This window comes from Methylopila sp. Yamaguchi (assembly GCF_002897035.1).
Lineage (GTDB): Bacteria > Pseudomonadota > Alphaproteobacteria > Rhizobiales > Methylopilaceae > Methylopila.
In genome coordinates this window covers 113,354-224,264 of sequence record NZ_BAUX01000008.1, presented here as the reverse complement: position 1 = coordinate 224,264, position 110,911 = coordinate 113,354, and the positions used below count along the sequence as shown (strand labels likewise).

General features: G+C 70.1%; 111 protein-coding genes, 1 other RNA gene and 1 pseudogene (2 of these 113 cut by a window edge). 65 read left to right on the top strand and 48 right to left on the bottom strand.

The window, feature by feature from the left end:
• Together METY_RS11655 and pcaB are read right to left on the bottom strand one after the other, a co-directional pair.
• Positions 1-807, bottom strand: the 5' portion of a protein-coding gene (locus tag METY_RS11655) for a tripartite tricarboxylate transporter substrate-binding protein (RefSeq protein ID WP_103121553.1). Its footprint begins 162 nt before the window's first position; 807 of the gene's 969 nt are visible here — the first part of the coding sequence; its start codon is at positions 805-807; the stop codon falls past the left edge of the window.
• Between the two features lie 25 nt (positions 808-832).
• On the bottom strand, positions 833-2,227 hold the full coding sequence (pcaB, locus tag METY_RS11650; protein ID WP_103121552.1) for a 3-carboxy-cis,cis-muconate cycloisomerase: 1,395 nt from the start codon (positions 2,225-2,227) through the stop codon (positions 833-835).
• 120 nt (positions 2,228-2,347) lie between these two features.
• Between pcaB and METY_RS11645 the strand changes: the two genes are divergently transcribed.
• Positions 2,348-3,079, top strand: coding sequence for a GntR family transcriptional regulator (locus METY_RS11645; protein WP_103121551.1), 732 nt, complete (start codon positions 2,348-2,350; stop codon positions 3,077-3,079).
• A gap of 9 nt (positions 3,080-3,088) precedes the next feature.
• On the opposite strand, the gene METY_RS11640 is transcribed toward METY_RS11645, so the two are convergent.
• On the bottom strand, positions 3,089-5,233 hold the full coding sequence (locus METY_RS11640) for a S9 family peptidase (protein WP_103121550.1): 2,145 nt from the start codon (positions 5,231-5,233) through the stop codon (positions 3,089-3,091).
• Positions 5,234-5,588: 355 nt separating this feature from the next.
• Between METY_RS11640 and METY_RS11635 the strand changes: the two genes are divergently transcribed.
• Entirely contained in the window at positions 5,589-6,005 is a 417-nt protein-coding gene (locus METY_RS11635; protein ID WP_103121575.1) for a MucR family transcriptional regulator, read from the top strand.
• A gap of 70 nt (positions 6,006-6,075) precedes the next feature.
• On the opposite strand, the gene METY_RS21090 is transcribed toward METY_RS11635, so the two are convergent.
• Positions 6,076-6,423, bottom strand: coding sequence for a DUF6477 family protein (locus METY_RS21090; RefSeq protein ID WP_160147350.1), 348 nt, complete (start codon positions 6,421-6,423; stop codon positions 6,076-6,078).
• Between the two features lie 107 nt (positions 6,424-6,530).
• Here METY_RS21090 and METY_RS11625 point away from each other — a divergent pair, with 107 nt between their 5' ends.
• Positions 6,531-7,358 (top strand): DUF6456 domain-containing protein, encoded by an 828-nt coding sequence (locus tag METY_RS11625; RefSeq protein ID WP_444849082.1) that lies wholly within the window; start codon positions 6,531-6,533, stop codon positions 7,356-7,358.
• Here the strand turns inward: METY_RS11625 and METY_RS11620 are convergent.
• Together METY_RS11620 and METY_RS11615 are read right to left on the bottom strand one after the other, a co-directional pair.
• Entirely contained in the window at positions 7,353-7,796 is a 444-nt protein-coding gene (locus METY_RS11620) for a SufE family protein (RefSeq protein ID WP_103121574.1), read from the bottom strand. The two genes, METY_RS11625 and METY_RS11620, sit on opposite strands and share 6 nt — an antisense overlap.
• A gap of 95 nt (positions 7,797-7,891) precedes the next feature.
• Positions 7,892-8,281: a DUF5330 domain-containing protein gene (locus METY_RS11615; RefSeq protein ID WP_103121548.1), complete on the bottom strand. Its 390-nt coding sequence runs from the start codon at positions 8,279-8,281 to the stop codon at positions 7,892-7,894.
• Positions 8,282-8,655: 374 nt separating this feature from the next.
• On the opposite strand from METY_RS11615, the gene METY_RS11610 reads away from it, so the two are divergent.
• From METY_RS11610 to METY_RS11600, 3 genes are read left to right on the top strand one after another with little or no spacing between them, the layout of a single operon-like run.
• Entirely contained in the window at positions 8,656-10,413 is a 1,758-nt protein-coding gene (locus METY_RS11610; protein WP_103121547.1) for a PAS domain-containing sensor histidine kinase, read from the top strand.
• Positions 10,406-11,158, top strand: a complete 753-nt coding sequence (locus tag METY_RS11605) for a peptidoglycan-binding domain-containing protein (protein ID WP_103121546.1) — start codon at positions 10,406-10,408, stop codon at positions 11,156-11,158. The genes METY_RS11610 and METY_RS11605 overlap by 8 nt, the downstream gene beginning before the upstream one ends.
• A gap of 19 nt (positions 11,159-11,177) precedes the next feature.
• On the top strand, positions 11,178-11,516 hold the full coding sequence (locus METY_RS11600; RefSeq protein ID WP_103121545.1) for a DUF1491 family protein: 339 nt from the start codon (positions 11,178-11,180) through the stop codon (positions 11,514-11,516).
• Between the two features lie 9 nt (positions 11,517-11,525).
• Here METY_RS11600 and METY_RS11595 read toward each other — a convergent pair whose 3' ends face one another.
• Positions 11,526-12,656, bottom strand: a complete 1,131-nt coding sequence (locus tag METY_RS11595) for a DUF2336 domain-containing protein (protein ID WP_103121544.1) — start codon at positions 12,654-12,656, stop codon at positions 11,526-11,528.
• Between the two features lie 493 nt (positions 12,657-13,149).
• Here METY_RS11595 and METY_RS11585 point away from each other — a divergent pair, with 493 nt between their 5' ends.
• Entirely contained in the window at positions 13,150-13,905 is a 756-nt protein-coding gene (locus METY_RS11585) for a hypothetical protein (RefSeq protein ID WP_103121542.1), read from the top strand.
• Here METY_RS11585 and METY_RS11580 read toward each other — a convergent pair.
• From METY_RS11580 to METY_RS11570, 3 genes are read right to left on the bottom strand one after another with little or no spacing between them, the layout of a single operon-like run.
• Entirely contained in the window at positions 13,895-14,458 is a 564-nt protein-coding gene (locus tag METY_RS11580) for a DUF1254 domain-containing protein (protein WP_103121541.1), read from the bottom strand. The genes METY_RS11585 and METY_RS11580 overlap by 11 nt on opposite strands.
• Entirely contained in the window at positions 14,455-15,033 is a 579-nt protein-coding gene (locus METY_RS11575) for a DUF1214 domain-containing protein (protein WP_103121540.1), read from the bottom strand. The genes METY_RS11580 and METY_RS11575 overlap by 4 nt, the downstream gene beginning before the upstream one ends.
• A 14-nt stretch (positions 15,034-15,047) precedes the next feature.
• On the bottom strand, positions 15,048-17,171 hold the full coding sequence (locus tag METY_RS11570; RefSeq protein ID WP_244593617.1) for a transglycosylase domain-containing protein: 2,124 nt from the start codon (positions 17,169-17,171) through the stop codon (positions 15,048-15,050).
• 157 nt (positions 17,172-17,328) lie between these two features.
• Here METY_RS11570 and METY_RS11565 point away from each other — a divergent pair, with 157 nt between their 5' ends.
• Both METY_RS11565 and METY_RS21405 read left to right on the top strand, forming a co-directional pair.
• Positions 17,329-17,826, top strand: coding sequence for a YcgN family cysteine cluster protein (locus METY_RS11565; protein ID WP_200819663.1), 498 nt, complete (start codon positions 17,329-17,331; stop codon positions 17,824-17,826).
• 34 nt (positions 17,827-17,860) lie between these two features.
• Positions 17,861-18,027, top strand: a pseudogene (locus tag METY_RS21405) (IS1595 family transposase); the annotation flags it as partial.
• On the opposite strand, the gene METY_RS11560 reads toward METY_RS21405, so the two are convergent.
• Together METY_RS11560 and METY_RS11555 are read right to left on the bottom strand one after the other, a co-directional pair.
• Positions 18,014-18,211: a hypothetical protein gene (locus METY_RS11560; RefSeq protein WP_244593616.1), complete on the bottom strand. Its 198-nt coding sequence runs from the start codon at positions 18,209-18,211 to the stop codon at positions 18,014-18,016. The pseudogene METY_RS21405 and the gene METY_RS11560 overlap by 14 nt on opposite strands.
• Positions 18,212-19,576: 1,365 nt before the next feature.
• Positions 19,577-19,885: a hypothetical protein gene (locus METY_RS11555; protein WP_103121536.1), complete on the bottom strand. Its 309-nt coding sequence runs from the start codon at positions 19,883-19,885 to the stop codon at positions 19,577-19,579.
• A gap of 356 nt (positions 19,886-20,241) precedes the next feature.
• Between METY_RS11555 and METY_RS11550 the strand changes: the two genes are divergently transcribed.
• Positions 20,242-20,799 carry a hypothetical protein gene (locus tag METY_RS11550; protein ID WP_103121535.1) on the top strand — a complete coding sequence of 186 codons (558 nt, stop codon included), beginning with the start codon at positions 20,242-20,244 and terminating at the stop codon, positions 20,797-20,799.
• Positions 20,800-20,862: 63 nt separating this feature from the next.
• Here the strand turns inward: METY_RS11550 and METY_RS11545 are convergent, their stop codons facing one another.
• From METY_RS11545 to METY_RS11535, 3 genes are all read right to left on the bottom strand, one after another.
• Positions 20,863-21,156, bottom strand: coding sequence for a hypothetical protein (locus METY_RS11545; RefSeq protein ID WP_103121534.1), 294 nt, complete (start codon positions 21,154-21,156; stop codon positions 20,863-20,865).
• A 339-nt stretch (positions 21,157-21,495) separates the two neighbouring features.
• Complete coding sequence (locus tag METY_RS11540; protein ID WP_103121533.1) at positions 21,496-21,810, bottom strand: hypothetical protein; 315 nt, start codon at positions 21,808-21,810, stop codon at positions 21,496-21,498.
• Between the two features lie 169 nt (positions 21,811-21,979).
• A complete protein-coding gene (locus tag METY_RS11535) occupies positions 21,980-22,675 on the bottom strand; it encodes a hypothetical protein (RefSeq protein ID WP_103121532.1) in 696 nt (231 codons plus the stop codon).
• A gap of 141 nt (positions 22,676-22,816) precedes the next feature.
• Here METY_RS11535 and METY_RS11530 point away from each other — a divergent pair, with 141 nt between their 5' ends.
• A complete protein-coding gene (locus METY_RS11530; RefSeq protein ID WP_103121531.1) occupies positions 22,817-23,242 on the top strand; it encodes a DUF2147 domain-containing protein in 426 nt (141 codons plus the stop codon).
• Positions 23,243-23,384: 142 nt separating this feature from the next.
• Here the strand turns inward: METY_RS11530 and oxlT are convergent, their stop codons facing one another.
• Positions 23,385-24,719, bottom strand: coding sequence for an oxalate/formate MFS antiporter (oxlT, locus tag METY_RS11525; RefSeq protein ID WP_103121530.1), 1,335 nt, complete (start codon positions 24,717-24,719; stop codon positions 23,385-23,387).
• A gap of 413 nt (positions 24,720-25,132) precedes the next feature.
• Here oxlT and queE point away from each other — a divergent pair, with 413 nt between their 5' ends.
• The 3 genes from queE to queC are packed head-to-tail and all read left to right on the top strand — an operon-like array spanning position 25,133 to position 26,857.
• Complete coding sequence (gene queE / locus METY_RS11520; RefSeq protein ID WP_103121529.1) at positions 25,133-25,765, top strand: 7-carboxy-7-deazaguanine synthase; 633 nt, start codon at positions 25,133-25,135, stop codon at positions 25,763-25,765.
• 10 nt (positions 25,766-25,775) lie between these two features.
• The gene (gene queD / locus METY_RS11515; RefSeq protein ID WP_103121528.1) at positions 25,776-26,132 is read left to right on the top strand and encodes a 6-carboxytetrahydropterin synthase QueD; all 357 of its coding nucleotides are present in this window, start codon (positions 25,776-25,778) and stop codon (positions 26,130-26,132) included.
• On the top strand, positions 26,129-26,857 hold the full coding sequence (gene queC, locus METY_RS11510; protein ID WP_103121527.1) for a 7-cyano-7-deazaguanine synthase QueC: 729 nt from the start codon (positions 26,129-26,131) through the stop codon (positions 26,855-26,857). Before queD ends, queC begins: the two co-directional genes overlap by 4 nt.
• Before the next feature lie 718 nt (positions 26,858-27,575).
• Here queC and METY_RS11505 read toward each other — a convergent pair.
• Positions 27,576-27,779, bottom strand: coding sequence for a cold-shock protein (locus METY_RS11505; protein ID WP_103121573.1), 204 nt, complete (start codon positions 27,777-27,779; stop codon positions 27,576-27,578).
• 284 nt (positions 27,780-28,063) lie between these two features.
• Here METY_RS11505 and METY_RS11500 point away from each other — a divergent pair, with 284 nt between their 5' ends.
• A complete protein-coding gene (locus METY_RS11500; RefSeq protein WP_103121526.1) occupies positions 28,064-28,609 on the top strand; it encodes a cupin in 546 nt (181 codons plus the stop codon).
• A gap of 7 nt (positions 28,610-28,616) precedes the next feature.
• Here the strand turns inward: METY_RS11500 and METY_RS11495 are convergent, their stop codons facing one another.
• Positions 28,617-29,174 (bottom strand): hypothetical protein, encoded by a 558-nt coding sequence (locus METY_RS11495; protein ID WP_103121525.1) that lies wholly within the window; start codon positions 29,172-29,174, stop codon positions 28,617-28,619.
• 92 nt (positions 29,175-29,266) lie between these two features.
• Entirely contained in the window at positions 29,267-30,481 is a 1,215-nt protein-coding gene (carA, locus tag METY_RS11490; RefSeq protein WP_103121524.1) for a glutamine-hydrolyzing carbamoyl-phosphate synthase small subunit, read from the bottom strand.
• Between the two features lie 167 nt (positions 30,482-30,648).
• Here carA and METY_RS11485 point away from each other — a divergent pair, with 167 nt between their 5' ends.
• Positions 30,649-31,104, top strand: a complete 456-nt coding sequence (locus METY_RS11485; protein ID WP_103121523.1) for a GatB/YqeY domain-containing protein — start codon at positions 30,649-30,651, stop codon at positions 31,102-31,104.
• A 334-nt stretch (positions 31,105-31,438) separates the two neighbouring features.
• Here the strand turns inward: METY_RS11485 and METY_RS11480 are convergent, their stop codons facing one another.
• Both METY_RS11480 and METY_RS20865 read right to left on the bottom strand, forming a co-directional pair.
• Positions 31,439-32,041 (bottom strand): cysteine hydrolase family protein, encoded by a 603-nt coding sequence (locus METY_RS11480; RefSeq protein ID WP_103121522.1) that lies wholly within the window; start codon positions 32,039-32,041, stop codon positions 31,439-31,441.
• 124 nt (positions 32,042-32,165) lie between these two features.
• Positions 32,166-32,408: a hypothetical protein gene (locus METY_RS20865; protein ID WP_146035711.1), complete on the bottom strand. Its 243-nt coding sequence runs from the start codon at positions 32,406-32,408 to the stop codon at positions 32,166-32,168.
• Between the two features lie 36 nt (positions 32,409-32,444).
• Here METY_RS20865 and METY_RS11475 point away from each other — a divergent pair, with 36 nt between their 5' ends.
• Both METY_RS11475 and METY_RS11470 read left to right on the top strand, forming a co-directional pair.
• Positions 32,445-33,284, top strand: coding sequence for an extensin-like domain-containing protein (locus METY_RS11475; RefSeq protein ID WP_103121521.1), 840 nt, complete (start codon positions 32,445-32,447; stop codon positions 33,282-33,284).
• A 201-nt stretch (positions 33,285-33,485) separates the two neighbouring features.
• The gene (locus METY_RS11470) at positions 33,486-33,893 is read left to right on the top strand and encodes a VOC family protein (protein WP_103121520.1); all 408 of its coding nucleotides are present in this window, start codon (positions 33,486-33,488) and stop codon (positions 33,891-33,893) included.
• A gap of 45 nt (positions 33,894-33,938) precedes the next feature.
• On the opposite strand, the gene panB is transcribed toward METY_RS11470, so the two are convergent.
• Positions 33,939-34,799, bottom strand: a complete 861-nt coding sequence (panB, locus tag METY_RS11465; RefSeq protein ID WP_103121519.1) for a 3-methyl-2-oxobutanoate hydroxymethyltransferase — start codon at positions 34,797-34,799, stop codon at positions 33,939-33,941.
• Positions 34,800-35,016: 217 nt separating this feature from the next.
• Between panB and METY_RS11460 the strand changes: the two genes are divergently transcribed.
• The 27 genes from METY_RS11460 (at position 35,017) to METY_RS11325 (ending at position 66,787) form a co-directional block, all read left to right on the top strand.
• Positions 35,017-35,754, top strand: a complete 738-nt coding sequence (locus METY_RS11460) for a TerB family tellurite resistance protein (RefSeq protein WP_103121518.1) — start codon at positions 35,017-35,019, stop codon at positions 35,752-35,754.
• Entirely contained in the window at positions 35,751-36,512 is a 762-nt protein-coding gene (locus METY_RS11455) for a peptidoglycan recognition protein family protein (protein ID WP_103121517.1), read from the top strand. The genes METY_RS11460 and METY_RS11455 overlap by 4 nt, the downstream gene beginning before the upstream one ends.
• A 509-nt stretch (positions 36,513-37,021) precedes the next feature.
• Positions 37,022-37,627 carry a lytic transglycosylase domain-containing protein gene (locus METY_RS21085; protein WP_160147349.1) on the top strand — a complete coding sequence of 202 codons (606 nt, stop codon included), beginning with the start codon at positions 37,022-37,024 and terminating at the stop codon, positions 37,625-37,627.
• Between the two features lie 59 nt (positions 37,628-37,686).
• Positions 37,687-38,098: RNase P RNA component class A (gene rnpB, locus METY_RS11445), an RNA gene on the top strand.
• Positions 38,099-38,562: 464 nt separating this feature from the next.
• Positions 38,563-39,033 (top strand): division/cell wall cluster transcriptional repressor MraZ, encoded by a 471-nt coding sequence (gene mraZ / locus METY_RS11440; protein ID WP_103121515.1) that lies wholly within the window; start codon positions 38,563-38,565, stop codon positions 39,031-39,033.
• Positions 39,033-40,073, top strand: coding sequence for a 16S rRNA (cytosine(1402)-N(4))-methyltransferase RsmH (gene rsmH / locus METY_RS11435; RefSeq protein ID WP_103121514.1), 1,041 nt, complete (start codon positions 39,033-39,035; stop codon positions 40,071-40,073). Before mraZ ends, rsmH begins: the two co-directional genes overlap by 1 nt.
• On the top strand, positions 40,070-40,612 hold the full coding sequence (ftsL, locus tag METY_RS11430; protein ID WP_103121513.1) for a cell division protein FtsL: 543 nt from the start codon (positions 40,070-40,072) through the stop codon (positions 40,610-40,612). Before rsmH ends, ftsL begins: the two co-directional genes overlap by 4 nt.
• Positions 40,609-42,438, top strand: a complete 1,830-nt coding sequence (locus METY_RS11425; RefSeq protein ID WP_244593615.1) for a peptidoglycan D,D-transpeptidase FtsI family protein — start codon at positions 40,609-40,611, stop codon at positions 42,436-42,438. Before ftsL ends, METY_RS11425 begins: the two co-directional genes overlap by 4 nt.
• On the top strand, positions 42,435-43,883 hold the full coding sequence (locus tag METY_RS11420; protein WP_103121512.1) for a UDP-N-acetylmuramoyl-L-alanyl-D-glutamate--2,6-diaminopimelate ligase: 1,449 nt from the start codon (positions 42,435-42,437) through the stop codon (positions 43,881-43,883). The genes METY_RS11425 and METY_RS11420 overlap by 4 nt, the downstream gene beginning before the upstream one ends.
• Positions 43,880-45,334, top strand: coding sequence for a UDP-N-acetylmuramoylalanyl-D-glutamyl-2,6-diaminopimelate--D-alanyl-D-alanine ligase (locus tag METY_RS11415; RefSeq protein WP_103121511.1), 1,455 nt, complete (start codon positions 43,880-43,882; stop codon positions 45,332-45,334). Before METY_RS11420 ends, METY_RS11415 begins: the two co-directional genes overlap by 4 nt.
• A gap of 1 nt (position 45,335) precedes the next feature.
• The gene (mraY, locus tag METY_RS11410) at positions 45,336-46,418 is read left to right on the top strand and encodes a phospho-N-acetylmuramoyl-pentapeptide-transferase (protein WP_103121510.1); all 1,083 of its coding nucleotides are present in this window, start codon (positions 45,336-45,338) and stop codon (positions 46,416-46,418) included.
• A 241-nt stretch (positions 46,419-46,659) separates the two neighbouring features.
• Positions 46,660-47,979 carry a UDP-N-acetylmuramoyl-L-alanine--D-glutamate ligase gene (gene murD, locus METY_RS11400; RefSeq protein WP_103121508.1) on the top strand — a complete coding sequence of 440 codons (1,320 nt, stop codon included), beginning with the start codon at positions 46,660-46,662 and terminating at the stop codon, positions 47,977-47,979.
• A gap of 292 nt (positions 47,980-48,271) precedes the next feature.
• Positions 48,272-49,447 carry a putative lipid II flippase FtsW gene (gene ftsW / locus METY_RS11395; RefSeq protein WP_103121507.1) on the top strand — a complete coding sequence of 392 codons (1,176 nt, stop codon included), beginning with the start codon at positions 48,272-48,274 and terminating at the stop codon, positions 49,445-49,447.
• Positions 49,444-50,571 (top strand): undecaprenyldiphospho-muramoylpentapeptide beta-N-acetylglucosaminyltransferase, encoded by a 1,128-nt coding sequence (gene murG, locus METY_RS11390; protein ID WP_200819659.1) that lies wholly within the window; start codon positions 49,444-49,446, stop codon positions 50,569-50,571. The genes ftsW and murG overlap by 4 nt, the downstream gene beginning before the upstream one ends.
• A gap of 18 nt (positions 50,572-50,589) precedes the next feature.
• Positions 50,590-52,002, top strand: a complete 1,413-nt coding sequence (gene murC, locus METY_RS11385) for a UDP-N-acetylmuramate--L-alanine ligase (RefSeq protein ID WP_103121506.1) — start codon at positions 50,590-50,592, stop codon at positions 52,000-52,002.
• Positions 51,999-52,916 (top strand): UDP-N-acetylmuramate dehydrogenase, encoded by a 918-nt coding sequence (gene murB / locus METY_RS11380; protein ID WP_103121505.1) that lies wholly within the window; start codon positions 51,999-52,001, stop codon positions 52,914-52,916. Before murC ends, murB begins: the two co-directional genes overlap by 4 nt.
• Before the next feature lie 205 nt (positions 52,917-53,121).
• Complete coding sequence (locus METY_RS11375) at positions 53,122-54,042, top strand: D-alanine--D-alanine ligase (protein WP_103121504.1); 921 nt, start codon at positions 53,122-53,124, stop codon at positions 54,040-54,042.
• Between the two features lie 80 nt (positions 54,043-54,122).
• Positions 54,123-55,040 (top strand): cell division protein FtsQ/DivIB, encoded by a 918-nt coding sequence (locus METY_RS11370; RefSeq protein ID WP_160147348.1) that lies wholly within the window; start codon positions 54,123-54,125, stop codon positions 55,038-55,040.
• Positions 55,037-56,362, top strand: a complete 1,326-nt coding sequence (ftsA, locus tag METY_RS11365; protein WP_103121502.1) for a cell division protein FtsA — start codon at positions 55,037-55,039, stop codon at positions 56,360-56,362. The genes METY_RS11370 and ftsA overlap by 4 nt, the downstream gene beginning before the upstream one ends.
• A 106-nt stretch (positions 56,363-56,468) precedes the next feature.
• A complete protein-coding gene (ftsZ, locus tag METY_RS11360) occupies positions 56,469-58,157 on the top strand; it encodes a cell division protein FtsZ (protein WP_103121501.1) in 1,689 nt (562 codons plus the stop codon).
• Between the two features lie 280 nt (positions 58,158-58,437).
• Complete coding sequence (gene lpxC, locus METY_RS11355) at positions 58,438-59,391, top strand: UDP-3-O-acyl-N-acetylglucosamine deacetylase (RefSeq protein WP_103121500.1); 954 nt, start codon at positions 58,438-58,440, stop codon at positions 59,389-59,391.
• 170 nt (positions 59,392-59,561) lie between these two features.
• Positions 59,562-60,431 carry an outer membrane protein assembly factor BamD gene (locus METY_RS11350; protein ID WP_103121499.1) on the top strand — a complete coding sequence of 290 codons (870 nt, stop codon included), beginning with the start codon at positions 59,562-59,564 and terminating at the stop codon, positions 60,429-60,431.
• A gap of 31 nt (positions 60,432-60,462) precedes the next feature.
• Positions 60,463-62,133, top strand: coding sequence for a DNA repair protein RecN (gene recN / locus METY_RS11345; RefSeq protein WP_103121498.1), 1,671 nt, complete (start codon positions 60,463-60,465; stop codon positions 62,131-62,133).
• A complete protein-coding gene (ligA, locus tag METY_RS11340) occupies positions 62,133-64,277 on the top strand; it encodes an NAD-dependent DNA ligase LigA (RefSeq protein ID WP_103121497.1) in 2,145 nt (714 codons plus the stop codon). Before recN ends, ligA begins: the two co-directional genes overlap by 1 nt.
• On the top strand, positions 64,274-64,975 hold the full coding sequence (locus METY_RS11335; RefSeq protein ID WP_103121496.1) for an AzlC family ABC transporter permease: 702 nt from the start codon (positions 64,274-64,276) through the stop codon (positions 64,973-64,975). Before ligA ends, METY_RS11335 begins: the two co-directional genes overlap by 4 nt.
• On the top strand, positions 64,972-65,274 hold the full coding sequence (locus tag METY_RS11330) for an AzlD family protein (protein ID WP_103121495.1): 303 nt from the start codon (positions 64,972-64,974) through the stop codon (positions 65,272-65,274). The genes METY_RS11335 and METY_RS11330 overlap by 4 nt, the downstream gene beginning before the upstream one ends.
• A 34-nt stretch (positions 65,275-65,308) precedes the next feature.
• Positions 65,309-66,787, top strand: a complete 1,479-nt coding sequence (locus tag METY_RS11325) for a S10 family peptidase (protein ID WP_244593613.1) — start codon at positions 65,309-65,311, stop codon at positions 66,785-66,787.
• Between the two features lie 2 nt (positions 66,788-66,789).
• On the opposite strand, the gene METY_RS11320 is transcribed toward METY_RS11325, so the two are convergent.
• Genes METY_RS11320 through METY_RS11310 form a run of 3 tightly spaced genes read right to left on the bottom strand, consistent with a single transcriptional unit; the run spans position 66,790 to position 70,567 of the window.
• Positions 66,790-67,497, bottom strand: coding sequence for a hypothetical protein (locus METY_RS11320; protein WP_103121493.1), 708 nt, complete (start codon positions 67,495-67,497; stop codon positions 66,790-66,792).
• The gene (locus tag METY_RS11315) at positions 67,494-68,705 is read right to left on the bottom strand and encodes a YeeE/YedE thiosulfate transporter family protein (protein WP_103121492.1); all 1,212 of its coding nucleotides are present in this window, start codon (positions 68,703-68,705) and stop codon (positions 67,494-67,496) included. Before METY_RS11315 ends, METY_RS11320 begins: the two co-directional genes overlap by 4 nt.
• On the bottom strand, positions 68,702-70,567 hold the full coding sequence (locus METY_RS11310; RefSeq protein WP_103121491.1) for an ABC-F family ATP-binding cassette domain-containing protein: 1,866 nt from the start codon (positions 70,565-70,567) through the stop codon (positions 68,702-68,704). Before METY_RS11310 ends, METY_RS11315 begins: the two co-directional genes overlap by 4 nt.
• 149 nt (positions 70,568-70,716) lie before the next feature.
• On the opposite strand from METY_RS11310, the gene METY_RS11305 reads away from it, so the two are divergent.
• Complete coding sequence (locus tag METY_RS11305; protein WP_103121490.1) at positions 70,717-72,732, top strand: PhoX family protein; 2,016 nt, start codon at positions 70,717-70,719, stop codon at positions 72,730-72,732.
• Positions 72,733-72,962: 230 nt separating this feature from the next.
• Here the strand turns inward: METY_RS11305 and hemB are convergent, their stop codons facing one another.
• Positions 72,963-73,979, bottom strand: a complete 1,017-nt coding sequence (gene hemB / locus METY_RS11300) for a porphobilinogen synthase (protein ID WP_103121570.1) — start codon at positions 73,977-73,979, stop codon at positions 72,963-72,965.
• Positions 73,980-74,275: 296 nt separating this feature from the next.
• Here hemB and METY_RS11295 point away from each other — a divergent pair, with 296 nt between their 5' ends.
• The gene (locus tag METY_RS11295; protein ID WP_103121489.1) at positions 74,276-74,752 is read left to right on the top strand and encodes a DUF6163 family protein; all 477 of its coding nucleotides are present in this window, start codon (positions 74,276-74,278) and stop codon (positions 74,750-74,752) included.
• Here METY_RS11295 and METY_RS11290 read toward each other — a convergent pair.
• The gene (locus METY_RS11290; RefSeq protein ID WP_244593612.1) at positions 74,727-75,716 is read right to left on the bottom strand and encodes a nucleotidyltransferase domain-containing protein; all 990 of its coding nucleotides are present in this window, start codon (positions 75,714-75,716) and stop codon (positions 74,727-74,729) included. The genes METY_RS11295 and METY_RS11290 overlap by 26 nt on opposite strands.
• Before the next feature lie 247 nt (positions 75,717-75,963).
• Here METY_RS11290 and ldtR point away from each other — a divergent pair, with 247 nt between their 5' ends.
• The 9 genes from ldtR (at position 75,964) to nusB (ending at position 83,340) form a co-directional block, all read left to right on the top strand.
• Positions 75,964-76,476 carry a transcriptional regulator LdtR gene (gene ldtR, locus METY_RS11285; RefSeq protein ID WP_020184515.1) on the top strand — a complete coding sequence of 171 codons (513 nt, stop codon included), beginning with the start codon at positions 75,964-75,966 and terminating at the stop codon, positions 76,474-76,476.
• Positions 76,477-76,827: 351 nt separating this feature from the next.
• The gene (locus tag METY_RS11280) at positions 76,828-78,093 is read left to right on the top strand and encodes a L,D-transpeptidase family protein (protein ID WP_103121487.1); all 1,266 of its coding nucleotides are present in this window, start codon (positions 76,828-76,830) and stop codon (positions 78,091-78,093) included.
• Between the two features lie 25 nt (positions 78,094-78,118).
• Positions 78,119-78,346 carry a DUF6898 family protein gene (locus METY_RS11275; RefSeq protein WP_103121486.1) on the top strand — a complete coding sequence of 76 codons (228 nt, stop codon included), beginning with the start codon at positions 78,119-78,121 and terminating at the stop codon, positions 78,344-78,346.
• A 405-nt stretch (positions 78,347-78,751) separates the two neighbouring features.
• The gene (gene glyA / locus METY_RS11270; RefSeq protein WP_103121485.1) at positions 78,752-80,059 is read left to right on the top strand and encodes a serine hydroxymethyltransferase; all 1,308 of its coding nucleotides are present in this window, start codon (positions 78,752-78,754) and stop codon (positions 80,057-80,059) included.
• A 22-nt stretch (positions 80,060-80,081) separates the two neighbouring features.
• Positions 80,082-80,567, top strand: a complete 486-nt coding sequence (gene nrdR, locus METY_RS11265; protein WP_103121484.1) for a transcriptional regulator NrdR — start codon at positions 80,082-80,084, stop codon at positions 80,565-80,567.
• Positions 80,567-81,712, top strand: coding sequence for a bifunctional diaminohydroxyphosphoribosylaminopyrimidine deaminase/5-amino-6-(5-phosphoribosylamino)uracil reductase RibD (ribD, locus tag METY_RS11260; RefSeq protein ID WP_103121483.1), 1,146 nt, complete (start codon positions 80,567-80,569; stop codon positions 81,710-81,712). Before nrdR ends, ribD begins: the two co-directional genes overlap by 1 nt.
• A gap of 28 nt (positions 81,713-81,740) precedes the next feature.
• Positions 81,741-82,355 (top strand): riboflavin synthase, encoded by a 615-nt coding sequence (locus tag METY_RS11255; protein WP_103121482.1) that lies wholly within the window; start codon positions 81,741-81,743, stop codon positions 82,353-82,355.
• Positions 82,356-82,391: 36 nt separating this feature from the next.
• Positions 82,392-82,877: a 6,7-dimethyl-8-ribityllumazine synthase gene (gene ribH, locus METY_RS11250; RefSeq protein ID WP_103121481.1), complete on the top strand. Its 486-nt coding sequence runs from the start codon at positions 82,392-82,394 to the stop codon at positions 82,875-82,877.
• Between the two features lies 1 nt (position 82,878).
• A complete protein-coding gene (gene nusB / locus METY_RS11245) occupies positions 82,879-83,340 on the top strand; it encodes a transcription antitermination factor NusB (protein ID WP_103121480.1) in 462 nt (153 codons plus the stop codon).
• A gap of 48 nt (positions 83,341-83,388) precedes the next feature.
• On the opposite strand, the gene METY_RS11240 is transcribed toward nusB, so the two are convergent.
• The 4 genes from METY_RS11240 to METY_RS11225 all read right to left on the bottom strand — a co-directional run bounded on the left by METY_RS11240 (position 83,389) and on the right by METY_RS11225 (position 87,689).
• Positions 83,389-85,116, bottom strand: a complete 1,728-nt coding sequence (locus tag METY_RS11240) for an alkaline phosphatase D family protein (RefSeq protein WP_160147347.1) — start codon at positions 85,114-85,116, stop codon at positions 83,389-83,391.
• Positions 85,117-85,369: 253 nt separating this feature from the next.
• The gene (locus tag METY_RS11235; RefSeq protein ID WP_103121478.1) at positions 85,370-86,005 is read right to left on the bottom strand and encodes a transglutaminase-like cysteine peptidase; all 636 of its coding nucleotides are present in this window, start codon (positions 86,003-86,005) and stop codon (positions 85,370-85,372) included.
• Positions 86,006-86,366: 361 nt separating this feature from the next.
• Complete coding sequence (locus tag METY_RS11230) at positions 86,367-86,963, bottom strand: PilZ domain-containing protein (protein ID WP_103121477.1); 597 nt, start codon at positions 86,961-86,963, stop codon at positions 86,367-86,369.
• A gap of 108 nt (positions 86,964-87,071) precedes the next feature.
• Positions 87,072-87,689, bottom strand: a complete 618-nt coding sequence (locus METY_RS11225) for a PAS domain-containing protein (protein WP_103121476.1) — start codon at positions 87,687-87,689, stop codon at positions 87,072-87,074.
• A 170-nt stretch (positions 87,690-87,859) separates the two neighbouring features.
• Between METY_RS11225 and METY_RS11220 the strand changes: the two genes are divergently transcribed.
• Together METY_RS11220 and METY_RS11215 are read left to right on the top strand one after the other, a co-directional pair.
• Positions 87,860-88,660: a rhomboid family intramembrane serine protease gene (locus METY_RS11220; RefSeq protein ID WP_103121475.1), complete on the top strand. Its 801-nt coding sequence runs from the start codon at positions 87,860-87,862 to the stop codon at positions 88,658-88,660.
• Between the two features lie 107 nt (positions 88,661-88,767).
• Positions 88,768-89,199 (top strand): CBS domain-containing protein, encoded by a 432-nt coding sequence (locus METY_RS11215; protein WP_103121474.1) that lies wholly within the window; start codon positions 88,768-88,770, stop codon positions 89,197-89,199.
• Between the two features lie 18 nt (positions 89,200-89,217).
• On the opposite strand, the gene METY_RS11210 is transcribed toward METY_RS11215, so the two are convergent.
• The 8 genes from METY_RS11210 to METY_RS11175 all read right to left on the bottom strand — a co-directional run bounded on the left by METY_RS11210 (position 89,218) and on the right by METY_RS11175 (position 96,827).
• The gene (locus tag METY_RS11210; protein ID WP_103121473.1) at positions 89,218-90,372 is read right to left on the bottom strand and encodes a sugar-transfer associated ATP-grasp domain-containing protein; all 1,155 of its coding nucleotides are present in this window, start codon (positions 90,370-90,372) and stop codon (positions 89,218-89,220) included.
• Positions 90,373-90,379: 7 nt separating this feature from the next.
• Positions 90,380-91,204: an NTP transferase domain-containing protein gene (locus tag METY_RS11205; RefSeq protein WP_103121472.1), complete on the bottom strand. Its 825-nt coding sequence runs from the start codon at positions 91,202-91,204 to the stop codon at positions 90,380-90,382.
• Positions 91,201-92,244 carry a phosphoribosylglycinamide synthetase gene (locus tag METY_RS11200; RefSeq protein WP_244593611.1) on the bottom strand — a complete coding sequence of 348 codons (1,044 nt, stop codon included), beginning with the start codon at positions 92,242-92,244 and terminating at the stop codon, positions 91,201-91,203. The genes METY_RS11205 and METY_RS11200 overlap by 4 nt, the downstream gene beginning before the upstream one ends.
• Positions 92,245-92,306: 62 nt before the next feature.
• On the bottom strand, positions 92,307-93,368 hold the full coding sequence (locus METY_RS11195) for an ELM1/GtrOC1 family putative glycosyltransferase (protein ID WP_103121471.1): 1,062 nt from the start codon (positions 93,366-93,368) through the stop codon (positions 92,307-92,309).
• 43 nt (positions 93,369-93,411) lie between these two features.
• Positions 93,412-95,424: a threonine--tRNA ligase gene (gene thrS, locus METY_RS11190; protein ID WP_103121470.1), complete on the bottom strand. Its 2,013-nt coding sequence runs from the start codon at positions 95,422-95,424 to the stop codon at positions 93,412-93,414.
• 68 nt (positions 95,425-95,492) lie between these two features.
• Entirely contained in the window at positions 95,493-95,831 is a 339-nt protein-coding gene (gene yidD / locus METY_RS11185) for a membrane protein insertion efficiency factor YidD (protein WP_244593610.1), read from the bottom strand.
• 5 nt (positions 95,832-95,836) lie between these two features.
• Positions 95,837-96,385 carry an RNA 2'-phosphotransferase gene (locus METY_RS11180; RefSeq protein WP_103121469.1) on the bottom strand — a complete coding sequence of 183 codons (549 nt, stop codon included), beginning with the start codon at positions 96,383-96,385 and terminating at the stop codon, positions 95,837-95,839.
• 4 nt (positions 96,386-96,389) lie between these two features.
• Complete coding sequence (locus METY_RS11175; RefSeq protein WP_103121468.1) at positions 96,390-96,827, bottom strand: iron-sulfur cluster assembly scaffold protein; 438 nt, start codon at positions 96,825-96,827, stop codon at positions 96,390-96,392.
• 203 nt (positions 96,828-97,030) lie between these two features.
• On the opposite strand from METY_RS11175, the gene folE reads away from it, so the two are divergent.
• The 3 genes from folE to METY_RS11160 all read left to right on the top strand — a co-directional run bounded on the left by folE (position 97,031) and on the right by METY_RS11160 (position 99,326).
• Positions 97,031-97,681, top strand: a complete 651-nt coding sequence (gene folE, locus METY_RS11170) for a GTP cyclohydrolase I FolE (protein WP_103121467.1) — start codon at positions 97,031-97,033, stop codon at positions 97,679-97,681.
• Positions 97,682-97,768: 87 nt separating this feature from the next.
• Positions 97,769-98,233: a phosphoribosyl-AMP cyclohydrolase gene (gene hisI / locus METY_RS11165; protein WP_103121466.1), complete on the top strand. Its 465-nt coding sequence runs from the start codon at positions 97,769-97,771 to the stop codon at positions 98,231-98,233.
• Positions 98,234-98,315: 82 nt separating this feature from the next.
• Positions 98,316-99,326, top strand: coding sequence for a patatin-like phospholipase family protein (locus METY_RS11160; RefSeq protein WP_103121465.1), 1,011 nt, complete (start codon positions 98,316-98,318; stop codon positions 99,324-99,326).
• Positions 99,327-99,335: 9 nt separating this feature from the next.
• Here the strand turns inward: METY_RS11160 and METY_RS11155 are convergent, their stop codons facing one another.
• The gene (locus METY_RS11155) at positions 99,336-100,469 is read right to left on the bottom strand and encodes a hypothetical protein (protein WP_244593609.1); all 1,134 of its coding nucleotides are present in this window, start codon (positions 100,467-100,469) and stop codon (positions 99,336-99,338) included.
• A 142-nt stretch (positions 100,470-100,611) separates the two neighbouring features.
• Between METY_RS11155 and METY_RS11150 the strand changes: the two genes are divergently transcribed.
• Together METY_RS11150 and METY_RS11145 are read left to right on the top strand one after the other, a co-directional pair.
• Entirely contained in the window at positions 100,612-101,193 is a 582-nt protein-coding gene (locus tag METY_RS11150) for a nitroreductase family protein (protein WP_103121463.1), read from the top strand.
• A gap of 3 nt (positions 101,194-101,196) precedes the next feature.
• Positions 101,197-101,802, top strand: a complete 606-nt coding sequence (locus METY_RS11145; protein WP_103121462.1) for a flavin reductase family protein — start codon at positions 101,197-101,199, stop codon at positions 101,800-101,802.
• Between the two features lie 13 nt (positions 101,803-101,815).
• Here the strand turns inward: METY_RS11145 and METY_RS11140 are convergent, their stop codons facing one another.
• On the bottom strand, positions 101,816-102,370 hold the full coding sequence (locus tag METY_RS11140; protein ID WP_160147346.1) for an aldolase/citrate lyase family protein: 555 nt from the start codon (positions 102,368-102,370) through the stop codon (positions 101,816-101,818).
• Positions 102,371-102,575: 205 nt separating this feature from the next.
• Between METY_RS11140 and METY_RS11135 the strand changes: the two genes are divergently transcribed.
• Positions 102,576-103,673, top strand: coding sequence for a hypothetical protein (locus METY_RS11135; protein ID WP_103121460.1), 1,098 nt, complete (start codon positions 102,576-102,578; stop codon positions 103,671-103,673).
• The gene (locus METY_RS11130) at positions 103,670-104,803 is read left to right on the top strand and encodes a DUF2336 domain-containing protein (protein ID WP_103121459.1); all 1,134 of its coding nucleotides are present in this window, start codon (positions 103,670-103,672) and stop codon (positions 104,801-104,803) included. Before METY_RS11135 ends, METY_RS11130 begins: the two co-directional genes overlap by 4 nt.
• A gap of 45 nt (positions 104,804-104,848) precedes the next feature.
• Here the strand turns inward: METY_RS11130 and METY_RS11125 are convergent, their stop codons facing one another.
• From METY_RS11125 to METY_RS11095, 7 genes are all read right to left on the bottom strand, one after another.
• Positions 104,849-105,394: an Hpt domain-containing protein gene (locus METY_RS11125; RefSeq protein WP_103121567.1), complete on the bottom strand. Its 546-nt coding sequence runs from the start codon at positions 105,392-105,394 to the stop codon at positions 104,849-104,851.
• An 11-nt stretch (positions 105,395-105,405) separates the two neighbouring features.
• Positions 105,406-105,951 carry a response regulator gene (locus METY_RS11120; protein WP_103121458.1) on the bottom strand — a complete coding sequence of 182 codons (546 nt, stop codon included), beginning with the start codon at positions 105,949-105,951 and terminating at the stop codon, positions 105,406-105,408.
• Positions 105,952-106,014: 63 nt separating this feature from the next.
• Positions 106,015-106,824, bottom strand: coding sequence for an NAD kinase (locus METY_RS11115; RefSeq protein WP_200819658.1), 810 nt, complete (start codon positions 106,822-106,824; stop codon positions 106,015-106,017).
• A gap of 73 nt (positions 106,825-106,897) precedes the next feature.
• Entirely contained in the window at positions 106,898-107,872 is a 975-nt protein-coding gene (locus tag METY_RS11110) for an MBL fold metallo-hydrolase (protein WP_103121456.1), read from the bottom strand.
• A 181-nt stretch (positions 107,873-108,053) separates the two neighbouring features.
• On the bottom strand, positions 108,054-109,469 hold the full coding sequence (locus tag METY_RS11105; RefSeq protein WP_103121455.1) for an FAD/NAD(P)-binding protein: 1,416 nt from the start codon (positions 109,467-109,469) through the stop codon (positions 108,054-108,056).
• 11 nt (positions 109,470-109,480) lie between these two features.
• On the bottom strand, positions 109,481-110,653 hold the full coding sequence (ssuD, locus tag METY_RS11100; protein WP_103121454.1) for an FMNH2-dependent alkanesulfonate monooxygenase: 1,173 nt from the start codon (positions 110,651-110,653) through the stop codon (positions 109,481-109,483).
• Positions 110,650-110,911, bottom strand: partial view of a sulfonate ABC transporter substrate-binding protein gene (locus METY_RS11095; RefSeq protein WP_103121453.1) — the 3' end only. The gene runs 707 nt beyond the window's last position; 262 of the gene's 969 nt are visible here — the last part of the coding sequence; its start codon lies off the right edge, out of view; the stop codon is at positions 110,650-110,652. Before METY_RS11095 ends, ssuD begins: the two co-directional genes overlap by 4 nt.

Genomic DNA, 110,911 nt, shown 5'->3' with positions numbered 1-110,911 from the left:
GTTCAGCGCGGCGACCAGCTTGTCGACCACCGGCTTCGGCGTGCCCTTGGGCGCGAACATCCCGTACCAGATGCTGAGTTGGAACCCTTTCAGGCCCGCCTCTTCAGCCGTCGGCAGGTCGGGCAGGATCGCGGCGCGCTCGGGGCTCGTCACGGCGTAGGGCTTGATCACGCCGGACTTGATCGGCGAGACCACATTGATGGTCTGGTCGCAGATGAAGTCGAACTGGCCGCCGATCAGGTCGTTCATCGCGGGCCCTGAGCCCTTGTAGGGCACGGTCGTCACCTTGGTTTGGATCGCGCTGAAGAACATCAGCCCGCACAGATGCGAGGCCGAGCCGATTCCGGCGTGACCGTAGGCGACGTCCTCCTTGTGGGCTTTGACGTAGGCCACCAACTCGCCGAAATCCTTCGCTGGGAAGTCCTTCTTGGCCACGAACGCCATCGGCAGGTCCGCCACCACGCCGATCGGCTGGAAATCCGTCTCGGTGTCGTAGCGGAGCTTGCGGTAAAGGGAGGGGTTGGTGGCGTGGCTGACGTGGTTCATCAGCAGCGTGTAGCCGTCGGGCTCCGAGCCCGCGACGCGGGCGGAGCCGATGGTGCCGCCGGCGCCGGCGGTGTTCTCGATCACGACCGGCTTGCCGAGCACCTTGCCCATGCCCTGGCCGACGATGCGCGCCAGCGTGTCGCCCGGGCCGCCGGCCGAGTAGGGCATCACCAGGGTGACGAAGCGGCTGGGGTAGTCTTCGGCGGCCGCGCCGGTGGCGAGGCAGGCGAGGGCGAGAGCGGTCAGCGTGCGGCGTATCATCGGGCGTCCTCCAGCTTTTTGTTGATTATCGAGCGGTCTCAAGGTGAGGGCCGACGCGGCCCGAGCGCTGAAGCACGCGGTCGACCATCTGCGGCGCGAGGCCGAGATAGTTGGCGGGATCCGTCAGCCGATCGATCGCGGCGCGGTCGAAATGGCGGGTGACCTCGTCCTCCCGGGCGAGCGCCTCGGCGAGCGTTCCCCCGCCTTCGTTCACGGCGCGGCAGGCGGCGTAGACGACGTCGTGCGCCTGCTGGCGGCCGATGTGCGGCGCGAGCGCCATCATGGCGGCTTCGGCGACGATCAGGCCGCGGCTGATCCCGAGATTCTTCGCCATCTGCGCGTCGTCGACGATCAGGCCGCCCAGCGCGAACTTCGCTTGGTTGAGAGCCCCCGCCGTCAGCACGAAGCTTTCCGGCAATGCGATCCATTCGGCGTGCCACGGGCCGGTGGCGCGCTCGAAATCCTGCACCATCGCGTCCAGCATCAGGCCGGCGTGCTGCCGGACGGCCTTCGAGGCGGCGAGGATAAGCTCGGACGAGATCGGGTTGCGCTTCTGCGGCATCGTCGAGGAGGCGCCGCGCCCCGTGACGAAGGGCTCGTAGACCTCGGCGAACTCGGTCGAGGCCATGATCATGACGTCGAGCGCGATCTTGCCGAGCGACCCCGTGATGAGGGCCAAGAGGTTCAGCGTTTCGGCCAGCCCGTCGCGGGCCACGTGCCAGGTCGAGGCGGGGACGTCGAGCCCGAGTTCCGCGCAGAGCGCCTCCTGCACCTCGAGACCCTTGGTCCCGAGCGAGGCCAGCGTGCCGGCGGCGCCCGCGAACTGCCCGACGAGCACGCGCGGCTTTAGTTGCTCGAGGCGCTCGGCGTGCCGGTCGAACATGGCGAGCCAGACCGCCGCCTTGTAGCCGAAGGTCACGGGGAGCGCCTGCTGGAGGTGCGTGCGGCCCGCCATCGGCGTGTCGCGATGCTTGCGGGCAAGGCCGGCGAGGATGGCGCGCAGCTCCGCGACGTCCTCGGCGACGATCTTCAACCCCTCGCGCACCTGGAGCACGACGGCTGTGTCCATGATGTCCTGGGTGGTCGCGCCCCAGTGCACATAGCGCCCGGCCTCGCCGCACTGGGTCACCAGCTGATGCACCAGCGGCAGGATCGGATAGCCGACGATGTCGGTCTCCTCGCGCAGCAGGTCGAGGTCGAGCGCGTCAGCGCTGCAGCGCGCCGCGATCTCGGCGGCGGCGTCCTCGGGGATCACCCCGCAGCGCGTTTCGGCCTTCGCCAGCGCCACTTCAACCTCGACGTAACGGCCGATCAGAGCGTGGTCCGAGAACACGCCGCGCATGCGCGGCGTCCCGAAGGCGTCGCGGAACAGGATGGAGTCGATCGCCGTGGTGGCTGAGGGGCGAGGCGAAAGAGACACAGGCGTACTCCAGATCTACGACGCGTTGCGAACTGATATGTCCGGACAAATGTGCCGTCAATAAGTCCGGACATAATAGGCGGGTGGCGTCGATCGTGGCCCGCGTGGCAAGAAATGCGGATGAGCGGGACCCGTTACGCCGAGATTGCCGATGACCTGACGCAGCAGATCGCCGACGGCCGCTTCGCCGTGGGCTCGCTGCTGCCCACGGAGCTCGAGCTCAGCGCGCGGTATGGGGCGAGCCGCCACACCGTGCGTTCGGCGTTAGACGCGCTGCAGGGGCTCGGGCTGGTGTCGCGACGCAAAAGGGTCGGCACGCGCGTCGAAGCGGCCCGGCCGCCGGACCGGTTCCGGCAGTCTCTGACGTCGGTCGAAGACCTCGTTCAATTTGGCGAGGCGCATCGGCGTGACGTGCAGGACGTCGCAAAAGTCATCGCCGACCGAGCGTTGGCCGACGAACTCGGCTGCGAGCTCGGACGTCGCTGGCTGCGGATCTCGAGTCTCAGGTGGGGGGATGCGGCGAAGCCCGATCCGGTCGGCTGGACCGACGTCTATGTCGACGCGTCCTACGCGGGTCTGGGGGAGGCCGTGCGCGCGGCGCCGGGCGTCCTCATCAGTCATCTTATCGAGGAAATGTACGGGCGACGCGTGGCCGAGATCCAGCAGGACGTCCGGGCGGCGACGCTGCCGGAGGCGGTCGCCGGGGCGCTCGGGGGCGACGCGGGCGCGCCGGCGCTGCAGATCGTCCGCCGCTACGCGGATGCGGCCGGGGCGGTGTTCGAGATCTCCTCGACCCTTCACCCGGCCGGCCGCTTCACGCTGTCGAGCCGCCTCAAGCGCCAAGCCGGCTGACCGCCCCTTTCAGTCGGTCGGGAACCGGTCCGCGACGATCGCTGCGTCGGGATGGCCGACGGACGCGAGCGCGAATGCGTAGGCCAGCGCCACCTCCTCCAGCCGGTCGAACCGGCCGGACGCGCCGCCGTGGCCGGCGTCCATGTTGGTGCGGAGCGCGATCGGCCGTCGCGAGGTGGTGGCCTCGCGCAGGCGGGCGATCCATTTCGCCGGCTCCCAGTAGGTGACGCGCGGATCGGTGAGGCCCGCGAGCGCGAGGATGGCGGGGTAGGGCCCCGGCGCGACGTTGTCGATCGGGCTGTAGCTTCGGATCCGCTCGAAGGCGTCCTTGTCGAGGATCGGGTTTCCCCATTCCGGCCATTCCGGCGGCGTGAGAGGCAGCGTGTCGTCGAGCATGGTCGTCAGCACGTCGACGAAGGCGACCTCCGCCATCACCGCGGCGAACAGCTCCGGTCGGAGATTGGCGACCGCCCCCATCAGCATGCCGCCGGCCGAGCCGCCATGGGCGACGATGCGGCCTTTGTCGGTGAAGCCCTGCGCGACGAGCGCTTCGCCGGCCGCGATGAAGTCGCTGAAGGTGTTGGTCTTCTTCGTCAGCTTGCCGTCGAGATACCAGCCCCAGCCCTTCTCCGTGCCGCCGCGGATGTGGGCGATGGCGTAGACGAAGCCGCGGTCCACCAGCGAGAGCCGTCCGCCGGAGAACGACGCGGGGATCGAGATGCCGTAGGCGCCGTAGCCGTAAAGCAGGCATGGGGCGGAGCCGTCCAGCGCGAGGCCCCTGCGATGCACGACCGTCACAGGGACCTGCTCCCCGTCCGGCGCCGGCGCCAGGATGCGCCGCACGACATAGGCCTCCGGGTCATGGCCGGACGGCACCTCCTGGCGCTTGCGCAGGGTGCGCGCGCGGGTCGTCATGTCGTAGTCCCAGGTCTCCGCCGGCGTCGCAGGCGACGAATAGGAGAAGCGGGTGAGGTCCACGTCGAAGGTCGGGCCGGCGGCGACGCCGAGCGAATAGGCCTCCTCGTGGAAGGCGATCGCGTGCTCTTCCCCGTCCGTCAACGCCCTCACCACGATCCGGGGCAGGCCGTCCTCGCGCTCCAGCCGCACGAGATGGCGCGCGGTCACGGCGTGGTCGAGCACATAGACGCCCGGCCGGTGCGGCACGAGGTCGACGGCCGGAGCCGCGTCCGGCGCGATCGCCGGCAGCACCGAGAGCTTGAAGTCGACCGCGCCGTCCGCGTTCGTTCGCAGGATCAGCGCGGACTTACCGTCAAGGTCCGGGTGATGGTCGAGCTCGTAGCGCACGCCGGTTTCGCGTTTCAGCACCAGGCGCGGGGCGTTGTCGAGCGAGGCCCTGTCGATCAGATGGGCTTCGGTCGTGTCGTGGTCGGAGATCGTGACCACGCAGAAGGCGCCGGACCGCGTCTCCTCGACGCCGACGAACCAGCCGGGCTCAGGCTCGCGAAAGACGAGCTCGTCGGCCGCGACGTCGGTTCCCAATCGGTGGCGCCACACCTCGAGGGCGCGGTGCTGCGCGTCCAGCCGGACGTACCAGAAGCCGGCGCCGTCCGCGGACCACACCGCAGCCCCGGTGGCGTCGGGCACGACGTCGGCGAGGTCCTGACCCGTCGCGAGGTCGCGCACGCGGATCGTGAGGAACTCGGAGCCCGCGTCGTCGGCGCTCCAGGCGAGCAGGGCGTGATCGGGCGAGGCGCTCCAGCTGCCGAACTGGAAGAAGGCGCGGCCCTCGGCGAGCGCGTCGCCGTCGAGCAGGATCGCCTCGGGTCCGTCCCCGTCGGCGGGGGTGCGCACAATCAGCGGATGCTGGCCGCCGGCGCGATAGCGCACCGCGTAGTTGAACGGCCCGTCGCGCACGGGAACCGACGAATCGTCCTCCTTGATCCGGCCGCGCATTTCCGCGACCAGCGTCTCCTTCAGCGGGTCGAGCGGTCCGAGCAACGCCTTGGCGTAGGCGTTCTCCGCCTCAAGGTAGCCGCGAATGTCGGCCTGCAGCGCTTCGGGGCGGCGCATGACCTCCTGCCAGTTGTCGGCGCGTAGCCACGCGTAGGGATCCTCCAGCCGAAGGCCATGGAACATGCGGGAGGTCGGACGACGCTCCGCGCGCGGCGGCGTGAGCCCTTCGACGGAGGTCATGACGGCAGCCTCTCAAAGCCAGGAACGCCCGGACGGCGGGCGGCGCACGCTAGCGACACAAGGCGCGAGCGGCAAGGAGAAGCGGGCGGCGTACTGAAATGCGGCGCAATGTTGGCGGCGCCGACATGACGAACCGCAGTCATCATAAGCGTTCACAAACAAAACATGCGGAGCGGCGTGGGGAGAACTTGCCTGTTAGCCGCAGATTGTCTATCTAGCGAGAAGTCTTGCGGGGGCGGTCCGATCAGCGTCTGAGTCGAAGCGTCGCCAGCGGAAGCAAGCACGTCATCAAAAGCGCGGCGACTGGCCGATGCGCCTCTCAGGGCTCGCGCAAAACCCATGGATGCGGGATTACATGAGCGACGACGCGATCTCTGACAGCTACATCGAACTGGCCGCCGAAATCGTTTCGGCTTACGTCAGCAACAACTCGGTCGCTCCGGCCGATCTTCCCGTGCTCATCAACGAGATCCACGGCGCGCTCGCGCGGATCTCGACCGGCGTGTCCGAGCCGACCGCGGAGGCGCTCAAGCCGGCGGTGCCGGTGAAGAAGTCCGTGACCTCCGACTTCATCATCTGCCTGGAGGACGGCAAGAAGTTCAAGTCGCTGAAGCGCCATCTGCGCACGCAGTACGACATGAGCCCGGAAGAGTATCGCGAGAAGTGGGGCCTGCCGGCGGACTACCCGATGGTGGCGCCGAACTACGCTGCCGCGCGGTCCGAGCTTGCGAAGAAGATGGGCCTGGGCCAGCAGCGCGGCAAGCGCGGCTAAGTCTCCAGTTCTACTTGCATTTTGCGACGCCGCCCGGTCCCGCCGGGCGGCGTCTTCGTTTTAGGCGAGGTTATGCGAGCCCGTCTGCGGAGGTCTCCGCTGCGTAGGCCTGCGCCAGCGCGATGTGGCGGTTCAGGTCGTAGGTCCAGCAGCGGGCGCGGCCCCGGCGACGCTCCGCCTCCAGGGCTGCGGCGAGCCGGTCGACGATGGCCTGCCGGGCCTCGGGCGAGGGCGTTTCGAGGTCGTCCGGGGCGCAGGGGATCAGCCGCGGCAGGCGGCGCCTCCGGTCGTAGGCTTCGGCGCCGGCGCGCACGACCACGTTCAAGCCCTTTTGCGCGGCCGCGTGCAGCGCGGTCGCGCTCGCGCTCGCGGCATGACCTCCGCGTCGTTCTGCGTTCGTCGAGCCAGTTCCGTCCATCGCTTGATCTCCCTGTCTGGTCCGGAACCCAAGGTCGACGAAACTCGTCCTCTAGACAAGAAAAAAATCCTATATCAAACTCGAAATCCTATTAGGGAGGATGGACGATGGCGGATGGACAATCCCGACGACGCGACGCGGGCGGGGAGAAGGGACGGCGCGCCAAGCGAGCAGGAGACACGTCGACCTCGATGCTGCGGGCGCTCGCGCGCGTGGCCGCCGACGCGCCGCCCGGCGCTGGGGAGGGGATCGACGCCCTGATCGCGGAAGGCTGGGCCGTTCGAAACGTCGACGGCCGGCCCGTCGCCACGCCCGCGGGACGGGCCCGGCTGGCGCGCGAGGCCGGCGGCGCGGACGGCTTCCGGGCGCAGCACCTCACGATCGGCCGCCGCACTGTGGAGGTCGACGGCGTGGCCCGCGAAGTCGAGGTCGATCTCGACGAGAGCCCGCTTGCCTGGCTCGCGCGACGCAAGGGCCGGGACGGCCGCCCGTTGATCTCCGCCAGCGAGACCCTCGCGGGGGAGCGGTTGCGGGCCGATTTCACGCGCGGCCAGATGACCCCGCGCGTGACGGCGAACTGGGAGGCGTCGATCGCGAGCGGCCGGCGTGGCGGAGCGGGCGTCGGGGTCGATCTCGCGGACTCGGTCGTCGCCGCCCGGGGACGGGTGTCGAGAGCGCTCGCGAGCGTCGGGCCGGAGCTCAGCGGTGTGCTCGTCGACGTCTGCTGTCTGCTGAAGGGGATCGAGGCGGTGGAGCGAGAGCGGGGCTGGCCGGCGCGGGGTGGAAAGCTGGCGCTAGGGTTCGCGCTCAAGGCGCTTGCGCGGCACTATGGTTATGCGGAATCGGCGAAAGGTCCGGCCCGTAACGGGAACGTCGCCTCCTGGCGGGGCGAAGGCGCGCGTCCCACCCTCGACGGCGCGCCCGACGGCTCATGACGCCGCGTGCGAGGCTCCGACGCCGCTCGCCGCCGCAGCCTCGCGCTTGATGCGCTCGACCATGGAGCGAAGCCCGTTCGAGCGTTGCGGCGTCAGATGCTCGCGAAGCTTGATGCGCTCCATCACCTCGCCGGCGTCGGTCGCGAGAATCTCGCGGGCGCGCTTGCCGGAGTAGAGAGCGATCATCACGGCGACGAGGCCGCGCACGAGGTGGGCGTCGCTGTCGCCGCGGAAGGTCAGGATGGGATTCTCGCCCTCGCCGACGTCGGTCGCGAGCCAGACTTGGCTGGCGCAGCCCTGGACCTTGGTCTCGGGAGTCCTGTCGGCTTCAGCCAAGGGCGCGAGTTCGCGGCCGAGTTCGATGAGGTAGCGAATCCGCTCCTCCCAATCGTCGATGAACTCGAAGCCCTCGATGATCTCGTCGATGTTCTGCGCCACGGCCGCGTCCTCGTCAGTCTGTGGCGAGGTAGTCGCTTCCGCCGCGGTCTGCAAAGGAAAACGAGGATCTCCGCGCGCCAACGTCGCGAGTGACCTCAGGCGGACGGAGAGCCCGGGCCGCGCCAGGAGGGTTTGCGGTCAGCCGGAGTGAGCGTGTCGCGCCCGCCCGTCGCCGTGGAGACAGCCTTCGCCGGCGCCGCCGGCGCGCCCTCGCTTCCGAGGTAGTCCTGGATCATCGCCGCGCCGTTGCGGGCGCGGTCGCTCATGACCTGAAGCGCTTTTGAGCCGACGTCGCAGGCGTCGGGCTGACGTTCGCAGAAGCTCCGCATGTCCGAGATCGTCGCGCCCGCCGCCGCCAGCGCCGCCATCGCGTCGATGGACGCGCGCTCCTCCGCGTTCGGCCCATCGCCCTTCATCGCGCCGCCGAGGGGAAGCACCAGCAGCAGCACCGAAATCCAGAACGCCGTGCGGATGAGAAACATCATGAGGCCCCTGCCTGCCGTGAATCCCTGCGGTCTTGCGCGCTTGCGGAGATATGGTCCGCGCGTCTTCACCGTCGATAGCAGGGACGATAACAGGATCATTCTAAGCCTCGTTCAACGAGGTCTTTCAACTTGCGACGCCTGCGTTCACATTTCGGCAAGTTTTCATCAATGTTTCAGAAAGTCATGAGGCGTTGCTGCGACCATCGCGTCATCGTCAACGCTTTACAGCCAAGACCGGGCTGGTTTTAGCGTTCCGTTTAAACCTCGGGAGCCAATCTGTTCGTCGAAACGAGGCCCGGGACCAGTGTCGCGCCGGGCCGCCGTCGCTTCCACGCCGGCAGTCGGAGTAAGAGTCTTTGCGACAAATCGGCGCCATGAAAGCGGTCCTGGAGCACGTCGCCGGCTGGGTTCACCCCTCCGTCGCCGACGATGCGCTTGCGTCCGCCCGGCACCGCGCCTTCCTGCTGTCGCACATCCTGGGCGGCGTCGCGCCCTTCGCTGCGCTCCCCGGCCTGCTCGCGTCCGGCCACGCCGCGTCGCCGCTCGAGCTCGCGGCGTTCTGCTGGCTGCTCGCGCCGATCCTGATCGCGCTCAACCTCTCCCGTACCGGCGATCTGGTGCGCGCCCATACGCTGTCGGCCCTCTCGATCGTCATCCTGGTGGTCGCCGTGTCGCTGTCGACGGGAGGGCTCGCCTCGATTGCTCTGCCCTGGCTTGTGCTTGCGCCGCTCGAGGCCGGGCTCTCCGGCTCACGCCGGGCCGTGGGGATCGCCATCGCGGCGGCCGGGGGAGCGGTGGCGCTGCTGCTTGGCCTCGACGCCGCCGCACTGACGCCGACGGCCGCGCCCGCGGGCCCCGTCCTGACGGCGCTCGGCGTGTTCGGGGCGAGCGTCTGCGCGCTGGCGTTGGCGCTCCGCGCGGCGGAAACGGTGGGGGAGGGCGACGCTCTGAGCCGCGCCGGCCGGGCGCGGTTCGATCTCTTCGCCGGCGCCGTCAGCGACCTCGTGACCCGCCACGCGCCGGACGGCACGGTGACCTCAGCGTCTCCCGCCGCCGTGGGCCTGCTCGGCGTCGCTCCCCGCGACCTCGTCGGACGCGGTCTGTTCGATCGGATCCATATCGCGGACCGCCCCGCCTTCCTGCACGCGCTCGCCGCAGCCGCGCGGGGCGTCGAAACGACCCTCGAGATCCGCGCCCGCCGCGCCGTCTCCGGCCAGGCCGCCCAGGCCCCCGAGCCCTTCGTCTGGCTCGAGATGCGCGCTCGCCTGGCGCCAGCTGACCTCGTCGATGCGCCTGTGCTCGCGGCTTTCCGCGACGTGTCCGACCGCAAGGCGCACGAAGAGGCGCTGCTCGCCGCACGCCAGGACGCCGACCGCGCCAGCCTCGCCAAGACCCGTTTTCTCGCGACCATGAGCCACGAGTTGCGGACGCCGCTCAACGCCATCATCGGCTTCTCGGAGATTCTGACCGACGAGCGTCTCTGCCGCCTGGAGCCGGCGCGTCGGTCGGATTACGCCGCGCTCATCCATCAGTCCGGCCTCCACCTGCTCGACGTGGTCAATGGCATCCTGGACATGTCGAAGATCGAGACCGGCTGCTTCGCGGTGTACCCGGAGCCCTGCGAGGTCGGGCCCATCGTCGAGCATTGCCTTGGCATGGTGGCGCTAAAAGCGGAGGCGGCCGGGGTGCGCCTGGCCGCGGAGATCGCGCCCGGCTTGCCGAAGGTGGTGGCGGACCCCCGCGCTTTGACCCAGATGGCCCTGAACCTGCTCTCCAACGCGATCAAGTTCACCCCCCGCGGCGGCGCGGTGACCCTCGAAGCGCAAGCGGCCGGACGCGTCTTCACCCTCGCCGTGCGCGACACCGGGTGCGGCATCGCGCCGGAGCATATCGACCGCCTGGGCGAAGCGTTCTTCCAGGCGAGCGGCGCGCTCGACCGCCCGCACGAGGGCTCGGGTCTGGGCCTCTCGGTCGTGCGGGGGCTCGTCGAGCTTCACGGCGGCCGGCTGGCGATCGAAAGCGTGGTTGATCGCGGCACGCGGGTCAGCGTCCACCTGCCGCTCGGCGCGGCCTCTACGCCGCGAGCCGGCCGCGCCACGTCCGACGCACAGGAGATGAGACAGAGTGCCTAAGCCCTCCGCACGCTCCTTCGACGCCCTCGACAGCTTCCGCGACCGCCCCGCCCGGAGCGGGATCGCCGAGCTCGTCCGCCGCCGTCCGGTCGACGTCCTCGCTGGGCTCGTCGCGGCGGCGGGCGTCGCCACCATTCTGGTCAACGCGCTGCTGCTGCAGGAGGGGCGCCACCCGGCGCCGTTCTTTGGCGAGGACGCCGCCGTAACGCCGACCGCGGCGCCGGCGCGGCCCACCCCGCAGCGAAGCGAACTGGTCGCGCAGATCCAGGAGGCGCTGCGCGCGCGCGGCGAGTACGACGGTCCGGCCGATGGCCTGATGGGCGCGCGCACCGCGGCGGCGATCACCTCGTTCGAGAGGAGCGCGGACCTGCCGGTCCACGGAGAGCCAAGCGATCGCGTGCTCGCCGCGTTGCTGGTCGCGCCTGCGAAACCTGTCCCGACGCCTCAGCCCGCGCCGTCTGCTGCGGCGAAGCCTTCGGCCGCGTTGCGAACCCCTGTGCCTGCGCCTGCGCCGTCGCCCGCCGTGACCGGCTCCACGAGCGTCGCCGGGCCGAAGCTGATGGCGGTGCAGCGCGCCCTGTCCAAGCTCGGCTACGGACCGGTCGCGAGCGACGGCAAGATGGGCGCCGCCACCCGCAACGCGCTGCAGGAATTCGAGCGCGACCGGAAGCTGCCGGTGACCGGCGAGCCCAACCCCCAGACGCTGCGCCAGCTTCAGGCCGTGCTGGGCGCGCCGTTGGAGTGAGCGCGGGAGAGGCGCGGACATGAGCGCTCGGCTCACATCGGACTTCTGGGTCGCGGCCTATGTCAGGCGCTGCCACCTGGCCGGGGCCTATGCGCTGGTGCGTCGCCGCGGCTCGCCGGAGGCGGGCGCAATCTTTCTCGTGATCGATCGCCTCGATGGGCGCAACGATCTCTATGCGCCGGCGCCTCAGGCCGAGGTGGAGAACGCCCGCGCGCGGACCTTCGAACGGGTCGCGGAGGGCGTCGACGGTCTGGCCATCGAGGAGCGCCTCGCCCGCGAGATGCGCTTCGACTCGGACGTGTGGATCATCGCCGTCGAGGACCGGGACGGCCGGGCTTTTCTCGACGACGGCCTTTGAGCGAACGGCTCAGCGCGAGCGACCCGATTCCTTGCCGCGCGCGATGACAGGCCGGCGCAGGCGCGGCGCCGACCGGGCCTGACCGGCGCGCTCGGGCGTGCCGGACGGATCGAACATCGGCTCGTGGCGAGGAGCGGCGGTCACGGGGTCGACCCCGGTGAGGGCCGCCACCAGCTCGGCCGCGGCGGCGCGCGGCGTGGCGTCGGCGATCTCCACCAGATCGAAGAACCGGGGCACGGACTGCGCGATCTCGGGTTGGGCGACGAGCAGCGCCCGAGCGATCGCGTCGCGATCCAGTCCCACGGCCCTGAGCATGAGAACGAAGGGTTCGCCGCTTGGCTCCGTCGTCATCTGCGCGGCGACGGCGGGCGTCAGGCCGAGGGCGTCGGCGATCGCTTCGGCGACCAGCCGGCGGCTGCCGCTCTGGGCGGCCGCTTCGAGGATGGCGGCGTCGACAAGATCGCTCGTGCGCAGGTTGCGGACCCCGAGCGGCGGGCGTGAGGGCCGCTCGGCGAGCGCGGCGCGGATGGCGGCGCGCTGGTCGGGAGTGGCCATGAGGTACAGCGGGGCGAGCGCCGCCTGATCGTAGTCCCGCCGGCGCAGCAGCGCCGCCGCCAGCGCCGGCGCGCCAAGGCCTCGCGTCACAAGCGCGGCGAGGGCCGCGTCGGACGGCGTCGCGGCGGGGTTCGCCACGAGCGTCTCCAGCACCAAGTCGTCGGGGTGGTGCGCGAGCAGCCGCACCATGTCTCCGTCGACGTCGGCGCGTCGCGCCACGGCGCAGGCTTCGAGCACGCCGCCGTCGAGCGCGAGGCTCAGCAGCAGCGTGCGGGGAACACGCGGGAACCGCGCGATGATGGGGGCGGCGACCTCCGGGGCGTCGTCGAGCAGCCGCGCGATCAGGCGGGCCGGCGTCCGCTCGTCCTCGGCGAGCTTGCGGGCGACGATCGTGCGGGTTTCAGCGTCCACCACGTCGAGCAGCTGCAGCGCAAGCTCCTCGTAGCGCGCGATCTCCTCGGGCGCGTGGTGCGCCTTCTGCACGAAAAGGTCTGTCAGCACTCGGATCAAGGTCGGTCGAACGTCGACTCCCTCCTGCCGGGACAGGCGCTCGAGCGTTTCGATGGGCAGCAGGTCGTCGCTCATCGCATCCGTCCGGTGGGAAGTCGCGGCCAAGGGAGGGGCCGGCTGTCTCCTCCGGAACCTAAGGCTGACATGGTTAGCGCCGCGTTAACCGTCCCGTCCCGGCACACCGCGCCCTCGCACGGGTAAAGCCTGAAGTTGTGGTGTTAAAGCAACACTCCCCGTCGAGCGCGCCTTGAGCGCGAGCCGGTAACAACTCGTTAACCACAGAGATCGCTGAATGAGGACAGAAGGCCTGCGGACGGCCGGTCCGCCTCTAGGCCGCGATCGAACCGAACCCCCTCTTGGCAGGGAGCGTCCCTATGGGCCTCGTGCTCGCGTTTCAGACTCAGCCGCGGCAGCCGTCGCGATCCTCCGTCACTCACCGCCGTCCGCGACCGACCGCCGGCGCCGAAATCCTGTTTTTCACCGGCGTCCGTTACGAGCGCCGGCTCGACGTCGGGTCAGCCTCGGCGGGCGGGCGCTCCCCCGCCATAGACCTCGGCCAGCCCGCTTCGTGATCGTCGCCGCGCTTCGGACGGCGACGTCCGGGGCGCGGACGATCAGCCTCGCGCTCTCGGCGGCGGCTCTCGGCGCCTGCGCCCAGACGGGCGATTTCGGCCGGCCCGCGCCCAGCGTCATCAACGACGCGTTGCTGCCCGCCGCCGGCGCGCTCGCGGCGCGGGGGCGTGGCGAGCCGGTCTCGGGCTACCGGCTGACCGACGACGAAGTCGAGATGCGGAACCTCGCCTGGGGCGTGGTGATGCCGCCGCTCCCCGAGCAGACGTTGGAGCGCACGCTCGTCGAGCTCGCGCGCACCCGCGTGCTCCCCGTCGAGCGGGTGCGCGTGGCGAAGGAGTCCTACGTTCGGACGCTCATCGCCACGCCCTACCGCTCGAGCGGCGCGCGTTACGCCCGTCTGAAAGCGGACATCGAAGCCGACATTTCACGGATCGAGCCGTTCTTCGCCGCGGCCGCCCGCGTCGCCGCGGGCGATCGGGCGCGGGACCGCGCCGCCGCCCGCGTGCCGGAGCTGCGCCCCGACGAGCGGGCCAACGTCGACGCCCGGATCGACGAGAACGGCCTGCTCATCGCCTGGGTGCGGCTGTCGTTCGACGAGCGGGTGGTGACCTACCGCTACGCGCTGGACCGGCTGGTGCTGGAGACGCCCGATCCCGCCGCGGTGCCGGTGGAGGCCTCGCTGTCGATCCTCGAACGCGTGCTCGCTTCGCTGCGGCCGATCGGCAAGCCGCGCGGCGTGTTCAAGGGTTAGACGTCGGAGTCGTCGACCGGCCGCATGTGGCGCTTTCGGCGAGCGTCTTGAGCGCGGGACGTGCGCTCGGCGCCTGGGCGAACAGCCGCACCAGCACGAAGCCGGCGTCGCTTGGCGAGACGATCCGGATCGAAGGCCGCGCCTGCGCGGTTTCGTCCTGCTCAGCCGCCGCCACGTCGTTCTCCCGCAGGATCACCACCTCGACCGTCCCGTTGGTCGCCGCCTTGTCGGTGAGCGCATAGAACGGCGCGCCCCGCCGTTCGTGGATCGCGACCGCGCCATAGGTCGAGGGCAGGGCGGCGCGCACCGTCACCGGACCGCCGGCAAGGTCGTAACGGCAGGCGGCGACCACGAAGGATGGGTCGGAAAAGGCGAGCAGATCCGCGGTCGCGCCGTCGTCCGGCAGCGCCACGAAGCGGCCGTCGGCCTGAAGCGCTCCGAGCCGGTCGTAGGGCCCCCGCGGCGCGAGCGACGGTATCGCGAGCAGCGATCCCACATGCACGACGCCGGCGAGGAACAGGCCGACCACAAGGGCGTAGAACAGACGCATCATCGGCAGGCGCCCCGTTTGACCGCCAACAGCTGCGGCGGCGTCCGGCGGGCGAGGGGCGTGCCGAGCGCCGTGTCGTAGAGCGCGAGCCGAAGAACGAAGGCGCCTTTCGCCGGCAACTGGATCCAGTCGCCGGCCTTTGCGGTCTGGGAGAGTTCGACGACGATCGGCCGTCCGATCACCCGCACCGTTTCGGCGCTCGACGTTCCGCGTCGGCCGAGCGCCGTCTCGAGCCTGCCACCTTCCGGCGAGAAAGGCATGAGCGTCCAGAGTCGGGCCGCGGGAAGGTCGCCCTCCAGCGTGTAGTCGCAGGCGGCGTCCAAGGAGCGGCCCGCGTCGTCCGTTCGCGCTTCGAAGGCGACCCCGTCGCCATAGGCGAGCGGCGCCTCGCCTCGGCGCGCGACGCCCGCGCGCAGGTAGGGATCCGCGCCCAGCCCGCCAATGTCGGGATCGGCCCGCCACGGCCCGATGGTCAGCCCTCCGATCGGCAGGCCATGGGTGACCGCGCGCAGCGTGGCCCCGAGGCCAAGCACGGCGGCGACCGCGAAGACGATCATGACCAGAAGGGTGAGGCGCATGCCGGCGGCCGATCTTAGCGCGCGGCCGTCGCGGGTTCGGCCCCGGCGAAGAACGGCGTGACGAGTTCCGCCCGTGGGCCGACCGCCGGGCGCGCGGCCGCGACGTCGGCGATCAGGGCCTGCAGCACCTTCGCCGCCCCGTCCGACAGATTGCGCGCGCCGACCGGGCGCACATCGGCGCCGTCCTCGGGCGCGGCCTCGGCGACCGCAGGTTTGGAGGCGGCAGGAAGGGCTATCCCCGGGATCGGCTTCGGGGCGACGCCCTGGTGGGCGAAGGCCATGATCTCCTTCCAGGCCATGGCTGGCAGGGAGCCGCCCGTCATCTCCTTCGTCGTGGTGAAATCATCGTTGCCGAACCAGACGCCGCCCACCAGCGAGCCGGTGAAGCCGATGAACCAGGCGTCGCGGTAGGACTGCGAGGTGCCGGTCTTGCCGCCGGCCTGGACGCCGTCGAGGCGGGCGCGACCACCGGTGCCGTTCTCGACCACGGCCAGCATCATGCGATTCATCTGCGCCACGACCGGATAGCCCAGGACCTGCTGCAAGGGCTTGGCGTCCCGCTCGCGCCGCCAGATCGCCGCGCCCTTGGAGTCGTCGACCTCGATCGCCGCGAACGGCGGCGCGCGCCGGCCGCCATTCGCAAGCGTGCCGTAAGCCGAGGTGTGGTCCAGCACCGTCACCTCCTCGACGCCCAGCGCAAAGGCGCGCCCGACGTCGAGTTTCGACCTGAGCCCCATGCGGTGGGCCATGTCGATGACGTTCCTCTGCCCCACCGCTAGCGCCAGCCGCACCGGTATGGTATTGATACTCTTGGCGAAAGCGGTGATGAGGGGGACTTTGCCGGCGAACCGGCGACCGTAGTTGCGCGGGCACCAGTTGCCGACGCAGATCGCCGCGTCCGACACCACGCTGTCGGGCGTGAACTTCCCCGAGGCGAACGCCGTCGCATAGACATAGGTCTTGAACGACGAGCCCGGCTGCCGCAGCGCGTCGACCGCGCGGTTGAACTGGCTCTGGCCGTAGTCCCGGCCGCCCACCATCGCCCGCACCCCGCCCTCCGGCTCCAGGATCACCGCCGCCGCCTGGTCGACGCGGTAGGAATCGCCGTACTGCCGCAGCATGCGCTCGACCACCTCCTCGGCGTGGCGCTGCAGCGCCGGGTCGAGCGCGGTCCGGACCCTGAGCACCCGCTGCCCCTTGAAGGCGCCGGCGTCCGCCATGGCGCGGATCTCGCCATAGGCCCAGTCGAGGAAATAGTCCGGGCTCGAGACCGCGACCGTGGGCTTCGGCGTCGCCGGCTGGAACCGCGCCGGCTGCACCTGCCCCTCGGTCATGAAGCCGGCGTCGACCAGATTGTCGAGCACGGTGGCCGCCCTCGCGCGCGCCGCCGCCAGGTTGACGTGCGGCGCGTATTTCGTCGGCGCCTTGAACAGGCCGGCCAGCATCGCGCTTTCGGCGAGGTCCACGTCGCGCGCGCTCTTGCCGAAGTAGAAGTGCGCCGCCGCGTCCACCCCGAAGGCCCCGCCGCCCATATAGGCCCGGTCGAGGTAGAGCTTCAGGATCTCGTCCTTCGAGAGGTGGAACTCGAGCCAGAACGCGAGGAACGCCTCCTTGATCTTGCGCTCCAGCGTGCGCTCGTTGGTCAGGAACACGTTCTTCGCGAGCTGCTGCGTGATCGACGAGCCGCCCTGCACCACGCCGTTCGCCCGCGCGTTCTGCACCAGCGCCCGCGCCGTGCCCGCAACGTCGATGCCGAAGTGGGTGTAGAACCGCCGGTCCTCGGTCGCGAGCGCCGCCTTGATCAGGTGGTCGGGGTATTCGCTCAAGGGAATGCCGTCGTTCTGCATCACCCCGCGTTTGCCGATCTCGGAGCCGTGCCGGTCGAGGAAGGTGACGGAGAGATCGGCCCGGCTCAGCCAGTCCGGCCCGGTCTCGCGGAAGGCCGGCAGCGCGAGCGCGAGCATGACGAGCGCGCCCGCGGTCCCGAGCGTCAGCCCCTCGCACAGGATCTCGACCGTCCAGCGCCGCCAGCCGCGCACGCGGAAGGCGTCGAAGGCCGCGCACACCCCGTCCCACCAGCGCGAGAGCGCGGGCCCGATGGTCCAGAAGGTGTGGTCTAGCCACGAATCGAGCGCCAACAGGCGTCGTTTCGTGTCGAGCGTCTTAGGCCGCGCGCCGAACCCGAACACCGAATGCCTCTCTCAACGTAAGCGTCGTTCCGGCCCCGGAATGACTTGACCCGACGGCGCCCGGAGCGCAAGAGCCGAAGCGTCGCCGCCCCCAGCCCAGAAGGACATACCCCCCGTGGCCGCACCCGGAAGCCTAGCCGAACCGCCCTTCTGGAGGGTGAAGACGCTGGCCGAAATGTCGGCGCCGGAGTGGGAGAGCCTGTGCGACGGCTGCGGCCGCTGCTGCCTGCTCAAGCTGCAGGACGAGGACACCGACCGCATCGCCTACACCGACGTCGCCTGCCGCCTGTTCGACCTCGGCACCTGCCGCTGCTCGGACTATCCCAACCGCCAGGCGCACGTGCCGGACTGCGTCCGGCTGACGCCCGAGGTGGTCGAGGACATCGGCTGGCTCCCCCCCACCTGCGCCTACCGCCTGATCGACGAGGGCAAGGATCTTCCCGCGTGGCACCCTCTGGTCTCGGGCGATCCGGAGACGGTGGTGACGGCGGGGGTGTCGGTCCGCGGCCGCGTGAGCTCCGAGACCGGCGTCTCGGAGTGGGAGCTGATGGACCGCATGGTCAGCTGGCCGGCTAAGTGGCCGAAGGGGGCGAAGCGGGGGTGAGGTCCCACGCCGCGAAGGGCGTTTTCGGCCTCCGGCTCGCGACTTCGACTACCAGCAGAAGACGGCCTTCGTCCTTTGTCACCAGCTGCTGCGCGAGGCGATGGCGGATGAGGTCGAGGCGAGACGCTTGAAGACTTGGTCGAGATAGACGGCCCCTATTTGGGCGGCCATATCCGCCCGGCGAACCTCAAAGAGGAGCGCGAATGAGCGTCGGATCGTCAGGGTTCCAGACCTTGCCGTCCTTATCGCCATCCCAAGGGTCGCCAAAAGCCTTAAGCGCAGGCGGTTCAGTCCCACCGGCTAGAGCAATGGCAACCGCCCGGCGCTCGCGCCGATGCTCCCGCACTTTAAAGGCCTCGTCGCTTTCGGCCGTCGTCACCGGCACGATGGGCGTCTTTCTTCTGGATCGGACATGCCTGCGCGCTTCTCTCAGTGAGACGCGAGGCCGCCGGACCGCCTTTCGGGATGTCAGGTTTACCGCAAGGGCGCTTCGACCGGAGCGCCACCCGACAGCCACCTCGCAGGCCTAATCTAGCCGAGACAGGCCCCAAACGCCTCTGGATTGTTGGTGCGCTTGCTCTTGGGCGTCGAGCGGCGCCCATCACGAAGGCAGTCGTGGATGCCCGGCTGCGCCGGGCATGACGGGGAGGGCGGCCCAGACGTCGCCCTGCGTTCTCACCCGCGCGCCGTCATGGTCCGGCTTGTCCGGACCATCCATGTCTGACGTGGCGCGCGACGCCCGAGATGGGTCCTCCGGTCAAGCCGGAGGACGACCCGGAGGGGCGCGAGCCGCGGGCGTCCCTTCTCCCATTGCCGGAGAGGGTGGACGGCGGCGTTCGCCGTCGGCCGGATGAGGGGTCGTCCGGGACGTCCTCGGCGGTGGGGAGGGCGGCTCAGACGAACCCTCACCCCAGCCCTCTTCCGCAAGGGGAGAGGGGGCGCGGCGTCGCCGTTTTCGGAAGGCGCGGCGGGTCTGCGCCGGTGGTTCTACAAGAGCGCGCCGTCATGTCCGCGCCTTCGCGCGGGTATCCACGACTTGGGCGTCGAGCGGCGCCCGTGACGAAGACAGTCGTGGATGCCCGGCTGCGCCCGGCTGCGCCTGGGTGATGGCGGCCCCGGCGTCGCGCGCCCCCTCGCTCGACGCCGTCATGGTCCGGCTTGACCGGACCATCCCTGTCCGACGCGGAGCGCGACGCTTGACGTGGGTCGTCCGGACAAGCCGGAGGACGACGGGGCGGGTGGCCCGGAGGGACGTGGGGACGAGGCGGGCGCGGCCATCTCTTCGTCCTTTGCGAGACAGCGAGGAACTGGGGGCTGGATCGCGTCTTTGATTCAAGCAAGATGATCATGCTGGACGGCGGCGGCCGCAGGACTGGCGGGGTTCGTCCGGCCTCGAGCCAGGCCGGCGTCCCTGGCCGCGCGGCGGTGTCCCGGCCTTGGGCCGGATCCAGACCCCCGCGGATCGCCGAACGATCGCGCGGGCCGACGCCCGTCGCGTTTCTGGGTCCCGGCTCAAGGCCGGGACGAGCCCTCCCGTGAGATGTCGCCGTCGTCCTCTCCGCGTGACCAATCCATGTCCCACGCCGGCTCGACGACCGAGATGGGTGCTGCGATGGAGCGGTCAGACTACGGAGCGGCTTGAAACGATGCGGACTGTGAGGCGCCGGGACGGTCGCCCCACCGAGGCCCGCACACGCAAAAACCCCGGCTTGGGGAGCCGGGGTTTTCCAAGGCGCAACGGCCGTGAGGCTTAGCGGCCGGCGCCGCTGGCCGGGCCGTGGTCGCTCGGCATGGTCTTGTCGGTGGCGGCGCCGGTGCTCGGCTTCGTCTCCGTGGCGCCAGAGGTCGAGCCCATGGAGCCGGAGGTCGCGCCCGAAGCGCCTGAGGTCGTCGCGCCGCCGCCGACCGAACCCTGGGTCTGCATGCTGGAGTTCGGTGCGCTTGGCTGCGTGGACGCGTCGGCGTTGGGCGTGCCGGCGGTCTGCGCCATGGCGAGACCCGACGAGGCGGCGAGGAGCAGAGCGGCGGCGCCGGCGGTGAAAGCATTTGTGCGGGTCATGAAGGTCTCCTGAAAAGAACTGTCTGTGTGTCCGCCGGATGATGTGCATCGTCGCACGCAGCGCAAAAGCATTGGCGCGGCGAACGGGAGACGCCGCAGTTCCGCAACGGACGCGTTAGGGTGATGCGACGAAGGTTTTTGGAGGCCTCGCCTTTGGAACGCGCGAGATGCGCTCCAACCCGGCGCCGCCATCGTCGGTCGGTTAAGACCTCAACACGCGACGCGCGAGAAAGTTGCAGGGCGCCGCCGCATGAGGCGGGGGACTCCGGCGCACGCTGGAGTTTAAGAAGAAAATCCTATATGGTGGCGCGAAGATGGGGCCGCTTGCGGGGCGGCTTCGCGCAGGAGGGAGCGGCATGCCGGCGTTTCGGGCGCATTCGGCCGAGGAGATCGAGCGGGCGCGCACGCTCTATGAGGAGACCGACGTCAGCCCCGCCGACATCGCGCGGCTGATGGGGCTCGGCGTCAACACCTTCTACCGCCGGGTGAAGGACTGGGGCTGGCGGCGGCGACGGCTGCGGGTGGAGGAGAGCGACGCCATCGCGCGCGAGGCCCTGACGAGCGCGGATCCCGGGATCGCGGCCTATGGCCGGGCCTGGGAGGAGGACAAGCGCTCCTCCGCCGAGCGGGCGGAGGCCGCGATCCTTGGGCAGATCGCGGCGATCGAGGGGCTGCAGCTCCGGGCGGCCCGGGCGGCGCTCGACCTGATCGACAGCGAGCGCGCGGCGCGGACGCTGTGGCGGCTGGCGCAGGCGCTGAACGAGGTGGAGAAGCTACGGCGGGCGGACGCCGCGCCGCGGAAGGGTCGGGCCGCGGGCAGGGCGAGCGAGCCGGAGGTCGACGTGGAGGCGATGCGGGAGGAGCTCGCCCGGCGGATCGCCGCCATGCGCAAGATGTACGAGGAGGGAGCGTAAAGCCCCGCGCATGCGAAAGCCCCGGCCGCAGGGACAGGGGCTTCGCAGGTTTTAGCGGGGCGCTTACTTGCCCGAGCCGGTGGTCGGCTTTTCGCTGTGGCCGCGCGGGCCCTCGGCCTTGTTGTCGACCGTGCCGGCGGAGGTCGGCGTGTTGTCCTTCATCTGGCCGGAGCCGGAGGCGGCGCCCGAACCCGTCATGCCGGACTGGCCCTTCACCTCGGGGCCGGAGTTCGGTCCGACGCCGGGCTGCGAGCCGGAGGTGGCGTTGTTCTCCTTGCCGGTGGCCTGCGCCATGGCGACGGTCGAGGACGCGGCGATGAGCAGGGCGGCGAAGCCGGCGGCGATCTTGGTGGTCATGACGTCTCCCAAAGTGGTTTGTTGATGAAGAAGCTCGGCCGAGCGCGGCCGGCCGTCGTCGGAAGACGACCGGCAAGACGTCGAGGGCCGTGCGAAAGAAAGGTCCGGCGATCGGCGGCGGCGCGACTGCGACATGGGACGCAGAAACCTTGAAGAAGCGGCGCGGCGGATCGCTTTTTCGATCGATCAAACGTTAAACACCCCGCGCTCAAAAAAGTTGCAGGGCGCTGGGCGAGATTTGACCAGGGCGAGTGCGGCCCTGAGGAGCGCGGGCGCGCCGGCACGAAAAAGCCCCGACGCGAGGCGCCGGGGCTCGATCGTCTTAAGGAGCTTGGGGCGTCAGCGACCGCCGCCGCCGCCGGCCCCGCCGCCGCCCTCGACCGGGGAGGGGCGCTGGCCCTTGATGTCGGTCGACTCGGTCGCAGCGGACGGAGTGCCCGAGCTCATGCCCGTCGAGCCCGTGGTCGAAGGGGTCTCGTGGGTCATCCCGGTGGAGTGATCCTTCTGCTGCTCCACCGTGCCGGGGCCGCCCGGCTGGCCGACGGTCGCGGCGCCCGCGCCGCCTCCGCCGCCGCCCGCGCCCTGGGCCAGGGCGAGGCTCGAAGAGCCGGCGATGAGAAGCGCAGCCGCGCCTGCGGCGATGAACTTGTTCATGATGTGGGTCCTTTCGTGCGGTGACGCGCCGGCCGGGCGAAACCGGAGCCTTGGGCTCCGGACGCTGCGCGGCGCGCTCGATCGTTCCCCTTCCAAACGTCGTGGGCGCGCGAAGGTTGCACGGCCGTCCGCGAGGCGCCGGACGGGGCGTGCGCCTGCACGGCGGGCGTCAGAAGCTGAAGGTCGCGACCACGCCGCCGCGCGGGGGCGCGCCGGGGGCGACGAACCCGCGGCGCCGCGCGAGCGCCTTCGCCGGCTCCTGGGCGAGCAGCGCCTCGGCGCGGCGGCGGTCGGCGTCCGACACCTTGTCGGCGTCGCACCGGCCCGGCTCCTCCCACAGCTTGCGCGCGACCGGCGTGCCGACCGCATAGGTGATCGTGCTCGCCGCGAGGTCGTCCGGCGCGACGTAGCGCTTGCGCATCAGCGCCTTGATCGCCTCGCCCAGGATCTGCGCGCTCTCCTCCAGGCTCATGTTCCGGACGAGATCGACGTCCGGGGCGTCGCGCCCGTCGACCGCGCAGTGCTTCGCCGTGAACAGCCAGTCGTGCACCATGTAGGCGGGCGCATAGCCCCAGGGGCCGAACCCCTTGAACAGCTGAGCGAACTTCGGGACCGACCCGCCGTCGGTGTACATCAGGCCCGGCCGGATGACGGCGCCGTCGGCGCGCGTGAAGGTCAGCTCGTTGTTGGGCACCGGCATGAACAGGAAGCGTCCGTCCCCGGCGGAAGCGCTCCCCTCGCCGAGCCAGACCACCACCAGCGAGCCGGAGAACGAGCCGCCTTCGGGCGCGTCGCGGTAGGCGAGGCCGCCGCATCCCGCGAGCCCCAGCGCCAGTCCGGCCGCAGCGAGCCGCCCCCATCCCATGCGCGCTTCCCCCGAAGCTCGATCGAACCTCGCGAGCGTAGCGCGAAAGGCGGTCCGCCGCCACGACCGCCGCGCTCCGCCTTGCGGCCGCAATCGCGTCGCTTATCTCGATGCGATGAGCACAGAGGGAGGACCTGTCCGATGATCCGAGCCGCTTTGGCCGCCAGCCTTCTCCTCGCAGGCCTCGCAGGCGCCCAGGCCGCGACCGTGCCGGAAGGCGTCTGGAGCCTGCCCAAGGGCAAGGCGACGGTGCGGATCACGTCCTGCGGCGAGAGCGTCTGCGCCACCCTCGTCGGGCTGGGCAAGCCGCTCGACAAGGAGGGCCGCCCCAAGGTCGACAAGCGCAACCCGGACCGCGCCAAGCGCGACCGGCCGGTGATCGGGCTGTCGCTGCTGCAGGGCATGGCGCCGTCCGGCGAGGGCTGGGCCGGCAAGTTCTACAATCCCGACGACGGCAAGACCTACGCCGGCACGCTCGCGCCCGCCGGCGACGGGACGCTGAAGCTCAAGGGCTGCGTCCTCGGCGGGCTGGTGTGCCGGACGCAGGTGCTCACCCGCGTGAGCTGACCGCCGAAACGACCGTGGCGGAGACCGGTCTCGCCGGTCCCCGCCACGAAAAGCGCAGGCCTGGGGCTGTCACGCCCGCAAGCCTGCGAAGGTGGGCCCGGCCGGGGTAAAGGGCCAAGCCAGGGGTCTCAGGGCCGGCGCGTCAGGCGCCGGCGAGCTTGGGCTGGCCGGTCGGGGTCGGGCCGTCGTCGAGCGTGGCGGGGTTGGCGACCCCCGAGCGCTTGACGTGGGCGGCGAGGACCGGGCGCAGGGCGACGATGGCGAGGAAGGCGGCGAGCAGGTCCATGCAGGCCACGGTGTAGAGCACGGTCGCCCAGGTGCCGGTCGCCTCCATCAGCAGGTTGCCGACCGGGACGAACAGCGCGCCGATGCCCTTGGCGCAGTACAGCACGCCGTAGATCTTGCCGATGTGCTTGGTGCCGAAGGCGTCGCCGGCGAGCGCCGAGAACAGCGAGTAGACTTCGCCCCAGGCCAGGAACACCACGCCGGACAGGATCAGGAAGGCGTAGGGGTTGTGGCCGAAGTAGCCGAGCGCGACGATGCCGAAGCCTTCGAGCGTGAAGGCGATGACCATCGTCTTCTCACGGCCGATGTTGTCCGAGATCCAGCCGAACAGCGGGCGCGAGATGCCGTTCATGATGCGGTCGAGCATCAGGGCGAGCGGCAGAGCGGCCATCGTGAAGAAGTACATGTTCACGCTGAAGTTCTTGACGCCGAGGTCCTGCGCGATCACGCCGAGCTGAGCCACCGCCATCATGCCGCCGGTGACGACGCAGATGAACATGAAGAACATCAGCCAGAACAGCTTGGTCCGCAGCGCTTCGGTGAGCGTGTAGTCCTTGCGGGTCTGATTGACCTTGTCGGAGACCTTGACTTCGCTCTTGGCCGGCGAACGCAGGAACATGGCGGCGATGAAGGCCAGGATGCCCTGCAGGATGCCGAAGAACAGGAAGGTCGACTGGAAGCCCGAGGTCTGGATCATCGACGCGATCGGCAGGATCGTCGCCGCCGAGCCCATGCCGTAGCCGCCGGCGGTCAGGCCGACCGCGAGGCCGCGGCGGTCCGGGAACCACTTCAGCGCGTTGTTGATGCAGGTCGCGTAGATGCAGCCCACGCCGATGCCGCCGACGGCCGCGCCGACATAGAAGCCCATCAGGGTCGTGGCCTGCGAGTTCAGCACCCAGGAGGCGCCCATGAACACCGCGCCGATCGCGACCATCACGCGGGGGCCGTACTTGTCGATGAAGTAGCCTTCGATCGGGGTCAGCCAGGTCTGCACCAGCACGAAGATGGTGAAGGCGATCTGGATCGAGGCGCGGTCCCAGCCGAAGGTCGACTGGATTTCAGGGACGAACAGGGTCCAGGCGTACTGGATGTTGGCGGTCGCGACCATGCAGATCACGCCGACGACGATCTGCGTCCAGCGGGTCTTCTCGGAGACGTTCGGCCGGAGGGCCGGGTCGGAAGCTTGTGCCATTTTGGCGTTTCCTCGGTGTGTTTCGTTCGGCCCGAAAGCCGTGTGGACGCCCTCGCTTGTGCGGCGTGGTCGTTTTTTCGACCTTGGCGCCGCGGCGTCGCAGTGGTTCAGAGTGCGTTCGGTCTCCCTCTGATGGGGGGGGATGACCCGGTGAAAAGGCCCGTGATTCCGGCCGTGTCACGCATGGCTGGTATGCAAAATATGGCATGCCAGAATGACGCAGGGATAGCCTCCGGACGGTGGTTGTACTTCACGACTTCGTAATCGGAGCGTGATCGGCCGTGATCGAGGCCGCGCAAAGCGGCCATGGCCCAGCAGCCCTTGAGGCTGGCGTCTTATTGGCGTATCGGCGCCCCTGTGAGCCTCGGCGACGGACGCGGGCGGGGCTCGGCGCGAGGGTTCGCGGAACGGCGATGACGTATTCGGTCAAGGAAATCTTCAAGACGCTCCAGGGCGAGGGCGCCCAGGCGGGCCGGACGTCCGTGTTCTGCCGGTTCGCGGGCTGCAACCTCTGGACCGGGCGGGAAGCGGATCGCGCGCGCGCCGTCTGCCAGTTCTGCGACACCGATTTCATCGGGACCGACGGCGAAGGCGGCGGCAAGTTCGCCGACGCCGACGCCCTGGCGGACGCGATCGCCTCCGCTTGGGGCTCTGCGTCGGGGCCGCGCTACGTCGTCTTCACAGGCGGCGAGCCGCTGTTGCAGCTGGACGCGGCGCTGACGGCGGCCTGCCGCGCGCGCGGCTTCGAATGCGCCGTGGAGACCAACGGCACCCAGGCGCGCCCCGCGGGCGTCGACTGGCTGTGCGTCAGCCCCAAGGCCGGCGCCCCGCTCGCGCTCGACGGGGGCGACGAGCTGAAGCTGGTCTACCCGCAAGCTGGCGTCGACCCCGAGGCGTTCCTGGGGCTCGAATTCCGGCATTTCTTCCTGCAACCGATGGACGGCCCCGAGGGGCCGGCGAACGTGCAAGCGGCCATCGCCTACTGCCTGGCCCACCCGCGCTGGCGCCTCAGCCTGCAGACCCACAAGATGATCGGCATTCCGTGAAAGGCGCCTCATGAGGATCGTTCAGGCCTTCACCTTCGAGGCCGCCCACCGGCTGCCGAACGTAGCCCCGACCCACCGCTGCCATCGCATGCACGGCCACTCCTACCGGGTGGAGCTGGCGCTCGAGGGGCCGATCGACCCCGTGACCGGGTTCGTGGTGGACTTCTTCGACGTCGAGGCGGCCTTCGGACCGGTGCTGAAGCGGCTCGACCATCACACGCTCAACGAGATCGAGGGACTCGAGAACCCGACGGCCGAGCTGATTGCGCTGTGGATCTGGGACAAGGTGAAGCCCGACCTGCCGCAGCTCGCGCAGGTAAAAGTGTTCGAGACGCCGTTCTGCTGGGCGGAGCACGACGGCGCATGACGGCGGCGGCCGGGAGCGACGGCGCGCTCGTGCTGTTCTCCGGCGGGCAGGATTCAACCACCTGCCTCGCCTGGGCGCTGGACCATTTCGCCCGCGTCGAGACGCTGGGCTTCGACTACGGCCAGCGCCACCGGGTTGAGCTCGACCAGCGCGCGGCGCTGCGAGAGGGGCTCGCGCGGCTGAAGCCGGAGTGGGCTGCCCGGTTAGGGGAGGACCACACGCTCGCGTTGCCGGTGCTCGGCGAACTGTCCGACACCGCGCTGACCCGCGACGTCGCCATCGAGGCGGAGGCGGGGGGCCTGCCCAACACCTTCGTGCCGGGACGGAACCTGGTCTTCCTCACCTTCGCGGCCGCGCTCGCCTGGCGACGGGGCCTGCGGCGCATCGTCGGCGGCATGTGCGAGACCGACTTCTCCGGCTATCCCGACTGCCGGGACGACACGATCAAGGCGCTGCAGGTGGCGCTCAACCTCGGCATGGAGCGCCGCTTCGTGCTGGACACCCCGCTGATGTGGCTCGACAAGGCCGACACCTGGGCGCTGGCGGACGGCCTCGGCGGCGCCGGGCTGGTGGAGCTGATCGTCGAGGACAGCCACACCTGCTACCTCGGCGAGCGCGGCGCCCGCCACGCCTGGGGCTACGGCTGCGGCGGCTGCCCCGCCTGCGATCTGCGCGCCAAGGGCTTCGCGCGCTGGCGCGAGCGGGCGGCGGCCGCTGGGGCATAGGTGGCCAGTAAGGTCTAGCGGCCTGCCTAGGTCCTCACGGGTCGTCTTGGTCCGGCTTGACCGGACCATCCACGCCGGGCGTGGAGCTCGACGCCTGATGTAGGTCCTCCGGTCAAGGCGGAGGACGACGGGGAGGGTGGCCCCGACGCAGCATGAGTCCGCTAAGGGCGAAGGGGACCGTTCCACTCACACGCCGTCGTGGTCCGGCTTGACCGGACCATCCATGCAGGCGTGGAGCGCGACATCTGAGGTGCTCCGGTCGAGCTGGAGGACTACGGGAGGGCGGCCCCAGGGGCGGTGGAGCGAACCAGCAGGGCCGGTGGGACCCGACTCCAACCACGCGCCGTCATGGTCCGGCTTGACCGGACCATCCACGTTCGACGCGGAGCTCGACGCCTGAGGTGGGTCCTCCGGTCAAGCCGGAGGACGACGTGGAGGGTGGCTCAAAGAGTGGTGCCGCACCCCCGCAGCGGGCAGATTAGACGCCGTCCCACTCACCCGCCGTCATGGTCCGGCTTGACCGGACCATCCATACTGGGCGTGGAGCGCGACGTCTGATGGGTCCTCCGGTCGAGCCGGAGGACGACGGGCGGGTGGCCCCTCAGGGCGGGCGATTAGGAGGCGGCGCGCGGAGAGCGATCCCCAAACGCAAACGGGGCGCCCCCTGAGGGACGCCCCGTTCGTCAAACCCGAACCCGGAAGGGCTCGCGCTCCGAGATTACTCGGCGCGGAGGTTCGCGGCCTTGGTCTTGCCACGCTCCATCACGACCTCGAACGCGACCTTCTGGCCCTCGACGAGGGTGTGGAGGCCCGAACGCTCGACGTCGGAGATGTGAACGAAGACATCCTTCGAGCCGTCGACCGGCTGAATGAAGCCATAACCCTTCTGGGTGTTGAAGAACTTGACGGTGCCGCTCGGCATGATCGCCTCCCTGGACAAGCGCATGTGCGCATTTGACCGCTTCTCCTTTCGGGTCCACGGCCGGGCACAATCCGAATTTGGTGCGTGTCGTGAAGGCGGTAGCTTTCGGCGAAATCGCCGCATGCAGGCCAGACAGGACGTCCAAAAATCTGATTGCTGATCGACAATGGCGCACAGCTAAAACGCGTCGTCAAGCGTCGGCGCGGCGCCCAAAAGGCGGAACCCGCGCGCCGACGCGCCGTTTGTCACCCGGATGCCAACTCTGGCCCAAGGAGGCGACGGCGTTGAGTTCATCGCATGACAATAATACGACCGAACGCTTCGGTTTCGCCGACGACGGAGTGATTCCGAACCACCCCAGCTTCGAGCTTCTGGTGCACCGCGCGGCCTTCGCGCCCGAGCCCGGCGAGCCCGCCGTGAGCGCGGAGCAGCTGTTCGGCGCCAACGGCTGGGGCGGCTTCTGGCGGGATGGGATCTACCCGTTCCACCACTACCACTCGACCTGCCACGAGGCGCTGGGCGTGGCGCGGGGCTGGGCCGAGGTGCGATTCGGCGGGGAGAGCGGCGGGCGCACCCTGCGCCTGGAGGCCGGCGACGTGGCGGTGCTGCCCGCCGGCACCGGACATTGCCGAGTCGCCGCCAGCGAGGATTTCGAGGTCGTCGGCGCCTATCCGCCGGACCAGCCCTTCGACCTGATCCGGGACGCCGCCGACCACGACGCCGCGGTGGAGCGCATCAAGGCCGTGCCGACCCCGGCGACGGACCCCGTGTTCGGGCCGGACGGCGGCCTCCGGGCGGCGTGGAAGACCCTGACGCGACCTGCGGCGTGAGTGAGCGTCATGCGCTCGCCAGCCGGCATTTCCCCGGCAGATTCTGGTAGTAGACGCTCTTAAGGCTCGCCTCGAACCACCGCTGCCCCGGCGCCGCGGGATCGAAACCGTAAAGCTCGATCGCGATGTCCTCGACCGCCGTCCCCGTCTGGTTGGCGGCCGGCACGGTGACCTTGGACGCGATGCGCGCCGGCTCCGCCGAGCGGTCGAGCGCCCAACGCGGCCGGGGCGCGCTCTCGCCGTCGAAGTCGCTGCGTTCGCCGTTCGCCTTCGCGGCGTAGATCTGATGGAAGCCCAACGGCTCGCCCCGGTCGAGCTCGAACAGGAAGGCCACGAACGGCTGGCTCTCCACGAACACGTAGAACTGGCAGTAGAGCGTGGGCGCAGACGGCGGCGCGGCTGCGGTCCGCAAGGACGGGGAGGCGGGCGCCGGCGCGTCGGGCGGAGCGTGGGTGCGGCCGCTCGACGCCGAGAGGTCGGGCGTGGCGTCGAGATAGACGTAGAGCCCCGCCGAAATCAGAAGCGCAGTGAAGAGGCTCAGGGCGATCAGGGCGATGCGCGTCATGCGTGGGTCCCGGCGTCGGTCGGCTCAAGGATAGCCGGCGCGCGCCGAGGTATCGACCTTGGAGTGGCGCTCGCCGCTCCGTAAGCCGGCGCTTACGCCGGCTTACGGTCCATCAGCTCCACGAAGCGCGAGAACAGGTAGTGGCTGTCCTGCGGGCCCGGCGAGGCCTCGGGGTGGTGCTGGACGGAGAACGCCGGACGGTCGGTCAGCTCCAAGCCGCAGTTGGTGCCGTCGAACAGCGAGATGTGGGTCTCGCGCGCGGTCGCGGGCAGGCTCTCGCGGGCGACCGCGAAGCCGTGGTTCATCGAGGTGATCTCGACCTTGCCGGTGGTGAGGTCCTTCACCGGATGGTTCGCGCCGTGGTGGCCCTGGTGCATCTTGGAGGTGGTCGCGCCCACGGCGAGCGCCAGCATCTGGTGGCCAAGGCAGATGCCGAAGGTCGGGATCTTCTTCTCGAGCACCGCCTGAATGACTGGCACCGCGTACTTGCCCGTGGCCGCCGGGTCTCCCGGGCCGTTGGACAGGAACACGCCGTCCGGGTTCAGCGCCAGGATGTCCTCGGCGGTGGCGGTCGCCGGCACCACGGTGACCTCGCAGCCGGCGGTGGTCAGCATGCGCAGGATGTTGCGCTTGAGGCCGTAGTCGATCGCGACCACGCGCTTCGTCGCCGTTCCCTCCGCGCGCGCGCCGTAGGTCCCGGGGGCGGCGGCGCCGGGCCAGCTCCAGCCGGCCTCGTCCCAGCCGTACCGCTGGGGGCTGCCGACCAGCGGCACCAGGTCTTGGCCCTCGAGCCCTTCGAAGCCGTCGAGCGTCGCCTTCAGGGCCGCGTCGTCGAATGCGCCGTCCGCCGCGTGCGCGATGACGGCGTTCGGCATGCCCTTGTCGCGGATGAGGGCGGTGAGCGCACGGGTGTCGACGCCGGCGATCGCGACGATGCCGCGCGCCTTCAGCCAGGCGTCGAGGTCGCGGGTGGCGCGCCAGTTCGAGGGCGAGGTGACGTCGGCCGCGAACACCGCGCCGCGCACGCCGGAGGCGCCCGCCATGTTCACCGTCTCGACGTCGTCCTCGTTCACGCCGACGTTGCCGATGTGCGGGAAGGTGAAGGTGATGATCTGCCCGGCGTAGGACGGATCCGTCAGGATCTCTTCGTAGCCGGTGATGGCGGTGTTGAAGCAGAGTTCGCCGGCCGCGGCGCCGATCGCGCCAAGGCCGTCGCCCTCGATCAGCGTCCCGTCGGCGAGCAGCAGCCGCGCCGTCGGGCGCGCCTCGTCCCAGCCGCCGTGAGCGGCGTCTTGTTCATGAGCCATGATTGTCTTAAGTCCCGTCGCGCGGTCACGCGCCGACGCCTGACGCGCCGATGCGGCCGGAACCTAGGCGCCGCGACCCCCAGCGTCAACGTTTTGGTGACGGGATCACGTCGGGTTCAGCCGCGCGGCTGCGCCCGATCGCAGCGATATTGATAAGGACAAAAGCGATGCGCGAGGCGATCAACGCCGCCCTGAAGGAGAGCATGAAAGCCCGGGATGCGGAGCGCACCGGCACGCTGCGCCTGGTCTCCGCCGCCATCAAGGATCGCGACATCGAAGCCCGCGGCGAGGGCAAGGGGGCGGCGACCGACGACGAACTGAAGCAGCTTCTCGCCAAGATGATCAAGCAGCGCCAGGAGAGCGCCTCGATCTACGAGCAGAATGCGCGCCCCGAGCTCGCCGCCAAGGAGAAGGCGGAGATCGCCGTGATTCAGGCGTTCCTGCCGCAGCAGATGTCGGAGGCGGAGGCCGCCGCCGCGATCGACGCCGCGATCGCCGAGACGGGCGCGGCGAGCATGAAGGACATGGGCAAGGTGATGGGCGTGCTGAAGGCGAGGCACACCGGCGCCATGGACTTCGCGGCGGCGAACGGCGTGATCAAGGCGAAGCTGACGGGCGGCTGAGTCTTTTCCGAGGAGCGGGCGCCATGAGGCTGAACCTGAGCGCTGCGATCTTGTGCGGCCTCATGTTGGCCGGCTGTGATGCTCACCGTGGCTTGCGCTGCTTAACTCGCCGAAAACCACGACCTCGGGAAGCGAGCAAGTCGTTCTCGGAGAGTATCGCTCGCTCGAAGAGTGCCGCGGGGCCGCCATCGGAGCCCTCCACTCGAAGGGCTGGCAAGAAGGCGGCTCGTACTTCTGCGGGTACAAATGCCGCAAGGAGAAAGACGTTCACGTTTGCTCTTCAGGCGGGCGATAGTTGGCTCCCCCGTCACGATAAACGCAACGCCCCCGAAAGCTACTTCCCCAGCGCGGCGGCGTTGGGCGCGATGACGGCGAACAGGTCGGCCAGTCCCGCCAGGGCGCCGTCGTGGACCTCCTCGGCCGAACGCGCCGGCTTGCCGACGGCGCCGGGCAGCGCGCGGGTCGCGGTCGCGTTCTCCACGATCGTCACGCCGTAGCCGAGGTCGACCGCCGCGCGGGCGGTGGAATCGACGCACATGTGCGTCATGAACCCGACGAGGATCAGGTTCTTGCGGCCGAGCGCCTTCAGCGCCGGGTCGAAGTCCGGATTGGTGAAGCCGTTCGGAAGCCCCTTCGAAAACACCGGCTCGTCGCCCTGGGGTGCGGCCTGAGACGCAATCTCGGCGCCCTTGGTGCCTTCGACGAAGATGCCCTCCGGCGCGCGGTGGACGAGGTGGACGACCGGGGCCCCCGCCGCGCGGGCCTGCGCCAGGAGGTCGGCGATCGCGTCGAGGGCGCGCGCGGAGCCGGGGAGGGCGATCGGCCCTTCGACATATTCGTTCTGCGCGTCGATCACGACCACCGTGGCGTCGGCGAGTGAGGCCGGCTGGGGCGAGGCGCCGGAAAGGTCGCGAAGGGTCTTGGGCGCGTCAGCCATAAGGCTCTCCATAGAACGAGAAAGGGCCGCCGGAGGCGGCAGCCCGTATGGATCGGATCGACATCATCGTCCGCCCGCCGCGCCGCCAGAGGCGGCCGGGGTCAAAACGCGGCGGCGCTGGCCGTCAGAACACGCCGACGACGATGGCGCCGAGGAAGGCGAAGGCGGCCAACGCCGCCATCAGATCGACTCGTTTCACGACGCTCATGTGTGAAATCCCCAAATTCACTGTTGCGCCTAGATAAACTCGATTCATTCCCTCGACAATAGGGAGCCGGGATCGCTTCGTTAACGAAGCATCCACCTTTGAGGTTCGGCCGCCTAACGAAATCGTCGCTGCGACGCGGCGCCAGCCGTCGTCCGTCAAGCGCGCCTTAACCAACTCCCTCGCATTTTAACGACCATGCGCTTCAGGTTCGCCCATGGCTTCGTTCTCGGCTGCGTCGCTGCGGCGCTGAGCGGCTGCGGCTTTTTCGGCGGCGAGGAGCGGGAGCCGTGGCGCGGCAAGGTGGAGGCCGCCTGCCTTGCGGCGAAGCTCGTCACGCCGACCGACTTCACCCGGCCAATCGACGAGATCGACGGTCCCGGCGTCTGCGGGCTCGAGCATCCGTTCCGCATCTACGCCGTGGCCGACGGCTCCGTCGGCGTGCAGCCCGCGGCGCGGCTGGGGTGTCCGATGACCGCCGTGCTCAACGACTGGATGGTCCGCACGGTCCAGCCGGCGGCCAAGGCGCGCTTCGGCGTGGCTGTGGTGGAGATCAAGAACGCCGCTTCCTTCGGCTGCCGCACCCGGAACAACAAGCGCGGGGCGAAGCTCTCCGAGCACGGCTTCGGCAACGCGCTCGACATCTCGGCCTTCATCCTCGCGGACGGCCGCGAGATCTCGATAGCGCGGGACTGGCGCCGGGGAGCGCCGGAGGCGCAGGCCTTCCTGCGCGAGGCGCACGCCGGCGCCTGCGGGGCCTTCAAGACGGTGCTCGGCCCCGGCAGCGACGAGCACCACGAGAATCACCTGCATCTCGACCTCGCGCGCCACGATCCCGAGGGACGCCGCGCCTACTGCCGGCCGACACCTGTGATGCCCGAGCTTCCGCCGGAGCCCCAGCTCGCCCCCGAGGGCGACGAGCCGGCCGTGAGCTACGCGCCTGAAGCCAAGGGGTTCGACGGTCCGACGGGCTCGATCGGGAGACGCTTCGGGGCGGAGGTTTCCGAGCCGCCCGCGGACTGGCAAACGGACGAGTGACGCCGCTTCGGCCTCGCGTGGGGAGGTGGGACGCTCTTCTTGTTCGCCGCCAGTCGCGACTGAGCGTCGGGATCTAGGCGGAGCCGAAAAGGCCAGGACGTCAGGACATGCGGGGCATCAGCTACGACCTGCGGTCAGATCCGGTCGCTCGCGCGACCCGCTGGCGGACGCCGGCCACCACGCGCTCGAGGGGGGTAGGTCATGATCGATCATATGAGCGTCAGCCCTGCCGACGTCGAAAGTGCGCGTCGATTTTACGACGCCGCGCTCAGGCCGCTTGGCGTCGTGGCCGTGATGGAGGTGTCGCCCGAACAGGCCGGGGGCTACCGCGGAATAGGCTACGGGGTCGATCTAAAGCCGTTCTTCTGGTTGACCAGCGACAGCCGACGCGCTTCGCAGCCGGGCGCCCGAGGGCTTGGGATCCATGTTGCGTTCGCGGCGGGCAGCCGAGCGATGGTGGACGCCTTCTATGCGGCGGCGTTGGCGCATGGGGGCAGCGACAACGGACCGCCCGGCGTGAGGCCTCATTATCACCCGGCCTATTATGCAGCCTTCGTGATCGACCCCGACGGGGTCAACGTCGAGGCCGTATGTCATAAGCCCGAATGAGGTGGCGGGCGGGCCGCCCTTCAAGCCGTACGCAAGAGCCCAAGCTTATCCCGCGGCGATCTTGGGCTTGGGCAGTCCGTAGAGGTGCTCCTCCGCCGGGAAGCGGCGCGCACGGACGTCGGCGGCGTAAGTCTCGGCCGCGGCCTTCATGGTCGCGCCGACGTCGGCGTACTTGCGCACGAACTTCGGCACATGGCCGAAGGTGACGCCCATCATGTCGTCGGTGACGAGAATCTGGCCGTCGCACTCGGCGGAGGCGCCGATGCCGATGGTCGGCACCCGGATCGTCTCGGTGATGCGGGCGGCGAGCGGGGCGACGACGCCCTCCACCACGACCGCGAAGGCGCCGGCGTCGGTCACGGCGCGGGCGTCGGCGAGGATGGTCTCCGCCTCGGCCGCGAGCTTGCCGCGGGCGGCGTAGCCGCCGAGCGCGTTCACGGATTGCGGCTGCAGGCCGATGTGCGCGAGCACGGGGACGCCGCGCTGGGTGAGGAAGGCGATGGTCTCGGCCATCACCGCGCCGCCTTCGAGCTTCACCGCGCCGCACCCAGTTTCCGCCAGGATGCGGGCGGCGTTGCGGAAGGCCTGGGCCGGGCTTTCCTGATAAGCGCCGAAGGGAAGGTCGACCACGACGAGCGCATGCCGCGCGCCGCGCACCACCGCCGCGCCGTGCGCGATCATCATGTCGAGCGTGACGGGGATCGTGCTGGGAAGGCCGTAGACCACCATGCCGAGACTGTCGCCGACGAGCAGCAGGTCGGACGCCTCGTCGAGGGCCTCGGCCACCGGCGTGGTGTAGGCGGTGAGGCAGACGAGCGGCGTTCCGCCCTTCGCCGCGCGGATCGCGGAGACGGTGACGGGCTTCGCGGTGGGCGCGCTCGCGGGCGGCCTGGCGTGTGCGCTCATGGCGTTCGGTCCTCCGGGCGGCCGGGCCGCCTGCGCCCGGCGGTCCCCATTTCGGGCGTACGCCGGCTGTGACGGAGATTTGGTCGCATCCGGCCTGCCGTTCCAGTTCTTTATCATCCCAACGCACAAAAATGCGGCTCGAACCGCCGCTTCGGGGGACGTTCGCGTCCTCGAAGGCGGACGGCTACAGTCGCGCCCCGAATCAGGAGCGGCGGCGATGTGGTTTTGGGGCAAGATCGGCGGGGCGGCGGCGGGGCTCACGCTCGGCGGACCCCTCGGCGCCTTGGCGGGGGCCGTCGCCGGTCATTTTCTTATCGATCGCGAAACCGACCCGGAGGCCATCGCCGCGCGCGACCGCGAGAAGCGCGAGGTGGCCTTCACAGTCGGCGTGATCGCGCTTGCGGCCAAAATGGCGAAGGCGGACGGCGTGGTCGCCTGCGTGGAGGTGCAGGCCTTCCGGCGCGTGTTCTCCATCCAAGAGAGCGACCTCAAGCGCGTCGGCCAGTTGTTCGATCTCGCGAAGCAGGATGTGGCGGGCTTCGAGGCTTACGCCGGCCAGCTCGCCGGTCTGTTTGCGGACGATCCGGCGACGCTGGAGGACGTGCTTTCCGGGCTCGCGCAGATCGCGGCGGCGGACGGGGCCGTGCACGAGGCGGAGGCCGCCTACCTGATGCAGGTCGGCGCGATCTTCAAGCTGGACGCGGCGCGGCTCCGGCGCGCGCTCGCCCGGCACATGAAGCTTCCGGCGGCCGACCCTTACGCGATCCTCGGAGCCGATCCCGGCGCGAGCGACGACGACCTCAAGCGCCGGCATCGGGCGCTGGTGGCCGAGACCCACCCCGACCGGGCGATCGCGCGCGGACTGCCCGAAGAAGCGGTGCGGATCGCGACCGAGAAGCTCGCCGCGGCCAACGCCGCGTGGGACATGATCCGGCGCGAACGGGGGCTCGCATGACCGTCTTCACGCCCGACAGTCCCTTCGTCGCGGAGGTGCGTCCCGCCGCGAACCACGACGAGCGCCGCGACGGGCGCGAGCCGGACATCCTGCTGCTGCACTACACCGGCATGGCCTCGACCGAGGCCGCCTGCGCAAAGCTGTGCGCGGCCGACGGCGGCGTGTCGTGCCATTACGTGGTGCTCGAGGACGGCCGGATCCTCCAGCTGGTCCCGGAAGAGCGGCGCGCTTGGCACGCCGGCCGGTCGTCATGGGAGGATGAAACGGACGTGAATTCGCGGTCGATCGGCGTTGAAATCGCCAATCCCGGCCATGATCACGGCTACCCCGATTTTCCACCGGAGCAGATCGCGGCCGTCGTCGAACTGGCCCGCGACATCTGCGCGCGGCGGTCGATTCAACCGGAGCGGGTGTTGGCGCATTCCGACGTCGCGCCGCTGCGCAAGATCGATCCGGGTGAGAAGTTTCCGTGGGGGCGGCTTGCGGCGGCGGGGGTCGGTCATTGGGTCACGCCCACGCCCATCGAAAACACCACGGCGCTCGGACCCGGCGACGAGGGCGAGCCGGTCGAACAGCTCCAGACGCTGCTCAGTCTCTACGGCTACGGGCTCGAGATCGACGGCTTCTACGGGGAGACTATGCTGGCGGTCGTGCGGGCCTTCCAGCGTCATTTCCGGCCGGCGCGGGTCGACGGGATCGCGGATTACTCGACGTCACGGACGCTCCGCAACCTGTTGCGGCGACTCCCAGCGCGCTGAGCCTCGGCGCCTCAGTCTCGTCACATCACCGTCAAGAAGCGAACGCGCTCTGGTCGAGCCGAGGTCATCTTCGCACGGCTTTAGGTTCCCCCATGCGAACCGCATAGGGGAGTAAGCATATGCGTAAGACGACGCTCGTCGCCGCCATTCTTGCGGCGACCGTCGCCTCGGCCAACGCTGCGCCGGTTTCTGAACGACTTGCCCGGGGGGCAAGCCAATCCACAAAATCTGCAGACGTCCGAAATTCCACTTCCTCGACCAAGTCGACATCTGAACGTTCAGTTAACGCGAACGTTCCCGCGAAAGCGTCTCAGCCGCTCGTGACGGCCGGCGCGGCCGCCTTCACCTCGGCCCGCTCCGCGGGGTCCCCCTCGAAGGGCGGCGGCGTTCCCGCACGCGTCGCGGCGCCGGTTCCGACCCAGGCCGCCGCCGCGGCGCCTAGCGCGGAGAGGACCCGAACGACCTCCCGCAAGGCCGTCCGGCAGGCGCGAGCCCGCGAAGCCGCGAAGATGCGTCAGGCCGCCAACGTCGGACGGGTCTCCAGGTCTCGAGAGGCCGCGAAGTCCCGCGAGGCGCGCCGCGCGGCGGCGCTCGCCGCCAAGAGCGACACCGTCGCTCTCCAGCGCGACGTCGAGCTTCCCGACGCGCCGAAGCCCGGCGCCGAGGCCTCGGCCGCGAACCTGCCGACCGGCTCCATCCCCTCGATGGTCACCGCCATGGCGCGCGCCCAGGGGGTCAGCCCGGCGCTCGCCCACGCGGTCGTGAAGGTCGAGTCGCGCTATCGCCCGAACGCGACCGGACGGGGCGGCTACATCGGCCTGATGCAGCTGAGCTACCAGACCGCCCGGGGCATGGGCTTCCGCGGCAGCCGGCAGGCGCTCTACGAGCCCCGCGCCAACCTGACCTACGGCATGAAGTACCTCGCGGGCGCGGTCGCCAAGTCCGGCGGCAACACCTGCGCGGCCGTGTCGAAGTACCAGGGCGGCCACGGCGTCCGCGGCGTCACCCGCGCCGGCGCGGTCTACTGCGCCAAGGTGAAGCGCTTCATGGCCGAGGGCGTCCCGGCCTCGGGCCGCCGGACGGCGGACGCCTCGGCTCCTCAGCCGCGGTCCTGAGCGCTCCCGTCTCGGGCCTTGGCTTGACCCCGGCGACGTCGCCGCCCACAAGGGCGGCGTCAGTCGGCCGGACGGCCGCTTCGGTTCACGCCGGAGAGGAAAGTCCGGGCTCCATGGAAAGCACGGCGCCGGATAACGTCCGGCGGGGGCGACCCCAGGGAAAGTGCCACAGAAAGCAAACCGCCTCCGGCCTCCGGGCCGGCGGTAAGGGTGAAAGGGTGCGGTAAGAGCGCACCGCGCTGCCGGTAACGGGAGCGGCACGGCAAACCCCGCCGGGAGCAAAACCGAATAGGGGCGACGCGTCTTCCGTCTTCGGGCGGAAGGCAGGCCCGCTTCCAGGCCGTCGCCCGGGTTGGTTGCTTGAGGCGTCCAGCAATGGGCGTCCCAGAGGAATGGCCGTCACGCGCGGCGGGAGGGGGCGACCTCTCGCGCCGCGCCATACAGAACCCGGCTTACAGGCCGACTGACGCTTCCGCCTTCCGCACTTCAAGCGTTTTGGCCGCCCCAGCGCGGCGATTCGCGCCCGCGGAGCCCTGGGCCGGCCGGCGGGGCGCGTCCGTCGCTCGCCTTCTCAGATTTTCGTCTGATCAGAACGACCGATAGCGGCCGTGGAACGACGCTCCGCAACGGGTTCTTAACCCTAAGGAAGTTCTACTGACGGCGTCGCGTACCGGCGCGACGCGGCCCTTGTCAGGTGATGCGTCCTGGGCCGCGTCGAGCGGGGCCGCGAACCCCGTTTCGTTGACGCCCATACGGCCCCATGATATCCCAAATCATCCCGTCGAAGCGGCAGGCTGCAGGTTCTCTCGGGGGATCCTCAGCGTTCGGCGTCGTAGCGTTCCGCGCTGCGCGTGCGGCTGGAAACGTGCGCCTTTCGCCCGTGTTCTCGGGCGAGGGCGGTCGGGGCGCCGCCTTCCGCGGCGATGTGGGGGGCTATGGACCGCTTCGTGTCCAATTTCACCAATCGCCTGGATGCGAAGGGCAGGGTCTCGATCCCCGCGCCGTTCCGGGCGGTGCTGGCGCGCGACGGCTTCGAAGGGCTCTACGTGCATCCCTCCCTGGACCTCGCGGCGCTCGACGCGGGCGGCAATGCGCTGCTTGCGGACATCGACTCCCTGCTGGAGACGCTGTCGCTCTATTCCGACGAGCGGGACAGCTTGGCGACGGCGCTGCTGGGCACGAGCGAGGTGCTGAAGGCGGACGGGGAGGGGCGCGTCATCCTCACCGAGAGCCTCAAGACCTACGCCGGGATCAAGGATCAGGTGACCTTCGTGGGGCAGGGGCGGAAGTTTCAGATCTGGGAGCCGGAGAGCTTCCAGGCGCATCTTTCAAGCGCCCGAGAGACGGTGCGCGGATTGAAACGCCGGCTCGGCGCGCCGACCCCTCCGCTGGAGCCGGCGTCGTGATGGCCCGCCGCGAACGCCGCCCCGAGCGCGACCCGGCGGACGCCCGTCCGCACCTTCCCGTGATGCTGCCCGAGGTGCTGGCCTCGCTCGCTCCTAAGGACGGCGAAACCTATCTCGACGGCACCTTCGGCGCCGGCGGCTACACCCGCGCGATCCTCGAGGCGGCCGACTGCCGCGTGATCTCGACCGATCGCGATCCGACGGCGATCGCAGCCGGTTACGCCATGGTCTCCGAGTTCAAGGGCCGGCTGACGCTGGTCGAGGACCGCTTCTCCAACCTCTCGCACGTGCTGGACCAGCTGGGTCTCGACGGGATCGACGGCGTCGTGCTCGACGTCGGCGTCTCCTCGATGCAGCTGGACCAGGCCGCGCGCGGCTTCTCCTTCCGCAACGACGGCCCGCTCGACATGCGCATGGGCGGCGAGGGCCCGAGCGCGGCGGACCTCGTGGCCGACCTCGACGACAAGGAGCTCGCCGCCGTGCTGCGGACGCTCGGCGAGGAGCGCCGGGCCGGCGCCGTCGCCCGCGGCATCTGCGCCGCGCGCGAGACGGAGCCGATCACGACGACGCTGCGTCTCGCCGACGTCGTCGAGGGCGTGCTGGGCAAATCCTACGACGGCATCCACGCCGCCACCCGCACCTTCCAGGCGCTGCGCATCGCGGTGAACGACGAACTCGGCGAACTCGGCCGGGCGCTGTTCGCGGCCGAGAGCCGGCTGAACCCCGGCGGCCGGCTGGTCGTCGTGGCGTTCCACTCGCTCGAGGACCGCATCGTCAAGACCTTCCTCGCCGACCGCACGCGCACCGTTCCCGGCGGCTCGCGCCACATGCCGGCCGCCAGCGTGCCGCCCGCCACGTTTCAGGCCCTGTCGCGCGGGGTCGTGAAGCCCTCCGACGAGGAGGTCGAGGTCAATCCTCGCGCGCGGTCCGCGCGGCTGCGCGCCGCCGTCCGCACGGACGCCCCCGCGCGCGGCGGCGACGCCTTCGCCTTCGGCGTGCCGCGTCTGCCGCTCGGCGGACTTGAAGGAGCCGGCTCGTGAAGATCGCCCGCCTGCTCAACGTGGTCGCGGTGCTGGCGCTCGTCGGCGCGGCGGTCACCGTCTACCGCATCAAATACGACGCCACGATGCACTCCGAGCACGTCACAAAGCTCAAGCGCCAGATCGCGCAGGAGAAGGACACGATCGCGGTGCTGAAGGCCGAATGGTCCTTCCTCGCCCGGCCCGACCGCGTCCAGGCCTTCGCCGAGCGTCATCTCGAGCTGAAGCCGCTGCGGCAGGGCCAGACCATCACCGTGGCGTCCTTGCCGGACCGGCCGGCGCCGGTCGACGAGATCGGGCACAAGCTGGAGGCGCTCGGCCTCATGGGCGCCGACGCGAGCCTCGCGACCGACGCCTCGGGCGAAGCCAAGAAGGCTGCGGCCGCGCCGGCGAAGAAGACCACGATCGCGGTCAAGCCGACCTCGCAGCTGAAGGCGCCCGTCAACCGCCCGGCGCCGCAGAAGCCCGCGACGCCCAAGGTCGGCCAGCCGCTCAACATCACCGACTTCCTGCGTCAGAACCCGGGTCTTCTGCGATGAACCGCGACGCCTTCCTGAGCGCCGCCGCACGCGGGGGCGGCGCCTCGGCCCGCGCCGTCGGCCGCGCCGCCGTGACCTCGGGCCGCTGGACCGCCTTCGGGCTCCGCGGCCTGTTCCGCCTGCTGAAGAAGCTCTTCTTCCTGCTGGTCGGCCGCGGCGAAGGCCTCGGCCTCACCAACGGGCGGCTCCGTATCGCGATGCTCGCCTTCGGGATCGTCTATCTGACGATCGTTGGCCGCTTGGTGCAGTACGCGGTCGCGCCGGACGTCGGCGCGGTCGCGAAGGCGAGCCAGCAGGTGGCGGCGGTGTCTCGCCCCGACATCGTCGACCGTAACGGCCAGGTGCTGGCGACCGACATCAAGGTCTCGTCGCTCTACGCCGAGCCGAAGAACATCATCGACGTCGACGAAGCGGTGGAACTGCTCTCCGGCGCCCTGCCGGAGCTGAACCGCGACGAACTGCGCGCCCGGCTGTCGACGAAGAAGGGCTTCGTCTGGCTGAAGCGCGAGGTGACGCCGCGCGAGCAGGTGGCGGTGTTCCGCCTCGGCATCCCCGGCGTCGGCTTCATCCAGGAAAACAAGCGCATCTACCCGAACGGCGACATCGTCGCCCACATCCTCGGCTTCGCGGACGTGGACAACAAGGGCATCGCCGGCATCGAGAAATACCTCGACACCAGCGGCATGACGGCGAAGGCCGCGGCGATCGCCGCGGACGGCAACCGTATGGAGCCGATCCATCTCGCGCTCGACCTCAAGGTCCAGCACGCGGTGCGGGACGAGCTCGCGGCCGGCATGAAGAAGTTCAAGGCGATCGCAGGCTCCGCGGCCATCGCCGACGTCGAGACCGGCGAGATCCTCAGCCTGGTGTCCTTGCCGGACTACGATCCCAACAACCCTGTCGACGCCCTGAAGCCGGACCGCATCAACCGCGTCAACGTCGGCGTGTTCGAGATGGGCTCGACCATGAAGGCCCTCACCATCGCGATGGGCCTCGACAGCGGCAAGTTCAACCTGCAGAGCCGGATGGACGCGCGCGCCCCGCTTCAGTACGGACGCTTCCGCATCCATGACTTCCATCCCACGAACCGCGTCCTGACGATCCCGGAAGTCTTCGTTCACTCCTCGAACATCGGCACTGCGCGGATCGCGCTCGGCATGGGCGTCGACGCCCACAAGGCCTTCCTCGCCAAGATGCGCCAGCTCAACCGTCTGCAGACCGAGCTGCCGGAGAGCGCGCGGCCGATCCTGCCGCCGCGCTGGGGCGAACTGAACACCATCACGATCTCCTTCGGCCACGGCCTCGCGATCGCTCCGATCCAGTCAGTGATGGCGGTAAGCGCGCTGGTGAACGGCGGCTACCTGATGACGCCGACCTTCATGCAGCGCACCGCCGCGGAGGCGCGCTCAGCCTCGGTGCAGGTGCTCAAGCCCTCGACCAGCGTGGCCATGCGCTACCTCATGCGCTTGAACGCGGAGAAGGGCTCGGCCAAGAAGGCCGATATCCCGGGCTACCGCGTCGGCGGCAAGACCGGCACCGCCGAGAAGGTGGTCGGCGGCCGCTATGCGAAGAACAAGAACCTGACGGCCTTCACCGCCGTGTTCCCGATGGACAAGCCGAAGTACATGATGCTCGTCGTGCTCGACGAACCGCAGGCGCTGCCCGAGACGCACGGCTTCGCCACCTCCGGCTGGAACGTGGTGCCGGTGGGCGGAAAAATGGTGGAGCGCATCGCGCCGCTGCTGGGCGTCGAGCCGATCTACGACGCGCCGCCGGCGCAGGACCTGCTGGCCTCGATCGGCGCGACCGTGGGCGCGGTGCGGTGACGACGCTCGGAGCGCTGTTTCCAGGCGTCGGCTTCGACGACGCGGCCGCCGCCACGCCCGTTACGGGACTGACCGCCGACAGCCGGGCCGTGACGCCCGGAGCGGTGTTCGCGGCGCTGGCCGGCGCCAAGACCGACGGCGCCCGTTTCGTCGCCCAGGCGCTGGAGAAGGGCGCGGCGGCGATCCTTTCCGAACAGGCGCTCGAGGCGCCGGTGCCTGTGGTGCAGGTCGACGACGCGCGGCTCGCGCTGGCGAAGGCTGCGGCGCGGCTCTACCCGCGTCAGCCGGCGACGATCGCGGCGGTGACCGGGACCAGCGGCAAGAGCTCGGTGGTCACCTTCCTCAGGCAGATCTGGAGCCACGCGGGGCTCAAGGCCGCGAGCCTCGGCACGCTTGGGGTTACGGGACCTTCTGGCGGGACCTACGGTTCGCTGACGACCCCGGATCCGGTCTCGCTGCACCGGACGCTGGACGAACTCGCGGGCGAGGGCGTCAGCCACCTCGCGATGGAGGCCTCGTCCCATGGCCTCGATCAGAAAAGACTGCACGGCGTTAACCTTAACGCCGCCGGCTTCACCAATCTCTCACGCGACCACATGGACTACCATCCCTCGGTCGAGCACTATCGCGACGCGAAGCTGCGGCTGTTCCGTGAGTTGCTCCCCGAAGAGGGGACCGCGGTGGTCTGGGCCGACGCGCCGGACGGAGCGGCCTTCGCGGACGCCGCGCGGCAGCGCGGACAGCGCCTCCTCACCGTCGGCGCGAGGGGTGAAACGTTAAGGCTAACAGGCGTTAAGACCGACGGGCTGGATCAGATCCTCAGCGTCGAGGGGGCCGGCGGCGCGCGCGACGTGCGGCTTCCGCTCGCGGGCGCGTTCCAGGCTCAGAACGCCCTCACCGCCGCAGGCCTCGCCATCGCGACGGGGGTCGCGCCCGAGGTCGCGCTCGACGCGCTGGAGCGGCTCGAGGGCGTGCCGGGGCGGCTCGAGTTCGTCGGCGAGCGCGACGGCGCAGCGGTCTTCATCGATTACGCCCACAAGCCGGACGCGGTCGCGTCCGCGCTTGCAGCGTTACGTCCGTTCGCCAGGGGACGCCTCGTCGTGGTGTTCGGCGCCGGCGGCGACCGCGACCCGGGCAAGCGTCCGCTGATGGGGGAGGCCGCGACCGCAGCGGCCGACGTGGTCATCGTCACCGACGACAACCCGCGCAGCGAAGACCCCGCGACCATCCGCGCCGCGATCCTCGCCGCCGCGCCGGGCGCCCGCGAAATCGGCGACCGCAAGACCGCAATCGAGACCGCGGTGTCCGAGCTACAGTCCGGCGATGTTCTCGTCGTCGCCGGCAAAGGTCACGAAACGGGCCAGATCGTGGGAGATCGGACGCTGCCGTTCTCGGACCACGACGTCGTCCGGGACGCCCTCAAGCGGAAGGGAACCGCCGCATGACGACGTCGAGCATGTTCGCAGAGCCGTTGTGGACCACGCCGGAGCTTGCGCTCGCGACCGCGGGGCGCGTCGTCGGCCGCGCGGACGAACCCGCGACCGGGGTGTCGATCGACAGCCGCACCGTAACCCGCGGCGACGTGTTCTTCGCCATCAAGGGCGACGTGCACGACGGCCACAGGTTCGTCGCGGACGCGCTCGCCCGCGGAGCGGCGCTCGCCGTCATCGACGAGGCCCATGCGGCGGAGTTGAAGGACGCCGGCCCGCTCCTGGTGGTGAAGGACGTGCTCGCCGCCCTGGTCGCGACTGGGATCGCGGCCCGCGCGCGTTCGAAGGCGCGGATCGTCGCGGTGACGGGCTCGGTCGGCAAGACCTCGACCAAGGAGGCGCTGCGCCTCGTGCTGGCCGAGGACGGCCCGACCCATGCATCGGCTGCGTCCCACAACAACCACTGGGGCGTGCCGCTAACGCTCGCCCGCCTGCCGCGCTCCGCCGCCTACGGCGTGTTCGAGATCGGCATGAACCATCCCGACGAGATCCGGCCGCTGGTGAAGATGGTTCGCCCGCACGTGGCGGCCATCACCAACGTCGAGCCGGTGCACCTCGCGGCCTTTCCCAACGTGGAGGCGATCGCGGACGCCAAGGCCGAGGTGTTCGAAGGCTTCGCCAACGGCGGGCACGCCGTGATCAACCGCGACAACCCCCATTACGAGCGCCTGAAGGCGGCGGCGACTGCGGCCGGCGCCGCGGTCTGGACCTTCGGCGAGCACGTGTCGTCCGACGCCCGGCTCGACCGCATTGCCATGAAAGAGCAGGGCTCTTGCGTCGCGGCGACGGTGCTGGGCGAGGGCGTCACCTTCAAGATCGGCGCGCCCGGCCGTCACGTGGTGCAGAACGCGCTCGCGGTGCTGCTGTGCGCCAAGCTCGCCGGCGCCGACCTCGCGCTCGCCGCGCTCGCGCTCGCCCGTTTCGCGCCGCCGGCCGGCCGCGGCAAGCGGCTGGCGCTGAACGCCCCCGGCGGCGTGCTCACCGTCATCGACGAGAGCTACAACGCGAACCCCGCCTCGATGCGCGCCGCGCTCGCGCTGCTCGGCCAGACACCGGTGCAGTCCGGGGGCCGGCGGATCGCCGTGCTCGGCGACATGCTGGAGCTCGGTCCTCAGTCGGAGGAGCTCCACGCCAAGGTGGCCGAAGCGGCCGCGACAGCGAAGATCGATCTCGTGTTCACGGCCGGACCGCTTATGAAGGCGCTGAACGACGCGCTGCCGCCCGCCCGGCGCGGCGGATGGGCCGCGACCGCGGCGGAGCTCGAACCGAAGCTCTTCGAGCGGCTGCGAGGAAAGGACGTGGTGATGATCAAGGGATCGAACGGCTCCAGGATGGGGCCGTTGGTGGCGGCGCTCAGGGACCGCTTCGCGCCCGCCGACGAGACCTTCGCGGCGGGATCGCTCTGAGATGCTGTATTTCCTCGCCGACCTGTCCTGGGCCTTCCCGGGACTGAACCTGTTTCGCTACATCACCTTCCGCACCGGCGGCGCGATCATGACGGCGGCGCTGTTCGTGTTCCTGTTCGGCCCCTGGATCATCGGCCAGCTCCGCATCAAGCAGGGCAAGGGCCAGCCGATCCGCTCGGACGGCCCCCAGACGCACCTCGCGAAGCGCGGCACGCCGACCATGGGCGGGCTGATGATCCTGTCGGGCCTCGTCGCCACCACGCTGCTGTGGGCGAACCTCGCCAACCCCTACGTCTGGATCGTGCTGTTCGTGACCATCGGCTTCGGCGCGATCGGCTTCTACGACGACTATCTAAAGGTCACGAAGCAGACCCACGCCGGCTACTCCGGCAAGATGCGCCTCGCGATCGAGTTCGCGATCGCGGGGATAGCGGTCTACGCCATCACCCGCGTCGGCCAGCCGGGCTTCTCCACCTCGCTCGCGTTTCCCTTCCTGAAGAACTTCCTGCTCGATCTCGGCTGGTTCTTCCTGCTGTTCGGCGCGGTGGTGATCGTCGGCGCGGGCAACGCCGTAAACCTCACCGACGGCCTCGACGGCCTCGCCATCGTGCCCGTCATGATCGCGGCCGCGAGCTTCGGCTTCATCGCCTATCTCTCCGGAAACGCCGTGTTCGCGGACTACCTGCAGATCCACTTCACGCTCGGCACCGGCGAACTGGCGGTGGTCTGCGGCGCGGTGCTGGGCGCGGGCCTCGGCTTCCTATGGTTCAACGCCCCGCCCGCGCAGATCTTCATGGGCGACACCGGCTCGCTCGCCATGGGCGGCATGCTGGGCGCGGTCGCGGTGGCCACCAAGCACGAGATCGTGCTCGCCATCATCGGCGGCCTGTTCGTGCTCGAGGCGGTCTCGGTGATCGTCCAGGTCGCCTCGTTCAAGCTCACGGGCAAGCGGGTGTTCCGCATGGCGCCGATCCATCACCACTTCGAGCAGCTCGGCTGGTCGGAGCCGCAGGTGGTGGTGCGCTTCTGGATCGTCGCCGTCGTGCTGGCGCTGGTCGGCCTCGCCACCCTCAAGCTGCGGTGAGCGCGATGCGGGACGATCTGCGGAAACCGGCGGCTCAGTCCGCGAAGGCGGGCGTGGCGGAGGCCGACCGCGCGCTTCGAGACGCCGTCGTCTGGACGGCTCCTCAGCATGAGGAGGGCTTGCCGTACCGTCCTCATGCTGAGAAGCGCCGCGTGGCGGCGAGTCTCGAAGCACGCGCTTCGTCGGACGCGCGCTCCACCTTCCTCTGGATCAATCTGGCCCAGCGGGGAGGCCGGCCGTCGTGACGCCGGCGACCGCGTTCAAGGGCAAGCGCGTCGCGGTGTTCGGGCTTGGCGGGTCGGGCCGCGCCACCGTCCGCAGCCTTGTCGCCGGTGGGGCCGAGGTCGTCGCCTTCGACGACAGCGCCGAGGGGGTGGCGACGGCGGCGGCGGAAGGGCTGCCGACCGGCGACCTGCGCGCCATGGACTTCGCCCAATTTGATAGCCTCGTGCTGGCCCCGGGCGTGCCGCTGACCCATCCGACGCCGCACTGGACGGTGGGGAAGGCGAAGACCGCCGGCGTCGAGATCATTGGCGACATCGAGATCTTCTGCCGCGAACGCCGCACGATCGCGCCGGACGCGCCCTTCGTCGCCATAACCGGCACCAACGGCAAATCGACCACCACGGCGCTGATCGCCCATCTCGTCCGCCACGCCGGGCTCGACGCGCAGATGGGCGGCAACATCGGGGTCGCGATCCTCGATCTCGAGCCGCCGTCCGCCACCCGCGTCCACGTGGTCGAGTGCTCGTCCTACCAGATCGACCTCGCGCCGAGCCTCGACCCCAGCGTCGGCGTGATGCTGAACCTGTCCGAGGACCACCTCGAGCGGCACGGGACGATGGAGAACTACGCCGCCATCAAGGAGAGGCTGGTCGCAGGCGCCGGCGTCGCCGTGATCGCCCGCGACGACGCGATCTCTGCGGCGATGGCGGAGCGGCTGAAGGGCGCTGGCCGCAGCGTCGTCGTCGTCTCCGAGACCGACCCGATCGACCTGTCGGGCGCCCGCGCGCTGCGCGGCGCGCACAACGCGCAGAACGCCAACGCCGCGCTGGCCGCGGTGCGGGCGCTCGGCGTCGCCGACGACGTCGCCCACGCCGGCCTCGCGACCTTCCCTGGCCTCGCCCATCGCATGGAGGAGGTGGCCGGTCCCGGCCGCGCGACCTTCATCAACGATTCGAAGGCGACCAACGCCGACAGTGCGGAAAAGGCTCTGGCGTCGTTCCCGAAGGTGTTCTGGATCCTGGGCGGCAAGCCGAAGACCGGCGGCATCGACGCGTTGGCTCCGCTGTTTCCGAAGGTGACGAAGGCCTACCTCATCGGCGAGGCCTCGCCCGCCTTTGCGAGGACCCTGCGCGCCCACGACGTGCCGCTGGTTGAGCTCGGCACCCTCGAGCGCGCCGTCGAGGCCGCTGCGGCCGACGCCGAAGCTTCCGACCAGGCGGAGCCCGTCGTGCTGTTCTCGCCGGCCTGCGCGTCGTTCGATCAGTTCCCGAACTTCGAAAAGCGCGGCGACGCGTTCCGCGCGGCGGTGCTGGGGCTTGGGCGCGCGAAGGCCTGATTGAAGGCGCAGGCTCCGCTGGAACTGGCGCAAGGGAGGGTGGACGGGCGAAGCCCCGTCGGGATGCGCCGGATGAACCTCCGTCCCCGTTGCGCCCAAAACCCAAAAGCTCACCCGGTCGCGTCTTGCGCCGGGGCTCTCCCCTCACGCCTCCAGCGCGGGGGGATCCCGCTCTAAGACCGACATTCGTTTGGCAAACGCGAAAACCCGACGTTTACGTTTTGTCATCCCTAATCGGTGTTCATAGGTCGACTTTGCCCGCCATCCGTCTCGCCTCCCGGAGCCTGCCGTCATGATCTCCCGCGCGGAACGCACCGTCTTCGGCGAATGGTGGTGGACGGTCGACAGGGCGCTGCTGTTCGCCGTCGGCGCGCTCATGGTGCTCGGCGTCGTGCTGTCGCTCGCGGCCTCGCCGCCGGTGGCCGAGCGCATCGGCGTCGACATGTTCCATTTCGTGAACCGGCAGGTGATGTTCCTGCCGCCGGCGCTGCTGATCATGGTCGGGGTGTCGTTTCTCAGCCCCCGGCAGGTGCGGCGGCTCGCCTGGGTCGTGTTCGCCTTCGGCATGTTGATGCTTGCGGCGACCCTCTTCATCGGCATGGAGATCAAGGGCGCCCGGCGCTGGATCAACTTCGGCGGGCTCGCGGTGCAGCCGTCGGAGTTCGTTAAACCTGCCTTCGTCGTGCTCTCGGCCTGGCTGTTCGCCGAGGGCTCCGAGCGGCGCGACATGCCCGGCCATCTCCTCGCCATCGCGCTGCTGGGATCGGTCGTCGGCCTGCTGGTGCTGCAGCCCGACCTCGGCCAGACCGTGCTTTCGACCGCGGTCTGGGGCGCGCTGTTCTTCCTCGCGGGCCTGCCGTGGATCTGGGTCGTCGGCCTCGGCGGCGTCGGCGTCGTCGGACTGGTCGCGGCTTATGAGCTGCTGCCGCACGTGGCGCGCCGCATCGACCGCTTCATGAACCCCGAGACCGGCGACACCTTCCAGATCGACAAGGCGACCGAGGCCTTCGCCTCCGCCGGCTGGTTCGGCAAGGGCCCCGGCGAGGGCACCGTCAAGCGCATCATTCCGGACGGGCACACCGACTTTATCGCCGCCGTGACGGCCGAGGAGTTCGGCATCCTCTTCTGCATCGCGATCGTGTCGATCTACTGCTTCATCGTCATGCGCGGGCTGCAGCACGCACGCCGCGAGCAGGACGGCTTCACGCGCCTCGCCATCGCAGGCCTCACCATGCTGTTCGGCCTCCAAGCCGCGATCAACATGGCGGTGAACCTGCACCTTATGCCGGCGAAGGGCATGACGCTGCCGTTCATCTCCTACGGCGGCTCGTCGCTGTTTGCGCTGGCGCTCGGCGTCGGCATGCTGCTCGCGCTGACGCGCCGCCGGCCGCGCACCGACGCCCTCGCCTCCGAGATCGCGCGGCACGCCCGCGCCCAGGGCGCGACGCCGGTCGCGGCGCGCGCATGACCGCCGGGCCGCGACCCATCCTGCTGGCGGCCGGCGGAACCGGCGGCCACCTCTTCCCGGCGGAAGCGCTGGCGGTCGAGCTCGGCCGCCGCGATGTGGCCGTGGAGCTCGTCACCGATGAGCGGGCGCTGGCCTACGCCTCCAAGTTCCCGGCCCGCGCGGTGCACGCCCTCCCGGCCGACACGCTGCGGGGCTCGGGCGCGCTCGCCTACGCCAAACTCGGGCTGACGCTCGCGCGCGGGGTGGGGAAGGGCGTCGGGCTCATGCGCCGCGTGAGGCCCGCGGCGGTGGTCGGCTTCGGCGGCTATCCCTCGTTTCCGCCCCTGGTCGCGGGGCGTGTCGCCGGCGTGCCGGTCGTGCTGCATGAGCAGAACGCGGTGATGGGGCGCGCCAACCGGATGCTGGCGCGGTTCGCGACCACCATCGCGACCGGCTTTCCCGACGTGGCCGGCGCGCCCTCCGGCGCCGCCACCGTCCATGTGGGCAACCCCGTGCGGCCCCAGGTGATCTCTGCCAGCGGCGTCGCCTACGAGGCGCCGGAGGGCGATCGGCCGATCCGCCTGCTGGTGTTCGGCGGCAGCCAGGGCGCGCGGGTGATGTCCGAGGTGGTTCCGGCCGCGCTCGCTCTGCTGCCGGGCGAACTCAAGGCCCGGCTGCGCGTGACGCAGCAGGCGCGGCCCGAAGATCTCGAAGCGGCGCGCGCCGCCTACGCCGCGGCCGGCATCGAGGCCAATCTGACGAGCTTCTTTGACGACATGCCCGCGCGCATGGCGCTCGCGCATTTCGTGATCGCGCGCGCGGGGGCCTCGACGGTCGCGGAGCTCGCCGTGATCGGCCGGCCCTCGATCCTCGTGCCGCTGCCGCACGCCCTCGACAACGACCAGCTCGCCAACGCCAACGCGCTGGCGCTTTCCGGCGGCGCGGTGGTCTGGCCGCAGGCGCGTCTCACCCCTGAGGCGCTGTCCGACGACCTCTCCCTGCGCCTCGCCGACGGCGCGGCGCTTTCGGCCTCGGCGGCCGCGGCGCGGCGCGTCGGCAAACCGGACGCCGCCGCTCGGCTCGCGGATGTGGTATTGGCCGCCGCCGGCGTCCACGCGCCAGCGCCCGCCTCGCTCACGTCCTGACAGGTTTTAGCCTCTCCCATGAAACTTCCCCGCGACATCGGCCCCGTCCACTTCGTCGGCATCGGCGGCATCGGCATGTCCGGCATCGCCGAGGTGCTGGCCAACCACGGCTACAAGGTCCAGGGCTCCGACGCGGCCGAGAGCGCCAACGTCAAGCGCCTGCGCGACAAGGGCATCGCCGTCACCATCGGGCACGCCGCGGAGAACCTCGGCGACGCCGAGGTCGTGGTGGTGTCCTCCGCCATCAAGCGCGGCAACCCCGAGCTTAACGCCGCGCGCGAGAAGCGCCTGCCGGTGGTGCGGCGCGCGGAGATGCTGGCCGAGTTGATGCGGCTGAAGACCTGCGTCGCGATCGCCGGCACCCACGGCAAGACCACGACGACGTCGCTCGTCGCCACGCTGCTCGACGCCGGCGCGATGGACCCGACGGTGATCAACGGCGGCATCATCAACGCCTACGGCACCAACGCCCGCATGGGCGACGGCGACTGGATGGTGGTGGAGGCCGACGAGAGCGACGGCACCTTCCTGAAGCTGCCGACCGACGTCGCGGTCGTCACCAACATCGACCCCGAGCACCTCGACCACTTCGGCACCTTCGACGCGGTGAAGGCGGCGTTCCGCTCCTTCGTCGAGAACGTGCCGTTCTACGGCTTCGCCGTGATGTGCCTTGACCACCCGACCGTGCAGGACATGGTGGGCACCATCGAGGACCGCCGGGTCGTGACCTACGGCGAGAATCCGCAGGCGGACGTGCGGTTGCTGGACGTCGACCTGAAGGGCGGCCAGGCCCGGTTCCGCGTCGCCATCCGAGATCGCAAGACGGGCTCCGAGACCCGGATCGACGACCTCGTGCTGCCCATGGCCGGCCGCCACAACGCGCTGAACGCGACCGCGGCGATCGCCGTCGCGCACGAGCTCGGCGTGGCCGCGGACCAGATCCGCGCCGGGCTCGCCAAGTTCGGCGGCGTGAAGCGGCGCTTCACCCGCACCGGCGAGTGGAACGGCGTCGCCATCTTCGACGACTACGGCCATCACCCTGTGGAAATCTCCGCGGTGCTTAAGGCGGCGCGGGCGTCGACGGAAGGTCGCGTGATCGCCGTGGTCCAGCCGCACCGCTACTCCCGCCTGCACGCCCTGTTCGACGGCTTCTCGAGCTGCTTCAACGACGCCGACACCGTGATCGTGGCGGACGTCTACGCCGCCGGCGAGCAGCCGATTGAGGGCGCGTCGCGCGACGACCTGGTGGCGGGCCTGCGCGCCCGCGGTCATCGCCACGTCATCCCGCTCGAAGGCCCGCAGGCGCTTGCGGGCGTCGTGGCGAGCGTGGCGAAGCCCGGCGACTACGTCGTGCTGCTCGGCGCCGGCACATCGACCTATTGGGCCGCGGCCCTGCCAGAGGAGCTCGCGGCGCTGAAGGCCGGCGCATGACGGCCCCGCTCGTCGAACGCCTCGCCGCCGTCATGCCGGCCTTGCGCGGGCGGCTGCTCGCCGGCCAGCCGCTGGCGGACCTCGTCTGGTTCCGGGTCGGCGGCCCGGCCGAGGCGCTGTTCACGCCGGCCGACGAGGACGACCTCGCCTATTTCCTTGCGAACCTTCCCGCCGACGCGCCGCTGACGCCGATCGGGCTGGGCTCGAACCTCCTGGTCCGCGACGGCGGTCTTCCCGGCGTGTCCGTGCGGCTCGGGAAGCCCTTCGCGGCCATCGAGGCCGTGGGCGAGGGGCGACTGCGCGTGGGCGCCGCGGCGGCCGACAAGCGCGTCGCGATCGCGGCGCAGGAGGCGGGGATCGGCGGTTTCGCCTTCTACTTCGGCATTCCCGGCGCGATCGGCGGCGCGCTCCGCATGAACGCCGGCGCCCATGGGACGGAGACGGCGGACCGCGTGGTCGAGGTCTACGGCGTCGACCGGAGCGGGGCGAAGCGGACCTTTTCCAAGGCCGAGATGGGCTACCGCTACCGCCATTCCGACGCGCCCGACGACGTGATCTTCACCGGCGCGCTGCTCGAGGGCGAGCTGCAGGACCGGGACGCGATCCGCGCCGAGATGGACGCGGTCGCCGAGCACCGCGAGAGGAACCAGCCGATCCGCAGCCGCACCGGCGGCTCGACGTTCAAGAATCCGCCCGGCCATTCCGCGTGGAAGCTGATCGATCAGGCGGGCCTGCGCGGCTTCGCGGTCGGCGGCGCGCAGGTGTCCGAGATGCACTGCAACTTCCTGATCAACGCCGGCGGCGCCACTGGAGCCGACATCGAGGCCCTGGGCGAGGAGATCCGCCGGCGCGTGAAGGAGACCTCGGGCGTCGAGCTCGAGTGGGAGATCAAGCGGATCGGTGTGGCGGCGTAAGGACGGCCGGCACGTCCGTCGAGCGCGTCCCTCCGCTCCTAAAGCGCGTCGTCGTTACGCTTGGCCGGGGGGCCCGCCGCCGACGAGACGCTCGACGTCCGAGAGGAATGGTCCGGTCGAGCCGGGCCATGACGCGCTTCATTCTGCTCACAAATCGGATCGGCCGTCGGCCGTCCAGCATGACGACCGCCTTCGGGGAAACACCATGTCCAAACACGTCGCCGTCCTGATGGGGGGCTGGTCCTCGGAGCGGCAGGTGTCGCTCTGGTCGGGCGCGGCCTGCGCCAAAGCCCTGGAAGGCGAGGGCTACCGCGTCACGCCGATCGATGTCGGCCGCGATCTCGCCGAGGTCCTGGCGAAGGTAAAGCCGGACGTCTGCTTTAACGCGCTGCACGGCCGCTTCGGCGAAGATGGCACGGTGCAGGGCCTGCTGGAGATCATGGGAATCCCCTACACGCACTCCGGCGTGCTGGCCTCGTCGCTCGCCATGCACAAGGAGCGCGCGAAGACCGTGATGGCGGCTGCGGGGGTTTCCGTCCCGCGTGGCAAAGTCGTCACACGGTCAGAAGCCGCCGCGTCGCACGTCTTAACGCCTCCTTACGTCCTCAAGCCTGTCGACGGCGGATCGTCGGTCGGCGTCCTAATCGTTAACGAAGACCACGCCCATCCGCCGCAGGAGCTCACCCGCGGGGACTGGGCGCACGGCGAGCTGCTGCTTGCGGAAAATTTCGTTGCGGGAAAAGAGCTTACCTGCGCCGTGCTGAATGGCGAGGCGCTCGAGGTGATCGAAATCGTGCCCGGCGACGCCTGGTACGACTTCGACGCCAAGTACGCCAAGGGCGGCTCGGTGCACGTCCTCCCGGCAAAAATTTCACCCTTTGTTTACCAAGAGGTCCGAAAACTGGCTCTCGCGGCGCACCACGCTCTCGGGTGCCGCGGAGTAAGCCGGGCCGATTTCCGTTTCGACGACCGCGAAGGCGGCACGGGAGAGCTCGTCTGCCTCGAAGTGAACACGCAGCCCGGCATGACGGAGACGTCGCTCGTGCCGGAACTCGCCGCTTATGCCGGCATAGGGTTTGGTGAGCTTGTTCGATGGCTAGTGGAGGACGCCTCCTTGGAACGCTAGACGGACGCCGCAGGGCGCCGGTCGGCGGCGGTCGCGAAGCGGCCGCACCCCGGACCCGGGTGTTCAAGACGGGCCCGAACATGCGGTCGGCGAGCGAGAACGCGCGCCAGCCGCGGCCGGACCTCGACGACGTCGACGAGGTGATCGGCGCGAGCCGTCTGACAACGGTGCGCTTTCGCCTCGAACGCCTCGCCCGTCGGCGTCGCCTCGGCGTGGCGCTCACCGCGGTCTTCTTCGGCGCGACCGGCGTGACGGGCATGATCGACGGCGGCCATTGGCCCGCGGTCCGCGCCGAAATCGAGAACCTTCACGTCACCGTCGCCAACGCCGCTGGTTTCCGCGTGATCGCCGTCGCGACCGAAGGCCAGAGCGCGCTCACCGACGACGAAGTCCTGCTCGCCCTCGGGATCGGCGAGAACACCGCGCTTCCGTTCCTGGACGTCGGCGCGGCCCGCGACCGGCTGATGGCGAACCCGCTGGTGCAGGACGCGACCGTCCGCAAGCTCTATCCCGACCGGGTCACCGTGCATCTCGTGGAGCGCAAGCCGTTCGCGCTGTGGCAGCACGACGGCAAGGTGCAGATCCTCGCCGAGGACGGCACCCCGATCGACGAATTCCGGGATTCCCGCTTCGCCCATCTGCCGCTCGTCGTCGGCCCCTCCGCGAACCTTCGCGCGCGGCCGCTGCTCGAAGCGCTGGACGGCGCGCCGAAGATCAAGACCGAGACCTACGCGGCCGTGCTCGTGGCCGAGCGGCGCTGGAACCTCAAGCTTCGGTCCGGCGTCGAGGTGAAGCTGCCGGAGACGGGTTTCCGCGAGGCGCTGGCCCGACTCGAGTCGCTTCAGGCCGCCCGCAATCTGTTCTCCAAGGACATTGCGATCGTCGACCTCCGATCGCCGATCCGCACCGTGGTGCGGGTGACGCCCGAGGCGGCGGAAAAGCTGGCCGAGGCTGAGAAGGCCGCCGAGAAGGCGCGTAAGAAGGCCGGAGCGACATGAGTCAGGCGTTCCCCTACGGCGTTGTCCCGAAGATGAAGCCGCTGCCGCAGCGTCGCGCAGTGGTGGTCTCCGTCCTCGACGTCGGCACTTCCAAGATCGCGTGCCTCGTGGCGCGGCTGAAGCCGGTCGAAGCCGGCGACGCGCTCCCCGACCGCTCCCATCTCGTCGAGCTGATCGGGGTGGGCCATCAGCGCTCGCGCGGCGTCAAGGCCGGTCAGATCGTCGACATGGAGGCCGCCGAGCAGGCGATCCGGCTCGCGGTCGACGCCGCCGAGCGCATGGCGGGCGTCCAGATCGAGAGCGTGATCGTGTCGGTCTCCGCCGGCCGGCTCGCCTCCGAGACCTTCCACGCCGAAGTGCCGATCGCCGGCCACCCGGTGGAGGATCGCGACATCCGCCGCGTGCTGCAGGCGGGCTGCGCCCATTCGGTCCGCCCGAACCGGGCCGTGGTGCATTCAATCCCGACGGGCTTCGGCCTGGACGCGACCCGCGGCGTGCGCGATCCGCGCGGCATGGTGGGCCAGCATCTCGGCGTCGACATGCACATCGTCACGGCGGAGGGCGCGCCTCTGCGCAACCTGATGCTGTGCGTCGAGCGCTGCCACCTGAACGTCGAGACGATCGTCGCGGCTCCCTACGCGTCCGGCCTCGCGGCGCTCGTCGACGACGAGGCCGAGATGGGCGTCACCTTGGTCGACATGGGCGGCGGCACGACCTCGGTCGCCGTGTTCAAGGGCGGGCAGTTCGTGCATTCGGACGCCGTCGCGCTCGGCGGGCACCACGTCACCCTCGACCTCGCCCGCGGGCTCTCGACGAGCCTCGACGAGGCGGAGCGGCTGAAGACGCTGCACGCCAGCGTGTTTCCGGCGCTCGCCGACGAGCGCGAGCAGATCGCGGTCACCCCGGTCGGCGAGAACGAGATCGACGGCGCGAGCTACCTGCCGAAGTCGATGATCGTGAAGATTGTCAAGCCGCGGGTGGAGGAGATCCTCGAGCTGGTCCGCGACCGCCTCAAGGCCTCGGGCTACGCGGCGGAGGCGCGCCGCGTCGTGCTTACCGGCGGCGCGTGCCAGCTGACGGGCCTGCCCGATCTGGCGCGGCGCATTCTCGACCGGCCCGTCCGCATCGGCCGCCCGCTGGGCGCCCGCGGACTGCCCGAGGCGGCCAAGGGGCCGGCCTTCGCAGGCCCGGTCGGACTTCTGGTTTTCCCGCAAGTTGCGGGTCTGGAACACGTCGATCCGCGGCGGATGCGCCGCGGCGGGTCGGCGCCAAAAGACACTTACATCCACCGCGTTGGGCGGTGGCTGAAGGAGAGCTTCTGACCGTCGGATCGGCGACCGACGGGCAGATGGGGCGAGCGCGCCCCCCGAACGCCGAACGTGAAGACAGGCAAACGCCGGGACGGCGCGACAACCTACGAGGCATGCGATGACGATCAACCTGAAGATGCCGGACATCCGGGAACTGAAGCCGCGGATCACCGTGTTCGGCGTCGGCGGCGCCGGCGGCAACGCCGTGAACAACATGATCGAAGCCGGCCTCGTGGGCGTCGACTTCGTGGTCGCGAACACCGACGCGCAGGCGCTGACCCTGTCGAAGGCCGAGCGCATCATCCAGATGGGCGTGCAGGTCACCGAGGGTCTCGGCGCCGGCTCCCAGCCTGAGGTGGGCCGGGCGGCCGCCGAGGAGGTGATCGACGAGATCCGCGACCACCTGTCAGGCGCGCACATGGCGTTCATCACCGCCGGCATGGGCGGCGGCACCGGCACGGGCTCCGCTCCGGTCGTGGCCCGCGCGGCCCGCGAGGCCGGCATCCTGACCGTCGGCGTCGTGACCAAGCCGTTCCACTTCGAAGGCCAGCGCCGGATGAAGACGGCGGAAGCCGGCATCGAGGAGCTGCAGAAGGCGGTCGACACCCTCATCGTCATCCCGAACCAGAACCTGTTCCGGGTCGCGAACGAGCGGACCACCTTCGCCGACGCCTTCGCCATGGCGGACCAGGTGCTCTACTCGGGCGTCGCCTGCATCACCGACCTGATGGTCAAGGAAGGCCTGATCAACCTCGACTTCGCCGACGTCCGCGCGATTATGCGCGAGATGGGCAAGGCGATGATGGGCACGGGCGAGGCCTCGGGCGACAAGCGCGCGGTTCAGGCGGCGGAAGCGGCCATCGCCAACCCGCTGCTCGACGACGTCTCGATGAAGGGCGCCCGCGGCCTGCTGATCTCGATCACCGGCGGCAACGACCTGACGCTGTACGAAGTCGACGAGGCGGCCACCCGCATCCGCGAGGAGGTGGACTCGGAAGCCAACATCATCCTCGGCGCGACCTTCGACGAGAGCCTGGAAGGCATCATCCGCGTGTCGGTCGTCGCCACCGGCATCGACCACATCATGGAGGCGGGCCAGACCAGCCCCGCCGAGCAGCGCATCGCGGAGCTCACCAACCGTTTTAAGCAGCCGGCTCCGGCGACCCGTTCGCCCGAACCGCAGACGCTTCCGACCTTCCGCGCGCCGACCCAGCCGGTCCAGCCCGCGGCCCCGGCGCCGGCTCCCGAACAGCATGAGCCGGCTTACGAGGCGCATTACGAGCAGCAGGCGATCGCCGCGATCGAGGACGTCACCATCCGTCCCGCCGCGCCGAAGGCTCCGCTGGCCGAGCCCCAGCACGCCGCTCCCGCGGCCTATGAGGACGACCATCACGAGCACGCCTTCATCCCGCCGCAGGCCGAGCGCGCCGCCCGCGCGCCCCGCATGCCGCGGATCGAGGACCTCCCGCTGCCGGCCCAGGCGCAGATCCGCGCCAGCCGCGAGCAGGCTCCCGAGCCCGCTCCGGACCGCAAGCGCATGACCCTGCTGCAGCGCCTCGCCAACGGCCTCGGCCGTCACCACGAGGAAGATGACGCGCAGGCGCATCACCCCGCGCCCGTGCAGCCAGTGCAGGCGCAGCGTCCCGCTCCGGTCCAGCCGGACCAGCGGCGGCCGCAGGCTCCAGCCTACCGCCCGGCGCAGGGCGGGCTCGACGCCCAGGGCCGCGCGCCCGCGCAGCAGCACCCCCGCGGCCTCGAGGACGACCAGCTCGAGATCCCGGCGTTCCTCCGCCGCCAGGCGAACTGACGCCGGGTCCTGCCGGGCTCGACACGCGACTCGACGGCTCGGACCTCACGGTCCGGGCCGTCCGCTTTTGAGCCTGCCCGAGCAGGCATTTTTGTTAACGTCTTCAGAAGCATACGCCTGTTACAAAGCGTAAAGAACCTTGATTTTGGATCCCCCTGTCGTCGACTTAGGTTGCAGCGCATCAAGAAGGCCGGACAGGTTTCCGGTCGTTCGCGCGTGACGAACGCGCCGATACGACAGGCTCCGGAGCGAGCCGTCGGGATTTCGAGGTTCGAGTTCGATGTTTGCGCACCAGACCACGCTTGCAGGTACGGCCGTCGTCGACGGCGTCGGCGTCCATTCGGGCGCGCCGGTCGTCATGACGCTGGAGCCCGGCGACGCGGGGATGGGCATCGTCTTCGTCCGGACGACCGTGGACGGCGACGAGCATGAGATTCCCGCCCGGCATGATCTGCTGAAGGCGACGGAGCTCCAGACCGTGCTCGGCGACGCCGACGGCGCGAGCGTCTCGACCATCGAGCACCTGATGGCGGCCCTGCGCGCGCTTGGCGTCGACAACGCCCGCGTGTGCCTCGACGGCCCCGAGGTCGCGATCGTGGACGGCTCGTCGCGCCCCTTCGTGCAGGCGATCGAGGCGGTCGGCTTGCGCAAGCTCTCCGCGCCGCGCCGGATGCTCAAGATCCTGAAGCCGGTCCGCGTCGAGCAGGGCCGCGGCTACGCCGAGCTCGCCCCCGCGCCGTCCGGCTTCCACATGGACGTCACCATCGATTTCGCGTCCGACCTGATCGGCCGCCAGCAGATCCGCTTCGAGCTCACGCCGCAGGTCTTCCGCGAGGAGATCGCGGCCGCGCGCACCTTCGGCTTCCTGAAGGACGTGGAGCGGCTGTGGGCGGCCGGCTTCGCCCGGGGCTCCTCAATGGAGAACACCGTCGTGCTGGGCGACGACCGGGTGCTGAACCCCGAGGGCCTGCGCTTCGCGGACGAGTTCGTGCGGCACAAGGCGCTCGACGCCGTGGGCGACCTGGCGCTGTCCGGCCTGCCGCTCGTCGGGCGGTTCGCCTCGTTCTGCGGCGGCCACAAGCTGAACGGCGCCGTGCTCGGCGCTCTGCTGGCGGATCCCGCCGCCTACGCCATCGTCGACGAGGCGCCTGTTCGCCGGGAGCAGCGCGAGCCGCGGCACGCCGCCGCCCCGCTCGCCAGCGCCGTTCCGGCCTTCGGCCCGCGGGTCGACTGACGGCGCGCCGGCGGCGGAAACGCACGCCGGCCGCTTGCACGTTGGCGCGCCCGATCCCTTTCGGCTATAGACGGCGGCGGAGTCGCGTTCACCACGCGGCGCCGGCCGCGACGCTCCGGCGTCCGGTCATCGGGGAACCACCGTCGAATTCAGCGTTCACGAGGCTCGCGATGGTCATGCGTACGTCTTCCGCCACTCCGTCCGCAGGCCGTCGGGGCTTTCGATTCGCTCTGGTGCTTTCGCTCGCCGCGGCCGCCGCGCTGCCGCTGGGGGGCTGCTCCTACTTCTCGTCGGACAAGGAGACGCTCGCGCCCGATGAGCCGGCGGACAAGCTCTACAACGAGGGCCTGGCCAATCTGAACGCCGGCTCCTACGACGCCGCGAAGAAGAAGTTCGCCGAGGTCGACCGCCAGCACCCCTATACCGACTGGGGCCGCAAGGCGATCCTGATGACCACCTTCGCGAACTACCGCTCGGGCAACTATTCCGAGGCCATCACCAGCGGCACGCGCTACGTCCAGCTGCACCCGACGAGCCCGGACGCAGCTTACGCGCAGTACCTCGTGGCGATGTCCTATTACAACGAAGTGCCTGACGTCAGCCGTGACCAGGAGCGCACGCGCAAGGCGCTGGCGACCTTCGACGAGGTCGTGCGCCGCTGGCCGGACAGCGAGTACGCAACGGAATCGAAGAAGCGCATCCTGATCGCCCGCGACCAGCTCGCCGGCAAGGAAATGCAGATCGGGCGCTTCTATCTCGCCCGGCGCGACTACACCGGCGCGATCAACCGCTTCCGCGTCGTCGTCAGCCAGTACCAGCAGACGCGCCACATCGAGGAGGCGCTGTTCCGCCTCACCGAGGCCTATATGTCGCTCGGCATCACCGGCGAGGCGCAGACGGCGGCGGCGATCCTCGGCCACAACTTCCCGGACAGCGAGTGGTACCAGAAGAGCTACGCGCTGGTGACGAACGGCGGGCTGAAGCCGCAGGAGAACTCCGGCTCCTGGATCAGCCGCGCGTTCCGGGGCGTCGTGGGCTGACGCGGGCCGCCGCGCCCGCGCGGGAGGGCCCGTGCTCGCACGGCTGTCTATTCGCGACATCGTCCTGATTGACCGGCTCGACGTCGACTTCGACGCCGGGCTCTCGGTCATGACCGGCGAGACCGGCGCGGGCAAATCGATCGTGCTCGACGCGGTCTCGCTCGCCCTCGGCGGGCGGGGGGACGGCGGGCTCGTGCGCGAGGGCGAGACGCAGGGCCAGGTCACCGCGGTGTTCGACCTCGCGCTCGACCATCCCGCGCGCGCGATCCTCAAGGCGCAGGACATCGACGACGACGGCGACCTGATCCTGCGGCGGGTGCAGGCGCGCGACGGCCGCACCCGCGCCTTCGTCAACGACCAGCCGGTGAGCGCCCAGGCGCTGCGCGCTCTCGGCGCGACTCTGGTCGAGATCCATGGCCAGCACGACGACCGCGCGCTGGTCGACCCCGCCGCGCACCGCGCGCTGCTCGACGGCTACGGCGGCCTCGGCCGCGAGGTCGCGGCGACCTCCGTCGCCTGGCGCCGCCGCCGGGAGGCGGAGAAGGCGTTGGCCGAGCACACCGCCCGTGTCGAAGCCGCCCGCCGCGAGGCGGACTACCTGCGACACGCCAGCGAGGAGCTGCGGGCGCTTGGAGCCGAGGTCGGCGAGGAGCAGGCCCTGGCCGAGCGCCGCTCCGCGATGATGCGCGCCGAGAAGGCGGCCGAGGACCTCAACGAGGCCTTCGACGCCGTCGCCGGCGGCTCGTCGCCCGTGACCACCATCGCCAACGCCATCCGCCGGCTGGAGCGGCGCGCCGCCTCGTCGCCCGAGCTGGTGGAGCCCGCCATCAAGGCCCTCGACGCCGCGCTGCTGGCGCTCGACGAGGGCGAGGCGCACCTGAAGGCCGCGATCGAGGCCACCGCCTTCGATCCCCGCGAGCTGGAACGGATCGAGGAGCGGCTGTTTGCGCTGCGCGCGGCGTCGCGCAAGTACGATCGGCCGGCCGACGATCTCGCCGCGCTGGCCGCGAAGTTCTTCGCGGACCTCGCCGATCTCGACGCCGGGGAAGAGCGGCTGATCGCGCTCGACGCTGAGGCCAAGGCCGCGGCGGAGGCCTATGACGCCGCGGCGGGCGCCTTAAGCGCCGCTCGGCGCGCCGCGGCGGGTCGGCTCGACGCCGCCGTGATGGCGGAGCTGCCCGATCTGAAGCTCGAGCGGGCGCGATTCATGACGGAGATCGTCTCGGACGGCGGCGGCGCAGGGCCGGACGGGATCGACCGCGTCGAGTTCTGGGTGCAGACCAACCCGGGCACGCGCGCCGGGCCGCTCGCCAAGATCGCGTCCGGCGGCGAGCTCTCGCGCTTCATGCTCGCGCTGAAGGTCGCGCTGGCCGATCGCGGGTCGGCCCCCACGCTGGTGTTCGACGAGATCGACACCGGCGTCGGCGGCGCGGTCGCGGACGCGATCGGCGCCCGGCTCGCCCGGCTCGCCCGGACGGTGCAGGTGCTCTCCGTCACCCATGCGCCGCAGGTGGCGGCGCGCGCCGAGCGGCATTTCCTGATCTCGAAGGCGCAGCCCGAGGGCGAGACGCGGGTGGCGACGCGGGTCGAGGCGCTCGACGCGCGGGCGCGTCGGGAAGAGATCGCGCGCATGCTGGCCGGGGCGTCGGTGACCGAAGAGGCGCGCGCCGCGGCCGCGAGCCTGCTGGATGGAGCGGCGTAATGGCTAAGTCCCCTGCGACGTCTGCGACGGAGGGCGGGGAGCTTCCGCCCGCTCTGCCCGACGCCGCCGCCGAGCACGCGCGGCTGGCCCACGAGATCCGCGCGCATGACAAGCGCTACTATCAGGACGACGCGCCGACGATCGACGACGCCGGCTACGACGCTCTCCGCCGGCGATTGCAGGCGCTCGAGGCTCAGTTCCCCGAGCTTAAGACGCCGGACAGCCCGACCGAAACCGTGGGCGCCGCGCCCTCCGACGCCTTCGCCAAGGTGCGGCACGCGGTGCCGATGCTCTCGCTCGCCAACGCCTTCTCCGACGAGGACGTGGCGGAGTTCATCGCCCGCGTGCGCCGTTTTCTGGACCTGAAGCCGGAGCAGGAACTGCCGGTCGCCGCCGAGCCGAAGATCGACGGGCTGTCGGCCTCGCTGCGCTACGAAAAGGGTCGCTTCGTCCGTGGCGCGACGCGAGGCGACGGGGCGGTGGGCGAGGACGTCACGGCGAACCTCCGCACCCTCGGCGACGTACCCGACCGCCTGACCGGAGACGACGTTCCCGACGTGATCGAGGTGCGCGGCGAAGTCTACATGTCCCATGCGGACTTCAAGGCGCTGAACGAGCGCCAGACCGAGGCCGGCAAGCCCGTCTTCGCGAACCCGCGCAACGCCGCCGCGGGAAGCCTTCGCCAGCTCGATCCAAAGGTCACCTCCGAGCGGCCGCTCAGGTTCTTCGCCTACGCCTGGGGCGAGGCGAGCGCCGTTCCCGCCGAGACCCAAAAGGGCATGGTCGACAACATCCGCCGCTGGGGATTCGTGACCAACGACCTCATGGAGGTTCTGGGGACGGCCGAGGAGCTGATCGCGCACTACCATGCGATCGAGGAGCAGCGGGCGCGCCTCGGCTACGACATCGACGGCGTCGTCTACAAGGTCGACAGCCTCGCGCTTCAGCGCCGCCTCGGCTTCGTCTCACGGAGCCCACGCTGGGCGATCGCCCACAAGTTCCCGGCCGAGCGCGCGACGACGGTTCTGGAGGCGATCGACATCCAGGTGGGCCGCACCGGCTCGCTGACCCCGGTCGCGAAGCTGAAGCCCGTCACCGTTGGCGGCGTCGTCGTCCAGAACGCCACGCTGCACAACGAGGACGAGATCGCCCGCAAAGACGTGCGCGTCGGCGACACTGTGGTCGTCCAACGCGCCGGCGACGTCATCCCGCAGGTGGTGGAGGTCGTGCTCGACCAGCGACCTGAAGGAGCGCAGCCGTACGCGTTTCCGACGGTCTGCCCCGTCTGCGGCAGCCATGCTGTGCGCGAGGAGGGCGAGGTGGTCCGCCGCTGCACCGGCGGTCTAATCTGCCGGGCGCAGGCGGTGGAGCGGCTGCGCCATTTCGTGTCGCGCGGCGCCATGGACATCGAAGGCCTTGGCGAGAAGCAGATCGAGGCCTTCTACGAAGCCGGCGACGTGCGCGAACCGGCCGACATTTTCACGCTCAAGGTCCGCGACGCGCAGCCCGGCAAGCTCACGCGGCTGAAGAACCGGGAAGGGTGGGGCGAGACCTCGGCCGCGAACCTGTTCGCCGCGATCGAGGACGCCCGCACGCGCGAGGTGAATCGCGTCCTCTACGGGCTCGGCATCCGCCATGTGGGCGAGATCAACGCCAAGAGGCTGCTCCGCCATTATGTGACGATCGAGGCCCTGCGCGACGCCGCGAAGGCCGCAACGCCCCCCGATCCGGGGGTAAGGGGCGACAAGGGCGACGACGCCTGGCGCGAGATGATCGACATCGACGGCGTCGGCGCCGTCGTCGCGTACGCCGTCGTCGACTTCTTCCAGGAGCCGAAAAACGCGGCGCCGCTCAACGCGCTGCTGAACGAGCTGACGCCCGCGCCGATGCCCGCCGCCGCCTCGAACACGCCGGTCACCGGCCTCACGGTGGTCTTCACCGGCGCGCTGGAGCGGATGACGCGCGACGAGGCCAAGGCCATGGCCGAGCGGCTCGGCGCCAAGGTCGCGGGTTCGGTGTCCAAGAAGACCGACCTCGTGGTTTCGGGACCCGGCGCCGGCTCCAAGCTCGCGAAGGCGAAGGAGCTCGGGATCGAGACCCTGACGGAAGACGAGTGGCTGGCGCGGGTGGGCGAGGGCGGATGACGGCCGGCCTTCGGGAGGTTCGCGACGGGCTGAGGGACATCGCTCCCGCGGCGATCGCGGCGATTCCCATCGGCCTGCTGTTCGGGGCGCTGATGGCGTCCAAGGGACTCACGCCGGCCGAGGTGGCGCTGATGTCCGGCTTCGTCTGCGCCGGCGGCGCGCAGCTCGCGGCGGTCGAGCTCTGGGTGCATCCCGCGCCGATCCTCGCGCTGGCGGTCTCGACCGTGCTGATCGACGCGCGCCACGTGCTGATGAGCACGTCGCTTGCCCGCCGCACCGAAGCCTTCGCCTGGTGGCAGAAGATGCTCGGCTTCTATGTCATGTCCGACGAGAACTGGGCGCTCGGCGAACGTCGCGCCGCGGAGCGGACGCTGACGCCGGCCTACTTCATCACCATGGGCGCGACGCTCTGGATCAACTGGGTGACGACGACCACGCTCGGGGCGATCGGCGGCGCCATGCTCGGCGACCCGAGGGTCTACGGCGCGGACTTCGCCTTCACCGCGCTGTTCATCGGTCTTGCGGCCGCCTTCGTCCGTGGACCGGGCGGCATGGCGGTGGTCGCCGCGAGCGGGCTCGCCTCGGCGGCGACCTACGTCGGCGTCGGCGCGCCCTGGCACGTCGCGGCCGGCGCCGCCGCGGGCGTCGCGACCGCCTGGGCGCTCGCGGGCGAGGACGAGGAGGAGGCGCTCGCATGAGCGTGGATCCCTGGACCCTGCTCGCCATCCTGGTGATGGCGTCGATCACCTACGCGACCCGGATCTCGGGCGTGCTGCTCGGCGGACGCCTCAAGCTCAGCCCCCGGGCGCAGGCGGCGTTCAACGCGGTGCCGCCGGCGGTTCTGGTCGCGCTGATCGCCCCATCCGCGCTCGCGACCGGCGGGGCGGAAACCATCGCGGCGCTCGCCGCCGCCGTGGCCGCGACGCGGCTGCCGCTGCTCGGCGTCATCGCGGTCGGCGTGGTGACGGTCGTCGCGCTGCGGGCGTTCGGACTCTAGGAAATGTGAACTTCCCTCCGAGGCCCTGCGCCCCATGTCAGCGCCCATGACCCGCCGCACCACCTTCCTCGCCGCCGCGCTCCTGATCGGCTCCCTCGCTCCCGCCGGCGCGCAGGAGAAGGCGCCGAATCCAGTGGCCCTGCCGGCGGAGGCGACGCAGCGGGAAACCGCCGTGACGGCGGACGCGACGCTCGCCTACAACGCGCGCGTCGAGGCGGTGCCGCTCTACGATCCGAAGGGCGAAAAGGTCGCAGAGGTCGTCGTGACCTCCTACCTGCTCGACCGGACCGACGCGAAAACGAGGCCCATCACCTACGCCTTCAACGGCGGCCCGGGCGCGGCCTCCGCCTTTCTCAACTTCGGCGCCATCGGGCCGAAGCGCATGCCCTTCGGCACCGAAGGGACGACGCCCTCCGATCTGCCGCACCTCATCGACAACGCCGAGACTTGGCTCGGCTTCACCGACCTCGTGTTCGTGGATCCCGTGGGCACCGGCTACAGCCGGGCGGTGGGGAACAACGATCCCAAGGATTTTTGGGGCGTCGAGAGCGACGTCGACACGCTGTCGCGGGTCGTCGCCAAGCATCTCGCCCTCCGCAACCGCCTGATGTCGCCGGTCTATCTCGTGGGCGAGAGCTACGGCGGCTTTCGTGTGCCCCGCATCGCCCGGCAGCTGCAGGCGCGCGACGGCGTCGGCGTGCGCGGTCTGATCGCGATCTCGCCGGTGCTGGACTTCGCGATCCGCGACGGCGAGGGGTCGTCGCCGGTGCCGTGGGTTTCGGCGCTGCCGTCGCTCGCCGCGAGCGCCCGCGCGCGCAAGGGGCTTGTCGAACGTGCGGACCTTGCCGACGTCGAGGCCTACGCGACCGGCGCGTTTCTCGCCGACCTGATGAAGGGTCCGCGCGACGCCGAGGCCGTCGACCGCCTGTCCGCGCGCGTCGCGGAGCTCACCGGGCTTGACCGCGCCTTCGTGAAGCGTCTCGGCGGGCGCGTCGATATCCAGACCTTCGCCCGCGAGTTGCGCCGGGACGAAGGCAAGGTCGGCTCGCTCTACGACGCCAATGTCACGGCGTTCGATCCCTTCCCGTCCTCCGCTCGCGCGCGGTGGGAAGACCCGGTGCTCGACGGCGCGCTCGCGCCGCTCACCCGCGCCGCGGTCGACTTCTACGCCCGCGACCTCGGCTTCCGGGTCGACCGCCGCTACGAACTGCTCGCCTCCGACGTCAACAGAGGCTGGAAGTGGGGCTCGGGCCAGTCGCTGCCGGAATCGACCAGCGCGCTGCGCGAGGCGCTGGCGCTCGATCCCAAGCTCAAGGTGCTGGTGGCGCACGGGACGACGGATCTCGTCACGCCTTACATGGAATCCAGGATCGTGCTGGATCAGCTGCCGGCGTTCGGCGATCCCGAGCGCGTGAAGCTCACGGTCTATCCCGGCGGGCACATGTTCTACACGCGGGACGGCTCCCGCGCGGCGCTGCTGAAGGACGCCAAGGCGCTGTACGGGGCGGAGTAGTCCTACCGGCCGGGATCGAACTCCAGCCCATCGCCGATCTGCGTGATCGTCGGCCCCCGTCGGGCGGCCTTGCTCCACACGGTCTTCATCGCGTCGCTCTCGATCGAGCCCTTCCCCCGGCTCATCCGGCCGGCGAGGTAGTTGACGCTCAGCGTCTGCATCGCGCCGGTGTTCCGCGCCACCGTCGATCGGTCGTAGCCGATCAGGCGCAGCTCCTCCCCGTCGAGTCGAAGGGTGAAGGCGATGCGGGACATGTCCCAGCCGCCCGCGCTCATGAAGACCGCAAGGCCGACCTTTACAGCGCGCCGTTCGATCGACAGCTCCCGGTCGCCGAAGGGATCGTCCATGACGGGATCGACGTGGCGGGGGATAAGCGTCGCGTTCTGCGTCACGAGCGCATAGCCGGCTGGCCGGCGGAGAGCGACGGCAAGGATGCGGGGGTTCGTGTCGAGTTGCGGCGACCCGAGGCCCTCGTTCTTCAGCACGTTCCGCGGATCGGTCGCGCGCAGGACGAACGCCGCGTCGGGGCGGCCGTCGCCGTCGAGATCGCCCTCCGCCTTGGTCTCGACCCGCCAGCCCGGCGGCGCGAAGGCCTCGAGCGCGGAGCCTGTGGCGGCGAGCGTGGGGATCGGCGCCGCGGGCGGCTCGTCGAGCGCCAGAGCCGGCGACGCCAAGGCGGCGAACGCTGCGAAGACGACGGCGCGGATCACGAGGCGGGTTCCGGCGGCGGTGGGGCGGGAGCGGTGACGGACGATCGTGGGTCGAGCTTCAGCGCGACGATGATGCCGAGGGACGCGAACAGGAGAAAGATCCAGCCCGAGAGCGCGCCGACCGCGACGCCTGCGATCGCCTCGCCTGTCACCGCCCCCAGCGCCGTCATGGCTCCCCAGCCGATCATGACCCCGCCGAGCACCATCTCGACGGCGTCCCGTCGCGTGAAGCCTTCGATCGTGAAGCGGCCCGAGGCCACCGCGCAGGCGAAGGCGCCGAGTACGAAGCCGATCAGGATCAGGACATGTTCGGTGAGCGCAAAGCCCTGCAGCAGGGGCGCCTTCAGGCCGGCGACGCCGGCGTCGAGCCCCGGCAGCGTCTGTGGGACGAGGCCGATCATGGTGGCGAGCCAACGCGCGATCGTCGCGCACTCCGCGATCAGGCCGAGCGGCTCTCCGGCGGCGTAGCTCGCCGCCACCAAACATCCGAGCAGCGCGCCTGCGGCGGTCGCGGGCCAGGGTTGGATGAACACCCGGTGGACGAGCCCTGGCCCGTCCTTCGACGCTGGCGGGCGATAGCGCCAAAGCAGGGCCGCGCAGCCCGCGAGCGCCGCGAGTTGGAGGGCGAGCGTTCCGGCCGGCCCGAGCCAGCTCGGCAACCACGGCGCCGGCGCCTCGGCGATGGCGGTCGCCCAGGTCCAGGGCCAGTGGACGATCGCGACCACGAAGCCGAGGAAGACGGCCGCCAGCGCCGGGATGGCGACGAGCGAGCCTTCGCTGAGGCGCCGCAGATGGACCATCACGCCGCCGCGGGCGACCACGGAGCCGACGCCGAAGACGAAAGCCGCCACCGGCAGCAGCCAGTCGACCGGGCCGATGCGGGCGTTCGCGGGCCGGCCGCCGCCCGTGAGCGCCAGCGCGCCGAGCGTCAGCGCGGCCGCGACCGCCAGCGCCGCGAGGAAACCGAGCAACTGCCCGGCGTCCCTTAACGACATCAGGTCGCGCCATGCCCGAACGAGCGAGAGTTCGCCTCGCTGCAGGGCGACGCCGAAGATCGCGCCGGCGACGACCGCCCAGCTTCGGTCGCCGAAGCCCCCGTCCAGGACTGCGAAGATCCAGGCGCCGATCGGCGCGAGACACAAAAGCGCCGCGGCCGTCGCCGGCCGCGGCGTGGAGAGATGCTTGAGGATAAGCGGCCGCGTCGTCACGCGGCGGCGGCGTCTTCGATGCTGGCGCTCGCCTCCAGCCAGGTCTCTTCGGCTTCCGCCTTGGCGCGCTCCACCTCGGCGCGCTTCGCGCCCAGCGCGGCGGCCTTCTGCGGCTTGCCCGGAAAGCCGCCGTTGGCGGTCAGCTCGGCGTCGATCCGCGCCATCTCCTGGTCGCAGGTTGCCATCAGCTCCTCGAGCGAGGCGATCTTCTTCTTGAGCGCGCCGACGTCGATCCGCTTCGGCGCGGGCTCGGAGGACATGCCCGTGCCCTTGCCGACCTTCTTCGACTTCCCCGAACCTTCGGCCGACAGGATGTACTTGCGGTAGTCGTCGAGATCGCCGTCGAACGGCTCGACACCGCCGCCGCCGACCACCCAGAGCCGGTCCGCGGTGGCGTCGAGCAGGTGGCGGTCATGGCTGATCAGGATGACCGCGCCGGCGTATTCGTTCAGCGCCTGCGCAAGGCTTTCGCGGCTGTCGATGTCGAGATGGTTGGTCGGCTCGTCGAGGATGAGCAGGTGCGGCGCGTGCCAGACGGCGAGGCCGAAGGCGAGGCGCGCCTTCTCGCCGCCGGACATCTTGCCGACCTTGGTGTTGGCCTTATCGCCGGGGAATCCGATCTGCGCGACCTTGCCGCGCACCTGCGCGTCGCCGGCGGTCGGCATCAGGCGGCGGATGTGGTCGTAGGGCGTGCCCTCCACGTCGAGGTCCTCGACGTGGTGCTGTGCGAAGAAGCCGACCAGCATCTTTTCGGACTTGTTGACCCGGCCGGCGCTCGCCTGAAGCCGGTTGGCCAGCAGCTTGGCGAAGGTGGACTTGCCGTTGCCGTTCGAGCCGAGCAGCGCGATGCGGTCGTCCGGATCGATGCGGATGTTGAGCTTGTGCAGGATGGTGCGGTCGCCGTAGCCCGCCGAGACGCCGTCGAGCGCGACCAGCGGCGGCGCCAGCTCCCGCTCCGGCTCCGGAATGCGGAACGGCACCACGCTGCTTTCCACCACGGCGTTGATCGGCTGCATCTTGGCGAGCCGCTTGACGCGGGACTGGGCCTGCGTCGCCTTGGAGGCCTTGGCCTTGAAGCGAGCGATGAAGGCCTCGAGCCGGGCGCGCTCCTCGGCCTGCGCCTTCGCCGCCTTCTGGTCGAGCGCGAGCTTCTCGCGACGCATCCGGTCGAAGGCGTCGTAGTTGCCCTTCCAGACCGTCAGCTTTCCCTGGTCGAAATGAAGGATGTGGTCGACCGAAGCGTTCAGCAGGTCGCGGTCATGGCTGATGACCAGCGTCGTGCGCGGGTACTTCGCCAGATAGTCCTGCAGCCAGAGCGTGCCTTCGAGGTCGAGGTGGTTGGTCGGCTCGTCGAGCAGCAGCAGGTCGGGCTCGGAGAACAGCACCGCCGCGAGCGCGACGCGCATGCGCCAGCCGCCGGAGAAGTCGGAGCAGGGACGCTGTTGCGCCTCGTCGTCGAAGCCAAGGCCCGACAGGATGCGGGCGGCCCGTGAGGGCGCCTCGTAGGCGTCGATGTCGATCAGGCGCGTGACGATGTCGGAGATGCGTTCCGGATCGGTGCAGGTCTCCGATTCCGCCATCAGCGCCGCGCGCTCCTTGTCGGCGGCGAGCACGACCTCGATCAGCGGCTCGGGCCCGGACGGCGCCTCCTGGGCCACGCGGCCGAGGCGCAGGCCCTTCGGCATGTTCACCACGCCGTCGTCGGGGCCGATGTCCCCCGCGAGCAGCTTGAACAGGGTGGTCTTGCCGGTGCCGTTGCGGCCCACGACGCCGACGCGCGCGCCTTCGGGAAGGAAGGCGCTCGCGTTGTCGAGCAGCACGCGCCCGGCGACGCGGCAGGTGAGGTCGGTGATCTGGATCATGACCGCTGCTTTTGGCGCCTGCGAAGGAAGTTGTCCACGGGCTCCCGCGTCGCGGCGGCCCCGTCGTGCCGTTGTCGGAAATCCGTCAAACCACTGACATGGGCGCCGACGCAGTTAGAGGCCTTCCAATCTGCCCACGGGGACCTCGCATGACCATCGACGACACGGCCGGCCACGGCGCCGCCGACACGCCCGAGATGCTGGACGAAGAAGCGATCGGCATCGACCGCCCGGGCCTCCACGCCGAAGCCGGCGAGCTTCCGCTGAACGAGCCGTTCCAGTCCGTGCTCGCGCGCAACATCGAGCGGCGCTCGTTCCTGATCGGAGCTGCGGCTACGGTTCCGGTGCTGATGACCACGACGGCGACCTTCGCGCCGAGCGAGGCCGAAGCCGCGCCCCGCCGGCTGACGTTCACGCCGATCGCGCCGTCGACGGCGGACGAGATCATCGTGCCGGAGGGCTACGAGCATCGCGTCCTGATCAAGTGGGGCGACGCGCTGTTCCCCGGCGGCCCGGCGTTCGAGCAGAACCGGCAGACGGCCGAGTCCCAGCGCGTCCAGTTCGGCTTCAACTGCGACTTCGTCGGCTACTTCCCGCTCGACAGCGACGACCGCGCGCTGCTGTGCGTGAACCATGAGTACACGACCGGCGTCGACATGTTCCCCAACTACGTCCCCGGCGCGAACAAGCGTCTCGCGGACGTCGAGATCGCGGCCCATGGCGGCTCGGTCGTCGAGATCAAGCGCACCGGCTCGATCTGGAACGTGGTGCAGAGCACCCAGTACAACCGCCGCATCACCGGCGACACGCTGATGCGCATCTCGGGCCCTGCGTCGGGCCATCCGCTGATGAAGACCTCCGAGGATCCCACCGGCACCAAGGTGCTCGGGATGCTGAACAACTGCTCGGGCGGCAAAACGCCGTGGGGCACCTGGCTGACCTGCGAGGAGAACTTCAACCAGTACTTCGCGAACAACGATCAGGTCGCGGACGCCGACATTAAGGCCGCCCATGCGCGCTACGGGGTGAGCGCCGGCGCCACGAGCCGCAAATGGGAGGCGTTCTACGACCGCTACGACCTAACCAAGGAGCCGAACGAGCCGTTCCGCTTCGGCTGGGTGGTCGAGATCGACCCCTACGACCCCGACTTCCGTCCCCGCAAGCGCACCGCCCTCGGCCGCGCCAAGCATGAGGCGGCGACGACCTCGCTCGCCGCCGACGGCCGCGTCGTCGTCTACACCGGCGACGACCAGCAGTTCGACTACGTCTACAAGTTCGTGTCGGCCGGAAAGTACGACCCGAACAACCGGCGAGCGAACTTCGATCTGCTGGACGAGGGCGTTCTCTACGTCGCGAAGTTCCGCGACAACAACAAGGGCGTGTGGATCCCGCTGACGCTCGACCACCCGAAGCTGAAGGGCAAGTTCGCCGATCAGGGCGAACTGCTGATCAAGACCCGGCTCGCGGCCGACCTCGTCGGCGCCACCGCGATGGATCGCCCCGAGGACTGCCAGCCGAACCCGGTCAACGGTCGCGTCTACCTGACGATGACCAACAACAGCCGGCGCACCTCGGTCGTCGCCGACGCGGGCTCGGCCTTGGCGAACCCGCGCGTGCCGAACTTCGGCGGCCACATCATCGAGCTGACCGAAAGCCACGGGGACCATGGCGCGACGGATTTCCGCTGGGAGGTCTTCCTGCTCTGCGGCAATCCCGAGATCGACCTGAAGACGGACGAGGCCGAACTCACCCCGGGGCTCGCCGCGAGCGCGACGTTCTTCGCGGGCTACGCCGACGCCAGCAAGCTCGGAAAGATCGCGTCGCCGGACAACATCGCCTTCGACAACCGCGGCAACCTCTGGATCACCACCGACGGGCAACCCGGCAACGCCGACATCGGCAATCCGAACGACGCCATGCACGTGGTCCCGACCGCGGGCGCCGAGCGCGGCTATCTCCGGCAGTTCCTCAGCGGCCCGAAGGGCTGCGAGATCTGCGGGCCGGAGTTCGCGACCGACGAGCGCACCGTGTTCTGCGCGGTTCAGCATCCCGGCGAGGACGGCGGCGTCCCGAACTCCATCAGCAGGTGGCCCCTTGGCAACGGGCTTCCGCGCCCCGCGGTGGTCGCCGTGCGGCGCAAGGACGGCGGCGAGATCGGCGTCTGACGCCACGCCGCTACGCGTTCAGCCCTCTCCGCGGCTCCGGCCGCGGGGAGGGCCTTTCGTTGATGAGCCGCGCCCAGGGCTTCGCCTGGAACAGGTTTGGCGTCGCGGGGGCGGCTCAGCGCCGGCTCGAGATGCGCGGCCAGCCGTGTGCGCAAGACGCCGACAGCGCCGAACGCAAAGCGTTCGACGCTGTCGGGAGAAGATCGTACGGCTAAGCCGCGCCGGGATCGTCAGCGCGAGGCGTTCAGCCGCTCCGCCACTTCAGGCGCGAAATAGGTGAGGACGCCGTCGGCGCCCGCGCGCTTGAAGGCCAGCAGGCTCTCAAGTATGGCGGCTTCGCCGTCGATCCAGCCGTTCTGGGCGGCGGCGCGGATCATCGAATACTCGCCGGAGACCTGGTAGGCGAAGGTCGGCATCCGGAACCGCTCCTTGAGCCGCCGGACGACGTCGAGATAGGGCATGCCGGGCTTCACCATCAGCATGTCCGCGCCCTCGGCCACGTCGAGCTCCGCCTCGCGGATCGCCTCGTCGCCGTTCGCCGGGTCCATCTGGTAGGTCTTCTTGTCGCCGACCAGAGCCTTCTGGGTGCCGATCGCGTCGCGGAACGGGCCGTAGAACGCCGAGGCGTACTTCGCCGCATAGGACATGATCTGCACGTCGGTGCGCCCGGCGTCGTCGAGCCCAGCCCGGATCGCGCCGATGCGGCCGTCCATCATGTCGGAGGGCGCGATAACGTCCGCGCCGGCCTCCGCCTGGGTCAGCGCCTGCCGCACGAGCACCGCGACGGTGGCGTCGTTCAGGATGCGGTCGCCGGCCATCAAGCCGTCATGGCCGTGGCTGGTGTAGGGGTCGAGCGCGACGTCGGTGACGAGCCCGAGACCGGGAACCTCGGCCTTGATGGCGCGGAGCGCCCGGCAGGTGAGATTTTCGGGGTTCAGCGCCTCGGATCCAGTCGGGTCTCGCAGGTCGGGATCGGTGTAGGGGAACAGCGCCAGCGCAGGTATGCCGAGCCGGGCGGCGCGCTCGGCGGCGCGGACCGCCTGGTCGACGCTCAGCCGCTCGACGCCGGGCATGGCCGACACCGCTTCGCGGCGGCCTTCGCCTTCGATCAGGAAGATCGGCCAAATCAGGTCGTCGACCGTCAGCACGTTCTCGCGCACCAGACGGCGCGACCAGTCCGCGCGGCGGTTGCGGCGGGGGCGCTTCGCGAGATCCAGCGCGCCGTCCTCGACGCGCGTCTCGCGCATTTCGACCTGGCGGTCGCGGAGCTTTCCGATCGTCTCGTGCATCAGGCGTCGCCTCCGACGTTTCGCATCGCGGCCGCATGTCTCTCGCGGGCGTCGGCCGTCCGTGCGCGACCGTCCTATAGCACCTTGGAGCCTTTCCAGACAGGGGGGCCGGGCGGAACGAGCGCGGCGTTTCGTCATGGCCGCCGCGCGGTGAGCGGGCGATTTGCGCTCGCGGCGGGAGTCGGGGAAAGTCGCGCCGCGCTCTCGGCCGTGGGCCGTCCGGCACGCGTCCGCAGTAAGAAGGGGAGGGCGGGATGATCGATCGACCGCCCGAATCGCCGGAGCCGCGCCGGGAGCCGCGGGGCGACCCCGACGACCTGCCGCCGATCCAGCTCAGGGATTCGCGCCTCGGCCGCGCCGGTCCCTCGAGGCCCTGGAGCCGTCGTCTGCTGTACTTCGTCCGCGCGGTCGCGGCGGTGGAGTGCCTGAAGGGCCTTTGGCACTGGGCGGCCTTGCTCGGCTTCGGCGGCGATCCCTTCGCCGGCGCCTCGGTCACGGGCCGGGTCGCCACGGTGTTCTTCGCGGTCGCAGACCCCGTCGCCGCGGTCGGCCTGTGGCTCGGCGCGGCCTGGGGCGTCGTCATCTGGCTGCTCGCCGCTTCGGCCCAATTGCTGGTCGAAGGTCTCGAGCCCCACGGGGGCGGGCTGCGCTGGCTCGTGACGCTGTCCATCGTGGCGGCGATGGCCGGCTACCTCGCGCTGTCGCTCAAGGCCAAGTCCGAAGACGACTGAGGCGTTCCGCCTGCGGTGTTGCGCCGCTGGAAGACCAGACGTGCTCGACCATTGCGCGAAAGAATGCCTCGGCTTGCTCCTGCTCCTGCGCTCCCGCACGGGGCGGTCGCTTCGGAAACGCTTCCTCGCCTGCGCGGAACTCGTCGTCGATGAAGCGCGCGATCGGCTCCGGCAGCGGAGCTTCGCCGAGTTCGCGGGTCTGGGCCTTCCGCGCTAGGAGATCATCAAGAACGCGCACGACGTCCGGAGGCGGAGCGCACTCTTCGATCAAGGTCTGGAAGTTCATCGGCGCGACCGCTTCGCCGGGTCGCTGACGAAGCCAGCGCAAAGCCGCCGCGGGGCGGACTGTGTAGAAAATGGCTTTCAGCGGGATGGAGACTCGTCCGGCGAGACGGCGGTTCCGTTGGGCGAAGCCAAGATGAAGATAGTGGCGGGCGACGAGGTTCCGCTCCGCCACCTGCTCTGCAAGGTTCAGGAAAGAGCGTCTAAAGACCTCATCCACGCCATAGGCGATCGGAGACGTCAGCCACTCGATGATGACGGCGTTGCCCTTCATCAGCAGCCGGATCGCCTTTCCGAGGTCCCAGCCGTTGACGTCGAGGTCGCCTTCGATCGGCGTCTCTATCACGTCGCGCCGGGGCCAGGGCGACAGGTAGTGTTCGACTGGACGGACGAAGACAAAGCGGCAGTCGTAGTCGCTGTCGGGAGAAGGAAAGCCCCACGCGCGGCTTCCGCTCTCGATCGCGAGAGGAATGGCGACCCCTTCTGTCTCGCGGATCGAGGCGAGGCGGCCCTGTACGAGATCCACCGTTGCCGGGTCCATCGACGAGGGCAGCGACATTGTGAGCGGCACGGGTGATGTCCTGAGCCGGTCTCGGATCGTCGTGCCGGGACGGCCCTCTCCCGGATCAGCCTGCAAGCGATAGCCGATGAGAGCACAGCGGGAAAATCGTTCGTCCGCCACTATGGCGTGCGCAGCATCGATAATGCTCGTCTTCAGATTTCGACAGGACAAATGAATCTCAATAGACGTCCGAGTGCGTAACGTCTCGTTGACTCAGCTGCGCAACCGTTTGTTCAGTCTAAGAAATAAAGAGAAATTTCAGCAAGCCATTTAAACGCATTTTCACTTCCCGGACCTATCTTCCAGATCAACGAGGCGCGGGACAGGACGACGCCTTGAGCAGTCAAGACTACGGGAAGGCCTCACCATGAAGAACCTCGCGCGCAGCACGGAGAAGCCGGCCACCGATCAGGGTCAGGTCGAAGTCCGCCCGCTCTACCTCGAAGCTCTCACCCTGGTGGAGCGGCTGCACCGCCGCCTGCTGGACGTCATCAAGGACGAGTTCGATCGCCGCGGGCGTTCGGACATCAACAGCGTCCAGGCGCTGCTGCTCTACAACATCGGCGACGCCGAGCTGACCGCCGGCGAGCTCCGCACCCGGGGCTACTATCTCGGCTCGAACGTCTCCTACAATCTGAAGAAGCTCGTCGAGATGGGCTTCCTGCACCACCAGCGCTCGCGCATGGACCGGCGCTCGGTGCGCATCAGCCTGACCCCCCAGGGCCAGGAGATTCACAACATCGTGGAAGAGCTCTACTCGAAACACATTCGCACCATCGAGCAGGTGGGCGGCGTCAACGCCGACGACTTCAAGACGCTCAACGTCGCGCTCGGCCGGCTCGAACGCTTCTGGACCGATCAGATCCGTTTCCGTCTCTGATCCATTTTTCCTCCGCTGTTAGGCTGCGAACGGCCGCCGGAACTCCTCCGGCGGCCGTTTCGCGTTGCGGACTGCGTCCTCGACGCATCACGTCGGGTTGAGCGCGCTCCAGACGCTCGCCCCCGACATCGTTCCGCCTCAAACCGGTGGCTGATCAAGCGAAACGGAGGCGCGGGCTCCGGGCTCCGAAGCGACCTCAGGACGATCGCTTCGGCCCGATGCGCACGTGGTCTCCACTCGTTGCAGGATGGGTCGGTCGGGGTTCGTTAACCAAGACCCGCGCACTCTGCGTGTCGGCGCCGGGGCGATCATCCGCCCGCGCCGCAAGTCCTCGGTGGGGAGCTATCGGTCGTGACGGAACGGTCCTCGATGTTTGGCGGCGTCTCGCGCCGTGACGCCCTCAGGCTCGGCCTCGGCGCCGCGGCGGGCGCAGTCGCGACGGCGGCTTCGGCGCAGGAGATGTCGCTCTCCTTCGACAGTCAGGCCGAATGGAAGGACAGGTTCGACGCCTCGGCGCGCGTCACCCGCACGTCCGGGTCGCGCACCCCGCTGCTCTCCCCGGCGACCGTTCAGCAGACGGAACTGGCTATCCAGGACTACACGAGCATCGTCTCTCGCGGCGGGTGGACCCGCGTGCCGGCTGGCGAACGCCTGAAGCTCGGATCGCGCGGCGAACGGGTTGTCGCGCTCCGTCAGCGGCTCGCCGCCACGAACGATCTCGATCCCAACCTCGGCATGTCGCCGGTGTTCGACAGCTACGTCGAGGGCGCGGTGAAGCGCTTCCAGGCCCGCCACGGCCTGATCCCCGTCGGCGTCGTCGGCGACGACACCATGCAGTCGCTCAACATCCCGGCCGAGACCCGGCTGCGCCAGCTCGAGACCAATGTGGTGCGCATCCGCACCATGGCGGGCGGGAACATCGGCGCGCGCTACGTGCTCTGCAACATCCCGGCGGCCGAGATCGAGGCGGTCGAAGACGGTCAGGTCGCGGCGCGCTACACGGCGGTCGTCGGCAAGGCCGACCGCGCCTCGCCGGTGCTCGACGCCAAGATCCAGCAGGTGAACTTCAATCCCTACTGGACCGTGCCCGCCTCCATCATCCGGAAGGACCTCATTCCGATGATGCAGAAGGATCCGCAGTACCTGACGAAGAAGCGCATCCGCATCTACTCCCAGCAGGGGGTGGAGACGCAGCCCGACCAGATCAACTGGAACACGATGGAGGCGACGCAGTACATGTATCGCCAGGATCCGGGCGACGACAATTCGATGGGCGTGGTCCGCATCAACATGCCGAACAAGGACGGCGTCTACATGCACGACACGCCGTCGAAGAACCTGTTCGGCGAGAACGCCCGTTTCCACTCCTCGGGCTGCGTGCGCATTCAGAACGTCAAGGAGCTGGTCGGCTGGCTGGCGAAGAACCAGGCCGGCTGGGACCGTCGCGCGATCGACGCCGCCATCAAGTCGGGCGAGCGCATCGACATCAACCTGACCCCCTACGTGCCGGTTTACTGGCGGTACATCTCGGGCTGGGGCGCGCAGGACGGCACCGTGCAGTTCCGCGAGGACATCTACGGCATGGACGGCACCGGCGAACTCGCGATGGCGCGCTGAGCGCCGCGCGAAAGGACCCGCGACAATGACCGACGGCCGGCCGCGCACGCCTCTGAAGGGCGGCGCGCCGGCCGTCGGCGCGTCGGGAGAGGTGCTGTTCGAGTTCGTCACCCGCGGCGGCTTCGTCCGCTGCGCGGCGATCGACGGTGCGACCGGGGTCGAGGTGGTCGTCGTCGGCCCCACCAACGCCAGCCAGGAGCACCTCAAGCTGATCGCCGTGCGGAAGCTCCGGCTGCGGCTGGCGGCGGAGTAGGGCGGTCGGGTCGCCGCTGAGGAGGCGACGTTTCGCCTGCCCCAGCAGGGCGATCGCGTTAAGAGCTTTGTCCCGCCCCATGACGCGTCCCTGACGCTCGGCTCCAAGCCCGCGCTGAGCCGGATATAGCGGCTCAGAAGCGCTGAAGGCGACCCCGCTGAAACGCTGAAAGGCCGCACGAATCCGGCAGGTATCTGGCATGCCAGCCCTTCGAAAGTCTGATGCGACCAAGTCGCGGGACCGGCTCGCGCGGCTTGGCTGGGCTTTCCGACATGTGGTAGCCGTTGGTCGAGAACACGCAGCCGCCCGCGCGTCGCACGCACGGGTTTAGCTGGGTTGATGTCCGCGACGGTTCGCGTTCGGCGCGCCGGCGGACGCTCGCCCCATTCCGAGGAGGAGCCGTCTATGTCCGTCACCGACGTCCAGGCCCGCGCGGCCGAAAGCCGCTTCTTCCAGGCGTCGCTCGCCGAGGTCGATCCCGAGCTGTTCGACTCGGTCAAGTCGGAGCTCGGACGCCAGCGCGACGAGATCGAGCTGATCGCCTCGGAGAACATCGTCTCCAAGGCGGTGCTCGAAGCCCAGGGCTCCGTCCTCACCAACAAGTACGCCGAAGGCTATCCCGGCCGCCGCTACTACGGCGGTTGCCAGTTCGTCGACGTCGCCGAGCAGCTGGCGATCGACCGCGCCAAGAAGCTCTTCAACTGCCAGTTCGCGAACGTGCAGCCCCACTCCGGCGCGCAGGCGAACACGGCGGTGTTCTTCGCGCTCATGCAGCCGGGCGACACCTTCCTCGGCCTCGACCTCGCCGCCGGCGGCCATCTGACCCACGGCGCCAAGGCCGCGCTCTCGGGCAAGTGGTTCAACGCGGTCAACTACCACGTGAAGCCCGACACGCACCTCATCGACATGGAAGAGGTCGCGGCTCTCGCCGAGCAGCACAAGCCGAAGGTCATCATCGCGGGCGGCTCGGCCTATCCGCGTCAGATCGACTTTGCGGCCTTCCGCAAGATCGCGGACGCGGTCGGCGCCAAGTTCATGGTCGACATGGCCCACTTCGCGGGCCTCGTCGCCGGCGGCCAGCACCCGAACCCGCTGGATCACTGCCACGTCGCGACCACCACGACCCACAAGACGCTGCGCGGCCCGCGCGGCGGCATGATCCTCACCAACGACGAGGATCTCGCTAAGAAGTTCAACTCGGCGGTGTTCCCCGGCCTTCAGGGCGGCCCGCTGATGCACGTGATCGCGGCGAAGGCGGTGGCCTTCGGCGAGGCGCTGAAGCCGGACTTCAAGATCTACGCCCAGAACGTCATCGCCAACGCGAAGGCGCTCGCCGAGAACCTGAAGGGCCACGGCTTCGACATCGTCTCCGGCGGCACCGACACGCACCTGATGCTCGTCGACCTGCGTCCGAAGAACCTCACGGGCAAGGTCTCCGAGATCGCGCTCGGCCGCGCCCACATCACCTGCAACAAGAACGGCATTCCGTTCGATCCGGCGAAGCCGATGGTCACCTCCGGCATCCGCCTCGGCACGCCGGCCGGCACCACCCGCGGCTTCGGCGTTGCGGAGTTCCAGGAAATCGGCGACATGATCGCGACGGTCCTCGACGTGCTTTCGCAGAACAACACGGAAGAGGACAGCGCGGTTGAGGCGAAGGTTCGCCAGCAGGTCTCGAACCTGGTGGAGCGCTTCCCCATCTACGCGGACTGAGGAGCAACCGCGGGAGTACTGAATGCGTTGTCCGCACTGCGGCGCGCCTGACACGCAGGTCAAGGACTCCCGTCCGACCGAAGATGACGCCGCGATCCGTCGCCGACGGGTGTGCGGCGTCTGCGGCCAGCGCTTTACCACCTTCGAACGCGTGCAACTGCGCGAGCTCGTGGTGGCGAAGCGCTCGGGCCGCCGTGTCCCGTTCGACCGAGACAAGCTGCACAGGTCTCTCGCCGTCGCCCTGCGAAAGCGCCCGGTCGATCCGGAACGCATCGAGCAGATGGTCTCCGCGATCGTGCGCCAGCTCGAGGCGAGCGGCGAGACCGAGGTCACCACCGAGACCATCGGCCGCTTCGTGATGGAAGGGCTGAAGACCGTCGACGACGTCGCCTATGTGCGCTTTGCGTCGGTCTACAAGAATTTCCGGGAAGCCAAGGACTTCGAGACCCTTCTCGACGAGCTCGCCGGCGATGAGGCCGCGTCCGCCGCCGCGGACGGGCCGCGATGATGGACGCGCTGGCGCTTCCCCGCCTTGACGGCCCGGACGGCTGCGCGGAAAGCGACGCGCGCTGGATGGCGGTCGCGTTGGCGCTGGCGCGGCGCGGCCTGGGCCGCACGGCGCCCAATCCGTCTGTGGGCGCAGTGCTGGTGTCGCCCGCGGGCTACGTCGTCGGCCGCGGCTGGACGCAGCCGGGGGGGCGCCCCCACGCCGAGACCATGGCTCTGGCCCAGGCGGGCGAGGCCGCGGCGGGAGCGACGCTCTACGTCACGCTCGAGCCCTGCAGCCACCACGGCCGCACGCCGCCCTGCGTCGACGCGCTGGTCGCGGCGGGGGTGGCGCGCGTGGTCGCCGCCCTGCGCGATCCCGACCCCCGCGTCGACGGCCGCGGCGTCGATCGCCTGCGCGCCGCGGGCGTCGCCGTCGCGATCGGCGGCTGCGGGCGGGTGGCGTTGAGGATTGCGGCCGGCCACGTCCGCCGCGTCACTTTGGGGCGGCCGCATGTCACGCTGAAGCTCGCGGTTTCGGCCGATGACAAAGTCGCTCTGGCGGGCCGCAGGCCCGTTGCCATCACCGGCGAGGCGTCGCGCGGCCGGGTCCACATGATGCGCGCCGAGGCGGACGCCATCCTCATTGGAATCGGCACCGCGCTCGCCGACGACCCCGCCCTGACCTGCCGGCTGCCGGGTATGGCGGACCGCTCTCCGTGCCGCGTGGTGCTCGACTCCAACCTGCGCCTGCCGCTGACCTCCCGCCTGGTCGCGACGTGTCACGAGGTTCCGACGTGGGTGGTGGCGGCCGTCGACGCGCCCGTCGAGGCCGAGCTCGCGCTGCGTGCGGCGGGCTGCGACGTCATGCGGGTCGAGCGGGGGCCCGACGGACGGCTTTCGCTGCCACGCGCCCTGAAGCTGCTCGCGCTGCGCGGGGTCACCCGGCTGATGGTTGAGGGCGGCCCGACGATCGCCGCCGGCTTGCTGGACGCCGATCTCGTCGACGAAGCTGTGGTGGCGCGGGGGCCCGCGACGCTGGGATCCGACGCGATTGGGGCGCTCGAGGGCCGACCGCTCGGCGCGTTGACCGAGGCGGCGCGCTTCGCCGAGATCGGCCGCGAAAGCGTCGGCGAGGACTGCTGGACGTTTTTCGAGCGCGCCTAAGCCCGCGCCGTCATCCTGAGGCATCGCAATGTTCACCGGCATCATCTCCGACATCGGCGAAGTCGTCGCCCGCGACGACGGCGACGAGATCACGAGCTTCATGATCGCGTCGCGCTATGATCCGCGCTCGATCGACCTCGGCGCCTCGATCGCCTGCGACGGCGTCTGCCTCACCGTCGTCTCCGTCGAGCCCGAAGGCCTCGGCGCGGCCTTCGCGGTCGAGGCCGGGCCGGAAACCCAGCGTCTCACCACGGTTGGGGAGTGGGGCGTCGGACGGCGGCTGAATCTGGAACGCGCCCTGAAGATCGGCGACGAGCTCGGCGGACACCTTGTGCTTGGCCATGTCGACGGCGCGGCGGAGATCGTCGAGCGCGACGACGGCCCCGACACCTCACGGTTCGTGCTCGCCGCGCCCATCGAGTTCGCGAAGTTCATCGCTGTGAAGGGCTCGGTCTGCCTCGACGGGATTTCGCTGACCGTCAACCAGGTGGACCGCGAGCTGTTCTCCGTGCATCTCATCCCGCACACCCTCGGGGCGACGACCTGGGCCGACCGCCAGGTCGGCGACCGCGTCAACCTCGAAGTGGACATGATGGCGCGCTACGCCGGGCGGCTTGCCGAGGCGCGCAGCCTCGGCTACTGAGCCGTTCCGCTTGATCTTGAAGGCATTCGTCACCCCATGGCCGAACCGCAACGCCGCGTCGGCGGCGTCGAGAAGACGCCCGCCCGCGTGCTCGTCGTCGAAGCGCGCTTCTACGACGCCATCGCCGACGAACTGCTGAAAGGCGCGACCGCAGGCCTCGAGGCCGCTGGCGCGGCCTTCGACGTCGTCAGCGTGCCCGGGGCGCTCGAAATTCCGCCGACCATCGCGATCCTGGCCGACGCCGCCGCGGCCCGGCACCAGCCCTACGACGCGGTGGTCGCGCTCGGTTGCGTCATCCGCGGCGAGACCACGCACTACGAGATCGTCACGGAGCAGAGCGCGCGCGCCCTGATGGACCTGTCGGTCAGTCGCAAGCTTCCGCTCGGCAACGGCATCCTGACGGTCGAGAACGAGGCGCAGGCGCTTGCCCGCGCCCGCGTGGCGGAGATGAACAAGGGCGGCGACGCCGCCGCCGCGGCGCTCGCCGTGCTTCGCCTGAAGCGCTGGGCGGGGTGCGTCTGACATGGCCAAGGGCGAACAGCGCTCCGCGGCGCGGCTTGCAGCCGTCCAGGCGCTCTATCAGATGGACATCGCCGGCACGCCGCTGCCGGACACGCTCGCTGAGTTCGAATCCCACTGGATTGGCAAGGTGGTCGACGGCGAGGAGTACAAGCCCGCCGAGGCCGCGTTCTTCCGCGACCTCGTCGGCGGCGTGCTCAAGCAGCAGCGCGCGCTCGACCCGCTGATCGACCAGACGCTGCAGGCCGGCTGGCCGCTGAAGCGCGTCGAGGCGATCATGCGGGCGATCCTGCGCGCCGGGGCCTTCGAGCTCGGCAAGCGCAGGGACGTCCCCGTCAAGGTGGTGATCAGCGAGTACGTGGACATCGCCCACGCCTTCTTCGACCGGGACGAGGCCGGCATGGTCAACGCCGTGCTCGACGCCATCGCCCGCAACGTCCGCGCCGAAGATCTCGCGAAGGGCTGAGAAAAAGCGCCGGCGGCGCGGGAGGCCCCGCGCTGCGTGCGCCTCCGCTCAGGAGGACAGAGGGATCGCCTGCCGCGATCCGAGCGGGACGCGAAAGCGCTTGTTCTCGACCGTGTAATCCGGCCCGAAGACGTTCGACACGAAGACATGGACGACGTCGGCGTATGTCGGACGAACGTCGACCAGCATGAAACCACGGCGGCTTTGCTCCGTGTAGATCAGCTTGTCGACGGGCGATTTCCGGGCGCTGCTGTCGACCTGAAGCGCCGCGGTCGCCGTCGGCGGCACGCCGAGCAGATACTGCTCCATACCCGGCGAACTCACGGACGTGCCGCCGAACTCCGGCGCGACGGGCCTGGAGCCTGTCCCGGAAGGCAGGACGAGGTTGGCCGTCCAGGCGTTGTGGGAGTCCCCCGTCAGCACGATCGGGCTCTTCGCTTTGGCGAGGGTCTTCAGCATCTTGACGCGGGCCGTGGGATAGCCGGTCCAGGCGTCGGCGGCGAGCGGCGTTGGCAGGCCCGCCGCGCCGAGCTGAGCGATCTGCTCGCTTTGGCCGGCGCCGAGAAGCTGGTCGAGAAGGGCGTTGTAGCTCGTCTTCTGCGCCGGGCTGAGCACCGGAGATCCAGCGATATCAGGGGCGTTCTGGTAGAACATCAGGACCTGATTGCCGATCAGCTGCCACGCTTGCGTCGACGTGACGATCTGTTCGCCGAACCACGCCGCCTGCGCGTCTCCCATCAGGGTGCGGCGCTTGCCGTCCTCGCGCACGTCTTTCGGGAACGGGCCGTCCGGCGGCGCGCCGACATAAGCGGCGACCAGCGCGGCGCTTGAAAGCTGTTGGTCGCGGGCGGCCTCGCGGGTGTCGATCATCACGAGGCGGGCGAGGTCGCCGAAGTCGAAGGTGCGGTAGAGCGCGTCGGGATTGCCGGTCGCCGGATCGACGCGCTCCCGGTCCGCGGGCTCTCGGATTGGCAGCCACTCATAGAACGCGCGAACGCCGTGCTGCTTGCGGACGCTCCACGAACCTTCGCCCGCGTTGTGATTTTCCGCGCCCCCGGTCCACGCGTCGTTCGCCACCTCGTGGTCGTCCCAGATGTTGATGAAGGGCGCCAGCGCGTGGAGCTTCTGCAGGTGCGGATCAGTCTTGTAGAGCGCATGGCGCGCACGGTACTGGTCGAGCCGGATGATCTCTTCGCGCGGCTGGAGATCGGCGTCGCGCGGCTTGGGCGCCAGTCCGAGGCCGGTCGCGGGCGTGGTGTAACCTCCGGTCCCTGGGCCGTACTCGTAGATGTAGTCGCCGAGATGCAGAACGGCGTCGAGGTCTCTCCGCTTCGCCGCCTCCTTGTAGACGTTGAAGAACCCAAGTTCGTAGTTCGAGCAGGAGAACACCGCCAGCATCAGTCGATCGACTTTGCCGACGGGCAGGGTCTTCGTACGACCGACCGGAGACAGCGCGCGCTCGGCCTCGAAGCGGTAGTAATAAACGACGCCCGGCGAGAGCTGCGTGACGTCGACTTTCACCGTGTGATCGCGGCCGACCCTTGCGACGGCTTTGCCCGACCGCACGACGCGGGTGAAGGCCTCGTCTTCCGCCACGATCCAGTTGACGGCGATGTCGGCGGTGGCGCCCGGCTTGGTGACGCGCGTCCAGATAATGACGCGGTCGCTCAACGGGTCCCCGCTGGCGACGCCATGCAGGAAGGGCGCGGTCGCCGCCTCGGCGCCCTCGACCGCGAGCGTGATGGAGATCGCCGTGACGCCGGCCGCAAGCGTCATGAGGAGCGCCTCACGGCGCGTGAGCCCGCCCGCGCCGCTTCGCCGATCGGCTTCGTCGTTGTTGCACGTCATGTCTGGGAGCCCCGCTGGAAATTGAAGACTTCCATAGCCGGGCTGGCTGACCGCCTTGTGACGGGCCTGAGAAGGAAAAGGCCGGTTCTCCTTTCGGAGAACCGGCCTCTGACGCGCGTCCGGCCTGGACGGGAGGGGTGGGGACAGGCGGCCGGCCGCGCGGTCTCTGGATCTCGGGGTCTTACGGGGCGGCGGCGACGCCGACCGGGTTCACGCCGTCGCCAAGCAGGACCCACTGGTTGGGATCGGTCTGGGACTGGCGCTTCACGAAGGTGTAGCCGGTCTCGAACCACGGCTTGACGTCGTCCGCCTGGTTGTCGAGGGCGTAGTCGCCGCGGTCGGTCGAAACGGTCAGCACGGCGTGGCCGTCGCCCTTCAGGTCGCGCACCACGGTGATGAGAAGCGCCTGCCGAGGCCAGCCGGCCTCCATCAGCAGCTTGCGCTTCAGCAGGACGTAGTCTTCGCAGTCGCCCTTGTTGTCGGTCGGGTAGGTCCAGAACTCCTCGAGGCCGTAGAGCTCCTGATCGGTGACGGGAGTGACCTGCGCGTTCACCTTGCGGTTGAGCTTGTCGAGTTCGGCGAGCTTCGCCGTCGTCAGCTTGGCCTTGGCCGCGCGCATCGGCGTGACGTCGCACTCGACCGGAGTGTCGGCGCAAAACTGCGTCCAGCCCATCGGCGCCTTGGCGCCGCCGATCACCTGCATCGAGCTCGACGCCGCGACCTTGACGGTCTGCGCTTCGACCGGATCGATGGTAAATCCAGCGGCAACAAGTCCAAACAAGATATAAACCGCCTTCTTCTTGATCTCAGTAAACATTGTCGTCTCCCGTCCTGTCCCGGGAAGCAACGTCTCACATTCCTTTTGCGGTCCGTCTAAATCAAGACGTGGAGTTTTAGCGAGATGATTTGGAATTCAGAAAGAAGTTGAATACGAATTGTTCAGAGATGCAGTGGGTATTTCGTTTACCAACTGCGTCCGCCTTTAGAGAATGAACGAACGACTTGGTCAGCCAAACCTTAACGGCGCCGGCTTTTCGAGGGGGGTGATTTACAAAGTCTTCACCATGCGGCGAAGAGGCCGCGCGTCGTCGACGCGGAGAGGCCGGCGCAGCCGCCAGAGGGCGCAAAAAAAAGCCGCCCCGAAGGGCGGCTTTTTGTTCAGGCGATTTGCGGCGAGGTCAGCCGAATTGTTCCGCCAGCGCCTCGAGGTTTTGCGGACGGCTGAACTCGACGGCCAATCCGTTCTCAAGGTGGCGGACGACGCGGGCCGAGGTCCGGCCGAGCATGACGGGCGTCCCGATCGGGAGATCGAGCCCGATCTGGATCGCGGCCCCGGAAAGCGACACGTCGATGATGCGGCAATCGTGCGAGGCGCCGTCCTCGGTCTGAAGGACCGCGCGCGGGTTGCGCGGGATCACCCGCTCGTGGCGCCGGTCTTCCGGAAGCCCGAGGATGTTGCGGTTCGCGAGCCATGTCAGCTGTGCGGCGAGCTTGTCGCGTTTGCGGATCGTCGCCGTCACGGTCATGGCGAAGCCGTTGGCGATCGGGCGCACCATCACGCCTTCAACCCGGCCGATGTGGTCGAGATAGACGATGACGCGTTCGCCGGCCTGCGCCGGGACGGGAGCCACCAGCGCCAGACCACCCGGAGACATGTCGAGGGTCTGGCAGGGATACTCGCGGCGAGACGTCAGCATGTAGCGGCCGAGAAGCGCGACCTTGACCCGCTGATGACGACGTTGCTCGTCCGAGAGCGGCTTTTTCATCGCGAACATCAAGGCGTCCGTCCCCGAAAGCGTGAAACGCGTCGGATGGCGCGACGCGTGTCTTAAACCTAAACGAACGGTGTTAACGCCACGTAACCCGCGCGCCTCGAACACGGCTCAGCGCCCCCCGTCGAAGACCAGAAAGCGGCCAATCTTGCGGGCCGCCCCGGCGAGGGCGTGGGGCGACGGCGTCGGAGGCGGCGACTGCGGCGCCGGGGCCTCGCCGATGGCGCGCCGACGTCCGCTCGGCCAGATCATCCGCAGCGAGGCGAGGTCGAACCGCGTCACCGGGCAGGCTCCGAGCCAGTAGGGGGTTTCGACCGGCGCAAGCGCGCCGAGGATGCGCGCATGGGTGCGGCCGCGGTGGCGAAGAGGCAGGAGAACGAGCTCGAGGTCGACCTTGCGGCCGAGCTCCGTCGCGCCGGTCGCGCCAAGCACCGCGACGGCGGCGTCGTCGGAGATCGTAGTCAGCGCGCCGAGCACCGTCGCCCGGTCGCCCGCCGACCAGAGTTCCAGGAAGCGTTCGCCCTTCATCTCGTGGCCTGACACCTCGCAGAGGCGCGAGCCTGCCAGTCGGAACGGGAACTGCGCCTCTTCAGACGCCTCCAAAATGAAGGCGTCGCCGAGGATGCCGCGGATCTGGCCCGGATCCACGTCGGCGCGCTCGGGCGCCGCACGTGCGCCGCGGAGGCGGTTCCAGTAAGCAAAGAGCTCGCGGGTGGCGGCGGCCTTCATGGAGGTCGGACCTTCCGTTTCGTTTTGGGGCGCCCATGTGTCGTCGCGGGACGCTTCCCCGCCGACGACGGCGCTTCAGCCTTGGCGCAGCAGGCCGCGTGCCAGCCTCGCGCCACGTTGCGCCGCGTCGACGGACCGAACGGGCAATGCGCGGTACTGAGGGACGTGGCGTGAGAGAGCACCAAAGCCGTCCGGTCGATCGTGGGGAGCCGGCGTTCAACGCGCCCGCCGTCGTGCTCGCGAGCATCGCGCTGTTCGCGGCGATTCATCTCTGGCGCGTCTTTCTCTCGGAAGACGCGGACATCGCGGTTCTTCTGCGCTTCGCCTTCATCCCGGCCCGCTACGATCCGGCCTCGCCCTATCTCCCCGACATGCTCGGCGGCGAGGGCGCCAAGGTGTGGACGTTCCTCACCTACGCCTTCCTTCACGGCGACTGGACGCACCTTCTGGTCAACAGCGTCGCCATGCTGGCCTTCGGCAGCGCCGTGGCCTGGCGGTTCGGTTCGCTGCGGTTCCTGGTCTTCTCAGCGCTTTGCGCGGTCGGCGGCGCGGCGGCGCATCTCGCGCTTCATATCGACGAGCCTCAGCCGGTGATCGGCGCGTCGGCCGCGATTTCGGGCCAGATGGCGGGGGCGATGCGTTTCATGTTCGAGGCCGGCGGGCCGCTCGGCGCGTTCCGGCGGCGTGGCCGCCCGGCGTTCTCGGCGCCTGCGGTCCCTCTCGCGACCGCGCTTCGAAACCCCCAGGTCCTGATCTTTCTTCTGGCGTGGTTCGGGACCAACATCGCCTTCGGCCTGGGCGGAATGGCGCTCAGCGGAGAAACCGCGTCCATCGCCTGGGAGGCGCACATCGGAGGATTCCTCACCGGGCTTGCGCTGTTCCCGCTGTTTGATCCGAAAGTTGCACGGTTCCGTGACCGGGCTGATGCCTCCGTAGCATTGCCTCCGCGTCCTCCCGCCCCCCATGATTGAGCCAGCAGGCCGCGGGACGGCCTCGACTTAAGGACCGACGAGCCTCCCGCCGGCCCCTCGCGAACGAGGCCGGATTTGCTCGGCCTCAAACACAAAAGGAGGCTCGCATGACGGTCGCACGCATTCTGGCGTTCAAGGGGCCTGAGGTCTTCACCGCCTCGCCGCACCGCACGATGGCCGAAATCGTCGCCCTGCTGGCGGAGAAGCGCATCGGCACGGTGGTGATCGCCGGCGCCGACGGCGGGATCTCGGGCATTATCTCCGAGCGCGACGTCGTCCGGTCGCTCGCAGCCCGCGGCGCCGACGTCCTGGCTGATCCCGTCTCGATGCACATGACCCGGAAGGTCTTCACCGCGACCGCCGACGAGACGATCGAAGAGATCATGGACCGCATGACCGAGGGCAAGTTCCGCCACGTTCCCGTGGTGGAAGGCCGCCGGCTCGTCGGCATCGTCTCGATCGGCGACGTGGTGAAGCACCGCATGGCGATGGCCGAGGCCGAGGCGTCGGCCATGCGCGACTACATCGCGACCGCCTGAAGCTTCGGTGGCCGGGATCTAGCGGCGGTCGCGCTCGATCGGGCGCGCCCGCCGCCACGTCTCGGCCGGCAGGTCGCGAAGGCGGCCCGCGTAGAGCGCGCCGAGGCGGCTGTCGCCGAGCCCCCGGCCGGACACGAGCTGAAGCACGTCGACGCCGGGATTCCAGTTGCCTTCGATCATGATCGGGCCCCGGTCGGACAGGCCCACATCCCAGCCAATCACGAAGAAGCCGTCGCGAAACGCCTCGTGAGCGTGGGTCGCAAGCTCGATCGCCGCGGCGATGTCCGGCGCGACGTGCCCGACGAGGGGGACGCCGGTCGCCGGATGGCGCTCCACGGGGACGATTGCGCCGTCCACACGACGGAAGCCTCGTCCGATGCGCGCCTCTGCGTCGAGGCTCGCGACGACGTTGCCGGCGTTGAAGTTGTCGACCGGCCGCGGTCCGCCCGCCGACAGCCGCAGGACGCGGTCGCAGGCCTCGATCTCGCCGGCCTCGTTCACCGCGGTCATCACCCGCAGCGTCGGCAGCGCGCCGGGCGACAGCGGCTGCAGCGCGGGATGGGCGGCGCAGGCCTCCTGGACGAGGCCCCCGTCCCGCAGAACAGCCGCAAGGTTGGCGACGACGCGACCCTCGTCGATGGGCTCGGCGCCGCTGCGCCAGCCGTCGGAGCGGCGTTGGAAGCCGATCACCCCTGCGCCCTTGGAGGCGTAGTTCGGTTTGGCGATGACGCCCGCCCGGCCATGGAGCCACATGTGCAGCGCGTCCGGTCCGCCTTCGAAGGTCTCAGGCGTCGGCAATGCGGCCTCGCGGCATCGGCCGGCGAACAGCCGCTTGTTTTTGAGCGGGTTCGCAACGAGCGGATACGCGCCGGGATTGAGCAGCCGATGAACCCCCTTGCGAACGGCCATGGCGAGATGGGCGTCCGGATCGGCGGTCCGCGCGATCAGGGCCTGTTCCGCGGCGTCCCAGCCGTGGCGCCAGCCGGCGCAGGGCGCCCGCACGGCGAGGCCAAGGGCGGCGGCGCCTGACAGCGCCAGCGCGACCGCACGGTCCTGAGGGCTCCAGTGGCGCCACAGGGCGTCGAAGTAGAGCCCGACGAGATCCGTCGGAGGCCGGCTTCTTGCGGAGGTCCAGCCGAAGAGTCGGGGAGGGGCCGTCCGCAGCGTCAGCATGGCGCGGCTATTCAGCGGCGAGGCGCTGGGGTTCGGCGTGGCGCCACGCAAGCACCTCTTCGGTGACCCTCAGGCTGCGGAGGTGATCGACGTCGATCGCCGCGGCGCCGTCGCTGAGTTCGATCGGGACGATCCTCAGCCCGAACCGTCTCGAAAGCCGCTTGAACGACGCGTTGAGCGCGCTGAGGCCAAGGCGGAACCGGACGAGCTCGACGATGCCGCGGAGCCCGAGCGCGCTGACCACGCGCATGGGATGCTTCACGAACTGGCCGCCGGAGCGAAACAGTTCGGCCGCCCGCAGCGCAGAGGCTTCGCCCATCCAGTACATGTTGCAGTTCGAGAAGGCGCCGTCGGAGCACGTGTAGAACTTGCGCTGGCCGTCGGGATGGGCGGCGAGCACCTGTTCGCGCCGAGCGAGCGCCACCGCGACCTCGGCGTCGCTCCGGCGCGCCGCGATGTCGAACTCCGCGATCTGATCCGGCGTGATGAGGACGCTGTCCGCGGTGACGATCAGCACGGGAAAGGCCGCGCCGTGCAACGCGTCCAGCACGCTGTCGACGAGGTTTGGGCGAGAGCTGAACACGATGAGACGCCCGGACGCCGCGAGCGAACGAACGTCCGGCAGGCGCTCGAGCCCAGAGCCGGCGTTGATCGAGATCCGCACCTCGCCCACCCGGTGGCTGGCGGCGAGCGCGTCCAGCACATGGGCGACCATGGGTCGGCCCGCGACCGGCGACAGCGCCTTCAGCGCGACGCCCGCGGCCTCCGCCAGCGGATCGAGCCGGCCGTCGCGTTCGCCGGCCAGCACCAGAACCGTGAGAGCGCCGGTCACGCCGCAAGCTCCAGGCCGACGGAGGCGATGACGCCCTGCCGGCGAAGGCTGTGGGCAAGGATCGACTCGACTAGCGAGGCATGGTCCACCCCCAGCGACGCGGCGGAGCGCGAGATGCTTTTCTGGGACCACAGGTTGCAGGAGAGATTGACCTCCATGAAGGAGATCGCCCCGGAGCCGGGATCGTAGCGGAATTCGAAGCGACCGTAGTCGAAGGGCCAGAGCTCCTCGCACAGCCCGCGGCAGAAGGCGTTCAGCCGTCCGCTAAGGTCGGGGTCGTCGACCACCGTCAGCGGGTCGGGGCGGACGTCGGCGGCGAGCGCGCGCTTCTCCTCGTAGGAGCGCAGGTCGCCGGCGCGTTCGGGCGCGTGCGCCATGGGAGGCAACAGCCACGGCGCGGCGCCGGCCCCGCCGACCACCGGCACGGCGACGTCGAGCAGCGGCAGCCACTCCTCGACGATCACGTCGTGCCCGAGGCCGTGCAGCTCCTGCACGTGGGCGCGCGCTTCGGTCCAGCTGTCGACGATCGTCACGCCCCACGAGGCGGAAGAGGCGTTCGGCTTCACCACCAGCCGCTCCGCGCGGAAGTCCGGCTCGGCCAACGGTCGACCGCGGCGGCAGGGGAGCCAGCGCGCGGTCGGCACGCCGTGGCGGCGAGCCACGACCTTCGAGAGGTGCTTGTCGTCGGCCAGCCCGCGCAGGATCGGGCTCGCGCCGAGAAATGGCGCCCCCCAGCGTGTCAGCAGCAGCGGGGCCAGCATCTCGCTGTTCTGGAAGCCGGCGCGGTTAAGCAGCGGAAAGACGAAGTCTACGTTCGGCCGCCGCTCGATCGCCTCGAAGCTGTTCGCGGCGACCACCTCGATCCCAAGGCCCTCGATCGTCGTCCGAAGCTCGTGATGGTAGACGGCGTGATTGCCGTCCGCGGCGTCGGGCGAGCCGTCGCCGCAGGCGTGCTTGGCGAGGAACATCAGGCGCAGGCGCGCCTTGTCCGCCGAGGGGATGCGGGCGCATCGGGGGTCGAGATTCGGCGTCATCAGCATGGCGTGACGCTAGCCGCGTCGGATGACGCGGCAGCGACGCCGCCCTGACGCTGCGATGACGATCAGGCGTGATCGGCGTGCGCGAGGCGGCGCACCTGGGCGCCCACCTCGGCGAGTTCGGCCGCCGCGACCTCGGCGGCGCGCGGGCCGCCGTCGAGCAGGCCGTCTTTCGCCAGCGCTTGCACGAAGAGGTCGATGTCGCGGTTGCCTCGCACCAGCCCCCAACCGATCGCCGCGTTCAGCGCCTGCGTTCCGGTCCGGGTCCGGCGCGCCACGGCCTCAACGGCGCCGTAGGCGCGTAGAGTCGGGCCAGGCCGCCGCGGCAGGGGAAACAGCGCGACCGGCGCGCCGCGCATTGCCGCCTCGGCGATCATCGACGCGCTGTCGTCGGTGACGAGGAAAGCGTCGGCGGCCGCCAGGAAGGCGCGGTAGTCGTCCGCGCCCTCGCCATAGATCGCAAGGCGCGCCGGGACCGGCGCGGTCGCGAAGGTCTCCTTCAGCGCGGCGACCGCCGCCGGCGACGTGCGCGGCGAGGTGGCCGCGAGCACGGAGCCGCCGCTCGCCGTCGCGCGCGCCATGGCGTCCGCCGCGAACCGGCGGGCGGCGTCGGCGTCGAGCCGCTGCGGGTCGGCGTCGCCGCCGGCGATCGCCATCAGCCGCGGGCGGGGTAGGGCGACGATATCGGGGGGAACCGGGGGCAACGCTTCAGGCGGAGCCGTCGGCGGAAAGCGCTGGACCAGCACGTTGGCGCGAGACGGCAACCCGTACTGCGGCGTGGTCACCACGAGGTCGAACCAACCGAGCGGCGCGGAGGGACGGCCGAAATGGGCCAGCCGCGTGCGGCCGCCGGACGCCGCGCGGATCCATAGCGCGACGGGAACCGAGCGCTTGCCGGCCGTCAGCACGACATCGGGCCAGGGCGGCGTCAGCTGCGCGCGAGCGGCCGCCTTCACCGAGAACAGAGAGCCCTGGCTGCGCAGGTTGAGCAGCCAGCCCGAGGGGTTGAAGACGAGGCGCTTGACGACGACGTCGAGCCCGCTCGCCGCGGCCGCGGCCTCCACCATGCGCGCGTCGCCGCGATGCTTGGGGAGGAGCGCCCAGAGGCGGGGGGCGGAGGCGGGCATCGGCGCCGCTCTCGATCGACGGGTGGCCGCCCCCGCCGTTTCGTCAGAGGTCGAGCAGTTGCCCGGCCGCGTCCGGCAGCTTGCCGATCGCAGGCGCGGACGCGGTCTCCATGCCGGCGCGCTTCAGGTCCGGCGGGGTCGCCTCCTCGGCGAGCAAGGCGACGGCCTCGCCGAGCGACATGCCCGTCTGGCCCTGGCTGCCGAGCCGGCGGATCGAGACCGAACGGGTCTCCGCCTCCTTCTTGCCCACGACGACGAGCGCCGGCGTCTTGGTCAGGGAGTGCTCGCGGACCTTGTAGTTGATCTTCTCGTTGCGCAGGTCGAGCTCGACCCGCAGGCCGGCGCGGCGCAGCTCCGCCGCGACCTCCGCGGCGTAGGCGTCGGCCTCGGAGGTGATGGTCGCGACCACCGCCTGCGTGGGCGCCAGCCAGAGCGGGAAGTGCCCGGCGTAGTGCTCGATCAGGATGCCCGTGAAGCGCTCGAGCGAGCCGAAGATCGCGCGGTGGATCATCACGGGATGGTGCTTCTCGCCGTCCGCGCCGATGAAGAACGCGCCGAAACGCTCCGGCAGGTTGAAGTCGACCTGGATGGTGCCGCACTGCCAGTCGCGGCCGATGGCGTCGCGCAGCACATACTCGAACTTCGGCCCGTAAAATGCGCCCTCGCCAGGGTTAATCGCGGTCGTCACTCGGTTGCCGTAGCGTTCCGAGATCGTCTCGAGCGCGTCGCCCATCACCTGCTCGGCGCGGTCCCAGAGCGCGTCGGAGCCGACCCGCTTCTCGGGCCGCGTCGAGAGCTTCAGCACAATCCTGTCGAAGCCGAAGTCGGCGTACATGTCGAGGATCAGCTCGTTGAGCATGAGCGTCTCGGCCATGAACTGCTCGTCGGTGCAGAACGTGTGGCTGTCGTCCTGCGTGAAGGCGCGCACCCGCATCATGCCGTGCAGCGCGCCGGACGGCTCGTAGCGGTGCACCATCCCGAATTCGCCCATGCGGATCGGCAGTTCGCGGTAGCTCCTCAGGCCATGCTTGAAGATCTGCACGTGGCCGGGGCAGTTCATCGGCTTGATCGCGAAGACGCGCTCGTCCTCGGTCTGCGTGACGAACATGTTCTCCCGGTACCAGTCCCAGTGGCCGGAGGTCTGCCAGAGGGAATGATCGAGGATCTGCGGCGTGTTGACCTCGACGAAGCCCTTCGCCTTCTGCTGGCGACGGGAGTAGTCGATGAGGGCCTGGAACAGCGTCCAGCCCTTGGGGTGCCAGAACACCGTCCCGGGGCCTTCCTCCTGGAAGTGGAAGAGGTCCATCTCGCGGCCGAGGCGCCGGTGGTCGCGCTTCTCCGCCTCCTCCAGCATGTGGAGATAGGCGTCGAGCGCCGCCCGGTCCGGGAAGGCCGTGCCGTAGATGCGCTGGAGCATCGGGTTGTTCGAGTCGCCGCGCCAATAGGCGCCCGCGACCTTCATCAGCTTGAAGGCCTCGCCCACCTTGCCCGTGGAGGTCATGTGCGGCCCGCGGCAGAGGTCCTTCCACTCGCCCTGGGCGTACATCTTCAGCGACTGGTCCTCGGGGATCGCGTCGACCAGCTCGACCTTGAAGGTCTCGCCCTTGTCGCGGAAGAACGCCTTGGCCTGGTCGCGCGACCAAATTTCTTTCGTGAAGGGCCGGTCGCGCGCGATGATCTTGCGCATCTCGGCCTCGATCGCGGCGAGGTCCTCGGTCGAGAACGGCTCAGCCCGCGCGAAGTCGTAGTAGAAGCCGTTCTCGATTACCGGCCCGATCGTCACCTGCGTCTGCGGCCACAGCGTCTGCACCGCTTCGGCCAGCACGTGCGCGCAGTCGTGGCGGATGAGCTCCAGCGCGCGCGGGTCCTCGCGGCTCAGGAACTCGATCTTCGCGTCGCGCTCGATCGGGTCGGCGAGGTCCACGACCACGCCGTCGAGAGCCATGGCGACAGTGCGCTTCAGCAGCGACTTCGAGATCTGGCCTGCGATGTCGGCGCCGGTGACGCCGGCGTCATAGGATTTCTGGGCGCCGTCGGGGAAAGTGACGAGAGGCATGTCGGTCTCCGCTCAGTTCTGCCTACGAGTGCAGGTAAGCGTGTGGGGAAGGTCGCCCGCGGCCGCTGTCAGGCGGCGTCGCCGGCGTCGGGCGCGCGCTCGCAGCGGATTTTCGCTCGGCGCGCGTAGCGCCACGGCCTAGACCACGCCGCGTCCGAAGGCAACGCGCGCGGCACGGGATCGAAGCCGTCGCCGCCCCAGGGGTGACAGCGGCAGATCCGCCCCGCCGCCATCCAGCCTCCGGCCCAGGCCCCGTGGCGCGCCAAGGCCTCGTCGGCGAATTCGGAGCAGGTCGGCAGGTAGCGGCACTGCCGGCCGATCAGCAGCGACAGCGAGTAGCGATAGGCGAGGATGGGGAGACGGAGCGCCGAGGCGAGAGGAGAGCGCAGGGAGAGGCGAGGCGTCACCTGCCTCAAGCCTGCGCGAGGAATCGTGGAGGGACCGCAGGAGTGAGCCAGACGCCGCTGGACGACCGATAGAACGCGAAGCCCTCGGCTGCCATATCGGCGGCGTTTACTGTCAGGACGGCCGGTCGTCCATGTCGGGCGCCGACCTCGCGCGCCATCTCTGCGGTCTCTGAGAGATGCACAAAGCGCCGCGCGCCCGACTTCAGCCCTTCGGCCAGAATGGCTGGGAGAAAGCGTTCTGCGGTCCCGTGCCACAGGAGGTCGGGAGGCGTCTCCGAGGCGCCATGGGCCTCGACGTCGACGCTGTGGCCGTGCACCGCGCGGATACGAGCGCCATCGTTCGAAACCTCGAACCGAGCCTTGTCCGACTCCGCAATGATGACCGCAAGCGTCGCAAGGTCCAGCCCGACGCCAGCTTTACCGGCCCCGTCGATCAACGCGTCCAGCGACGCCCAGCCTTGCGGGTCCAATGTGATCCCCGCCGCTGCGGGATCGTGGCGAAGCGCCAGACTGACGAACTTGCTGACGCCCACATGGTGTTTACTGAGCGCCATTCGCTCACGCCGCCCGCTTCGACTCGATCTGGTCCAGCGCGTCGACCACGGCGTCGAAGGTGAGCAGCGTCGAGGCGTGCCGGGCCTTGTACTCGCGGACGGGCTCGAGAACCTTGAGATCCTCCCAGACGCCCTCGGGGGCGGGAGCGCCCTCCTTCAGCATCCGGCGCATGGCCTCGCGCACCTCCCGAAGCTCCTGGGCGGTGCGGCCGACGACGGTGCGCGCCATGATCGAGGACGAGGCCTGGCCGAGCGCGCAGGCGCGCACTTCGTGCGCGAAGTCCGTGACGCGTTCGCCGTCATAGGCGAGGTCGATGGTGACGGTCGAACCGCAGAGCTTGGAGTGCGCGGTTGCGGTCGCGTCCGGCGCGGGCAGGCGGCCGATGCGCGGAATTTCGGCCGCAAGCTCGAGGATGCGGCGGTTGTAGATGTCGTCCAACATGGCTGACCAGCCCTTACGTCGACCAGGATGCGCGGATTGGCTCGATTGTCCCTGAGCGCCGATCGACTATATAGCGATCCAGGGAGACGCTCGCCATGCGAGCCGGCGAAAGAGGCAGCAAGCTGTCGTTTCGTCGTGCTATGGTCTACGCATCTCCGCGCTGCGTAGCGGGGCCGTCGTGTGGCCCCGGCAAGAGGAAGCTCATGGACGCTGTCGTTCAGCACCCGTTTGCCCGCGTTCCGATCCCCGCCCCCAAAGGTCACCAGACCACCCGCAAGCCGACGCGGGAAGAGGCCGAGGCTGCGGTGCGCACGCTTATCGCTTGGGCCGGCGACGATCCGGCGCGCGAAGGCCTCATCGACACCCCGAAGCGCGTGGTGAAGGCCTACGCCGAACTGTTCGGAGGCTACGCCGAGAAGGCGGCTGACAGTCTCGAGCGCGTTTTCGAGGAGGTCCAGGGCTACGACGACATGGTCGTGCTGCGCGACATCCCGTACTTCTCTCACTGCGAGCACCACATGGTGCCGTTCTACGGCAAGGCCCATGTCGCCTATTACCCGTCGAACGGCGTGGTGGGCCTTTCGAAAATCGCGCGGGTGATCGACACCTTCGCCCGTCGCCTCCAGACCCAGGAGGCCCTGACGGCTCAGATCACCGAGGCGATCGACGAGCACCTGAAGCCCCGCGGCGTGGCCGTCATGATCGAGGGCGAGCACATGTGCATGGCGATGCGCGGAATCCAGAAGCAGGGCGTATCGACGGTGACGACGCAGTTCACCGGCGTGTTCCGCGACGATCCGGCGGAGCAGGTGCGCTTCATCACGCTGGTGCGCGCCGCTCACGCCCCACGCTGACGACGGCCGCGCGCCGCGGCTCTCATCCACAGTCTCGTCATCTCGCCCGGGCGCTCGTCGCCCGGAGCGGCGCATGGACCCTCGACCGTGACCGACGCTCCCGCTGCTTTCGCCGCCCGCGGCTCCCACCACGAGGTTGAGGAGGGGCTCGCCTTCGCGCCGAAGTTTGACCGCGACGGGCTGATCGCCGCGATCGTCACGGATGCGGACGCCGGCGGCGTGCTGATGTTCGCCTACATGAACGCCGAGGCGCTTAAGGCGACGGTCGAGACCGGCGTCGCGCACTTCTGGTCGCGGTCGCGCGGGGCGTTGTGGCGGAAGGGCGAGACCTCGGGCCACGAGATGGCGGTCGTCGAGCTCAGGGTAGACTGCGACCAGGACGCGCTGTGGCTCCGCGTCCGCGTGGCCGGCACCGGCGCGGCCTGCCACACCGGACGCAAATCGTGCTTCTACCGGGCGGCGCCGACAGGGCCGGGCGCGCTGGGCGCCGCGTTGACGCCCGTGGACGACGCGCGCCTGTTCGACCCGGCGGAGACGTACAAGGCGGGTTGACCGGGCGACGCGAAGTCGTCGCACGGATGTCCTATGGAGCGCCCGCCGGCGGACGTCCGGCCGTTCGTGACGGAGTGCCCCGCTGGTGTTTCCCAGCCTCCCCTTTCGCCGCCACCCGTCGATCGCCGCGACGGAGCAGGCTGACTCCCGCGAGCCCGACGCGCCGCGTCCGCCGTCGCTGGCGCTCGCTCTCGGCGGCGGCGCGGCGCGCGGCTGGTCGCACATCGGCGTTCTGCGCACGTTGGAGGCCGCGGGCATTCGGCCCGACATTATCGCCGGCACGTCCATCGGCGCCGTGGTCGGCGGGTGCTGGGCCGCGGGCCGGCTGGACGATCTCGAGGCCTGGGCGCGTTCGCTCACCCGGCGGCGGATGTTCGGCGTGCTCGACGTCAGCCTCGCGGGGGCCGGCCTCATCGGCGGCGGCAAGCTCCGCGCGCAACTTGAATCCCAGCTCGGCGAAACCCGGATCGAAGACCTCGCCGCACGCTTCGTGGCGATCTCGACCGAATACGGCACGGGCCACGAGGTCTGGCTCGGTCGGGGCGATCTCGCGCTGGCGCTGCGGGCCTCCTACGCCTTGCCCGGCGTGTTCGAACCTGTGCGAGTCGGGGGGCGCTGGCTGATGGACGGGGCGCTGGTGAATCCCGTCCCGGTTTCCGCCGCCCGCGCCCTCGGCGGGCGGGTCGTGGTCGCCGTCGGGCTGCAGTCCGAGATTTCGCCCCATGGGGCCGTCATCCAGACCTATGAGGCGACCGAAGGCGACGACGCGGTGGCGGCGGGCGTGACGCGGGCGCGTCGGCGTCTGCGCTTGCGCCGCAATCGCTCGAAGGAAGGGACGCCGCCGCCGGCCGCCGACCGCGCGCCGGACGCTCCCGGCATCGCGCGGGTGATGGTTCAGGCCTACAACATCACGCAGGATCGCATCTCACGGTCGCGGCTCGCCGGCGACCCGCCGGACGTCATGATCGGTCCGCGGCTGAGCGGCATCGGCTTGTTCGAGTTCCACCGGGCGGAGGAGGCGATCCGGCTCGGCGCGGAAGCCGCGGAACGCTCGCTCGACGCCATTCGCGACGCGCTGCGGGCCTTCGCCTGAAGGGACGCCTCAGTTCAGCGTGAGTTCGACGGTCGCGTCGAAGCCTGCGCGCACCGAGAAGTTCTGCTGGAACATCTTGCCGTCGTGCCGGGCGATCGCGGTGTAGTCGCCCTCCGACAGCACGATCGGGGGCAACTGGCCGATCGACTCCCGTATGACGTCGCCGCCGGGCGTCAGCACCGTCCAGGACGTGTTCTTCACCTCGGCCCCGCCCGCGGCGCGGACCAGCCGCAGCGTCATCCGCGCGGCCTTGTGGTGCACCTGCGCCTCGACAAGCTTTCCGGCGGCGACGTCGAGGTCGACCTCGACAATGGCGTTGGCGTCGCCATAGGCCGAAACCACGTGGTACTGGCCGGCGGGCACGCGCAGCAGCGCCCCGGGCCGCACGTTTTCGGCGACCGTGCGCGTGACGCCGGCGTCGTTGCGGGTGAGCGTGAAGCCGACCCGGTCCGGCGGCACGCGGGCGTCGCCGACGAAGGCCGCAAGCCGGATCGCGCCGGCCGGCAGCGACATCGTGGTGTCGGTCGGGTGATCAGGAGCGACCGAGACGTAGCGCGCGGTGCTGACGAGACCGTAGACCGCGTGCACCACGTAGCCGCCGGGATCGAGATCGAACCGCGGGGCGGCGTCGTTGGACTCCGCGACCATCAGATGCTCGCCGTTCGCGTCCGGCTGGTCGGTGAACACCCGCCACTTCACGCCGTTCGGGACCTTCGCGCCCTTGTCGCCGAAGGTCGCCGCGAGGTGGAGCGGCTGCTTGATGATGGGCGCCGCGACGGCCGGCGCCGGCGGGTCCTCCAGCGTGGGCGTCACGGGCGTCGGCTGAGCGCCCGGGCGCGGCGCGGGTGTGAGGTGCGGGAGCTTCAGGCCCTTGAGCACGTCGTGCTCGGGCTTGCCGCGGGAGCCGATGTCCGGCCCGTCGAAGCCGGGCGGCGGCGAAGGCATCGGGGGAGGGCCGATCTCACCGAGCTTCGGAGGCGCCAGGAGGTTCATCCGCCCGGTGATCTCGCCGCCGTAGCTGAAGCCGCCCTTGCCGCTTTTCTCCGTCCCACGGGGCGTGTTCTCGCCGCTCTGCGCGAGCGCCCCGGAAGTCGCGCAGCAGGCGCCGAGCGCCAGCGACAGTCGGACGGCTATGACGGCCACGGAGAGGCGACGATCACCCATTCCATGGCGATGCCATCGCCGGGCGGCCATTGCAAGTCCGCTTCGGCCCGCGGGCCATGCGTTGCGCGGCGGGCCGGGGCATGCGATGGCCGCGCCATTGTTCGAAGGAGACAGCGATCCCATGACTGGACCCGCCCCCGACGCTCTCGATCTCCTGAGCGCGCGCCGCTCGGTGCCCGCCAACGCGCTCGCCGAGCCCGGCCCTTCGGCCGCGGAGCTTGAGCGCATCCTGACCATCGCCGCTCGCGTGCCGGACCACGGCAAGCTCGCGCCCTGGCGCTTCATCGTGATCGAGGGGGACGCGCGCAAGGCGCTCGACCTGAAGCTCGCAGCTCTGCTCAAGGCCCAGCAGCCGGACCTGCCTCCCGCCCGCATCGCCGCGCAGGAGAACAATTTCTCGGCCTCGGCGGTCGTGGTGGCGGTGGTCAGCACGGCGGCGCCCCATGTGAAAATACCGGAATGGGAGCAGGTGCTGTCCGCCGGCGCCGTCTGCATGAACCTGACGATCGCGGCCAACGCGCTCGGCTACGGCGCGCAGTGGCTGAGCGGGTGGGCGGCCTACGACGCGGAGGCACGCGCGGCGATCGGCCTGACGCCCGCGGAGAAGGTCGCCGGCTTCCTTCACCTCGGCACGCCGAAGGAGCGGCTCCCGGACCGCCCGCGGCCCGATCTGGCCCAGATCGTCACGCGCTGGTCGGCCTGAGCGATGACCCATTTCTACGAGCCCTCGAAGGGGCACGGCCTGCCGCACGATCCGTTCAAGGCCATCGTCGCGCCGCGGCCCATCGGCTGGATCTCGACCGTCGACGCCGCCGGCGTCCCCAACCTTGCGCCCTACAGCTTCTTCAACGGCGTCTGCGACAGCCCGCCGATGGTGATGTTTTCGTCCGGCGGCCGGAAACACTCGGTGGCCAACGTGGAGGCGACGGGGGAGTTCGTGTGCAACTTCGCGAGCCACGCGCTGCGCGAGGCGATGAACCTCAGCTCGGCGCTGGTCGGGCCCGAGGTGAACGAGTTCGAGCTGGCGGGTCTGGAGGCCGCGCCCTCGCGTCTGGTCCGCGCGCCGCGGGTGAAGGTGAGCCCGGCAGCGCTTGAGTGCAAGGCGCTCAGCGTGACGGAGCTCAAGGACGTCCACGGCGTTGCGACCAACCGCTTCATGGTGATCGGCCAGGTGGTCGGCGTGCACATCGAAGAGGCGTACCTCACCGAAGGGCTGTTCGATCTCGCCAAGGCCGGCGCCTTGGCCCGTTGCGGCTACCTCGACTACGCCTCGGTGTTCGAGACCTTCGCGATGGAGCGGCCGAAGGCGTGAGGCCTCGCGGCCGTCAGCCCGTGATCTCGCGCACGATCCGAAGCTGCTCCATGGTCGTCACGAGCTTGGCCGTGAAGCCGTCTCGCAGCGCTTCGCGGCACTCCTGACGAAAGACCTCGCCCTCGTCGGCCGAGGATGTGTCGATCGCGGGAACGCCCGCGGCGGCCGCAGCGATCAGGACAAGGCTGCGCGCCTGGGCGAGCGGCGGGAGGAGCCTCCCTTCAGCGTCGCGCAGGACGGTGACGCCGAGATTTTCACGCAGCGCCTCCGCGTCCCAGGAGAGGCCCCCCAGCCGCGGCGTGGCGCCGACGAGGCTGCGAAGCTCCAGCAGGCCGCGCGCCGTCGTGACCTCCGCCACGATTCGCGTCGCGCCCTCCATACAGCCCGCGCGCGCCTCGGCGACCGCCAGCAGCGCTGCAAGATGGCCGAGGTCGGCTCCCGTAGGCACGCCGCGCAGCAGCGCGGCCTGGGCTCCCGCGGCGACGCAACGCTCGACCTCCGCCAAGGCGATCTCGCCGGCGACCACCGTAACGGGGATCAGAAGCGTCTCGACGCCAGCCTCGGCCAATGTCGCCTCGGCCGCCAGAAGCCCGTCGGCGTCCCGTGTCGGGAAGGTCGCGACGGCGGCTAGGCCACGTCCCCGCGCCGTCCCAGAGGGCCTCGCGCTCTTGGGCTCGCCCAGCCTCGTTAAGGCGGGATTAACCATAGCGGAGCGATCTTCACCAAGACGCTCGGACAGGGCGCGGGTTGCGTCGAGGGGGCGTGCGAACGACATGGAGCTGTTGTCTCCGTCCGAAGCTGCCGGCCGCGTAAAGGCCGCGCTGAAAGGCGCCGCCGACGCGACGGGGGCGGGCTTTGATTATCTGCTCCGAACGGCGCAACGCGAGTCCTCGCTCAATCCCTCCGCCAAGGCGCCGACCTCGTCGGCCCGCGGGCTGTTCCAGTTCATCGACCAGACCTGGCTCCAGGTCCTGAAGGAGGACGGGCCGAGCCTCGGCCTCGCTGCCGAGGCCGCCGACGTGTCGAAGAGCGCGTCCGGTCGCTACGTCGTGGCGGATCCGACCCGCAAGGCCGAACTGCTGGCGCTGCGCGACGATCCGAACGCCGCAGCCTTGCTCGCCGGCGCCTTCACCCGGCGCAACGCACAGACGCTGACGTCCGAACTCGGCCGCGCGCCGACCGAAGGCGAACTCTACGTCGCGCATTTCCTCGGCGCGCGCGGCGCGGTCGATCTGGTCAAGCTCGCGACCACGACCCCGAACGCATCCGCGGCCGACGCCTTTCCGCTGCAGGCGGGCAGCAACCGGGCGATCTTCTACGACCGCGGCCGGGAACGCACGGCCTCGGAGGTCTACGCGCGCCTGACGACCGGCGGAAGCGCGACCGCGACGGTCGCCGCAGCGCCCGCGACCGCTACGGCGGCGCTCGCCTTGCAGCAGACGACGGACGCGACCGATTACGGTCCGTTCCGCGCGGAGAATGACGGCAAGGCGTTCCACTCGCTGTTCCAGACTGGCCGCCGCTCGCCGGTCGCCGCCTATGTGTCGCAAACCTGGTCGTCGCTCGGCGCGGCTGGCCTCGCCTCCGACGCCGGAAGCCGAGCGGGCGCGCCGTCCGCGACGACCCAACAGTCGGTCGCGCGCGCCTACGCGGCCGCAGCTCCGGCTGTAGTGGACACCGCGACCGCCGCCGTGACGACGGACGTCCGTCCGGCGGACGTCGTCGCTGCGCAGGCCGCCACGAAGTCGCGCCGCCGCGCGGTGCGGGCGGCGCTCGCCGCCTCCGCGGCGGCTCCGCTCGATCTCGCCAGCTTCCGCACGGCGGTCGAGTCCACGCCCGTCGGCCGCGCCGCCCGGAGCGCACGCAAATGATCGTCGAGCGGTTCGTCGAATGGGCGCAGGACGCGCCGGCCGAGATGCGGGCCGATGCGGTGGCCGCGCTCGCGCGCTCCTACCTCCACGGCGATCTCGAACCTCACATCCGCGCCGACGTCGAGCAGGCCCTGGTCTACGCGCTCGACGACCGCAGCCTCGCGGTGCGCGCCGCGCTCGCCGATGTGTTCGCCGGCTCCTCCGACGCCCCGCACGCCATCCTGCTGTCCCTGGCGAACGACGCGCCGGACGTCGCGACGCCGGTGCTGGAGCGCTCCCCCTTGCTGAGCGACGTGGAGCTGGTCGATCTGGTCGCCCAGGGCGGGGGCCGGGTGCAGGCGGCGATCGCCCGGCGCCGGCCGCTGTCGGCGCCGCTCTGCGCCGCGATCGCCGAGGTGGGCGAGCCCGAAGCCTGCGTCGCCTTGATCGCCAATCCAGACGCCCGGCTCATGCGCTCTTCCGCAGCCCGGATCGCGACCCGGCACGGCGCGAACGGCGCAGTGCGCGACGCGCTGTTCGCGCGCGACGACCTCGGCGCGGAGCTCCGGCTGATCCTGATGCGCGCGGTCGCCTCCGCGCTGCAGGGCTTCGTCTCGAGCTGCGGCTGGCTGGCCCCCGACCGCGCCCGCCGCGCGGCGGACGACGCCTGCGACCGGGGAGCGCTCGCAATCGCGGCTGGGGAGGCGGACCGTCGCGCCTTCGTCGCGCGGCTTGCGGCGCGAGGGGAGTTTTCGCCGAGCCTCGCGCTGCGCGCGCTACTCGGCGGCGACGCCTCGCTGTTCGAAGCCGCCCTGTCGGCTCTGTCCGGCCAGTCGCCGGCGCGGGTCTCCGGCTTCGTCCGGGACTTCACGGGCCGCGGTTTCGAGGCGGTGTACCGTGACAGCGGCCTCCCGCTGGCCGCGCTCCCGGTGTTCCGCGCCGCGCTGTCCGCGACGCGCGAGTTCGGCTCCGGCGGCGCGAGCCCGGAGCTGTCGCGCCGGATCGTCGAGCGGGCGCTCGCCGGCTGCCCGCCCCACGACCGTTCGATCGAACCGCTGCGCGCGATGCTGCGGCGCTTCGCGGCGGAGGCGGCGCGCACGGAAGCGCGGCGTCTCTTCGAGGGCGCCCTGCCGAACGCGGCGGCGGCCTGACCGCGCTCCGGCCAGACCGATCCGGCGAGGCCTAAGCGTTCCGTTTCAGCCCTTCTTGGCGGCGTCCGCCCGAAGCGCGGCGAGCCGCGCGGCGAGTTCGACGCCGACGGGATGATGGCGATCGCGCACGTTCTCCCGCACGATCGCCCGGATCGCCTCCACGTGACGGTCGATCACCGCCTGGCGCGGCAGGGTGTCGGGCGTCGCATACTCAACCAGGTCGCAGAGCCCCTCCGCGATCTCGCCCGCAAGCGGATACCCGAAGGTGGAGGACTGGCCGCGCAGGTCGTGCGCGGCGCGAAACAGCGCGGCGATGGTCGGTTCGTCGCGCGCGAGCGCGAGCGCGGCCCGCGCCTCCTCCAGGGTCTCCATCTCGATCCGCATCCAGTCCTCGAATTCCTGCGACAGGCGTTCAAGCGCGATCTCGGCGCGCATGATCGCGCCCGAGTCGCCGGAGTCGCGGATCGGCGCCCTGCGGGTGGCGCGCTCCTTCAGCTTGTTGGGGGGCCTCAGCACCAAGTGGTCCTTGAAGCTCTCCGCGGCCACCTCCGGATTGAGCCGGACGCCGTCCAGATGCGAGGTTTCGGGCATGGAAGCCACCTTCATGACACCACGCTTTCGCGCAGGCGGTTAGGAGCTGAATCCTCCACGACGTGGTCGTTGTTCGTCCGTCGTTCGGGGCCGTTGTAGTTCGACGACATGCTGCGACGGCGGTCCGGGCCGAAGTAGTCGCGCGTCTTGATGAACGGTCGTGGGTTGAGCACGCAGTTGAGCAGGCGCTGGTGCAGCGCCTTGGCGGAGATCGGCTTGCAGAGAAATTCGGTGACGCCGGCGTCGCGGGCCCGGAGCACGCGGCTCTTCTCGGAGTGACCGGTCAGCATGATGATCGGCACGTAGGGGTTGGTCGCGCTGTCCGGTTTCCGGATCATGTGGGTCAGCTCGACGCCGTCGAAGATCGGCATCGCCCAGTCGACGATGATGATGTCCGGCAGATGGGTCGTGAACATTTCGAGGCCCGAGGCGCCGTCCTCCGCCTCGTAGACCTCGCGCGCGCCGAAGCCGTGCAGCAGCGTGCGCACGATGCGGCGCATGTGCGCGTTGTCGTCCACCACCAGGATGCGCAGCTTCGTGAAATCGACGCGGATCATCGCGCGAGACGCTCGGGGTTCGGAAACGCCTGCGAGCCTAAGGCCGACGCCCTTAACGCGGCGTCACCAGCCGAACTGCTCCGCAAGAATACGTTCTTCCAGCCCGTGGCCGGGGTCGTGGAGCATCACGAGGCTGGTCTTACGGTCGAGCGCGATCTCGACCCGGCGCACGTCGCGGAACTCGGTGTTGTCGGCGACCGCCGCCACCGGGCGCTTCTCGGGCTCAAGCACGTCGATCGCGACCGCCGCGCGGTCCGGCAGCAGCGCGCCGCGCCACCGGCGAGGGCGGAACGGCGAGATCGGGGTGAGCGCCAGCAGCGGGCTCGCGAGCGGCAGGAGAGGGCCATGAGCCGAGAGGTTGTAGGCGGTGGAGCCGGCCGGCGTCGCCACCAGAACGCCGTCGCAGATCAGCTCGGGCAACCGCGTCTTGCCGTCGACGTCGATCCGGAACTTGGCCGCCTGGTAGGTCTGCCGCCAGAGCGCGACTTCGTTGATGGCCTTGGAGACGTGGACGCCGCCCTGAACGTCGCGAGCCCGCATGGTGAGCGGATGGATGACAGTTCGCTCGGCGGCCGCGATGCGTTCGGGAAGGTCGTCCTCGCGGTAGTCGTTCATCAGGAAGCCGACCGAGCCGCGGTTCATGCCGTAGATCGGCACCACGCGGCCCATGACGTCGTGCAGCGTAAGAAGCATCATGCCGTCGCCGCCGAGCGCGACGACGACCTCGGCCTGGTCGAGCGGGACGCCGCCATAGCGTTCGCTGAGCTTTGCGCGGGCTTCGCGCGCATCTTCCGCGCCGCTGGCGACGAAGGCTATCCGGTCCAAGGTGCGTCCGTTCCTGCGGCGTCGTCGGGGCGACCGCCCGCGCTCCATCCGCGCGGGCCGTCGAGATGTACACGGGCCGTGCCGCGGACGTCCATGGGGCGCGACCGGACGGCGTCGCAGTTTAGATCGCCGGGTTCCACATCGTCGGAACGAACATGAACTCCTTGTCCCGGCGGGCGATGTGGCCGACGGCGGGGAAGGGGAAGTGATAGCCCGCCACCAGCAGACGGTCCGTGGTCGCCATGTCGAGCATACGGCGCCGCGTCGCCTCGGCCTGCCGCGGGTCCATGTCGAACACCGCGTGCCAGCCGGGATTGCGCACGAAGAGCGCGGGGTGGTTGGTCGTGTCGGACCAGATGATGAGCTGCTCGGACCCCGAGGAGACCCGGAACGCGGTGTGGCCGGGCGTGTGCCCGGGCGCCGGGATCGCCGTCAGGCCGTGGGCGGGCTCGTCGTCAGGTTGGAAGCGGCGGACGTCCTTGGCGATGGGCTCGAAGATCTTCCGGACCAGCTTGAAGGTCGGCTTCATTGCGTCCGGCGCCTGGCTCATGCGGCCGTCGTCCATCCAGAACGCCCATTCCGCCTCGGGCGCCACGATCTCCGCATTGGGGAAGGCGAGCGCGCCGTCCTTCAGCCGGAGCCCAGAGATGTGGTCCGCGTGGAAGTGCGAGATCACGACGGTGTCGATCGCTTTGGGATCGATGCCCGCCGCCGCCATGTTCTCCTGCAGCTGGCCCGCGGTCGGCGCCATCTGGCCGCCGGTGCCGGCGTCGATCAAAATGAGCTTGCCGCCCGTGTTGACCACGACCGAGGTGAAGCTGATCGGCACGCGCTCCGTGTTGAGGAAGGCGTCGTGCAGCGCGGCGCGAACGTCTTCGACCGGAGCGTTCTTGACGAAGTTCTCGTCGAGCGGCCGCCGGGCGACGCCGTCGGTGAGCGCGGTGATCTCGAAATCGCCGACGCGGTAGCGGTAGACGCCGGGCGACTGGCGGCCGGCGGCGGGGGCCGCGGCGCGGGCGCCTTCGCCCGAGGGGCTGACAGCCGCCGCCGCCACCGCGGCGCCTGCGAGGATGGTGCGACGGGTCAAGGCGGTCATCTCTCGCATCTCCTGCGGAGGCTAGGGCGGTCGCTCGAAACGGCGCGGGAGACGGAGCGCGCCGTCCGCCGGCGCCGCCTTCGTCCCTCGCGGGGACCATGGGCTTAGGCCAGCGGCGGGCTTCGGGCAATCGCCGGGAAGCGTCACTCTTGCGTGACGGGTGGGCGAAAGGGCGGCGGCCTCAGGCCACCTCACGCTCATCCTCCCAGAGCAGGTCGAGGAGGGCTTCCTTCGCGACCGCCTCGCCGTGGCGGGCCACCTCGGGCAGCCCCATGAGTTCGCCGAAGGCGCCGCGCGCGAGGGGGCCGGCGATGAAAAGACCGGGCGTGGGGGCGCCGTCGGGGCCGAGCGCCCGGCTGCGGTCGTCGGTCCAGAGACCAAGACCGACCTGGTCAGGGGCCACAAGCCCCGCGTCGTAGAGCGCCGAGACCAGCGGATCGGTCTCCACCAGCGAACGGTGCGCGGGTCCGGTGGCGAGCACGACGACGTCGAACGCCCGGCGCTCCGCCGCGCCCCCGGCCGGCCGCAGCGTCACGAAGAGCTCGCGTTCCCCGGCCTCAGCGGCCTGGGTCTCGCCTCGGATCACGACGAGCGAGCCGTCTGACCGTCGCCGCGAGACGGCGGCCTCGACCTGCGGCGCGACGCGGAATCGGTGGACGTCCCAGAACGGGCGCAGGCGGCGCACGATCCGCCGACGTTCGCCAAGCGGCAGGTTCGCCCAGATCGCGGGCGCCTGGTTGCGCACCGCGTCGAGCACGTGCTGCCACGGCCGGCCTTCAGCTGCGGCGGCTTCGATCGCTCGACGGATGCGAAGGACGAGCGCGGAGGCCCGGCGCTCCGGCGGGTCCGCGAAGACGCCGAACTCGCCGGCGGGGCCAGTGGGATGGCCGCGCGAGAGGAGACCGCGCCGGGACGTCGCGACGATCGGGCCGCGATGCCCGCGCCGGTCCAGCGCCGCGACGATATCGGCCATGGTGAGGCCCGTGCCCACGATCAGCACCCGCGCGTCGAGATCGACTTCGTTCAGCGCGTCGCCGCGCTGCGCGTCGACGATCACGCGCGGGTCGCGGACGAGAGGCGCGAGCGCCGGGGGCGCGTCCGGGCGCGGATGGGTGGTCGCGAGCACGACGGCGTCCGCCGTAAGCGCGCCGCCGCCGTCGAGCGCCACGCGCCAGCGGTCGCCATCGCAGGCGAGGCCGGAGGCCCGCGCGACGACGTGTTCGATCGCGCCGGAGAGGAGGTAGGGCTCGAGCGTCTCGGATACGTAGCGGCCGAACACGGCGCGGGCCGGGAACGCCCGGCCGTCCGCAAGCTCCGCTCCGACATCCTCGTCCAGCACGCCGTCCCGCCGCAGCCATCGGTCGAAGTGACACGGGTCGGACGGCACGAAGGTCATACGCGAGGAAGGCACGTTAATGCGGTGGGCGGGCTCCGCCGTGGAGTAGGCGAGGCCCGAGCCCAGTCGCTCGCGCGGCTCGACCACCGTGATGCGCAGCTCGCCCGGCGCGCGGCGGGCGAGCTGGTGCGCGACGACCGCGCCGGTGAAGCCGCCGCCGAGGATGACGACCGAGGGGACGTCGGGACCGGGACGGCTCATCTTCGAGATCCTCAGGACTGCGAGACGCGCAGCCGGGGGCGGGAGTCGTTCGCGATGGTCTCGCCGAACGGGCCCATGTTGACGGTGGTCGCGGCCTCGCGCCCCTTGGTCGCGGTCGGGAGCAGCGGCAGCACGAGTTCCGCGAACCGGTAGGATTCCTCAAGGTGCGGATAGCCGGACAGGATGAAGGTGTCGATCCCGAGCGCCATGTACTCCTTCATCCGAGCCGCGACCGTCTCCGGATCGCCCACCAACGCCGTGCCTGCGCCGCCGCGGACCAGGCCGACGCCCGCCCACAGATTTGGGCTGACCTCCAGCTTGTCGCGGCGTCCGCCGTGGAGCGCCGCCATCCGCTGCTGGCCGACGGAGTCCATGCGCGCGTAAACCTTCTGCGCCGCCGCGATGGTGTCGTCGTCGAGGTGGCTGATCAGCTTATCGGCCGCCGCCCAGGCCTCCTCATTGGTTTCCCGCACGATCACGTGCAGGCGGATGCCGTAGGTCACCTTCCGGCCCGCGGCCTCCGCCAGCGCGCGCACCCCGGCGATCTTCTCCGCGACGTTCGCCGGCGGCTCGCCCCAGGTGAGGTACTTGTCGATGGTGTTGGCCGCGACCTCGTTCGCCGCAGCCGACGACCCGCCGAAGTAGAGCGGGGGACCCCCCGCCTGATGGGACGGGAACAGCAGCCGGCCGTCCTCGATCCGGATGTGCTCGCCCTTGTAATGCACGGTCTCGCCGGCGAGCAGTCGACGGTAGACGTCGAGGAACTCGCGGGTTACCGCGTAGCGCTCGTCGTGGTTCAGGAAGATGCCGTCGCCGGCGTTTTCCGCAGGATCGCCGCCCGTTACGACGTTGATCAGCAGGCGGCCGTCCGAGATCCGGTCGAGCGTCGCCGTCATGCGAGCCGCGAGCGTCGGCGACTGCAGGCCCGGACGCACGGCTACGAGGAAGCGCAGCTTCTCGGTCAGCGGCGCGAGCGCCGAAGCCACCACCCACGAATCCTCGCAGGAGCGGCCCGTCGGCAGCAGCACGCCGTAGTAGCCCAATTGGTCGGCCGCTTGCGCCACCTGGCGCAGGTAGCCGAGGTCGACGTGGCGGCCGCCCTTTGAGGTGCCGAGGTAGCGGCCGTCGCCGTGGGTCGGCAGGAACCAGAGGACGTTGGCGGTGTCTGCGGCGTGTCCGGTCACTGCGCGGCCTCCGCTGTCTTGATGGTCACGACCGCGTCCTGAACCACAATCGGCTTCGGAAGCAGCTTCAGTTCGAGGAAGGCGTCGGCGATCCGCTGCTGGGCGGCGATCACCTCCGGCTTGAGCGGGCCGACGCCGAGGCCGAGGCGCGAGATCGCGGTGGTGAGCAGCGGCGCCGGAATGCCGACCAGCGGCGACAGCTCCTCGGCGGCCGCCTTCGGGTCCTTGGCGACCCAATCCTCGACCTTGCGCAGTTCG

What these genes read in the sequence shown, in the direction of transcription:
- METY_RS11305 (WP_103121490.1), top strand. Translation starts at nt 70,717, where the DNA reads ATGACCATCGACGACACGGCCGGCCACGGCGCCGCCGACACGCCCGAG.
- rsmH (WP_103121514.1), top strand. Translation starts at nt 39,033, where the DNA reads ATGGCCCGCCGCGAACGCCGCCCCGAGCGCGACCCGGCGGACGCCCGT.
- METY_RS11135 (WP_103121460.1), top strand. Translation starts at nt 102,576, where the DNA reads ATGGAGCTGTTGTCTCCGTCCGAAGCTGCCGGCCGCGTAAAGGCCGCG.
- METY_RS11105 (WP_103121455.1), bottom strand. Translation starts at nt 109,469, where the DNA reads ATGAGCCGTCCCGGTCCCGACGTCCCCTCGGTCGTCATCCTCGGCGGC.
- METY_RS11335 (WP_103121496.1), top strand. Translation starts at nt 64,274, where the DNA reads ATGACGGCCGGCCTTCGGGAGGTTCGCGACGGGCTGAGGGACATCGCT.
- METY_RS11540 (WP_103121533.1), bottom strand. Translation starts at nt 21,810, where the DNA reads ATGAACAAGTTCATCGCCGCAGGCGCGGCTGCGCTTCTCATCGCCGGC.
- METY_RS11255 (WP_103121482.1), top strand. Translation starts at nt 81,741, where the DNA reads ATGTTCACCGGCATCATCTCCGACATCGGCGAAGTCGTCGCCCGCGAC.
- METY_RS11610 (WP_103121547.1), top strand. Translation starts at nt 8,656, where the DNA reads ATGAAAGCGGTCCTGGAGCACGTCGCCGGCTGGGTTCACCCCTCCGTC.
- ribD (WP_103121483.1), top strand. Translation starts at nt 80,567, where the DNA reads ATGGACGCGCTGGCGCTTCCCCGCCTTGACGGCCCGGACGGCTGCGCG.
- METY_RS11125 (WP_103121567.1), bottom strand. Translation starts at nt 105,394, where the DNA reads ATGCCCGAAACCTCGCATCTGGACGGCGTCCGGCTCAATCCGGAGGTG.
- murC (WP_103121506.1), top strand. Translation starts at nt 50,590, where the DNA reads ATGAAACTTCCCCGCGACATCGGCCCCGTCCACTTCGTCGGCATCGGC.
- METY_RS11425 (WP_244593615.1), top strand. Translation starts at nt 40,609, where the DNA reads ATGAACCGCGACGCCTTCCTGAGCGCCGCCGCACGCGGGGGCGGCGCC.
- METY_RS11175 (WP_103121468.1), bottom strand. Translation starts at nt 96,827, where the DNA reads ATGTTGGACGACATCTACAACCGCCGCATCCTCGAGCTTGCGGCCGAA.
- METY_RS11145 (WP_103121462.1), top strand. Translation starts at nt 101,197, where the DNA reads ATGACCCATTTCTACGAGCCCTCGAAGGGGCACGGCCTGCCGCACGAT.
- METY_RS11550 (WP_103121535.1), top strand. Translation starts at nt 20,242, where the DNA reads ATGCCGGCGTTTCGGGCGCATTCGGCCGAGGAGATCGAGCGGGCGCGC.
- METY_RS11480 (WP_103121522.1), bottom strand. Translation starts at nt 32,041, where the DNA reads ATGGCTGACGCGCCCAAGACCCTTCGCGACCTTTCCGGCGCCTCGCCC.
- carA (WP_103121524.1), bottom strand. Translation starts at nt 30,481, where the DNA reads ATGGCTCATGAACAAGACGCCGCTCACGGCGGCTGGGACGAGGCGCGC.
- nrdR (WP_103121484.1), top strand. Translation starts at nt 80,082, where the DNA reads ATGCGTTGTCCGCACTGCGGCGCGCCTGACACGCAGGTCAAGGACTCC.
- METY_RS11645 (WP_103121551.1), top strand. Translation starts at nt 2,348, where the DNA reads ATGAGCGGGACCCGTTACGCCGAGATTGCCGATGACCTGACGCAGCAG.
- METY_RS11470 (WP_103121520.1), top strand. Translation starts at nt 33,486, where the DNA reads ATGATCGATCATATGAGCGTCAGCCCTGCCGACGTCGAAAGTGCGCGT.
- ribH (WP_103121481.1), top strand. Translation starts at nt 82,392, where the DNA reads ATGGCCGAACCGCAACGCCGCGTCGGCGGCGTCGAGAAGACGCCCGCC.
- METY_RS11215 (WP_103121474.1), top strand. Translation starts at nt 88,768, where the DNA reads ATGACGGTCGCACGCATTCTGGCGTTCAAGGGGCCTGAGGTCTTCACC.
- METY_RS11415 (WP_103121511.1), top strand. Translation starts at nt 43,880, where the DNA reads ATGACGACGTCGAGCATGTTCGCAGAGCCGTTGTGGACCACGCCGGAG.
- METY_RS11595 (WP_103121544.1), bottom strand. Translation starts at nt 12,656, where the DNA reads ATGAGCGACGACCTGCTGCCCATCGAAACGCTCGAGCGCCTGTCCCGG.
- METY_RS11475 (WP_103121521.1), top strand. Translation starts at nt 32,445, where the DNA reads ATGCGCTTCAGGTTCGCCCATGGCTTCGTTCTCGGCTGCGTCGCTGCG.
- METY_RS11635 (WP_103121575.1), top strand. Translation starts at nt 5,589, where the DNA reads ATGAGCGACGACGCGATCTCTGACAGCTACATCGAACTGGCCGCCGAA.
- METY_RS11505 (WP_103121573.1), bottom strand. Translation starts at nt 27,779, where the DNA reads ATGCCGAGCGGCACCGTCAAGTTCTTCAACACCCAGAAGGGTTATGGC.
- METY_RS11640 (WP_103121550.1), bottom strand. Translation starts at nt 5,233, where the DNA reads ATGACCTCCGTCGAAGGGCTCACGCCGCCGCGCGCGGAGCGTCGTCCG.
- queE (WP_103121529.1), top strand. Translation starts at nt 25,133, where the DNA reads ATGACGTATTCGGTCAAGGAAATCTTCAAGACGCTCCAGGGCGAGGGC.
- METY_RS11535 (WP_103121532.1), bottom strand. Translation starts at nt 22,675, where the DNA reads ATGGGATGGGGGCGGCTCGCTGCGGCCGGACTGGCGCTGGGGCTCGCG.
- METY_RS21090 (WP_160147350.1), bottom strand. Translation starts at nt 6,423, where the DNA reads ATGGACGGAACTGGCTCGACGAACGCAGAACGACGCGGAGGTCATGCC.
- METY_RS21085 (WP_160147349.1), top strand. Translation starts at nt 37,022, where the DNA reads ATGCGTCAGGCCGCCAACGTCGGACGGGTCTCCAGGTCTCGAGAGGCC.
- METY_RS11580 (WP_103121541.1), bottom strand. Translation starts at nt 14,458, where the DNA reads ATGATGCGTCTGTTCTACGCCCTTGTGGTCGGCCTGTTCCTCGCCGGC.
- queC (WP_103121527.1), top strand. Translation starts at nt 26,129, where the DNA reads ATGACGGCGGCGGCCGGGAGCGACGGCGCGCTCGTGCTGTTCTCCGGC.
- METY_RS11625 (WP_444849082.1), top strand. Translation starts at nt 6,531, where the DNA reads ATGGCGGATGGACAATCCCGACGACGCGACGCGGGCGGGGAGAAGGGA.
- METY_RS11455 (WP_103121517.1), top strand. Translation starts at nt 35,751, where the DNA reads ATGACCGTCTTCACGCCCGACAGTCCCTTCGTCGCGGAGGTGCGTCCC.
- nusB (WP_103121480.1), top strand. Translation starts at nt 82,879, where the DNA reads ATGGCCAAGGGCGAACAGCGCTCCGCGGCGCGGCTTGCAGCCGTCCAG.
- METY_RS11275 (WP_103121486.1), top strand. Translation starts at nt 78,119, where the DNA reads ATGACCGACGGCCGGCCGCGCACGCCTCTGAAGGGCGGCGCGCCGGCC.
- METY_RS11495 (WP_103121525.1), bottom strand. Translation starts at nt 29,174, where the DNA reads ATGACGCGCATCGCCCTGATCGCCCTGAGCCTCTTCACTGCGCTTCTG.
- METY_RS11150 (WP_103121463.1), top strand. Translation starts at nt 100,612, where the DNA reads ATGACTGGACCCGCCCCCGACGCTCTCGATCTCCTGAGCGCGCGCCGC.
- METY_RS11240 (WP_160147347.1), bottom strand. Translation starts at nt 85,116, where the DNA reads ATGACGCTTGCGGCCGGCGTCACGGCGATCTCCATCACGCTCGCGGTC.
- panB (WP_103121519.1), bottom strand. Translation starts at nt 34,799, where the DNA reads ATGAGCGCACACGCCAGGCCGCCCGCGAGCGCGCCCACCGCGAAGCCC.
- METY_RS11180 (WP_103121469.1), bottom strand. Translation starts at nt 96,385, where the DNA reads ATGGCGCTCAGTAAACACCATGTGGGCGTCAGCAAGTTCGTCAGTCTG.
- oxlT (WP_103121530.1), bottom strand. Translation starts at nt 24,719, where the DNA reads ATGGCACAAGCTTCCGACCCGGCCCTCCGGCCGAACGTCTCCGAGAAG.
- METY_RS11615 (WP_103121548.1), bottom strand. Translation starts at nt 8,281, where the DNA reads ATGATGTTTCTCATCCGCACGGCGTTCTGGATTTCGGTGCTGCTGCTG.
- METY_RS11235 (WP_103121478.1), bottom strand. Translation starts at nt 86,005, where the DNA reads ATGTTTACTGAGATCAAGAAGAAGGCGGTTTATATCTTGTTTGGACTT.
- lpxC (WP_103121500.1), top strand. Translation starts at nt 58,438, where the DNA reads ATGTTTGCGCACCAGACCACGCTTGCAGGTACGGCCGTCGTCGACGGC.
- METY_RS11575 (WP_103121540.1), bottom strand. Translation starts at nt 15,033, where the DNA reads ATGCGCCTCACCCTTCTGGTCATGATCGTCTTCGCGGTCGCCGCCGTG.
- METY_RS11310 (WP_103121491.1), bottom strand. Translation starts at nt 70,567, where the DNA reads ATGATCCAGATCACCGACCTCACCTGCCGCGTCGCCGGGCGCGTGCTG.
- METY_RS11330 (WP_103121495.1), top strand. Translation starts at nt 64,972, where the DNA reads ATGAGCGTGGATCCCTGGACCCTGCTCGCCATCCTGGTGATGGCGTCG.
- METY_RS11230 (WP_103121477.1), bottom strand. Translation starts at nt 86,963, where the DNA reads ATGTTCGCGATGAAAAAGCCGCTCTCGGACGAGCAACGTCGTCATCAG.
- METY_RS11115 (WP_200819658.1), bottom strand. Translation starts at nt 106,824, where the DNA reads ATGGAGCGCGGGCGGTCGCCCCGACGACGCCGCAGGAACGGACGCACC.
- METY_RS11530 (WP_103121531.1), top strand. Translation starts at nt 22,817, where the DNA reads ATGATCCGAGCCGCTTTGGCCGCCAGCCTTCTCCTCGCAGGCCTCGCA.
- ftsA (WP_103121502.1), top strand. Translation starts at nt 55,037, where the DNA reads ATGAGTCAGGCGTTCCCCTACGGCGTTGTCCCGAAGATGAAGCCGCTG.
- ftsZ (WP_103121501.1), top strand. Translation starts at nt 56,469, where the DNA reads ATGACGATCAACCTGAAGATGCCGGACATCCGGGAACTGAAGCCGCGG.
- METY_RS11600 (WP_103121545.1), top strand. Translation starts at nt 11,178, where the DNA reads ATGAGCGCTCGGCTCACATCGGACTTCTGGGTCGCGGCCTATGTCAGG.
- METY_RS11295 (WP_103121489.1), top strand. Translation starts at nt 74,276, where the DNA reads ATGATCGATCGACCGCCCGAATCGCCGGAGCCGCGCCGGGAGCCGCGG.
- METY_RS11200 (WP_244593611.1), bottom strand. Translation starts at nt 92,244, where the DNA reads ATGCTGATGACGCCGAATCTCGACCCCCGATGCGCCCGCATCCCCTCG.
- murB (WP_103121505.1), top strand. Translation starts at nt 51,999, where the DNA reads ATGACGGCCCCGCTCGTCGAACGCCTCGCCGCCGTCATGCCGGCCTTG.
- ligA (WP_103121497.1), top strand. Translation starts at nt 62,133, where the DNA reads ATGGCTAAGTCCCCTGCGACGTCTGCGACGGAGGGCGGGGAGCTTCCG.
- METY_RS11370 (WP_160147348.1), top strand. Translation starts at nt 54,123, where the DNA reads ATGCGGTCGGCGAGCGAGAACGCGCGCCAGCCGCGGCCGGACCTCGAC.
- thrS (WP_103121470.1), bottom strand. Translation starts at nt 95,424, where the DNA reads ATGCCTCTCGTCACTTTCCCCGACGGCGCCCAGAAATCCTATGACGCC.
- METY_RS11110 (WP_103121456.1), bottom strand. Translation starts at nt 107,872, where the DNA reads ATGACCGCCTTGACCCGTCGCACCATCCTCGCAGGCGCCGCGGTGGCG.
- hemB (WP_103121570.1), bottom strand. Translation starts at nt 73,979, where the DNA reads ATGCGCGAGACGCGCGTCGAGGACGGCGCGCTGGATCTCGCGAAGCGC.
- queD (WP_103121528.1), top strand. Translation starts at nt 25,776, where the DNA reads ATGAGGATCGTTCAGGCCTTCACCTTCGAGGCCGCCCACCGGCTGCCG.
- ldtR (WP_020184515.1), top strand. Translation starts at nt 75,964, where the DNA reads ATGAAGAACCTCGCGCGCAGCACGGAGAAGCCGGCCACCGATCAGGGT.
- METY_RS11120 (WP_103121458.1), bottom strand. Translation starts at nt 105,951, where the DNA reads ATGATCCGCGTCGATTTCACGAAGCTGCGCATCCTGGTGGTGGACGAC.
- glyA (WP_103121485.1), top strand. Translation starts at nt 78,752, where the DNA reads ATGTCCGTCACCGACGTCCAGGCCCGCGCGGCCGAAAGCCGCTTCTTC.
- mraY (WP_103121510.1), top strand. Translation starts at nt 45,336, where the DNA reads ATGCTGTATTTCCTCGCCGACCTGTCCTGGGCCTTCCCGGGACTGAAC.
- METY_RS11555 (WP_103121536.1), bottom strand. Translation starts at nt 19,885, where the DNA reads ATGACCCGCACAAATGCTTTCACCGCCGGCGCCGCCGCTCTGCTCCTC.
- METY_RS11225 (WP_103121476.1), bottom strand. Translation starts at nt 87,689, where the DNA reads ATGAAGGCCGCCGCCACCCGCGAGCTCTTTGCTTACTGGAACCGCCTC.
- METY_RS11460 (WP_103121518.1), top strand. Translation starts at nt 35,017, where the DNA reads ATGTGGTTTTGGGGCAAGATCGGCGGGGCGGCGGCGGGGCTCACGCTC.
- murG (WP_200819659.1), top strand. Translation starts at nt 49,444, where the DNA reads ATGACCGCCGGGCCGCGACCCATCCTGCTGGCGGCCGGCGGAACCGGC.
- METY_RS11545 (WP_103121534.1), bottom strand. Translation starts at nt 21,156, where the DNA reads ATGACCACCAAGATCGCCGCCGGCTTCGCCGCCCTGCTCATCGCCGCG.
- METY_RS11375 (WP_103121504.1), top strand. Translation starts at nt 53,122, where the DNA reads ATGTCCAAACACGTCGCCGTCCTGATGGGGGGCTGGTCCTCGGAGCGG.
- folE (WP_103121467.1), top strand. Translation starts at nt 97,031, where the DNA reads ATGGACGCTGTCGTTCAGCACCCGTTTGCCCGCGTTCCGATCCCCGCC.
- METY_RS11130 (WP_103121459.1), top strand. Translation starts at nt 103,670, where the DNA reads ATGATCGTCGAGCGGTTCGTCGAATGGGCGCAGGACGCGCCGGCCGAG.
- METY_RS11350 (WP_103121499.1), top strand. Translation starts at nt 59,562, where the DNA reads ATGGTCATGCGTACGTCTTCCGCCACTCCGTCCGCAGGCCGTCGGGGC.
- METY_RS11210 (WP_103121473.1), bottom strand. Translation starts at nt 90,372, where the DNA reads ATGCTGACGCTGCGGACGGCCCCTCCCCGACTCTTCGGCTGGACCTCC.
- METY_RS11325 (WP_244593613.1), top strand. Translation starts at nt 65,309, where the DNA reads ATGTCAGCGCCCATGACCCGCCGCACCACCTTCCTCGCCGCCGCGCTC.
- mraZ (WP_103121515.1), top strand. Translation starts at nt 38,563, where the DNA reads ATGGACCGCTTCGTGTCCAATTTCACCAATCGCCTGGATGCGAAGGGC.
- METY_RS11195 (WP_103121471.1), bottom strand. Translation starts at nt 93,368, where the DNA reads ATGCCCGCCTCCGCCCCCCGCCTCTGGGCGCTCCTCCCCAAGCATCGC.
- ftsW (WP_103121507.1), top strand. Translation starts at nt 48,272, where the DNA reads ATGATCTCCCGCGCGGAACGCACCGTCTTCGGCGAATGGTGGTGGACG.
- METY_RS11485 (WP_103121523.1), top strand. Translation starts at nt 30,649, where the DNA reads ATGCGCGAGGCGATCAACGCCGCCCTGAAGGAGAGCATGAAAGCCCGG.